Annotated in this window: 88 protein-coding genes and 4 pseudogenes; 37 read left to right on the forward strand and 55 right to left on the reverse strand. The window is 38.2% G+C overall.

The window, feature by feature from the left end; translation table 11 throughout:
* The first annotated feature begins 1010 nt into the window (after positions 1-1010).
* From HP552_RS10595 to HP552_RS10615, 5 genes are all read left to right on the forward strand, one after another.
* A complete protein-coding gene (locus HP552_RS10595) occupies positions 1011-2378 on the forward strand; it encodes a cytochrome ubiquinol oxidase subunit I (protein WP_024634575.1) in 1368 nt (455 codons plus the stop codon).
* Entirely contained in the window at positions 2375-3391 is a 1017-nt protein-coding gene (locus HP552_RS10600; RefSeq protein ID WP_024634576.1) for a cytochrome d ubiquinol oxidase subunit II, read from the forward strand. The genes HP552_RS10595 and HP552_RS10600 overlap by 4 nt, the downstream gene beginning before the upstream one ends.
* Positions 3392-3496: 105 nt before the next feature.
* The gene (cydD, locus tag HP552_RS10605; protein ID WP_029881671.1) at positions 3497-5278 is read left to right on the forward strand and encodes a thiol reductant ABC exporter subunit CydD; all 1782 of its coding nucleotides are present in this window, start codon (positions 3497-3499) and stop codon (positions 5276-5278) included.
* The gene (gene cydC, locus HP552_RS10610; RefSeq protein WP_024634578.1) at positions 5275-7008 is read left to right on the forward strand and encodes a thiol reductant ABC exporter subunit CydC; all 1734 of its coding nucleotides are present in this window, start codon (positions 5275-5277) and stop codon (positions 7006-7008) included. Before cydD ends, cydC begins: the two co-directional genes overlap by 4 nt.
* Complete coding sequence (locus HP552_RS10615; protein ID WP_024634517.1) at positions 7005-7742, forward strand: response regulator transcription factor; 738 nt, start codon at positions 7005-7007, stop codon at positions 7740-7742. The genes cydC and HP552_RS10615 overlap by 4 nt, the downstream gene beginning before the upstream one ends.
* 278 nt (positions 7743-8020) lie before the next feature.
* On the opposite strand, the pseudogene HP552_RS10620 reads toward HP552_RS10615, so the two are convergent.
* Positions 8021-9204, reverse strand: a pseudogene (locus HP552_RS10620) (IS3 family transposase).
* Positions 9205-9560: 356 nt separating this feature from the next.
* Positions 9561-9806: a hypothetical protein gene (locus tag HP552_RS10625; protein ID WP_024634529.1), complete on the reverse strand. Its 246-nt coding sequence runs from the start codon at positions 9804-9806 to the stop codon at positions 9561-9563.
* Positions 9807-10058: 252 nt separating this feature from the next.
* On the opposite strand from HP552_RS10625, the pseudogene HP552_RS10630 reads away from it, so the two are divergent.
* The 16 genes and pseudogenes from HP552_RS10630 (at position 10059) to HP552_RS10700 (ending at position 28781) form a co-directional block, all read left to right on the forward strand.
* A pseudogene (locus tag HP552_RS10630) lies at positions 10059-10994 on the forward strand (cation diffusion facilitator family transporter).
* A gap of 333 nt (positions 10995-11327) precedes the next feature.
* Complete coding sequence (locus HP552_RS10635) at positions 11328-11696, forward strand: hypothetical protein (protein ID WP_024634528.1); 369 nt, start codon at positions 11328-11330, stop codon at positions 11694-11696.
* A gap of 39 nt (positions 11697-11735) precedes the next feature.
* On the forward strand, positions 11736-12332 hold the full coding sequence (locus HP552_RS10640) for a copper resistance CopC family protein (protein WP_024634527.1): 597 nt from the start codon (positions 11736-11738) through the stop codon (positions 12330-12332).
* Entirely contained in the window at positions 12329-13402 is a 1074-nt protein-coding gene (locus HP552_RS10645; protein WP_024634526.1) for a CopD family protein, read from the forward strand. Before HP552_RS10640 ends, HP552_RS10645 begins: the two co-directional genes overlap by 4 nt.
* 306 nt (positions 13403-13708) lie before the next feature.
* Complete coding sequence (locus HP552_RS10650) at positions 13709-14179, forward strand: C40 family peptidase (protein WP_024634525.1); 471 nt, start codon at positions 13709-13711, stop codon at positions 14177-14179.
* Between the two features lie 802 nt (positions 14180-14981).
* Positions 14982-15335 carry an ArsR/SmtB family transcription factor gene (locus HP552_RS10655; RefSeq protein WP_029881674.1) on the forward strand — a complete coding sequence of 118 codons (354 nt, stop codon included), beginning with the start codon at positions 14982-14984 and terminating at the stop codon, positions 15333-15335.
* A 127-nt stretch (positions 15336-15462) separates the two neighbouring features.
* Positions 15463-17673: pseudogene (locus HP552_RS10660) on the forward strand (heavy metal translocating P-type ATPase); the annotation flags it as partial.
* A 620-nt stretch (positions 17674-18293) separates the two neighbouring features.
* Positions 18294-19574 carry a murein hydrolase activator EnvC family protein gene (locus tag HP552_RS10665; RefSeq protein ID WP_024634432.1) on the forward strand — a complete coding sequence of 427 codons (1281 nt, stop codon included), beginning with the start codon at positions 18294-18296 and terminating at the stop codon, positions 19572-19574.
* Between the two features lie 287 nt (positions 19575-19861).
* Entirely contained in the window at positions 19862-20284 is a 423-nt protein-coding gene (locus HP552_RS10670) for a BlaI/MecI/CopY family transcriptional regulator (protein ID WP_024630797.1), read from the forward strand.
* 40 nt (positions 20285-20324) lie between these two features.
* Positions 20325-21146 carry a M56 family metallopeptidase gene (locus tag HP552_RS10675; protein WP_161634268.1) on the forward strand — a complete coding sequence of 274 codons (822 nt, stop codon included), beginning with the start codon at positions 20325-20327 and terminating at the stop codon, positions 21144-21146.
* Positions 21147-21380: 234 nt separating this feature from the next.
* Positions 21381-21512: pseudogene (locus HP552_RS34975) on the forward strand (IS3 family transposase); the annotation flags it as partial.
* 608 nt (positions 21513-22120) lie between these two features.
* A complete protein-coding gene (locus HP552_RS10680) occupies positions 22121-23176 on the forward strand; it encodes a TOPRIM nucleotidyl transferase/hydrolase domain-containing protein (protein WP_024630799.1) in 1056 nt (351 codons plus the stop codon).
* A 150-nt stretch (positions 23177-23326) separates the two neighbouring features.
* The gene (locus HP552_RS10685; RefSeq protein ID WP_175395482.1) at positions 23327-25081 is read left to right on the forward strand and encodes an ATP-dependent nuclease; all 1755 of its coding nucleotides are present in this window, start codon (positions 23327-23329) and stop codon (positions 25079-25081) included.
* Positions 25078-26451, forward strand: coding sequence for a UvrD-helicase domain-containing protein (locus HP552_RS10690; RefSeq protein WP_024630801.1), 1374 nt, complete (start codon positions 25078-25080; stop codon positions 26449-26451). The genes HP552_RS10685 and HP552_RS10690 overlap by 4 nt, the downstream gene beginning before the upstream one ends.
* Positions 26452-26531: 80 nt before the next feature.
* Positions 26532-27677: an FRG domain-containing protein gene (locus tag HP552_RS10695; protein ID WP_024630802.1), complete on the forward strand. Its 1146-nt coding sequence runs from the start codon at positions 26532-26534 to the stop codon at positions 27675-27677.
* Positions 27678-27941: 264 nt separating this feature from the next.
* On the forward strand, positions 27942-28781 hold the full coding sequence (locus HP552_RS10700; RefSeq protein ID WP_024630803.1) for a hypothetical protein: 840 nt from the start codon (positions 27942-27944) through the stop codon (positions 28779-28781).
* 49 nt (positions 28782-28830) lie between these two features.
* On the opposite strand, the gene HP552_RS10705 is transcribed toward HP552_RS10700, so the two are convergent.
* Positions 28831-29172 carry a helix-turn-helix domain-containing protein gene (locus tag HP552_RS10705; RefSeq protein WP_024630804.1) on the reverse strand — a complete coding sequence of 114 codons (342 nt, stop codon included), beginning with the start codon at positions 29170-29172 and terminating at the stop codon, positions 28831-28833.
* Positions 29173-29301: 129 nt separating this feature from the next.
* On the opposite strand from HP552_RS10705, the gene HP552_RS10710 reads away from it, so the two are divergent.
* On the forward strand, positions 29302-29634 hold the full coding sequence (locus tag HP552_RS10710) for a hypothetical protein (protein ID WP_024630805.1): 333 nt from the start codon (positions 29302-29304) through the stop codon (positions 29632-29634).
* A 52-nt stretch (positions 29635-29686) separates the two neighbouring features.
* Here HP552_RS10710 and HP552_RS10715 read toward each other — a convergent pair whose 3' ends face one another.
* Both HP552_RS10715 and HP552_RS10720 read right to left on the reverse strand, forming a co-directional pair.
* The gene (locus tag HP552_RS10715; RefSeq protein WP_024630806.1) at positions 29687-30721 is read right to left on the reverse strand and encodes a tyrosine-type recombinase/integrase; all 1035 of its coding nucleotides are present in this window, start codon (positions 30719-30721) and stop codon (positions 29687-29689) included.
* Between the two features lie 91 nt (positions 30722-30812).
* Positions 30813-31040: a helix-turn-helix domain-containing protein gene (locus tag HP552_RS10720; RefSeq protein ID WP_024630807.1), complete on the reverse strand. Its 228-nt coding sequence runs from the start codon at positions 31038-31040 to the stop codon at positions 30813-30815.
* Between the two features lie 127 nt (positions 31041-31167).
* On the opposite strand from HP552_RS10720, the gene HP552_RS10725 reads away from it, so the two are divergent.
* From HP552_RS10725 to HP552_RS10740, 4 genes are read left to right on the forward strand one after another with little or no spacing between them, the layout of a single operon-like run.
* Complete coding sequence (locus HP552_RS10725) at positions 31168-31848, forward strand: TnsA endonuclease N-terminal domain-containing protein (RefSeq protein ID WP_024630808.1); 681 nt, start codon at positions 31168-31170, stop codon at positions 31846-31848.
* The gene (locus HP552_RS10730; RefSeq protein WP_024630809.1) at positions 31841-33817 is read left to right on the forward strand and encodes a TnsB C-terminal domain-containing protein; all 1977 of its coding nucleotides are present in this window, start codon (positions 31841-31843) and stop codon (positions 33815-33817) included. Before HP552_RS10725 ends, HP552_RS10730 begins: the two co-directional genes overlap by 8 nt.
* 17 nt (positions 33818-33834) lie before the next feature.
* Positions 33835-34821 (forward strand): ATP-binding protein, encoded by a 987-nt coding sequence (locus HP552_RS10735; protein WP_024630810.1) that lies wholly within the window; start codon positions 33835-33837, stop codon positions 34819-34821.
* Positions 34818-36299: a hypothetical protein gene (locus tag HP552_RS10740; protein ID WP_024630811.1), complete on the forward strand. Its 1482-nt coding sequence runs from the start codon at positions 34818-34820 to the stop codon at positions 36297-36299. The genes HP552_RS10735 and HP552_RS10740 overlap by 4 nt, the downstream gene beginning before the upstream one ends.
* Positions 36300-36672: 373 nt before the next feature.
* On the opposite strand, the gene HP552_RS10745 is transcribed toward HP552_RS10740, so the two are convergent.
* The 6 genes from HP552_RS10745 to HP552_RS10770 form a co-directional block, all read right to left on the reverse strand.
* The gene (locus HP552_RS10745; protein ID WP_175395483.1) at positions 36673-36918 is read right to left on the reverse strand and encodes a hypothetical protein; all 246 of its coding nucleotides are present in this window, start codon (positions 36916-36918) and stop codon (positions 36673-36675) included.
* A 192-nt stretch (positions 36919-37110) separates the two neighbouring features.
* Complete coding sequence (locus HP552_RS10750; RefSeq protein WP_175395484.1) at positions 37111-38052, reverse strand: DUF2971 domain-containing protein; 942 nt, start codon at positions 38050-38052, stop codon at positions 37111-37113.
* 475 nt (positions 38053-38527) lie between these two features.
* Positions 38528-43954 carry an OmpL47-type beta-barrel domain-containing protein gene (locus HP552_RS10755; protein ID WP_175395485.1) on the reverse strand — a complete coding sequence of 1809 codons (5427 nt, stop codon included), beginning with the start codon at positions 43952-43954 and terminating at the stop codon, positions 38528-38530.
* A gap of 485 nt (positions 43955-44439) precedes the next feature.
* Entirely contained in the window at positions 44440-44808 is a 369-nt protein-coding gene (locus tag HP552_RS10760; protein WP_175395486.1) for a YhjD family protein, read from the reverse strand.
* On the reverse strand, positions 44792-45157 hold the full coding sequence (locus HP552_RS10765) for a YolD-like family protein (protein ID WP_175395487.1): 366 nt from the start codon (positions 45155-45157) through the stop codon (positions 44792-44794). Before HP552_RS10765 ends, HP552_RS10760 begins: the two co-directional genes overlap by 17 nt.
* Positions 45154-46371, reverse strand: coding sequence for a DNA polymerase IV (locus HP552_RS10770; protein WP_175395537.1), 1218 nt, complete (start codon positions 46369-46371; stop codon positions 45154-45156). Before HP552_RS10770 ends, HP552_RS10765 begins: the two co-directional genes overlap by 4 nt.
* Positions 46372-47112: 741 nt before the next feature.
* Here HP552_RS10770 and HP552_RS10775 point away from each other — a divergent pair.
* A complete protein-coding gene (locus HP552_RS10775) occupies positions 47113-47547 on the forward strand; it encodes a DNA-directed RNA polymerase subunit alpha C-terminal domain-containing protein (RefSeq protein ID WP_175395488.1) in 435 nt (144 codons plus the stop codon).
* Positions 47548-47742: 195 nt separating this feature from the next.
* Here HP552_RS10775 and HP552_RS10780 read toward each other — a convergent pair whose 3' ends face one another.
* Entirely contained in the window at positions 47743-49128 is a 1386-nt protein-coding gene (locus HP552_RS10780; RefSeq protein ID WP_175395489.1) for a helix-turn-helix domain-containing protein, read from the reverse strand.
* 248 nt (positions 49129-49376) lie between these two features.
* Here HP552_RS10780 and HP552_RS35785 point away from each other — a divergent pair, with 248 nt between their 5' ends.
* Positions 49377-49577: a helix-turn-helix transcriptional regulator gene (locus tag HP552_RS35785; RefSeq protein ID WP_175395490.1), complete on the forward strand. Its 201-nt coding sequence runs from the start codon at positions 49377-49379 to the stop codon at positions 49575-49577.
* Between the two features lie 140 nt (positions 49578-49717).
* Here HP552_RS35785 and HP552_RS10790 read toward each other — a convergent pair whose 3' ends face one another.
* The gene (locus HP552_RS10790) at positions 49718-50281 is read right to left on the reverse strand and encodes an RsfA family transcriptional regulator (protein ID WP_175395491.1); all 564 of its coding nucleotides are present in this window, start codon (positions 50279-50281) and stop codon (positions 49718-49720) included.
* A 242-nt stretch (positions 50282-50523) separates the two neighbouring features.
* On the opposite strand from HP552_RS10790, the gene HP552_RS10795 reads away from it, so the two are divergent.
* Complete coding sequence (locus HP552_RS10795; protein ID WP_175395492.1) at positions 50524-51078, forward strand: hypothetical protein; 555 nt, start codon at positions 50524-50526, stop codon at positions 51076-51078.
* 26 nt (positions 51079-51104) lie between these two features.
* On the opposite strand, the gene HP552_RS10800 is transcribed toward HP552_RS10795, so the two are convergent.
* The 13 genes from HP552_RS10800 to HP552_RS10860 form a co-directional block, all read right to left on the reverse strand.
* Positions 51105-51818: a hypothetical protein gene (locus HP552_RS10800; RefSeq protein WP_175395493.1), complete on the reverse strand. Its 714-nt coding sequence runs from the start codon at positions 51816-51818 to the stop codon at positions 51105-51107.
* A 142-nt stretch (positions 51819-51960) separates the two neighbouring features.
* Positions 51961-52419 carry a type IV pilus biogenesis protein PilM gene (locus tag HP552_RS10805; protein ID WP_175395494.1) on the reverse strand — a complete coding sequence of 153 codons (459 nt, stop codon included), beginning with the start codon at positions 52417-52419 and terminating at the stop codon, positions 51961-51963.
* Positions 52420-52517: 98 nt separating this feature from the next.
* Positions 52518-54641, reverse strand: a complete 2124-nt coding sequence (locus tag HP552_RS10810) for a phosphoadenosine phosphosulfate reductase domain-containing protein (RefSeq protein ID WP_175395495.1) — start codon at positions 54639-54641, stop codon at positions 52518-52520.
* Positions 54642-54780: 139 nt separating this feature from the next.
* On the reverse strand, positions 54781-55869 hold the full coding sequence (locus HP552_RS10815; RefSeq protein ID WP_175395496.1) for a hypothetical protein: 1089 nt from the start codon (positions 55867-55869) through the stop codon (positions 54781-54783).
* A 55-nt stretch (positions 55870-55924) separates the two neighbouring features.
* Positions 55925-56248, reverse strand: coding sequence for a hypothetical protein (locus HP552_RS10820; protein WP_175395497.1), 324 nt, complete (start codon positions 56246-56248; stop codon positions 55925-55927).
* A 582-nt stretch (positions 56249-56830) separates the two neighbouring features.
* On the reverse strand, positions 56831-57889 hold the full coding sequence (locus HP552_RS10825) for an RNA-guided endonuclease InsQ/TnpB family protein (protein ID WP_175395498.1): 1059 nt from the start codon (positions 57887-57889) through the stop codon (positions 56831-56833).
* Between the two features lie 294 nt (positions 57890-58183).
* Positions 58184-58621: a hypothetical protein gene (locus tag HP552_RS10830; RefSeq protein WP_024630839.1), complete on the reverse strand. Its 438-nt coding sequence runs from the start codon at positions 58619-58621 to the stop codon at positions 58184-58186.
* Between the two features lie 360 nt (positions 58622-58981).
* A complete protein-coding gene (locus HP552_RS10835; protein ID WP_175395499.1) occupies positions 58982-59392 on the reverse strand; it encodes a hypothetical protein in 411 nt (136 codons plus the stop codon).
* A gap of 33 nt (positions 59393-59425) precedes the next feature.
* Complete coding sequence (locus tag HP552_RS10840) at positions 59426-60709, reverse strand: phosphoadenosine phosphosulfate reductase domain-containing protein (protein ID WP_217506380.1); 1284 nt, start codon at positions 60707-60709, stop codon at positions 59426-59428.
* Positions 60710-60804: 95 nt separating this feature from the next.
* Positions 60805-62205 carry a DNA cytosine methyltransferase gene (locus tag HP552_RS10845; RefSeq protein WP_175395500.1) on the reverse strand — a complete coding sequence of 467 codons (1401 nt, stop codon included), beginning with the start codon at positions 62203-62205 and terminating at the stop codon, positions 60805-60807.
* A 31-nt stretch (positions 62206-62236) separates the two neighbouring features.
* A complete protein-coding gene (locus HP552_RS10850) occupies positions 62237-63226 on the reverse strand; it encodes a DNA adenine methylase (RefSeq protein WP_175395501.1) in 990 nt (329 codons plus the stop codon).
* 76 nt (positions 63227-63302) lie between these two features.
* The gene (locus HP552_RS10855; RefSeq protein ID WP_175395502.1) at positions 63303-64295 is read right to left on the reverse strand and encodes a hypothetical protein; all 993 of its coding nucleotides are present in this window, start codon (positions 64293-64295) and stop codon (positions 63303-63305) included.
* Between the two features lie 22 nt (positions 64296-64317).
* Positions 64318-64662, reverse strand: coding sequence for a hypothetical protein (locus tag HP552_RS10860; RefSeq protein ID WP_175395503.1), 345 nt, complete (start codon positions 64660-64662; stop codon positions 64318-64320).
* Between the two features lie 714 nt (positions 64663-65376).
* Between HP552_RS10860 and HP552_RS10865 the strand changes: the two genes are divergently transcribed.
* A complete protein-coding gene (locus HP552_RS10865) occupies positions 65377-66111 on the forward strand; it encodes a hypothetical protein (protein ID WP_024630847.1) in 735 nt (244 codons plus the stop codon).
* A 292-nt stretch (positions 66112-66403) separates the two neighbouring features.
* On the opposite strand, the gene HP552_RS10870 is transcribed toward HP552_RS10865, so the two are convergent.
* The 8 genes from HP552_RS10870 to HP552_RS10905 form a co-directional block, all read right to left on the reverse strand.
* The gene (locus HP552_RS10870; RefSeq protein ID WP_175395504.1) at positions 66404-66946 is read right to left on the reverse strand and encodes a DUF5983 family protein; all 543 of its coding nucleotides are present in this window, start codon (positions 66944-66946) and stop codon (positions 66404-66406) included.
* A 64-nt stretch (positions 66947-67010) separates the two neighbouring features.
* On the reverse strand, positions 67011-67184 hold the full coding sequence (locus HP552_RS10875; protein ID WP_246310839.1) for a Spo0E family sporulation regulatory protein-aspartic acid phosphatase: 174 nt from the start codon (positions 67182-67184) through the stop codon (positions 67011-67013).
* 66 nt (positions 67185-67250) lie between these two features.
* Positions 67251-68108 (reverse strand): ThiF family adenylyltransferase, encoded by an 858-nt coding sequence (locus HP552_RS10880; protein ID WP_175395505.1) that lies wholly within the window; start codon positions 68106-68108, stop codon positions 67251-67253.
* Complete coding sequence (locus HP552_RS10885) at positions 68105-69151, reverse strand: hypothetical protein (protein ID WP_175395506.1); 1047 nt, start codon at positions 69149-69151, stop codon at positions 68105-68107. Before HP552_RS10885 ends, HP552_RS10880 begins: the two co-directional genes overlap by 4 nt.
* A 15-nt stretch (positions 69152-69166) precedes the next feature.
* The gene (locus HP552_RS10890) at positions 69167-69676 is read right to left on the reverse strand and encodes a hypothetical protein (RefSeq protein ID WP_175395507.1); all 510 of its coding nucleotides are present in this window, start codon (positions 69674-69676) and stop codon (positions 69167-69169) included.
* Between the two features lie 265 nt (positions 69677-69941).
* Positions 69942-70436, reverse strand: a complete 495-nt coding sequence (locus HP552_RS10895; RefSeq protein WP_175395508.1) for a hypothetical protein — start codon at positions 70434-70436, stop codon at positions 69942-69944.
* A gap of 441 nt (positions 70437-70877) precedes the next feature.
* Entirely contained in the window at positions 70878-72047 is a 1170-nt protein-coding gene (dnaN, locus tag HP552_RS10900) for a DNA polymerase III subunit beta (RefSeq protein WP_175395509.1), read from the reverse strand.
* A 78-nt stretch (positions 72048-72125) separates the two neighbouring features.
* Positions 72126-72758, reverse strand: coding sequence for a hypothetical protein (locus HP552_RS10905; RefSeq protein ID WP_175395510.1), 633 nt, complete (start codon positions 72756-72758; stop codon positions 72126-72128).
* Positions 72759-73653: 895 nt separating this feature from the next.
* Here HP552_RS10905 and HP552_RS10910 point away from each other — a divergent pair.
* From HP552_RS10910 to HP552_RS10920, 3 genes are read left to right on the forward strand one after another with little or no spacing between them, the layout of a single operon-like run.
* Entirely contained in the window at positions 73654-74571 is a 918-nt protein-coding gene (locus tag HP552_RS10910; RefSeq protein ID WP_175395511.1) for an MvdC/MvdD family ATP grasp protein, read from the forward strand.
* Positions 74571-75692 carry a hypothetical protein gene (locus HP552_RS10915; RefSeq protein WP_175395512.1) on the forward strand — a complete coding sequence of 374 codons (1122 nt, stop codon included), beginning with the start codon at positions 74571-74573 and terminating at the stop codon, positions 75690-75692. The genes HP552_RS10910 and HP552_RS10915 overlap by 1 nt, the downstream gene beginning before the upstream one ends.
* A gap of 56 nt (positions 75693-75748) precedes the next feature.
* Positions 75749-75979 carry a hypothetical protein gene (locus HP552_RS10920; RefSeq protein WP_175395513.1) on the forward strand — a complete coding sequence of 77 codons (231 nt, stop codon included), beginning with the start codon at positions 75749-75751 and terminating at the stop codon, positions 75977-75979.
* Positions 75980-76228: 249 nt separating this feature from the next.
* Here HP552_RS10920 and HP552_RS10925 read toward each other — a convergent pair whose 3' ends face one another.
* The 3 genes from HP552_RS10925 to HP552_RS10935 form a co-directional block, all read right to left on the reverse strand.
* A complete protein-coding gene (locus HP552_RS10925) occupies positions 76229-76642 on the reverse strand; it encodes a membrane lipoprotein lipid attachment site-containing protein (RefSeq protein ID WP_175395514.1) in 414 nt (137 codons plus the stop codon).
* A gap of 62 nt (positions 76643-76704) precedes the next feature.
* Positions 76705-77583, reverse strand: a complete 879-nt coding sequence (locus HP552_RS10930; RefSeq protein ID WP_175395515.1) for a hypothetical protein — start codon at positions 77581-77583, stop codon at positions 76705-76707.
* 264 nt (positions 77584-77847) lie between these two features.
* Positions 77848-78510 (reverse strand): stalk domain-containing protein, encoded by a 663-nt coding sequence (locus tag HP552_RS10935; RefSeq protein ID WP_175395516.1) that lies wholly within the window; start codon positions 78508-78510, stop codon positions 77848-77850.
* A gap of 89 nt (positions 78511-78599) precedes the next feature.
* On the opposite strand from HP552_RS10935, the gene HP552_RS10940 reads away from it, so the two are divergent.
* Complete coding sequence (locus HP552_RS10940; RefSeq protein ID WP_175395517.1) at positions 78600-79547, forward strand: hypothetical protein; 948 nt, start codon at positions 78600-78602, stop codon at positions 79545-79547.
* A 15-nt stretch (positions 79548-79562) separates the two neighbouring features.
* A complete protein-coding gene (locus HP552_RS10945) occupies positions 79563-80204 on the forward strand; it encodes a hypothetical protein (protein ID WP_175395518.1) in 642 nt (213 codons plus the stop codon).
* Positions 80205-80278: 74 nt separating this feature from the next.
* Here the strand turns inward: HP552_RS10945 and HP552_RS10950 are convergent, their stop codons facing one another.
* The 11 genes from HP552_RS10950 to HP552_RS11000 all read right to left on the reverse strand — a co-directional run bounded on the left by HP552_RS10950 (position 80279) and on the right by HP552_RS11000 (position 97800).
* Positions 80279-83674 (reverse strand): DEAD/DEAH box helicase family protein, encoded by a 3396-nt coding sequence (locus HP552_RS10950; protein WP_175395519.1) that lies wholly within the window; start codon positions 83672-83674, stop codon positions 80279-80281.
* A gap of 331 nt (positions 83675-84005) precedes the next feature.
* Positions 84006-85865: a group II intron reverse transcriptase/maturase gene (ltrA, locus tag HP552_RS10955; protein ID WP_175395520.1), complete on the reverse strand. Its 1860-nt coding sequence runs from the start codon at positions 85863-85865 to the stop codon at positions 84006-84008.
* A gap of 722 nt (positions 85866-86587) precedes the next feature.
* On the reverse strand, positions 86588-87502 hold the full coding sequence (locus tag HP552_RS10960; protein ID WP_175395521.1) for a DUF6094 domain-containing protein: 915 nt from the start codon (positions 87500-87502) through the stop codon (positions 86588-86590).
* 99 nt (positions 87503-87601) lie between these two features.
* Positions 87602-89482, reverse strand: coding sequence for a group II intron reverse transcriptase/maturase (gene ltrA / locus HP552_RS10965; protein ID WP_076153227.1), 1881 nt, complete (start codon positions 89480-89482; stop codon positions 87602-87604).
* 815 nt (positions 89483-90297) lie between these two features.
* A complete protein-coding gene (locus HP552_RS10970; RefSeq protein ID WP_175395522.1) occupies positions 90298-90648 on the reverse strand; it encodes a LysM peptidoglycan-binding domain-containing protein in 351 nt (116 codons plus the stop codon).
* Between the two features lie 755 nt (positions 90649-91403).
* On the reverse strand, positions 91404-91730 hold the full coding sequence (locus HP552_RS10975) for an S-layer homology domain-containing protein (protein WP_175395523.1): 327 nt from the start codon (positions 91728-91730) through the stop codon (positions 91404-91406).
* 128 nt (positions 91731-91858) lie between these two features.
* Positions 91859-92953, reverse strand: coding sequence for an NHL repeat-containing protein (locus HP552_RS10980; RefSeq protein ID WP_175395524.1), 1095 nt, complete (start codon positions 92951-92953; stop codon positions 91859-91861).
* Positions 92954-93149: 196 nt separating this feature from the next.
* Positions 93150-94364 carry an S-layer homology domain-containing protein gene (locus HP552_RS10985; RefSeq protein ID WP_175395525.1) on the reverse strand — a complete coding sequence of 405 codons (1215 nt, stop codon included), beginning with the start codon at positions 94362-94364 and terminating at the stop codon, positions 93150-93152.
* Positions 94365-94593: 229 nt separating this feature from the next.
* On the reverse strand, positions 94594-95985 hold the full coding sequence (locus HP552_RS10990) for a stalk domain-containing protein (protein WP_175395526.1): 1392 nt from the start codon (positions 95983-95985) through the stop codon (positions 94594-94596).
* A gap of 71 nt (positions 95986-96056) precedes the next feature.
* Positions 96057-96245 (reverse strand): hypothetical protein, encoded by a 189-nt coding sequence (locus tag HP552_RS10995; protein ID WP_175395527.1) that lies wholly within the window; start codon positions 96243-96245, stop codon positions 96057-96059.
* A 358-nt stretch (positions 96246-96603) separates the two neighbouring features.
* Positions 96604-97800 (reverse strand): S-layer homology domain-containing protein, encoded by a 1197-nt coding sequence (locus HP552_RS11000; protein ID WP_175395528.1) that lies wholly within the window; start codon positions 97798-97800, stop codon positions 96604-96606.
* A 238-nt stretch (positions 97801-98038) separates the two neighbouring features.
* Between HP552_RS11000 and HP552_RS11005 the strand changes: the two genes are divergently transcribed.
* Together HP552_RS11005 and HP552_RS11010 are read left to right on the forward strand one after the other, a co-directional pair.
* Positions 98039-98779, forward strand: coding sequence for a TIGR02391 family protein (locus HP552_RS11005; protein ID WP_175395529.1), 741 nt, complete (start codon positions 98039-98041; stop codon positions 98777-98779).
* 106 nt (positions 98780-98885) lie between these two features.
* Positions 98886-99275 carry a hypothetical protein gene (locus tag HP552_RS11010; protein ID WP_175395530.1) on the forward strand — a complete coding sequence of 130 codons (390 nt, stop codon included), beginning with the start codon at positions 98886-98888 and terminating at the stop codon, positions 99273-99275.
* Positions 99276-99394: 119 nt separating this feature from the next.
* Here the strand turns inward: HP552_RS11010 and HP552_RS11015 are convergent, their stop codons facing one another.
* The 7 genes from HP552_RS11015 to HP552_RS11045 all read right to left on the reverse strand — a co-directional run bounded on the left by HP552_RS11015 (position 99395) and on the right by HP552_RS11045 (position 105107).
* Positions 99395-100483, reverse strand: a complete 1089-nt coding sequence (locus HP552_RS11015) for an SH3 domain-containing protein (RefSeq protein ID WP_175395531.1) — start codon at positions 100481-100483, stop codon at positions 99395-99397.
* A gap of 278 nt (positions 100484-100761) precedes the next feature.
* Positions 100762-101325 carry a 4Fe-4S single cluster domain-containing protein gene (locus HP552_RS11020; RefSeq protein WP_312884278.1) on the reverse strand — a complete coding sequence of 188 codons (564 nt, stop codon included), beginning with the start codon at positions 101323-101325 and terminating at the stop codon, positions 100762-100764.
* Positions 101322-101531 (reverse strand): DUF2997 domain-containing protein, encoded by a 210-nt coding sequence (locus HP552_RS11025; protein ID WP_175395532.1) that lies wholly within the window; start codon positions 101529-101531, stop codon positions 101322-101324. The genes HP552_RS11020 and HP552_RS11025 overlap by 4 nt, the downstream gene beginning before the upstream one ends.
* Positions 101532-101549: 18 nt before the next feature.
* The gene (locus HP552_RS11030; protein WP_175395533.1) at positions 101550-101927 is read right to left on the reverse strand and encodes a DUF1257 domain-containing protein; all 378 of its coding nucleotides are present in this window, start codon (positions 101925-101927) and stop codon (positions 101550-101552) included.
* A 40-nt stretch (positions 101928-101967) separates the two neighbouring features.
* Positions 101968-103590, reverse strand: a complete 1623-nt coding sequence (locus tag HP552_RS11035) for a Ycf46 family AAA ATPase (protein WP_175395534.1) — start codon at positions 103588-103590, stop codon at positions 101968-101970.
* Positions 103591-103683: 93 nt separating this feature from the next.
* Positions 103684-104661, reverse strand: a complete 978-nt coding sequence (locus HP552_RS11040) for a DUF6744 family protein (RefSeq protein ID WP_175395535.1) — start codon at positions 104659-104661, stop codon at positions 103684-103686.
* A gap of 20 nt (positions 104662-104681) precedes the next feature.
* The gene (locus HP552_RS11045; protein ID WP_175395536.1) at positions 104682-105107 is read right to left on the reverse strand and encodes a hypothetical protein; all 426 of its coding nucleotides are present in this window, start codon (positions 105105-105107) and stop codon (positions 104682-104684) included.
* Positions 105108-105374: the final 267 nt, after the last annotated feature.

Consider the following 105374-nt stretch of genomic DNA (forward strand, 5'->3'; position numbering starts at 1 on the left):
TCTTGTGCCTTAAACTTCATAGTAGAGCGACCTCCTGATGGGCTTTTTGAGGCAATGACCTCGTGCGTAACCCCATCGTACCGAGGCGCTCGTTTTTATTCAAACTACAAATTATTCGTTTTACAGGAATTCTAACGGGAAGCGATGGCCTAATAAAACTAAGAAAGCAGCTGATCAATATGATCGGCTGTTTTTGTTCATCTAACGGACATTTTAACAGAACAACTCCTTTATACATAAAACTCACCCATATGAGGAAAAATAAAAAATTCCAACTATGAGGTGATTGCATTTGATAAAGCTAATTTTTTGACAATCGTTTTAGCGCTCGGGTTATCTTCGCTAATCAAAACTCCAGCTAAACGAGAAGAAACTCTGTCTGTATAACACACAACGCAATGCTCGTTAATCCAGAACACTCTTCGTCAAAATATCGCGACAACCTTTTGTACGCGAACCTCCACGTGTTACCGATCCAAGGTTCGGATAATCTTAAGGCTGAATTTATTTTAGAAATGACAATGATGAAAAGAGAGTGGCCAGAAACAGTTGGAATGACGTTTCAACGAAGTCTTAATGGATATAAGGTAGATGATATTGATGTGATTACTACTTAGTGGAGTGGATCATCACGTATAATAAGTTCAATCAATAGCTCTATCGGGTGGTTATTAAGATATTCACTGATATGTCAGGAAGAATTGATCCTTTCTTGAACGTTTAGGGGCGAATACGTGACCGTCATTGAATTGTTTAAAGTCAAAGATATAATAATTTTAAATATTAGATTTTGCAGTTACTTGGAGCGCACATCGAACCGACCAATCGGGAAGTTTACTGAGCAGTGGTCACTTTTGCGAATTACTTTGTGAAATATTTCTCTTTTGTGGGTGTTGAGCTCATTGACTGGCCAAACCTGATATCGAATGTAATGTAGGGCAAGTGTTTCAGAAATCTAGCAACATCTTAGTACAATAATTAAACGGATTTTGAAGGGAGGCAGGGAAGAGATGAGCATTGACACGGTACTGTGGAGCAGGCTTGTGACAGGGATGACCCTGGGGTTCCACGTCATATTCGCGACGATTGGCGTCGGTGTGCCCCTTATGATCGCTATTGCGGAGTTTGTAGGTATTCGCAAAAAAGATAACCACTACATCTTGATGGCAAAGAGGTGGTCGAGAGGTTTTGTTATTTCTGTGGCAGTTGGTGTGGTGACAGGTACGGCGATTTCGCTGCAACTAGCCTTGGTATGGCCTAATTTTATGAAGCTGGCAGGGAACGTGATTGCACTGCCATTATTTATGGAAGTGTTCGCTTTCTTTTTTGAAGCGATTTTCCTAGGCATTTATTTGTATACGTGGGATCGCTTCAAAAATCCATACATACATTGGCTGCTCACGATTCCGATTGTCGCGGGAGCAGGAATGTCCGCGGTCTTTATCACAACGGTGAATGGATTCATGAACCAACCTGGTGGATTTACGATGGAAGGAGGACTCTTCACAGCTGTTGACCCAATTCAAGCAATGCTGAATACAGCCACGTTCTCCAAGGTGTTCCATGTTTTAAGTTCCGCCTACTTAACTGGTGCTGCGCTGTTAGCAGGAATTGCGGCTTTTACGATGCTGAGAAAGGGCGTATCTGGATACCACAAAAAAGCTCTGAAGCTAATGATGGCTGTTGTGATGTTGTTTGGGTTACTCAACACATTAGCCGGAGATGTCTCCGCTAAATTTCTAGCCGAACATCAGCCGGAGAAGCTGGCTGCTGCAGAATGGCATTTCGAGACCGAAAGTGGTGCGGATCTGATTCTGCTAGGCTGGCTTAATGCAGAGCATGAAATTATAGGGGCGCTTCACTTGCCGAAACTTCTCAGCTTTCTGGCTTTTGGAGATTTCAACTCAGAAGTGACGGGGCTAAATGAATTTCCCCTGGATGAGCAGCCGCCGCTACTTGTGCATTATTTGTTTGACATGATGGCTGGAATCGGATTTGCGTTGCTTTGCATCTCCATGTTGTATTTTCTGTTTGTATTCTGGAAAAAACGTAATGAAGTTAACAAGTGGCTACTGCGGATTATTGCTTTGGGCGCGCCACTCGCATTTTTAGGGGTTGAGCTAGGATGGTTTTACGCGGAAATCGGAAGGCAGCCATGGATTATCCGAGGATATATGCGCGTAGAAGAGGCGGCTACGACATCACCAAGTGTAAGAATTCTTTTCTTCCTCTTCTCGTTGTTGTATATCGTATTGGGTACCGTGTGTGTTCTCGTACTTCGACGCCTATTCAAAAATAATCCAGCTGAAACTGAGATGGAGAAGTGGATGCAGCATGTAGGCGACAAAACAACGGTAAAGGGTGAGCACACACAATGAGTTACGAGTTGATTGGAATTTCGGTGCTCTGGTTGTTCTTGTATGGATACTTAATTATAGCTTCGATTGATTTTGGAGCAGGGTTCTTTGCCTTTTATGCACGATTGACGAAACAGGACCATTTGATCAATCGCCTGATTTCCCGTTATTTATCACCCGTATGGGAGATCACCAACGTGTTCTTTGTTTTCTTTTACATCGGCATTATCGGTTTCTTTCCAGATACGGCCTATTATTACGGCTCAGCTCTAATCGTTCCTGGCAGCATTGCCGTTGTTTTGCTCGCCATTCGGGGTTCGTTTTATGCTTTTGAAAATTATGGATCGAAAAACAACATCGTATATCTGTTTTTATATGGCGCTACGGGTTTGCTGATTCCTGCATCGTTGTCAGTGGCACTGACACTGTCTGAAGGCGGTTTTATTTTGCAGCAAGGTGAGACGGTTTCCCTGAATTATTGGGCCCTGTTTACCAATCCGTTATCTTGGAGCATCGTAGGGCTGGCCATCGTATCCGTTTTGTTCATTAGCGGCTCATTTCTAGCCTTCTATGCCTCTAGGGCAGAGGATCACGCTGCGTTAAAGCTGATGCGCACTTATGCACTGTTCTGGAGTACGCCGACGATTATCATCGCGCTCACTGCATTCATCTATTTAGGTCAACACAATGAACGCCATTTTCAAAATATGATGGATTTATGGTGGCTGCTCGCGCTTTCGGTTGCATTCTTCATGGTCGCCATGTGGCTGTTATATAACGGACGCCGTTACGGACTAGCATTCATATGTGTAATGCTGCAATTTTTCTGTGCCTTCTTCGCTTATGGCATTGGTCAGTATCCGTACATTCTTGACCCATATATTACGATTCAGAACAGCGTCACTTCACCATCGATGGGCTTCGCACTCGTTGTTGTGTTTATCGGCGGGATGTGTCTGTTGATACCGTCTCTGATTCTGGTCTTCAAACTTTTCCTGTTTGACGCGGATTATGTGAAGGGCAAACGAAAGTAGTTTCTTCAAGAGTGCATGTGTGGGTGTACCCTCGCATGCCATAAACACCAAGGAGGGGAAGAGTTGAAGAAGAAGAGAAAGAACAAAGGCATCATTTCTCAACAAATGTCTTTACAGCGAAATCGTCTTGTTCTCCTTGCGGTCATGTCGACCGCACTTGGCGTTGCTATCGTGAGTCAGGCTGCACTTCTGGCCGAAGTGGTACAGCGGATTTTCGTGGAGAAGTCGTCTTTTACTTCTGTTGCCATGTTGCTCGGCATATTGTTGTCCGTCATGGCTCTACGCACGGCGTTGTCGTATGCAAACGGAAAAGTTGGCTTGCAGATGGCGGCGACTGCCAAGACGAATATGCGAGCAGCCGTACTGCAGAACTTGATCCATGCTTCAATGTCGTCAACTCTTCACGGGCAAACGGGTGGAAAGGTGAGTGTCGCTTTGGATGCAGTAGATGAGGCTGACAGTTATTTCAGTCAGTACATGCCACGTATGCTGGAAGCCGCAATCATTCCGATTTTAATTCTAATCATTACATTCATCGAGCACCCCAATTCGGGATGGATTATGTTATTTACCGCTCCGTTTATCCCGCTGTTCATGATTCTTGTGGGACTACGAACAAAAAACAAATCAGAAGAAAAATATGAGCAATTGGCTGAGTTTTCCGGTACTTTTCTGGATTCGCTTCAAGGGCTGGTTAGCTTGAAAATATTTGGACGGGCCCATCATCAGAAGCGGGTCATCGAACGCAGCAGCCTAGGTTACCGTGATGCTACGATGGATATTTTAAAAATCGCTTTTACGAATACGTTCATGCTGGAATCGATTGTCATGCTAAGCATCGGCGTTATCGCTCTCGAACTGGCCATTCAGCTGCTCGTCTTCAAATCCATGTCGTTTCACACCGCCTTTCTGGTATTGTTGCTAGTTCCAGAGTTCTATACCTTACTGAAGAATACCGGAACGGCTTTTCATAGCGGGAGAACGAGTATGGGGGCGATTCGCAGAGTTGAAAAGTTGCTGGTTGAAACGGACGACGATCGAAATACACAAACTGAGGGGGAACTGGGGGCACATCCAAGCAGTAACCAGGCCCTAAAAGAACTGTCGCAAGAGTACGAGACATCTCATGAAAATCTATTACCCCTGCCACCAACCATCGAACTGGATCATGTCCGTTTTCAGTATAGGAGCGATTCATTTGAGCTTCAAACGAAGAAGATCTCGATTACTCCGGGAGAACATATCGCCATTGTTGGACAAAGTGGTTCAGGCAAAACAACCTTGTTACATCTCATTGCTGGTTTACTGAAACCAGCGTCAGGCAAGGTCCTTATCAACGGAAATTCAGTCACGACACATGATGAGTCTGCATGGTTCGAGTACGTTAGTTATATTACGCAACACCCGTATATTTTCGCAGGTACGTTCGCTGATAATATTGCCATCGGTACCCGCCGAGACGTGTCTCGAGAGGAAATCGAGCAAGCAGCGGTGGACGCAGGGCTTGCTGCGGTTGTTGCTCAATTCGAACAGGGGTTTGATACCTTTGTGGGCGAAGGCGGCAGGGGGCTCTCTGGCGGGGAGAAGCAAAGGCTTGCTCTGGCAAGGGCTTTTCTGAAGCGATCTGCCATTATATTGTTTGACGAACCTACAGTTGGACTTGATTTACAAACCGAGCGTGTGTTGCAACGCTCCATCGCTACTTTGGCAAAAACAGCGACGATGATTACGGTGGCTCACCGATTATATACGATTCAACAAGCTGACAACATTTTATTTATGCAGCAAGGAGTGTTGGTCGATTCCGGATCACACGCTGAACTGCTGGAACGCTTGCCGCAGTATGCCGAAATGGTCGATCTTCAACGAAAAGGGGGATTCGCGTGAGCGAACTGACTATTTTATCAAAAGCGATGCTTGGGGAGCGAAAAGACATTCTTCTTTCCATATTGGGAGGATTAATTGCCGGCATCGCTGGTGTGGCTCTTTTTTCCGCAAGTGGATACATGATTTCACAAACCGTTTTTGCGCCGCCGCTTTATACATTAATTGTGCTTACTTCGTTGGTCAAACTCCTTGGTTTCCTTCGAGCGGCGAGTCGTTACGCAGAACGCTTATATTCCCATCGTGCGACGTTCTCCATGCTCAGCCGTTTGCGTACATCCTTTTTTGCCAAATTGATCCCACTAGCACCTGGTGTGCTGAATAAAAAGCGAAGCGGGGATCTGCTAGCTCGAATCGTCGGCGATGTTGAAAGTTTGCAAAATTACTTTTTGCGGGTAGCTTATCCGCCAGTGATTGTGGTCATGGTCTTTCTGGCTACGATGCTGTTCACTGCTTCATTTTCAATCTGGATTGCGTGTTTGTTCGTACTTGGAATGCTGGCAACGGCACTGATTGTGCCTGGAATCGTTTTGTTAGGACAGCGAAAAACACAGGGGCGCGTCCGTAAACAGCGGGCACAACTGTCAACAGAAGTTACGGAGGTGTTGTACGGATTCCGGGACTTGAAAGTATACGGACAGATGGCACAGGGCGAACAGAAGCTCCAGCACATCTCCGCAGCATTAGCAGCTGAGCAGCAACGTGCAGCAGGGAACTTGTTGCGTGGTCAATCGATACATGCCTTTGTTACGTTTCTGATTTCATGGGGAGTGCTGGCGCTTGGCGGCTATTTAATCATGGATGGAGCGCTTGCTGGCGTATTTTTGGCCATGCTGGTGATGGCCTCATTAACGGTATTTGAAGAAGCGGCGGCCATGGCAACATTACCTGTGTATAAGCAGGATAGCGAGCATGCGGCCAAACGTTTAACGGAAACGGTAGTTGCCTCCGCCACGCTGTCATCACAACAACCGATCGGAAAAGTGTCCACGGATCATCCCGCCTCGATCGAACTATCTGGAGTTACATTTCAATATGAGGGGGAATGGAGGCCAGCGCTCAAAGAAATCTCATTGCACTTTCCTGCAGGTTCCAAAACAGCGATTGTTGGGCCGAGTGGGTCGGGAAAATCAACGCTAATCGATTTGATTCTGAAACTTCGTACACCAATGGCTGGAGATATTCGATTGAACGACGTTTCGATGGATGAACTGAATGAGACGAGCCTTTGGGAAATGGCGAATGTTGTATTACAACAAAATCATTTCTTTCGGGGAACGATTCGTGACAATCTGCTCCTCAGTCGTGGAGATCATACCGACAAGCATTTGTTGGACGTACTTGCCAAAGTTCAATTGTCCAGGATTTCTTTAACGGATCTAGTGCTCGAAAAAGGGGAGAATTTATCCGAGGGCGAGAAGCAGCGTATCGCTCTGGCTCGGGCTTTACTCCGTCAGGGAAGAGTATGGCTATTGGATGAACCGACCTCCTCCCTGGATTACGTGACAGAACAAAGGGTGATGACACATCTATACGAACAAGCAGCCGGAGATACGCTATTGCTGATCTGTCATCGGCTTACCGGATTGGAACAAATGGACCGGATCGTCGTCATGGAGCAAGGCAGAATTGTAGAAACGGGATCGTATGCAGAATTAATGATGCAACAAGGCTATTTCTATGAAATGAAGCAGATCGAACGGCAAATGGTTGGAGGAGGTGCAGAGACATGATCCATGTTCATAAACGAATTTTGTTGGTAGACGACGAGAGCCGAATTCGTGCATTGCTGAAGAAGTATTTGGAGAAAGAGAACTTCATCGTAGAAGAGGCCGATAGTGGGGGAGAAGCCATTCGGAATTGTTATATCAATGGTGGAAATTATAATCTCATGGTGTTGGATTGGTTGCTTCCTGACATGAGCGGCATTGAAATTTGCGAATATATAAAATACTACCATCAGGGCCTTCCAATTGTCATGTTATCCGGGCGTTCGGAAGAAAGGGATCGACTCGAAGGCTTTAGAGCAGGAGCTGATGATTACGTGGTCAAACCATTTAGCCCAAGAGAAGTCGTACTGCGAATCCAAAGCATTCTGGCTCGGATGGAGGGAACGTCCTTTTTTGAATTCAACAATCCTTCAGACAGCGAAATTCTGATTTCAGACCTTATTATTCAGCCTTCCGCTCGACGTGTTCTGGTGCATAAGAGCGAAGTTCATTTAACGCCAAAAGAATACGATCTGCTCTATTTTCTGGTCACGCATCAAGAGACCGCCTTTTCAAGGGAGGAATTGCTTAAAGAAGTATGGACGTCGTCCCATCAAAAGATTTATGATCAACGTACGGTAGATACCCACATCAAGCAATTACGGGAGAAGCTATTTTTTCATTCTCCTAAAGGAGACGAGTTCATTCGGACCGTATGGGGATACGGCTATATGGTCTGCAGTACAGATAAGACGTAGCCATAACTAGAACAAATGAGCTAAATCATTAGAATCTTGCTCAAATCTTACGAATTGCAATTCATCATATTTATAGCTAACCAACCATTATAATAGAAGAACACTTCGAATGTTAAGGTGCGAACACGATGAGTTATTTTGATTAGATATCTATCTAATGAATATTCAACAGTTCTTTAAACCATAGGAGGCCGCCGATCAACATGAACGGTGGTCTTTGTTCAACTAACGGGAAGGTTAGTTCAATGAAATGAAGCATAACAGTGGTCATAGCCCCGTCAAGTAGACAATAAAAAAGAGATTTTATCAAGCGGCGACTTTTTCACAAACTCAATCGGGGAGAGGTCGCCCAGTTTGTTTTGGAAACGTTCCATGTTGTAAAACGAAATATACTCCGTAATTTGGCTCCTTGCTTGCTCCGGATTCTGAGGTCTCTCCAAATACAACTTCTCCGTCTTTAAGTGGGAGAAAAACGACTCAATATAAGCATTGTCATAGCAGTTTCCACGCCGGGAATGACTTCCTGTAAGCTTCTTCTCTTCCAGTAACTTGGCATAGGTTTGTGTTGTATACTGAAACCCTTGGTCCGAGTGGAGCAAAGAAGGTCCACATTTCAGTTTCTTCACTGAGTCCGTAACGAGTTTTAAGTCATTTCGCTCAGATAGTTCCCACGCTACAATTTCATTGTTGTACAGATCCATCACCACGGAGAGATAAGCAAAATCATGCCCAATCCGGACATATGTAATATCCGTCACGAGCTTCTGCACAGGAGCTGTCGCTGAGAATTCCCGATTTAGGACATTACGGAACAGAACGGACGGTTTCCGGCCAGCAAATTGGCGTTTCTTTCGAATCACGGAACGAATCTGATGTTCTCTCATTAAGCGGCGTACCTTTTTGTGATTCACTACAAGGCCTTCTTTGCCTAACGCGGTTCGCATGCCTTTGTAGCCGAAATAAGGATGAAGGCGATGAATGCCTAAAATATGTGCCTTTAGATCTGCATCCCGATCTGCTCGTTTCTCTCTAAGGGCAGCATTTTTTTTCCATTTGTAGTAACCTGCTCGCGAAATTCCAGCCAATTTACACAGCAAAACCACAGGTGCCCTCGTGCTTATTTCTCGAACGGACTGGTACCGGACTTCGAAATCCAACTTTCCTCTCCGTGCAAATTTGGATTGAGCTTTTTTTAGATATTCTACCTGTGCTTTCAGAAAAGCATTTTCTTCTTCTGCACTACTAAAATGCTTCTTCGTCCAACGTCCATGGTAATCCTCGAAACTTTCTCCATTTTGGCTTTTACGAAACGAACCCATGTGATAATCTGGCTCTCACTCTCAATCCCAAACTTTGTCATGATCCGACTGTACGCCCAACCTTCTTCCACTCGCAGACGAACGGCTTCTTTCTTCGTTTCTTCGCTTTATCGATTAAAGGTATGGCCTTTCTTCGCTGACATAACAAAAATCCCCTCCGGTATCCAGTGTTTGAGTTCATTGTAACATGTCCTCTTTTTTCACTGTCTACCATGAGGGGATAATACCAGCAGGGAATATTTTTTTTGATAATTTCACTTTTATTCCTCCTATTGTTTCAAATATGAACGCATGTGCTTTTATTCATCTATCTACCAATATGAAGGTTATCGTTTAAATGTAAATAAAAATCTAGGAATATGTATATTAAAAGTAAAGAAGAGTGCTTGTCACGTACACGAGTGCTCATTTTTTGAATAATGTCTGGATTAACCTAGAAAGGGTAGGGCATTGTTCAAAACAACACCCTACCCTACACACTTAATTCAGCGGATCAGTATTAATGATGCTCATGAAGAGCCCAGTGAGGTGCCTCATAATGATCATGATCACCGTGTCGATCATAATGTCCAGGTATTGAGATCCAATGGTATCCGTGTGGGATATGTCCTTGTGGTGGTTCACCTGAGAGAGTTTCCATTTTTCCTTCATAATAACCAGTATGCGCTTCTTCATGTTGCGCTAAGTCAAAATGGCCATTGTGAAGTCTCACTTCGTAATGCTCAGGGATGGAAATTTCTTGCATAAAAATCATCCTTTCAAATGGGAGTCAAGACATATTATTGTTAACTGATTATTTTTTAATTCAAGGTTAAATTTGCTAGTCAATTTATTACGAAAACAACAAAATCTTAGATTTATGGAACAAAGAGATGTTTGATTTATCTTTAAATATCATTTGCATAACTTTCATTCATATGGTGGACATTAGAACCATCCATACAATAAAAAAAACCCATAATTGTATGAGTGATTGCCGCATATAAGGAGAGAGCAAATGTCCAGTTATAATGAAAGTCATGATCATACACACAGTCATGGACAATCAGCTAACAGAAAAGTACTTTTAGTCTCATTATTGTCATAACAGGTTATATGCTTGTGGAGGCATTTGGTGGATTTATTACGAACAGCTTAGCCCTACTATCGGATGCAGGGCATATGTTGTCCGATTCTATTGCACTTGGTGTAGCACTGCTTGCATTTACCTTTAGTGAAAAAAAAGTAAATACCGGGAAAACATATGGTTACCGTCGTTTTGAGATTTTAGCAGCTGCATTGAATGGCATCACTCTAATTGTGGTTTCTCTGTATATTTTCTTCGAGGCTATCAACCGATTCATCAGTCCGCCAGAAGTTGCTACATTAGGAATGCTAATCATCAGCGTAATTGGTTTGCTAGTTAACATCTTAGTTGCTTGGGTGATGATGCGCAAAAGCGATACCGAAAACAATTTAAATATGCGTGGTGCCTACCTTCACGTTATCAGTGACATGTTAGGTTCCATCGGCGCAATAGCGGCGGCCCTGCTCATGATGTTCTTTAACTGGAGCTGGGCAGACCCTCTTGCAAGCGTTATTGTTGCAGCTTTGGTTCTACGTAGTGGATACTATGTGACGAAGTCAGCATTAAATGTATTAATGGAAGGAACACCGGCTAGAACAAGTTGACGGTGTTAAAGGAGTGCATGACGTACACGTGTGGTCGATCACCAGTAGCTTTAATGTCCTGACGGGCCACGTCGTCGTAGAAGGAAATCAGAATGTATATGAAACTGAAGTACTCCTACAGAAGGTTGAACATATGCTTGAACATAAAGGGATTAAACACGTGACTCTACAAGTTGAATCAGAAAAACATTTGCATGATTCTTCTGTCTTATGCGTTGTCAAAGCAGATCAGCCTGATGCACATGCTCATCATAGTCATTGATTACCTTGGATTTGTAAGGGCAAATTAATATACTAGCGAGGTTTGTTCCTAATGAAGGAACAAACCTCGTTTTATTTCTAGTTTCTTCCTCAATCATTGGATACCATAGATGAACAAATAACAATCTACAAGTGAATATATGAAAGAACTTTTCAATAGAATTATTAAATATTAATTTTCCAGTTCAAAAGATAAAGTTGATACTTTGTTTGGAATTTTGTCGAATTCACCTCGTTGAATGAATACATGTTCATATGATAGTCTAAACAAGAAGATTCGTCAGGTATGAATGACTGTGGCTGGCGCGATACTTAAATAAAAGGAGGGTAGTGAATGCGTAGATATACAGTATACATGTCTCTACTTACTATAATCCTGATTCTGTCAGGGTGTAGTACACCAATGGCTGGAACAGGGGGTGTTTCGGATATGCAGATCAAGGTTGAACAAGAATCTGAGGATGAATCCCGTATTGAAGTAATTCTCGATGAGTCGATCATTAGTGATGGTTCATGGGTTATGTTTGAGATATGGAGCGCTGAGACTAATGGTTCCGTATGGCTCCAAGCTGCCTATGAAGGTGAAGGGATATACTCGACAGAAACGAAATTGTTATCAAGCAATGACTACACATTATTGGGGCACTTTTATGCCGCTGGTGGATTCCACTTTTCAAGACAGTATGACTCTACAGTAAATTAAATGACTTATTTTATCCCTAGGAAGGTGGGCTCATTCTTCATGAACATCCGTAAATCAACAATACTATTGGCTCTGATTATATCTTTTAGTTTTCTTTTTTTGTTTCCATCTAACTCATATGCACATACCAAGCTGGAATCTTCTTCCCCAAAAGTCGGCGAGGTGGTCACAACGAATCTAGATGTGATCACACTTCAATTCAACACAAAGATTGAGGTGTTAAGTTCGTTTAAATTGTTGGATGAACGAGAAAAAGAAGTCCCATTGGATTCTACTGAAATTAAGGATAATACCATGATCAGGCACATCAGTACAGGAAGCAGTCTTGAAAACGGGAACTACACGATTAAGTGGAAGATTGTTGGTAAGGATGGTCATCCTATTGAAGGAGACTACCCATTTCAAGTGAATCTTCCTATTCAGCCTCCTGTGAGTGATGAAATAGCAACGAATGACATGACCCCAAATAATCCGCAAACTACTCCTGAGTTTACATCGACTGCACCATCTGAAGGTGAAGAGTTAACTCAGAATTCATCCAACTCTAATGCTTTGTGGTATTTTGCTATTGGATTAGCTGTGATTTTGATAATTATTGATCTTTCCAGACGATTTGTAAGAAGGAGAAAATCATGAACTGGTATTGGTTAGGAGAGCCATTTCTTTACATTTTTTTAGCATTATTATTGGGTACGATAATCCTTCCACGAATCCATCCTAATATTCAGGTGCCTAAAATGAAAATGGTTTGGGTCGTTACAGGGATCATTATATTCTCATTTTTTCCGGTTCTTCGGATTATTGTTTTTTTCGCAAATGACACAAACTGGTTCATCATATTTAGAAGTGTTATGCTTTCATTTGCAGAAGGAAAAGCATATATGTGGACATTGATATTCTCAATCTTGTTCATGATGATGATTTTCACGAAAAGACAAATGAGTCGTGTTCACACAGTGGCACTATTACTGATAGCGATTGGGCTTATAGCTACTTTATCCTGGTCAAGCCATTCTTCTTCCTATTTTGGGATGGTCGGTTTTTGGAATCATTTCATTCATTTGTTCTCTGTAACGATTTGGGCGGGGATTTTGATGGTCGCTGGTAGATACATGCCGAATAGCGCCGATAACTGGAAAGCATTTCTTTCTTGGTATCATCCATTTGCGGTAGTAGTGATGATCATGATTCTTCTTTCTGGCCTCTTTCTAAATTTCAGAACGGATCCAGACTATGTTAACTCATGGGTTACTTCGTACGGGCAAGCATTACTTATGAAACATCTATTAATTGTTCCACTCTTAATAATGGCCTTTTTCAACGGGTTTATAATGAAACGCAGAATTAAAAATAATGCCCATTTCAATCCTAAAACATGGCTAATGGCAGAAGGTATTTTAATTTTGGTCATTTATATCATCACCGGTTTTTTGAATCAACAACCAGCACCACATGAACTGAACCCCGAAACCATGAAACTATCTGCTTCAGGTTTGTACAATTGGTTTAACCAGGGAGGTCCCATCTTGTACCCTGTTCAGTTTCATGTTCAAACCTTTACAGTATTTATGTATCTATTGGCCTTGGGTACAATTATCGCCATGTACGTCGTTTTAAAACAAAATAAGAATGTATATGCAGCTGTGGCCTTTGGTGTATTATTTAGTCTAGTGTCATTTGTTGGCTTCATACATTCCGTATCCTAATTTAGTCCGAGAGATTGCAAAAAAATGCTGAGACAGATGACTATTCTTATCCAGGATGATTACCTTTTTAACTTAAATTTCCTGGTACAACAGTTCTACGGTGAGAGGTTCACCGAGTCAGAGCGTGATGTCAGAGAGTCATACCCACGCATTGAAGCGATTAATCCTATGACCAACAAGAATTAAAAGAATGGAGAAAAAGTAGACGAGCCATACAACAATATACTACAGTGTGTAGGGTTACAAATTTTTAATCTTTTTTGACATTCAATAACAGATATTCACCTTCAAAGGAGGAGTAAACTTTTGAAAAGAGTATTTATGATTGCCCTTGGTGCTATATTTATGTTCTCTAACATAGAGTCTGTGTCGGCAAACGAGGTACGTATTGAGACAGAAGTAAATGAAGTGATAGGCACTCCATACCGTCTGGGGGGGACAAGCACTTCAGGATTTGACTGTTCTGGCTTTATTTTATATATTATGAACAAGTACAACATTGATTTGCCGCGCACTTCACAAATGCAAGCGAAATCGGGGATTAAGGTTGAGATGGAAGACCTGAGAACAGGTGACCTTGTATTCTTTAATACGAGCGGGCGAGGAATTTCACATGCTGGTATTTACATCGGAGACAATTCTTTTGCTCATTCCTCAAGTAGTAGGGGAGTTACAATTAGCCGGCTAAGTGAAAAGTATTATAAAGAGCGGTATGTGACGGCAAGAAGAGTCGTTTCACAAAATAACTCCAACAAGATGACAAAAGAAATGCATTAGTAACAGCGTTAGAACTGGATTGATCGACAGGTGATCCGATCTAAATATAAAGTCATGTGTAAAGAACTACAATATGTAGTTCTTTTTTTGCTGCATTTACCCCACAATCGACTAGAAAAAATATAGCTGAAGAATAAAGCATCTGTCAAAGATATAATTAAAGTCCTTGAAAAGACTTCATGACCCCGCTTTTTATGGGAAGGTTTAGATCATGTTGCGGACGATGCGAATTCGTCGCACGACACTAAATTCCACAAAGCTAAAGCCAATCTAGAATATAGGGAATCCAAAAATATAAGTATCTGCTCACAATAAGACCTGCGAAAATAATTAGCAATGTCAGTATACAAAATGAAGTCATTAGAGTAATTAAGGCTGTACTGTCTAACAAATAAACAATTGAAGTTGATCTGTCCTTCCATTATAGAGACTTCAAATGGTACAACCTGTCGCTTGGTGAACCCATTATCCTCTAAATCGTGATTTTTTTTGCTACTGGTTTTAACGTGTTGATTAATGGATAGATATTATTGAGGCGTTTAAAGAAGGGGAGATTGAGCACTCGGAGGGGGTATCTGTAGCCGAGGGGCTTTATTTCGTTGGTTTACCATGGCAGACCTTTTGAGAATACAATGGTTGGATGGGGTCAATATGTTACTCAGATGAATTGAGCAGAGTTAACTATATTCATCTATGTAACATATCTTAATCGTAATCCTTTCGTTTTTTTGACCTTTACTATAAAATAAGTAGTAATGGTGAATAGGAAGGTGATTTATAAGATGACCAGAAAGCCACCCTTATCGAAGATTGTGATACTACATGTCTTGGCTCTCAGGATGATTATAAACAAGCTAAGACTCAAATGATTGAAGAACATGTGGCAGTTCAAGTGGCAGACTGGTTTAAGGCATTTAGTGATCCTACTCGAGTTAAAATAATACATGCTTTATTACAGAGAGAACTATGTGTTCATGATCTTACTGTTCTTCTTGAAATGGGACAGTCCGCGATTTCTCACCAGCTGCGTTATTTAAGAAATATGAGAATCGTTAAGCGCCGAAAAGAGGGAAAGACTGTTTTTTATTCATTAGATGATACTCATATTGAACAAATATTCACACAAACTCTTCAGCATACTATGCATGAAAATTAAACATTAAAGGTATCTGCTTATGGCAGGTGCTTTTTTATTTTGATCTCATACGATTTATTGACAATTAAATTTTCATTTGCGTATAATGAGTTTATATACAAACGTATGAGCATTTGTTCATATATCGAAATTGAATTTATCTCTGGAGAGGAGTGAGCGTTATATGGAAGCACAGCAACAGAAGGTCAGAAAAGACTTAATATTAGATGGTTTAGACTGCGCGAACTGTGCTATGAAGATTGAGAACGGCGTTAAGAAAATTGATGGAGTTAGTACTTGTTCTGTAAATTTCGTAACTAAAACTTTAACTTTAGAGACTGATGAGGGAAGAGCAGAAAGTATTGTATCAAAAGCCAAAGAAAAGGTGAAGACATTAGAGCCTCATATACGTGTAATTGAAAAAGGTGAATCTTCATCAAGAAGTGGCTCCAAAGGTACAGAAGAACATCATAGTCATGAAGATGCTCACGATCATGCCCACGACCATGGAAATGAGAACACCAAACGTATGTTAACCCGGTTAATTATTGGTACTCTTATTGCTGCTGGTGCGTGGTTCTCTTCTTTTTCTGGCTATATAGAGTTCTCACTGTTCGCATTAGCTTATATCATAATTGGTGGCGACATTGTATTCAGAGCAATCAAAAATCTTGTCAGGGGTCAAGTTTTTGATGAAAACTTTTTGATGGCCATTGCAACGGTGGGAGCTTTTGCGATACAAGAATATCCCGAAGGTGTAGCCGTCATGTTGTTTTATCAAGTAGGAGAGATGTTCCAAAGCATTGCTGTAAATCGTTCTCGAAAATCGATCAGTTCACTCCTGGATATCCGTCCAGACTACGCAAACTTAAAAATAGGTGACGAAATAGAACGTGTATCTCCTGAAGAAGTGAAGATCGGAGACATCATTTTAGTAAAGCCTGGTGAAAGGGTTCCGTTAGATGGCAAAGTCATTGAAGGTGTATCTGCTATGGATACTTCTGCTCTAACTGGAGAATCTGTTCCAAGAGAAGTGGAGCCAGGTCATGATGTGCTCAGTGGCTTTATAAACAAAAATGGTGTGTTAACGATAGAAGTAGCGAAGGAGTTTGCTGAATCAACTGTATCCAAAATATTAGATTTGGTTCAGAATGCCAGCAGCAAGAAAGCACCAACAGAGAACTTCATCACAAAGTTTGCTCGCTATTATACACCAGTAGTAGTGATCATTGCTGTACTGCTTGCTGTGGTACCTCCTCTCATTGTAAGTGGAGCTACTTTCTCAGAATGGATTTACCGTGCACTTATATTTTTAGTTATCTCTTGCCCTTGCGCATTGGTGGTCTCCATTCCACTTGGCTTCTTTGGAGGAATCGGTGCAGCATCAAAGAATGGAGTGTTGGTTAAAGGGAGTAACTACTTGGAAGCCCTAAATGATGTGAAATATGTCGTCTTTGATAAGACGGGAACCCTAACTAAGGGAGCATTTACGGTTACAAGCATTCAAACTGGAGGGCATATTTCTAAAGAGCAACTCTTGAAATATGCAGCTTATGCAGAAGCTCACTCAACTCATCCCATCGCCGAATCCATTAGAGCTGCTTATGGTGAAAGTATAAATGAGAACGAGTTAGTGGAGTATAATGAGATTTCAGGACATGGTATTAAGGTTAAGGTCGATGGAAAAGAAGTACTTGCTGGTAATGCAAAACTAATGGTTAAGGAACAAATTCGTTATGATCAACCAGCTGACTTAGGTACAATAGTGCACTTGAGCATTGATAATGAATATGCAGGGTATATCGTCATTTCTGATGAGGTGAAAGAAGATTCCTTAGAAGCCATTCAATCATTGAAAAAGCTTGGAATTAAAAAAACAGTCATGCTCACTGGTGATTCAAAAATAGTGGGAGAAGCGGTTGGACGCCAGCTTGGAGTAGACCAAGTGCATGCAGAGTTGCTCCCACAAAACAAAGTAGAAGAAATTGAAAAATTAGATCAAGAAAAAGCGTCAAAAGAGAAAATCGCGTTTGTTGGTGATGGAATTAATGATACGCCGGTATTGGCGAGGGCAGATGTAGGAATTGCTATGGGCGGACTTGGATCTGATGCTGCTATTGAGGCAGCAGATATAGTCATTATGACTGATGAGCCGTCAAAGATTACAACGGCTATTAGGATAGCAAAAAGGACAAGAAGAATAGTGTGGCAGAACATTATTTTTGCTCTCGGAGTGAAGGTGGTTTTCTTGCTCCTTGGTGCATTTGGTATTGCAACGATGTGGGAAGCGGTATTCTCAGACGTTGGTGTCACTTTGTTGGCTGTATTAAATGCAGTACGAATACTGAAAAGTTCATAAGCATAATTAGGCTTCGACAGAACACCTTAAGTAAACAGGCGAGGGTTACAACTTGTCTTTTCTTAAGGTGTTTTTTTATGGGAGAATTCTTTGGGAAGATCACGCCGTTAAAGTGTTTATTTTAGCAGCTTAGTTGCTCTTTTCTTTTGTCATATCACAAACACTAATCTTTAAAAGGTTCATGTTTTGTTTACAATCAAATCATCCTTAGATCATGGTGATTGACTAGACTAAGGTTGTTTACTTTGTGTACAGGACTTTAGCAAGCGATTTGCATTATGTTACTAACAATTAGATCGACTGTGAACCTACACTTACATAGAGAATTCTAAATAAGTTAACGCTCTTTTAATTGATCTTCTCTGCTGTCAGATAAGATAATAATTTCTGTTTATATGTCGTCGCAAAAGTTGACAAGGTAGTGATAAATAAACTACATTATGTAGGGTAACAAAATTTTAATAATTTCGCCATGTCTCGAATGCAATTATTGATAATTTTAGAGTTTTTAGTAACTTTGTGGCGATGTAGGACAAGCAGCGTTCTATCAATCATAAGGCCATTAAACTCAATGAAAGAAATAATTCAAATCTAAAATATGTACAAGGATGGGAATTAAGTTGAAAAAGACAGCAACTGCACTTGCAATAAGTTTGATTACAATCACAATTCTTAGTCCTGCTTATAGTCATGCAGCATCAGGCATTAGTGATATTGATAATGAGTTGGAAAAGCTCAAACAACAGTCTAATTCGGCAATATCGGAACAGGAAAAAGCTGAAAAGAAGAAGAAGGAAGCCGTTTACTATAAGCAAAAGCAAGAGACATATTTGAAGAGCATCATGAAGCAAATAGAAAATGTAAGTAACGAGCTTGCAACTGTCTCTTACAATATTGAAACAACGGAAGAAAATTTACGCTTTACAAAAAAAGAGTTGGAAGCTGCAGAAGAAAGAATTGATGCTCGTGAGGACGTACTAGCATCCCGAGTGCGTTTGATGTACACCGATGGTACAATTTCCTATTTGGATGTGCTGTTATCATCTACTAGTTTTATTGACTTCCTTCAGCGTATGGATTCTCTGAAAATGATTGTGGACCAAGACCAGAATCTATTAGTTGAGCATAAGAAAGATAAGCAGCTTGTTGTAGAGAAGAAGCAACAGCTTGATAGGCAGTATGCGGAACATAAGCGGCTATATGTAGAGAAGAAAGCCCACAAGACAGAGCTCGCTAGTAAGGAGCAAGAGAAGCAGAAGCTTATTCTTGGATACGAGAAAGAGATTGAAACACAAAGTGAGCTCAGTGATAGGCAAGATCAAATGCTAGTTGAAATTGCGTTAAAGCGGTCGGCACTGGTTCAAGAAAAAAATACGCTGAAAGAAGAGCAGGCTGCAAGAGCTGCAAAAGCTAAAGCAGCTGCAGAAGAGGCTGAAAGAAGAGAAAAACTACAGAAGGTTTCTAGCTCTAGCACTAAATCAAGCTCCAGCAGTTCTTCCAATGGAAGCGGAGTGTTAGGGATGCCAATTCAAGGTGCAACCATTTCATCAAACTTTGGACCACGTGTCCACCCCATAACAGGTGAGTTAGGAAAAATGCATAATGGGACTGATTTTGCTGCTCCTCAGGGTACGAGTATATATGCTGCAGAAGATGGGGTTGTCATTATGGCAGAATGGTATGGCGGATATGGCAATACAGTTATCGTCGATCATGGGGATGGTTTATGGACTCTATATCCTCACATTAGGGAGAACGGTATTCAAGTAAAAGAAGGTGAATCAGTATCCCGAGGTAAAAAAATCGCAGAAGTAGGTTCAACAGGGAATTCAACAGGTCCACATCTGCACTTTGAAGTCCGTGTGAATGGAACTCCACAGAACCCATTAAGCTATTTATAGAGCATTAGTTCAAAAGGTCTTTGCAATGATTATTATTCGTACTAATGATAACAAGGATTACAGGTAGGAATATTTCGGATAGTAGGATAGTTAAAAAGTGCGTTGCAAGAGGTTGAACCTCTTGCAACGCACTTTTTAACATAGATTGGGTCATATTAATCTGAAGATTTGATTGTGATTGCTTAGTTAAATTGGCATTGAACTTTAATTAGTTTAAACTATAGTTTGTAGTTGGAAACAGAAATAGTAAATAAGAACGAAACTTTTCTGGAAGAGGTAGCTAAAATATGCGAGTAAAGAGATTCCATCTAGATGAAGAAGGTATCAATAAATTTTTTGGTTCTTTAGAAGCCAAAATTATGGAGATTTTGTGGAACAATAGCAAGATGACAATTAAACAAGTCCATGAGTTAATAAATGCAGAATCCCCCATCTCATTGAACGCAGTCATGACGGTAATGACAAGACTGACTGATAAAGATTATTTAATAAAAGAATCAAGTGGCCGGGGAAGAACGAGATTAACTTTTTTCTCAGCACCTACAACTAAAGAAGAATTTATTCAGGCGCAAACCCAAGCAGTCACTGATGGACTGATTGCTGACTTTGGTTCATATATGGTTCGTAATTTAATTGAAAGTTTGGACAAAGCCGACCCTGAGCTGATTCAACAACTAGAAAACAAATTGAAGGAATTAAAAAATGAATAGTTATTCGAAGATACTAATTGACCCAAAGCGGGCTTTGTTCGTGGCGATAGTTATATGCAGTTTGGTTATTTTTCAGATGGGCTATGTTATATATCATCAGCTTCAAGATGTACCAAGTAACGATAATATAATTTTATTGCTTCAGGCTACTATTACGGATATGTTTGTGAATCATGTAACTACCGAAATGATTATCAATGCTTTTATTGCCTTTTCAGTTATAACCTTTGGGTATCAAGTATTTAATCAATATTTACGTTATATGAATATGAAGAAACTCCTTTTCCAGATGGAGAAGTTAGAGTTATCTAATGGGTATTCAGAAAAATACAACTCCCTAAAAATAAAAATAAAAGTGGTATCACATCCAAACAAAATAGCAATGTCAGCTGGATTCTTTAAATCAGACATTATCCTTTCAACGAGTCTATTAGATCAATTTAATGATGAGGAAATTAGGGCAATTATTTACCATGAATATTATCATTGTACAAAACGTCATCCCTTTTACACGGTTATTTTAAAAATATTATCTGAATGTTATATTTTTTTGCCGGTAATAAAAAAATTAGCTAGCTACTATGAAGTTGAAATGGAATTAAAAGCAGATCAATTTGTAATAAATAAAATGAAAAGTACAAGACAGATAGGAAACGTTTTATTGAGTCTGATTAAGGAACATAAAAGGGAACCGATGCTTAAAGGTGTTCATTTAGCTCATGTAGCTATAAATTATCGACTGCAACAGATTATTTATCCTAATGCCAAGCTAACTGTCCCTATTTTAGAGACACATACGATTCTCGTCTCTATGATCACACCGATCGTTATGGGAATAATTCTGATAATCGACTGTGCCTAATATATATCTAAGTGAAAGCTTGTAACCTCATGACTTGAAGTTCTCGTTATTAAAAAGAATCGTGTGGGTGACCTCCCGAGAGTTAAACGTATGGCTACATCGGCAGATGGTGGTCCCTATCGCGAAGTAACCGTTGTGCATAGCGAAAAAAACTATGGTGCGCCGTCATTCCTCAAAGTAAATAAACGATTTTTTTCCTTATAGAAAAATGTGTAAATTCAAGTTGGTGTTTCCCTGGAAACTGGAGTGAGTTATCCCGTCGAACTAAAGATGAAAGCCATAGAAATGAGATTGGCGAGGTACCCTTGAAAGAAGTTATGAAAAAGCTGAATATACGGAATATCATATCTGAAAACGTGGATGGGGTAAGAAGAAGTTCATCGTCTGGAGCAACCCATAGGCAAGCATTATAAACTATGGCAAGTTGCACTCAACACAGGTTTCGATATAGATATCTTAGGATCACTGCTTGCTTCGATCAGAAGGTTTCATAATCTTTTAATTAATGATATTTCGTACTATGTCCAATATGTAAGATGAAACCTAAACTAGAAGATATTCCTAATGGAGTCGCTATTTTAGCGGCTTTTTTATGTTATCGGTACAAGTTCGTGTCCCGAGCCAAGGGTAAGAACTTGTACCGATTACCGATAAGGACAAGAACTTTTGATCCCATTATTTTCAATTATTTTTAGGATTGTTGTTGCGCTGATTGCGCAATTTACTGCACATAACTCAAGTTAGGCGTAGTTTATTTGAATTTCTTGCTAATATATCGACATAGTCTCTATCTCTACAACCGTGAACACTACATAACAAAATATTATTTTAATCTTCAAATTACTCTTCAACATAGAATGCTCCTGTTGGCGTGAATTTTCAAGGTGAACTTGAAGTTCAATATTCCTTTTGCTGAATCATGATAAAATAGATTTGTAGAGAAATTTGTTAGACTACGACTTGAGGGGGATAAAATGGAGACAGAGTTGATTTCCATAAGAGAAGAATACGAAGAACTTATTGGCCTAGCTTCCAACGCAACAGGAGTTGATAAAAGGCGCAGAGGATTTGCATTCGAGCGATTACTGTATAAGCTTTTTAATTTTGAACAACTTGAACCGCGCACAGGATACAGACCTTTGGGTGAGCAAATTGATGGCTCTATTTATCTTGACGGACGTATATATCTACTGGAAGCCAAGTGGCATGCAGAGCCACTACCAGCTTCAACCCTCTACCAGTTCAAAGGCAAGGTCGAAGGTAAGTTGGCAGGTACAATTGGAATATTTATTTCAATGTCAGGATATGCAGAAGACGCCGTTGATGCACTAGTTTTAGGTAAGACGCTAAATATTATTTTACTCGACCAAAGAGACTTAGATGTTGCTATAGCTCGTAGTCTTGGATTTACAAATGTTCTCAAACGTAAGCTTCGTATGGCTGCTGAGGAAGGAGCTATTTATTTCCCTTCTGAAGGTGAGATCGTGACCGCTGAAAAGAAAAAACTCGTAGAGATCGATCTTCTTCATTATGACCATGTCTCAGGTGGGGTAGTGACTACGCAAGCAATTGATGCAACTACAGCTGATTTATTAATTGTATGCGAAGGTGATACTGACCGTGAAATAATTGCCCTACTGTCTGAAAGGATTCTAGGTAAAGCGGGTTCAAATCGGTCAATTAAAATTACTGTTGCAAGGGGCAAGATCACAATTCCCCGTGTAGCGAATGCTTTGTGGAATACTTTTTATTCAGAATCTAAGGTCTTAATAGTGACCGATGGTGATGATGATCCTGTTAGGACAAAAGAAATGTTGCAGAAAGGCCTCGAATTTAACGAGTGGATTGCTGCTATCCCTAATCCTTCTATTGAAGTATGGCTTGACCTCGACGTTAGTCTGATGAAAAAATGGAGATTAGAGCATCGCCTTGAGCAATGTCGTCAAGCAGCGAGTAATTTAGAAATTGAAGAATTGCTGAAGAGAGATGAGCAGTTTGCTTTATTCCACGATGCAATCCTCGGGAAATGAGAGATCTTACTAGGTGAGAACTAGGAAATACTGCTGTTATAGAACCTTTATAATTTATTCAGGTAATTAAGAAACGATAATTGAAGGCTGATGCAAAGATGTTCTCACTGCATGTATCTCGCTAATTTTATTTTAAAGGAGTAATACATAATGAAACTATCAAAAGTCAAAGTTCTTAATTTCCGTAACTTAAAATGTATTGATATCAGTTTAAATAGAATTACGATTCTAATCGGTGAAAATAATAGTGGAAAAAGTAATTTACTAAAAGCCATCACACTTCCATTTTTAAACGACGAGGTAGGAAATTTAAGTAAAAAATTAGGATGGCATGACATAAATAATTCAGCTAAGGAAATGTATTTTAACTTTTTAAAGACAAACAAAGAACGAATAACGAACCAAGAAATAAACATAGAAGAGTTTATTAAGATTGTGCCTATAGTTACAGTAGATGTATCATTTTCTCCTGATGGATCAGACGAATATTACATACATAAATGGATTACTGCTATGGATGAAGAAGTGCCACAATACAGTATTCAATATAAATATGCTGTACAAGACCACCAAAAACTATTAGAACTAGTTACTAATATTCTGATGACGAACTCATCCATTGATAATATTAAAATGAACCTCCTACCCATTGAGTTTTACAAATATACGATACAAGTACCTCTCACAGAAGATCCAGTATCCTTTAGTGATCTTATTAATTTCAAATATAACTCCCTCGCTGCGGAGAGAGACGATTTTTCAATTAAGAATAACCAGTTAGGTTCTAGAGCTTTAGTGAATTTATTACAAAACAAGCTTAGTGATGAGCAGAAGGTAGCTGTAGAAAAATCTTATGAGGACTTTTTCTCAGATCTCAAGCACATCAGTAAATTAGAGGGAGTTTTTAATTGGCAAGAAGATTCTGCCTTAGAGAACGCAAAAGACTTTTTCAAAGAAATTACATTGCTCCCGAATATGCCAAGCATGGGTTCATTATTGAACAATCTAAGACTCGGTTTTGGCGAAGAATATTTGAACACTCAAGGATTAGGTTACCGTAACTTAATTTATTTGCTTGTGATGATAAATTCTTTAAAAGTACATACCGACAGTGCTTTAAATATATTAACAATTGAGGAGCCTGAGGCACATTTATGTGTCAGTAATGAGCATCTCCTTGGCAGTTTTTTTAATTCGATTTTGAATTCGAGTAGTAACTTACAGTTGTTCCTCTCAACACATAGCACAGAATTTGTTAATAAACTCGAATTACAAAACGTTGTTGTTTTAGCAAATGGATCTGCATTTTCTTTAAAGGACACAATTACCTCACAAGAATTGAACTATTTAGCCAAAAAGCCTAACTTAGATTTTCTAAAGTTTCTTTTCTCTAGAAATTGCATTTTAGTAGAGGGGCCCACTGAAGAGATGCTTATAAAGGCATACCTGAGTTCTAATGCTAATTCCTTGTACGATATAGAGGTTATAGCCTTGCATAAAGGCTTCACTAAGATGTTGGACATTTGGCTTAAAATAAACCAGTATACTACCAGTAGAATAGGAATTATTAGGGATTATGATGACCAACCAAATGCACAAATAAATCATGAAAGATATAATGAGTATTCAAACATATATGTAACGACAACAACTGAATATACTCTAGAACCAGAGTTCGTAAAGACGAGCACTAATTTTAAGAAAATGAATGAGTATTTTACTCAAAATCACGGGTGGGAGAAGTGCACAAGCCCTGAGGAGTTATCAGAACGTTGGAGATCGGCAAAAGCTTCTACTATGTTGAGGTTTTGTAGGGATTTTGGTAAAAATGAGCTTACCAATATAGTGCTACCTAAGCACATAGCTAATGTTCTTGAATTCTTAAAAAGTGGAGAGAAAAAATGAATATAATAGTTGCTGGAGCTGGGGCTGGGAAAACAACCTCTATGGCTAGTCATATTCTGAACCGGTTGGAAAAAGTTGAGGATGGAAAGATACTCTACGTAATTACTTACACTAATTCTGCAAAGAATAAAATTCGAGAATTGATTATTGAGAATAAAGGGATCATCCCGAAACAATTACGAATTGAAACCATCCATGCTTTCCTTCTCCATGAAGTCATTTACCCATTTCATCATTTACTATTCGAAGGACATTTTAATAGTGTTTCATATATAAATTTACCTACAAATAGAGCATTCTCTGCTGGGAAATTAAAGGAACTAAAACAAAATAATTATATCCACGTAGAGAAAGTGACGGAAACTGCTAAATGGATTCTGTGCAAGAAGACTGGTGACAATAGGTTAATTAAAGAGAAACGCGAAAAAATCATCAATACCATTTCAAGATATTTAGATTGTGTTTATATTGATGAGGCTCAAGACATGGATGAACATATGACTCAGATAGTCAAACTTTTAGATAATAAAGGGTTATATATATTCTTAATTGGAGATCCGAAGCAAGATTTACGTGGTCGTAATTTTTTCTCAAATTTGGTCATACAACATCAAGAGGCGGTTGTCTATGAACCTACTAATCATAGAAGTCCACTATCACATGTTAATTTCTCGAATCATTACATTCCTTTTGAACAAAAGCAAATTCCACTATCTAAGATAGAAGGGGAAATAAAATTTGTGCTCGAAAAAGAGATTGAATCAAGCGAAGATTTCTTTAATAACCAAAATTGGGATAGGATTTATATATATCAAAAAAACAATCGATTTAACACTCATGAAAAAGATAAAGCTAGCAATCATAATTTGATTTTTGAACTCGAGAAACTAATTTCTAGAACAACTGATAATGAGAAAGAAAGAAAATTAATTCAGTATGAATTGCTAAAAGATATTTTCTCTAGACTAAAAGATTCCAACAATAACGAAATATTATTACTCATAGAGAAAGTTTTAAATTTGAAATTGAACTCACAAGACAAAGCCAAGATACATGATTCATTGAAGATTGCTAATGAAAAATCCCATTCACCAGGTATTTTGGTAAACTCAATTGACTCTATAAAAGGACTAGAAGGAGAAAAGTGTTTATTCATTGTTACTACAGAAATTGCAGAGTATTTGCTTGGTATAAAAAAAGATCAGAATAAAATGATGAATTATCTATATGTAGCGCTCACAAGATCAAAGAGAGAACTTGTGCTATTTATCACCCTAGAGGTACACCTGAAATATACAATCCAAAACTGGGAGGCCTTTCTTTCTAGTAAAAAAATAAGTAAATACATCTCAGTTCCATTAGCGCCCTAGGAAGATTATTTAAATAACATGAAAGGGAAAAATAGAGTAATAATTGTACGATCAAAAAATCATACAGAGGAAGTGTTAACTTGATTAAAGAATACATAATACCCAATATTTCTATATATTTGGATTTGATAAGAACTAATGATTTTCACAATTATATTTTCAGAGGACAAAACGAAGCTTACAACGGAATTCAAGCTAGTGGTTTTAGATCATATTCAGGTAGCGCAGAGGCAAGTAAATATTATGATATTGAGGAAATGAAAAAGCAATTCTATAGTAAAGTAGTTAGAAAAATATCAGAAGAAGAGAAACAATATTTTTTAGCATTTTGCCAACATCACGGCTTACCTACAAATTTGGTTGACTTCACTACATCTCCTTTGGTCGCTCTATTCTTTGCTTGTTACGGAAAAGACCAACTTACTAGTAATGAAGCAGAAATCTACCTTATTAATAAGAAAAAGTTGATTGATATTACTCCATTACTTCTGCAGAATGAGAATTTTTTTGAATTGTTAATTCAAACTAAAGATGCTCAATTAAAGTTGTTTTCCAATTTACGAAAAATGTTCGCAAATCAAGCTCATGATTTGCCAAATTATATTAACAAACTGATCGAATGCTATGAATTAAACAATATAGATATCGATGGCGAAGAGCTGACTGAGAGTGTAGATCTGGATGAAGAATTCTTAGAGGATGATTATGACAATCTGAAAAAACTTACTGATTTTAAAGGGAAAAACGACGTTATCGAACTTTATTACTTTCTCGCTAATGAGATTTATGACGAAAATATTACTCATGGGGAAGTATATCACTTAAATAATGCAGAGTATTATTCTAATGAGGAACTGGGTATAAGAGTCTTTTTTGCTTTATTAATAAATTTGCTTCAGCTCCAATATAGAAACATTGATAAGCCCCTTAAACTGGATCTTAATGTTTACTTCACTTATCAACCTCCAGATCTTTTTGATAGAATTATTAATCAAAAGGGAATGTTCATTTACCAATTATATTTGTCAAAAACGGATGAACATAATAAACATAGAATGCTACGTTTTCAATCTATACAACCGGATTTTATTATTAAGATTCAGAATCATCAGGCAATTTTAAATGAACTCAACTTATTAGGAATAAATATCGAAAGTATTTATGGAGATTTTGATAACATTGCTAAATCGATTAAATTTAATCAACAGTATACTTTGAATTCTTAAAAAGAAAAGTCACAATTTAACGAAGTGAACTTTTTAATAATGTTAAGAAGATCATTTTTGACTTATTATTTAGAGACTAAGAGCATCTAACAGATCTAAGTAGTGGGGTCTAGCACATTCCTCCAAAAAAAAGAAACGTAAAGCTTAGATCCCTAGAAAGCTGCCGTTAGGCAGCTTCTTTGTTTTTTCTTTACTCAGATGATGAATAAATTTAATTTGAACCGTCAATACCATTCACTATCTTAAAAAAGGAGTAAACACATAGTGAGCATAGATAAAATAAGTCATTTTGTTCAATCACCCCACTACGAGGAGATGTTTTTCTCTGGAGCTAAAGTAAATATTCTAAGACAACTAATCAGTGAATATCAGGCTTCTCTTGGATTACAGCGGCTTGAGTGGGCTGAGCGGAATGTGGTCGGCAAATTCATTGCAACTAAACATTACGATTTGAATAATGATCAGTTATATGAGCTACTAGATAGTCATGGTGTGCTCCCTAAGACTGTTCGAATTAAATGGAATAGTTTAAATGAGCTGGAACAACACTCACTTCAGGAGAACTGTTTAGCCAGCAAGCCATACTTAAAATTCACTCCAAAGAGGATCAATCAAGAGGAACGTGATGGGGGACACATCAGCTACAGAAATGACTTGGTGAACTATGGCATAGACGGGTTATTAGCTAATTGGAAACAACAAAAATGGATCTACTCTAGGTTGTTTGATCAATGGAATGCTTTACGTGTTTCTGCTCTAACGGAGATGCTTAAGACCAAACAAATCACGATATCCCTGTCTGAAGGAAAGCTAAGTGTAGTTATACCTGATCCATGCGTCGATACTAACGCTGCATTTCAATGGGGAGGAACAGAACTACTACAGCGATGTGGAAAGATTGATATGGAACAAGTAAAGTTATTAGCAGCCAAAGGCTACTATTCGATGACTGAGGTTCAGAAACACTTAAAGGTAGTGGATGTAAGGACAAAGTATATTCTCCTGACATTAACAAGTGAACGTAATATGATGGAGGGAATGATTCAACAATCTAACCGGTATTCTTGGGTGAATCTACGTAGCCAAAAGGGATGGGAAGTTTAAATTGAATATGTAATAAAAAGCCGACGTCTAAAGACATCGGCTTTTTAGTTTAGTTATCAAAAATTTCAGATAAGAGCAGGTTAACCTTTTTGAGATCAGAAGACTTCATTGGCCAGAGCTTCTCATTGATCTCGTTTAATAGCTTTTCCTTGTCATTGTTTCCAACTTTAACATACTTACTGTAATGAAAAAGTTCGTGGACACTAACTTGGAGCGCATCTGCAATCTTTTGAAGGTTTAACAAGGTTATGTTTTTCTCGGCACGCTCAACGCCCCCAATATAGGAGAAGTGGAAGCCCGCCATTTCTCCTAATTCTTCCTGCGAATATCCTTGTTTTTTCCGTAATTCCCGGACACGTTGTCCCACTAATCTTAATACAGGTTCGTTCATTGCTACACCTCTAATTTAGTCTAAACAATGCGAAACCCTCGATACATTAATGTATATAGATTATTTTTAAAAAATGATAAGTTTATATATCATTTCAAATGGACATAAATAATAGGGGAGGTGGAGAGGATGAATGAAAAACTCAAACTCAAAGCAGGTATTGAAATTGCTACGGTAACGGCAAATGGAATTTTGTTTAACGGAAGAATGTATACCAATCGAGAAGTGATCAAAAAGAAGTGGTTTGACGCAGCTAGAGATCAAGGAGAGTGGAAGATTCCAATTGTTCATATCAAAGACTATCAAGAAGCAATTCTGATCATTTCTATAAAGTTTCAAGAGGTCAGTGTCGCTACATGGGTAAGCTTAGAAAAGAGAAACGTAAAGGATGTGAATGAGTACCACGATCGATTGAATCAACTAAAGCAGCTTAAGAAAAGCATTAGAAAACAGATAAACTAAATATAGAAAAAAAGCCTTGCTTAAAGCGAACAAGGCCCAATAGATCTATTATTTATTCATGTAAGCTCGACAAAATAAAGTACTTCTCAAGAGATTCAATATTTCGTTGGGCTAGCTGCTGTTTCAAATTGCGGATATTATTTGTTTCTGCATACTGAAAACCAAAAGAATGAGTAAGCTGGCGAACAGTAACCTCTGAAGTTCCAAATTTAGAAGCGTATTTTTTAACCATTGCCTGAATAGTACGCTTTGAAATTCGTTGACCATGTGATTCTCCGTTAGGTTTTGCTAAAAATAAGGCCGCCTCATCAGGATTAGGGGCATAAGTGCCAATTCTAACTTTCAAGTACTCATACAAAAAAGTTTTGGCACTTTCTCCAAACATGATTCGATGTTTCTTTCTTACTTGTGACTGTTGCCTGGTCACCATAACGTAGCCATCTTGGATGCAAATATCATTGAGATCCAGATTGACAATATCACTTACTAAGATTCCAGATTCCAATAACAAGGTGATGATGCTAACATCCCGGTTTCGATTTTGGTTATGAAACCATTGTGCTTGAGGATTATTTAGTTTTGACACGTCTTGTTGAACAAACTTAACGAATGCAGGGATTTCGTTGACACGTAGAATTTTGTCCTGCAATTGATGTGCGACTTCACTAGTGTTTTTAGGTCTTTTCATGGTAAAACTAGCAAAAACATTACGTCTTAAAATAGGGTTGCCGTCGTTATCAAATTCTTGATGTAGGGACCCAAACATGGATCGTAACGATAGAATTTTCCGGCACATAGAGGAATGTTGTAATTTCTTGGAATACGTTAAGTGATTCATATATTGTTTTACATGATCTGCATTTATATCATTAAACAAAGCTAAAGTCAGCTTACTTATTTCAACATGTGGCCATAGTTTTGGCGATATCCAGTTAAAGAATATACCAAAATCTCTTACGTACTCTAAAGCAGAAGAGGGAGAAAGGTTATTGTCTAACTTATTTTTTATGAAAATTTGTACGGGTTGAGGCATCTCATTCAATCGGATTAAGACTAGTTCTAAATCTTTACGTTCTTGTACTTTCATATTATCACGCACCCTTTGGTCCTTTTTCAGGTTGTGTTCCCACTGTGCTTATGTTTTATACATTCACGAGGTAATTTCTTAGGTCGGGTTATCATTTTGAAATTGTATTTTTAAACAATGTTTCAAGAGGCAAATTCAACGCTTCTAGAAGTAAATATAGATTATAAGCACTAATTACACGCCCACCTCTTTCAATATTAGCAATTGAAGATCGGGCAAGATGAAATTCCTGACATAGCTCCTCTTGTGTTTGATTCTTCAGCTTTCGAAGATCACGTAAACATCCTCCAAGCCATTTATAGAATTCTTTTTCAGACATCTTAGACTCCTCCATCTATCATTCTATTACTATTTAGTATGTTCATAGAGAGACAACATTTATACATAGATGTGTATAAGAATTTAATTTTTTGTTCATACATTAGAACAAGTAGGAAGGGATGATCATGATGGACAGAGGCGGATTCATAAAATATCAGCCAATTAAGATCCCGAGAGGAACAAAATATGGAAATAATTATTGGATTCCACGGGGAAATAAGATAGGAAAACGAACTCTTGATCTCTATAGTGATTTAGAATTCGAGCATTGGCTTACTGTGGAAACAAATCCTGAAGTAATTGGATACTGTGAGCAGCCTTTAGAGATATCATATCTCCTAAATGGGAGGCTGCGTAAATCGATCTTTGATATGTGGATTCTATATCGAGATCATTCTGAAACGTTTGTCGAAGTGAAATATGAAAAGGAATTAACTTCAACAGAGCCGAGGTATGATCGAACTAAACGTCAGATTGAGGCTCAACGAGAGTGGTGTAGAAAGAACAATATAGCTTATGAAGTTCGTACAGAAAAAACAATCAGAAAGGGGAGACACTCCATTGAAAATAGGATCGCAATTACGACCGCAGTACTAAACAGTAGAAAGCCAGTATGTACTTTAGAAGTACTACATAGCGTTTCTTTGCACAAGAAAACAATTTCAAATGTTTTTTGTGAATTACCTCAGTATCCAGAAGATCAGGTCAACCTAGCACTTAAATGGTTGTATTATGAAGGGCAGGTTTGTGCGAACATTGAAGATCAAATCTTTGGAAAGAGTTTGGAGGTTTATAGGAATGAGTAGAGAACGAGTGTATGAACAAAGCGGCTTAGCAATGGAACAAACGAATTTAGAATATTGGCCTACAGTTGATGAAAGCACTTTAGATGAATCAGAACGTTTTATATACATTAACCGTAAAAAAGCTGTGACAATGTATTTTCAAAGAGTCAGCTTAGAAGAAATCAAACAGGAAACCGGAATAGTGCGTCAAAACGTTAGGAGATTCACTAAACGTTGTATGCAATATGATCAAACAGGTATTGTTTGGGGATTTAGAGCATTGATTCCTCAAAAGAATGTAAAAGAATATCAATTGGATTTATTCACTAAGAAGCAGAACAACTTGCGAAGGACAGGAGAGTTCAATCGTTTCCTAGACAAATATCCTGATATTCGAGAGCTTTTAGAAGACCTTTTTCGTGGAAGAAAGGGACGCTCTATAGAACCAGTCATGAAAGTAAAGTACATTCATAAACGTTTCGTTGATGAATGCCGTAAGAAAGGAATTACACAAGCAGAATACCCCTTGAATACAGAATGGATGGGATATAAAGCAGTACAGCGGTATGTAAAACGGATTTCTTATGAATATTTTTCTAGATCTGCCGAACGACATGGGGACGATGCATTACAAAAAGCGAGACACGTTGGTGAAGGACAACAAAATCAACTTTCCAACTTGTTCCCCTTTCAGAAAGTCCAATTCGACGCCCACAGAATTGATGGTTACTTTGTGGTCGAAATACCTACTCCTGATGGGGATATTATGACTGAGGTATTAGAACGTTTCTGGGTTCTGACGATTATTGATGTAGCGACCAGAAATATTTTGGGATACCACATTAGTTTAAATCATGAATATAGTGCAAGTGATTTTATGCAATGCGCACGTAATGCTGTAATGCCACATAAACGATTAGAACTTACGATTCCAGGATTGTCCTACCATCCAGAAGGAGGCTTCCCATCAGAGAAGTTTCCGGAAATAGCCTGGGCTGTATGGGATGTTATTTGCTTGGACAATGCTAAAGCCCATTATGCTCGAATGGTGAAAAATCGCCTGGAGAACTTAATCGGTTGCTTCATGAATTTTGGACCGGTAGCTCTTCCCATGAGAAGAGGAATTATCGAACGTTTTTTTCAGACTTTAGAGGAAAACGGGTTTCACCGTTTACCTAACACTACAGGAAGTGGACCAAAGGATCCGAGAAGAAAAAATCCGGAACAACAAGCCATTCAATTGAATATCACTTATGATCATTTAAAACAACTCATTGATGTATTAATCTCAAATTATAATGGGACACCTCACGGTGGAATCTACCATCAAACTCCATTAGAACTCCTTGAGAAAAGAATGAACACCTCGGGGCTAATGCCACGAATTTTAGAGGAAGATAAAAGATCGGAGATACTCTTTATGCAAACGATACAAAAACGAACAATACGTGGATCATTAAAATCAGGTAAGAAGCCGTATATAGAATACGAAGGAGTTCCTTATCGAAGTGACAGACTTGCGAATTTAGCTTACTTGATAAATACCGAGATTACACTTCATGTGAACGTTGATGATCTTCGGACACTGAAAGCATTTCTACCCGATGGAAGCGAACTTGGATATTTGACAGCAAGCGGACGATGGTCTTTAACTCCACACTCTCTGCAAACAAGAAAAGCTATCAATTCCTTAGTAAGGAAGAAATTGATACATCTAACCACTTGGGATGATCCGATCTTTGTTTATACTAACTATATTATGAATCAAAAAAAATCTAAAAAAATGGTTAATAAACAGATCAAGATCATGGAGGAGAGTACGTATAAGCCTGACAACGCACCCAGTGAACAAAAAAAGGCTTTGGAAGAAGCTAGTTTCCAACATGAAAGGTTGGATAAAGTACGTCAAGAGCAAATGTATAAAGAACAGCTCAGTGAAATGGAAGATTACGATCGACTGGCCAAACAATTCAAAACCAAGATGTACTAATAAAGGAGAAGATCTACATGGATAAACAAATTGTACCTATTGGGACACACCCTATTGAAGTGGGCTTCTATAAACTCCCGACTAAAGAAGTGGTTCGATTAATGGAAAACATAAAAAAAATTGTAACGAACCGATTACCTGGGATGATTGTATATGGGCGCCCACGTTTAGGAAAAACAACCGCACTGAAGTTTGCATTAGAGAATTTACCAAATTATCTTCAATCACCAATCCCCATTTTTATAGCCAACAGTAACTCATACAGGGTCCCTAGTGAGGAGAAGTTTTACTCTGACCTACTGTATGATTTTAATTTCCCGTTTGTTGCACGTAGAAAACCTGGTGAAATGAGAAACCAAATTGTGAACTTGCTAAAAGAGAAAGCAGAAACTTCGGGTACAAGAAGAGTCATCGTAATTATGGATGAGGGCCAAAATTTAACCGAAGCTCATTATCAATGGTTAATAGACATCTATAATCAACTAGATCGTTCAAGGATCAGTATGTCAGTGATTTGTGTTGGCCAAGAAGAATTATTGACTAGAAGGACTTTTTTCCTTGGGCAAAGGAAATCACAAATTATCGGTCGTTTTATGACACATGAGCACCGTTTTTTTGGTATTACATCACAAGGAGACATTAAAAGTGTACTTCGCTGCTACGATTCAGCTGAAATTTCGGAGTACCCCGAAAACAGCAATTGTAGCTTTACGCAATACTTTTTTCCGGAAGGTTATGAAAAAGGACAGCGTTTAGAGAAAGACACTAATATTATTTATCGTCATTTCACTGACCTTCGTAAGCAGCATGGTGTAACATCAAAGCTTGAAATTCCAATGGAGTACTTTACCTATGCCGTGGAAAATGCTTTGAAAATATACGGAACTCATGGGGAGAAACTTGAATGGATTACTTCACAGCAGTGGTTGGAGGCCATTAAATTAACTGGTTATATTGAATCTGAGATCTATATGACACTGGCTCATAAGGAAGTTAAGGAATGAATATTGTCTGGAGGAAAGATTGGATACATGAGTACGAATCACCTTGGTCAGTATTTGAAAAATTAGCTTTAGTTAACCTAATAAATCGAAACGAGATTTTATATGTTTTTGGCAGCAAAAAAGTCAAAAAAATCAAACAGCACATTGGTGATACTCATCGTGATCTTTTGCGATTAAACGGATTTGATCTTGAGAAACTTCATCAAACACTGGATTACAAACTAAAAGAACATAGTGATAACATCATTATGCAGTTGCTTGCACCTTTTTACGATTTTTATGGCGTTTGGGATCCTTGGTTTCACGATGATTTGCAGTGGTGTCCGCAGTGCATGGAGGGGGGGTTCCATTCTTGGTTACATCAGTTTAAGCTCTTCGATACATGTGCATTTCATGAAAATAAACTTATTGATACCTGTCCAAAATGTATGCAGACAATACCTTTCTTATTGTCTAACAAACAGCTGGAAAGTGCTTTTCAATGTAAGTGTGGACATATACTTGCTACTCTTGGTTTTTCAAATTGGAACGATTGGAAGGAGTCCCCTCAATTAAATCAGTCTATACTTAGCTGGCTTGAATTTAACATGAATTCAGTAAACGAGCAGCAAACGAAATGGATTGTTCATGAACAACATTGTAATTTAACATTGTTACTTCAAAATGAGCCTGAAGAAATTAAGTATTTTGATCCAATAGAACCTATTCAACAAGATTATCTTTATTCAAACTTGTTTCGAAAAGAACAGCAAAAAATTTGCTCAAATGCCTTTCAAATAGTAGAAGAAAGTTTATTACAAGAATTCCTTGGGAACCATCAGGACTGCATCACTCAATTAATAGATCTAAGAAAAAAGGATGACATGTCTGATTTCCCAACAATTTGCCCCTATGCATATACTTATGTTTTTTGGAGAAAATCATTATTGATGGAAGAGCGTTTTTATGGATTTAATCCTTTCAATAATGAATTGATTTCTACTAAAGCTCCTTTATTAATTGAAGAGCATCTAGAGCACTTTACAACACAACTTATAAATTATCAAATAAAGATGCACAATAGTATTGATAGAAGAATTATATTGTGGGTTCTTGAAAAATTAGTCACTCAGTTTAGTGAAAATTTCTTCGATGCATGGTTTGATATAGCAGGGAAGGGATGTGAAGAGATCAGTGTTCCTCCTTGGAAAGAAGTCATTAAAATGAGAGACCGAGCGTTTCCGAATATTGCTCTCAAATGTAGAACTGATGAGCTAGGAACTTACGTCGAGTACCATCATGGTGAAAATACTGAGACGACACTGTTTAACAAATACGAATGCATATATCAAAATGAAAATATTCGACTCAACATTAAAGAAATGAGTTCTTATACACCACCAGCAGTTGCGCTAATGCTCAGAGGCAACACACCTGATGAGGATAAAAAGATACTCCAAAAATCAATTGAAGCATATGTGAAAAAATTAAATTTTTAAAACCGTTAAATCTTGTGATATGATGATATAACGGTTTTTTTGTTGTAAGAAAGGGCAGAATAACAACAATGGAACAATGTTCTTGTCCTTTAAGGAACAATGTTTTTGTCCTATGCAAACGGACAAAAGTTGCCTACCAAATGCCTAAGAAAAAGGCATTTGTACATATGTACAAATGACGGCTTTTGTGCATATGTATAAGGCCGAAGGTCAAAGTTAGTCAAAGTCAGTTAGTGTACTAATAAAATAACTAAGGTTCTTCTTGTCCTCAGCTTGGGACAAGAACTTGGTTTCTTAAAACAAAAAAGCCGCTAATAAAGCGACTTAAATGGGACTATGTTCTTGGTTTTTTAATATTTAAATTGAGGAGTTTTCACATTACGGCTGTGATTATGATCTCACCATTCTTGAAGAGCTCTAAAAATGTTCTTCCGTCTATTTCACTCTCATTTACCATTTGATCATATTTCTCAAATACAGGACCTTGAGTTTTATTTTCACAAACGAATATAAAACCATCTTTACTTGATAAGAAAGCATAAGGTTTATCCTTGTAAACAAATTCTATTTCTCTTTGCTGCCAAATAAACTCAATGATTTGTTCGTAAGTTTCATTCATATTATCACCTAGTATCTTCGACCATTCACCCATTTGTGTCGATGTGGGAATGTGTGTGTTCCATCGCCATTGGAGTGGTCATAATCAATATCTTCATCTGCATCTCCATTTTTATCATAATATCTACGTTGTTTCAACCCTTTTGCATCATAAAGGTCCTCAGAAGATCGGGGTTTTCCTTTAGTATTTAGTTTATTGAACGGGGGGTACTTGTCTGTGTGAGTACCAGCTTTTGTACCGTTTTTCTTTGCGTCTTGATAAGCCTTTAGATTTTGGTCCGATATATATATTGTTAATCAGTTCACTCTCAAAGCCCTTGAAACTAAGATCCAAGTAAGATGAAATAGTACTATTAGAGCTTCTAAATTGTAAACCATCTGGAAATACTTCTCCAAAGTATCCCGTAAGAGCACTTTTGTTATCTGCAGTAGAGTACCAATAATCCCAATCAGTTGAGGATTTATCTAAGTCATTCTCTTCTTCATTCAGTACTAATCTCCATTCTTCTTCTTCCTCAAAAGCAGGATTTTTGTAGAATAACGATTCTTGAATGAGTAGTTTGGTGTCTAAATAATGAAAAAGGTTCATCATATAATCATCATTAAAGTATATCTCACTCATATTATATTTAGAAATAGCAAGATTAATGCTCTCCAAGTAGCTTTGAGCATATTGTGATACTTGCTCTGGTAAGGCTTCTATTGAGTATTTAACTTTTTTTAGTTTTAATAAATTTTCTTTTGAAGCAATTTTTCTTATAATTTCAGCATTAAAGCCTATGGATAGTCCCTTTCCGTCATCGGCATATCCTCTCCATTGACTTAGCTTATCCGCTGCTTCAGAAAAACATGATACATAAAATAGCATTTCATTTTGTTTTATAATTTTTTCTATTGTTAATTTTAACAAATACTTTATTGTGTCTATTTCATCAAGACCATAAATTACTTTATTAGACATTAAGAATGGATTCTCTTTATATTGACGAAGAACTTCTTCTTCTACAAAGGTGAATAACCATTTTCCTTCCATGTTATCATTTGATTTTGTGATGTCTGATAACCTAATTGTCTTATTGCGTATAATGTTTAAAAAAGTTTCAACATTACAATAGTGATAAAGTACATCTGTCATGTTCTACCTCCACTTTTGAAATATTCCAGAATCGTACGTTTTAAACCTTTTAAATATCTACTTGATAAATGTAGATCCATTTGTGACATTGTTATACACTTTGATAATATCATAATGAAAATATCATAAAGAATTTTATATTCTAACATTTATATTGTCAACTTATTTTTCATTACGCAAAACAATATAAAGAAAAAACTCACTATGATTAGCACTATCGTTATTTTCTCCGATAAAATATATTTGCTGAAAATATCTCAATGGCTGCTTTGCAATTGACATCCAATCAACTGTATACAATTTATTAGAGCGGCTGTAACGGCAGATCTGACAATAGAATATTACGATAATTTGTTATCGTCGAATTTAAAGTACATTGCAATGAGAGTCCTTCTACTGTTAGTAGTGTTTCTGACAGTATAACTTCAACTTCAAAAAAAGAGGGAATGCTATAATTAGCACTCCCTCTGATACCTCATTCGTTTTTCATTAAAAGCTCTCTAAGGCGATAAATTAGTGTAGCAGCCTCTGCACGTGTTAGACCCTGTTTAGGCCTGAAAGTATTATCTGGATATCCTTTTACTAATTGCTGTTCCATAGCCATCTTTACATCCTCGGCAGCCCATACTGAAATATCCGATTCATCTGAAAACTGCTGTACAGTTACACCAGGTGCTACCCCTTCACTTAATAAAACATTGATTAGCATTTTAGCAGCTTGCTCACGATTTACAAGAGCCTCTGGACGAAATTCGAGTGTACTAAAGCCTTTTGCTATCCCATTTACGATAGCTGCATTAAGCTCTCTTGCGTACCAAGCAGAATCCTTTATATCCTGAAAGGTTAATGGGATTGACTCGTCAGGATTAGCAGACATGGTGCGTACAATTAATGCTGCGAATTCCATTCGTGTAATCTGCTTATCTGGAGCAAACATCTCGAATGAAATGCCTTTAATTATACCGTCTTTGGCTAAGCTTTCAATTTCATTTTTAGCAAAATTAGTTGAGATATCTTTGAAGATATCTTTATTTGAATGTGCGTTACCTGGACTAACATTGTCTTCTGGTTTAATCTCATTCTCCTCTTCCTTAGTCTCTTCAGTATTCGAAGATGGATTTGGATTTGTGATGGTCGGTACAGCCTGTGTCGAAACTGACACCGTTGTTTCTTCTAAACTCAAACCACCTGGATTCAAAGCTTTAATTTTGTACTCATATGAGGTTGCTGGATCCAAACCTGATTCAGAAAATTGTTTTTGTCCGGCATTTACTCGGCCTATTTCCTTTCCGCTACGGTAGATGACCAGAGACGTAAAGCCTTTCGTATCTACTTGTTTAAAATCTAACGTCACAGATTGTGTTGTGCTTGTTGCTGTGATGTTACTTGGAGCTAGTGGCAACGTCCACAGCTCTACAAGTATGTTCTCTGATGGAACACCATCGCTATTCTCCACGACTATATGCACTGGATACGACGTTCCTGGTTCCAAGCCATCAATGCGGATCGGCAGCGTGTCTCCACGCCACAACTCCGTTCCTTTCTCATCGATCACTACATATTCTTGAGCGTGATCTACTTCTGGGAAACGAATTTCAACCCAATCGTTCCCGCTCTCTACTTCCAAGTCTTTGACAGATACTGGGTCCGTGGCCGTTGTTGTGGTCATTTTGATTCCTTGGCCTTCACCGCCTTGGTTTACTGGCTTAATCTCGTATTCATAAGCCGTTCCTGGTTGCAAATCTGTATCCTTGTATATTACTTCTCCGCTACCGGCGTCCACCTTGGTAATTTCTTGTCCATCACGTAAGATCACGTATTCCTGAATTGCTTGTCCCACCGTCTTCAGCTCAATCGATACCGATGTGGACTTAACCTCCGTAATTTTCGCATTAGCTTCATTTAATTCAGCTTTGGTAACTAGATGTACCTGAACGCCTTCAGAAGCATCTCCGGTCTTATTAATTGAGTACAATGTTAGATCATATGCATGGCCAACTTGCAATTGGATCAGTTGTGTAGCTGCTTGCGATCCGTTGTAATATACATGGCCATTAGCTTCATCTTTCAGCAAGTACCGCATGGATCCATGTGGCTCTGTCCATGTCAGAGATGCCTCAGTATAATCTGCATCTACCTGCAGTAATTCCGGTGCCTCGGTTTTTGTGCTCCACATAATCTCGGATGGTTTACCCATGCTAGTTACGTTTTCGGCAGCTACTGAAAATTGATACTCGGTACCTGGCTGTAGATCGGATATCCGAAGGGACGGTTCTGTAACCTCTACACGATTTCCTTGCTCATCCGTCACCCAGTACCTCTCAGCTGTTGTATCTGCAGTCCAGCCCAGTACCAACTCTCTTTCGCCTACTGTCTGAACCTGCAAGCTAGATGGCCGAGCTGGTTTCGTCGTAAAGTTAAAGGAAAGTGGTACTCCGAAACCCGAATTGTTCCCTGCTTGCACAGTACCTGTATATGCTGTGCTGCCCTTCAGCTGCCGCATTACGTAATGTACGTCAGAAGAGATAAACTGAGTACCATCATGCAGTTCAATCTTGTAGAAGGACGCTCCTGTGACTGAGCTCAGTTGTACCTGGGCTTGTACTTCCTCAATGTCACTCACCAGAATTGATCCAACTTGCTCTGGTAAGGTTAATGTTCGAATCAATTGGGCCTTACCTTGACCAGTGTTGTTAATTGCCACAAGTGATACGGTGTACTCCGTGCCCGCTGTTAGTCCAGTAACGGTGTACTGAAGATTTGGTCCCTGGTAATCTGCTACTGGAAGTCCGTTAAGATCAAACACCTGTAGATGGTACGTGTGTGCGCTTTGCACACCATTCCATTGCGCTGTAAATCCTGTAGTGCTGTAGCTATACAAGTTCAAGGATTTATCTTGAGCGGGTAACGTCATTAAGTTCAACGGATCTGATACCTCTCCCTCACCCGTCTCATTACCGGCAGCAATTGTATAACTGTACGCAGTACCTGATTCAAGTCCCGTATCTTCATAGCTGAGGTCTTGATCTCCTCCGTTAAACACCAGAGCATCACCCTGGTATAAATCATAGTATGTGGCTGTGGTTACGCTTTGCCACTGGGTCGTAATGCTGTTTTCTTTAATCTCTACTGACGTGAATCCCATTGGAGTAGATGGTAAGGTCAAAAAGCCGGTGCTAGTTGCTACGCTTGCTCCTGTTGCATTTATTGCCTGCACTTGCAACGTATATAGACTACCCGGATTCAAGCCAGTTAGAGTGTGTTGTGTGTCCGAAATCACCGTGTCTTGTCGAGTCTGCCCCTGATTATCAGTCAGTACCAATCTGTATTCCGTCGCACTTTGGACTGGATCAATTGTTACATTCATCTCACCAGGCGTCCGGTAGATAGGGTTAATATTCACTAACGGGCTGTCCGGATTTGTCAGCACTTCGGTGCGCGCTTCAGCTGACCCTACATGATTGTTTACCGTCAATTGGTAAGCATAATTTTCCCCACCTACCAGGTGCTGATCGATATATTCACTTGCCGGATATTCCAATGTTGTTTCTTTACCTGTGTTTAAATTTTTGACTGTGTATGTGTAACCATCCGTATATCGATTGCTTGGTAGGTTCCATTGCAGTCTAACTTCGGACGCGCTCAGCGCAGTCGCATCCAACGTAGGAACATCTGGTACATCTTGCAACTGATATGGATTGGATGTATGTGTTCCAACATTGCCGGCATGGTCAGTAACTTGAGTATGAACAAACCAGGTTCCTTCTCCATCATCCACACTCACTTGTCCATTGCTAGGCAGTGTTTGCCATGAACCGCTTGGTGTAGCATTCTGACTTACCTCATAATAGATTGGATCGGCCACCCCAGATAAACGATCTGTTGCCGTAATCTGTACATCAGTGCCCTGTGTAGACCAGTTCAGGCCATTAGGTCCGAGTACTACTTCTGGGAGTTCTTTGTCTATCTGAATGGTAAATTTGATTTCCGGACTCGTAAGCCCAACTGCATCTACTGCCCGAGCAGTGATGATAAATTCTCCAGAGTCCGTCAGAGTACCCCGGTCACCGCTAAGGTACGATCCGTTTCCAATTTTGTATTCATATGTGATATCGGTCGCATCCTGGCTACCGCCTAACTCAAAAGATACGTCTTGATTGGACCAGGATGTATCTGAGACGGTGTGTATTGGAGCTGTTGGAGCTGTGCGGTCGATAAATACCTGCGCATGTGCCTCTGCACTAACATTTCCAGCGTTATCGATTGTCCGGCCCCAGACATCAGTGATACCCTCAATATTCACTTTTACAGGACCTATATATGGCTCCCAGTTACCTTTTCCCACTTTGACTTGGCTATTGGCCACCCCGCTCAGATCATCTTGCCCATCGATCAATGTGATTTCAACTGGATCTTGGGTAGGCTTATCTGAAGTTAGATTCAGTTCTGGTGTACCTGGTGCTTCCTTATCGACTTTAGCAATCACTTGGGATGATTCTCCAATGTTTCCTGCTTTGTCAACGGTGCGAACTTGATATGTCCACTCCCCCGAATCCTGAATTACTACAGGCACTATATACTTCGTCCATGTTTGTCCGTCTCTTGTAAACTCGGTATAATCTGGGCCGCTGTCAGCATCGGCACCATCTGAAGCAACAAGCGTTACGTTTGTATTCGTCCATGAATCATTGGACAGGTATACATCCGGACGGCTCGGCAATGTCTTATCAATGCTTATGGTCTGATGTAATTCTGTACCTACATTTCCGAGCTTATCGATTGACACAGCCGTTAACTCATGAACACCCTCATCTTGTAAAACCATGGTTCCCTTATAATCCTCCCAGGAGCCATTATTCAACTTATACTGTGTTTTCTCTGTCCCTACACCGGTATCAACACCTGGCGTTAGAACGATCGATACTGTTTCTTTCGTCCAGTCCCCACTAGGTGTTATAGTAATTCCTGGTTCACTCGGTCCAGTGCGGTCTATTTTAACGACAGCTGAAGCCGTAGCACCAGTATTGTTCGCCTTATCGGTGGTTGCTGTCTCAATGGTCGTTTGTCCTTCTTGATCTATTTGGAACGAGGAACCATTGTAATCTTGCCAATTACCCCAGCTTCCATTGTTAATTCGGTATTGCGTTAACTTAACTCCGCTTCCGCCGGCTTTATCAGTTCCCGGTGTGATCGTAACAGTTACGGGTGCTTTGGTCCAAGCGGTCTCGGACAAACTTACACTAGGAATTGTAGGAGCTGTCTTATCGATCAAAATTTGCCCAGTGTAGTTAGCTGTTGAAACGCCACCATTAGGGTCAGTGGCTTTAACAACAATGTTTGTATAAGCTCCCTCAGCAAGTTGACTTCCACTCCATGTTAACGACCATGTTTTAGTGCTCGCTGTACCGGTAACCGTAACATTTTTCTCCACGCCATTTATTGTCGCGGAAACAACGACGTTATCATTATCCGGATCTGACACAGTCCCTGTAATACTAACATTACCTGCACTTCCTAATTGGTTAGTCTGAGTTATCTGAATTACCGGGTTACTGTTGAGAATCCCGTAATATACGTACCTTGTACTACCGGAGTATCCATTGTCGGGATACGCATTCCTACTTTGTGCAGTGACTCTCCCGTCATAGACTTCTCTAGATGAATACGTTGGGCTTACCCATTGCTGCCCAGTTGCGTATGCCGTACATGTTGCAGTACCTCCACCAGGAGGCTGAGTGTATTGGGTACAATATTGATAGGACTGATAATATCCACCGCCAGTTTGGTAAGATTCAGTATGATATGTGTCCCATGCGTATGTAGCTGCAGAAGCAGATGGAGGAGGAAAATAACTGAATATCATGGCAGCTATTACAAACAGAATCAATGATTTTCTCTTCATATCTTTTCCTTTCTATTCAATCTCTAAAGAACTAAGTGATTAATCATAGTAGACAGTAACTCAATCCTATTGTTCACAGTCGCATCACTGAGAGCACAAAACCTCCTTTCGATAAAAACAAAAAAGCGGCATACTGAGAGTTCCACAAAATAAGAGAACTCTAGCACGCCGCATCTACGGTAGTGTTAGTTTGTATTCAATTTATTGTTTATAAGTATATCTTGATTTACATCTAAAATCAATTTAAACTTCCATCCAATCAACAAAAAGAGAAATTTATAGATTCTAAAATTTTGACTCATATTGATTTGCTTTATCCGAGATAGTGTCCTTTAAGTGTCCAACTTTAACACAAAGAACCGATCCTCATCTAGCAAGGATCGGCTTACCCATCAAACTGAGAGAGGGAAAAATGGTCATAGTCATAGCATATCCCTCCTGATCAGATATATACATTGTTATGAATAAATTTTTTATCAATAAGTTTAACTTTGCAATTCAGTAATATCAACGTTCATGTACTCTGTAAGCATTAAGGTAATGTCTACTTTAACTTTACTCCATAACAATGTCATTTTATGCTGGTATTCTCTTATGGAGTAGTCTACCGATAAACTGAGCTCGGATCTACTCTCCTTAATGATTTTTATTTGATGTTTCTTTAGACTTAATTTTGATTTGTACATTTCTAAGGCAATCTTCTTCTGAGTATTGTCTAGATAATCGACATACACGGATTTCATCTTAAAATTTGAAGACGAAATTTTATTTTTATCAACTTCTAGAGAACTCAATAAATACGGGAGTTCTACAACCTTCTTTACGAGAGCAAGTTGTTCAGAAGTCTGCCTCACCGTACTCGCCTCCACCTTCCAGTTTTACCGAAACCAATTGATCAAAATCAACAAATTCAAACCCATTATCCATCTCTATCTTGATTTTCTTTCCCATCGTACTAATGGACGTGACAATCCCATGCACATACCAGTTACCCGACTCGTTAAAAACTTCAAAGTTTGCTGATAAAGTATAATTTAGCGACATCTCTAAATTTTGAGCAATGATCTCCCACTCATCTTCATGAATATGCGGTTTGGACTGATAATGAATCTGTGTCCGATGCTCATTAATTCGTTCTTTATGTTGCGGCAACATCATCCGGTTCGACTCCCATAACCCATTGGCTTCAAGCTTTTTACTCATTTGTAATGTCCTCCAATCTTAGACGCTCTATCGATCGCTTGACCGGCAGCAGTAATCGAGCTTGCTCTTAGTATGGCAATGTCGCCAAATCGATCTTTAATGTCGTCCATTACCTGATCAATGGCCCGTTTCTGCTCTTGATCATCAAAGAAAGATAGTTGATATGTATCCGCGTTGGATAATTGAGAAAGGGATACACCTACGCGTCTTACAGGTTGCCCGTCCCAGAAGTGATGGAATATGCGTTTAGCTATCTTGCATACATCAACTGTTATGTTTGTAGGGTCAGGCAGTTTAACTTGCCTGTGGAACCCTGTTGGATGGTCGAAATCGGCCCCAGACACACTTAAAGACACCACACTACCCATAAGACCCTTTTTACGGGCCCTTCTGCAGACTTCTGTACAAATGTCCTGTATAACCACTTCGATCTCCCAGGCCTCCGCATAGTCTCTAGGCAGGGTCATTCCGTTCCCGATATCTTTTTGTGTACTATGGGTGTCGACGGTTACCGGTGAATTATCGAGTCCATTGGCTACTCTCCAGATAACTTCCCCGTTTACTCCCCACTTACTTCTCAGTTTAGATAACGGCGTATTCGCAAGATCTTTAATGGTACGAATCCCCATCTTCCATAAATGTTTTTCCATCCTTGAGCCAATACCCCACATATCACGGATGGGTTTGTCTCCAATGTGAAGATGCAACTCCTCTTTCTTTAAGTGGAATATACCTCCATCAACTTTTTTAGCAATCATGTCGCAGCATAGTTTACTTATGATTTTGTTTTCGCCAATGCCGGCTCGAGCATAAACGCCAGTCTCGTTATAGATTTTGTCTTGAATTTGTTTAGCTAAATCCATTGGATCATTGCCGAAGAGATGCATAGACCCTGTAAAATCAGCGAATAATTCGTCTATACTGTACGGTTCGACCAGATCGGTAAACTCCTCAATTATAGACATGATTTGGGTAGATACTTCGATGTATTCCTGCATATGAGGTTTTACAATGATTAAATCAGGACATTTCTGAAGAGATTGCCAGAGAGGTTCAGCGGTAGAAACACCTTTAGCTTTGGCTAACGGACAAGCGGCAAGAATAATTCCGGAACGTCTTGCTGGATCACCAGCCACAGCTAAAGGTCTGTTTTTGTGTTGAGGCATTTTTGCCTTTTCGACTGAAGCATAAAACGACTGCATGTCAATAAGCATAATGGTTCGCTGCTTAGTCACGGTAATCACCCCTGTACATTTAGAACGTATGTTTGTATATATTATAAACCGAACGCATGTTCCTTATGCAAGAGGTAAATATTTATATTAGCCATAAATTCGATTTAACTTATAAGAGGGCTCCATGGGGGATACGCGAATATCCCTCATCCACGTACCTCATATGGAGTGTGACACGTTAAGTATTGCTTGTGTATTGGTCAACAAAGAATTTCAATCCACACACCCCGTATAGAGTATGACAGTTACATATTCAGTAAATCACGTTTCTTCGTCGTTCTCAAATAAAACTACTTTAATACGAGTCTAAAAGTATTTTTTGCCATTGCCGAAATGGTATAGAATGTCTATTTCGAAATTAGGTGCGAAACTAATAGAGGTTTTATATGACAGCTCCTACTTTCCAGGATTTTAGACTACAGGTTCCTAACGAGGTGAAATATGTACCTAAGATAGATTCCCAAAGGTTTAGTCTATGAAAGTTGACGTCAAATCCACGTATCAATTAGCTAGGTTGGTATATATAGATACCATAGTATGAGCTTTTTGGCCTGTAAGACATCTTCTCCCCTGGCCTTGGTCATTTTAGGAGTATGTAAATGGTTTTATTATAAGTTACTAATCAGGATTTCCCGACAAACTTATGTCTTTTAACTTTTATACAGGCTGTAATTTATCGTATGATACAATATAAAAAAACGGAAAGGAGCTCATATTTCAATGCCTATGATTTCGTTAGATCTGGCACACTTAGAATACATAAAGTCGTTACTCCCAGATAAACCTGCATCACGCATTGGTGAACAAGCTATTAAAGTAATAAATGAAGCAATTGAGTCATCCCACAGAACTAAAGAATGTTTAGAATTTGATTGGTTTTTTAATCAGGAGAATGATGAAAGAGCGTTAAAAGATTTTGTGGAGTTACCCATGAAGATTAAAATGATGACAGTAACAGAATTCTTTAGTAACTTTGAAGAACGTGTGTACATAAGAGTAATTAACGCTTTACAAAGAAGAGGTTGCAACTATATGAATCAACTTCTCGATCTTACAATCTACCAAATTTCATGTACTCGTAATTTAGGAGACAGGAGCCAATTAGCGATCTTACGTGCATTGGGGTCGTACGCAGAAAAAGAGCCCTCACTATGAGGGCTCTTTTGTTTATGCAGCGCTATTATCAAATCACCGAATGTTCACATGAATCTGATTTCCTTTCACAGACAAGAACTGGGGATTAGAAAAAGATCTCATGGAAAAAATAAGTACCCCAGGGTCAAAAATCAAGACTAGGTTCCCCAACCATGACCCATTGTAGTTAGAATTTGCGAAGAAACAATGCCTACACTAGATAGGACCAAGAGATACTTCAATTTTCTGAGCATTAAGTTTATACACCTCACTAGTCAATTGATTAAACCTTTTCCTTGCCTCGTTACCTGCAAATTCCCGGTACATTTCGAAAAGGGACATACTGTTAATTAGGTTTTTCACACTATTCATTCTAATAGAAACCTCAAAACTATCTAATGCATATTTTAAGGCAGTATCGTAATCTTTTTTCTCGTTGAAATAATAAACAGCCAAATCATTCAAAAATTGAGCGTTGCTCTCATTTAAAATCATCGCTTTATATTCTGATAGCCCGGTCGGAAGTATGTGGTTTGAGAATCTGTGGAGGACATAGTCTACATTTATGTTATACTTATTTGCTACTTGAATAATATTATGAAGAGCAATATAGATCTCATTATCATGAGAAGCTATGTAATCAACATATTCGTTCAAAATATCGACTTCACCAGCCATTAATCGGTACAAGTAGGTATTCGCTACTCCCCATTCTTGGAACTGAGAAATTAACCTTTGAGCTTCTTCATCCGTTTCTTTAATCCATTCGCCAGCAGTCGAGTATAAATCTACAAAATGTAATGCCCTATTGTAATCCCCACAATGCTCACTTGCTGTAGAGCGGGCTAAATAAGCATATAGAATATAATAATAGGTCGGACGTGACGAAAGGGGGGTCTCCTTCCGCCGGAGTGACGTATTATACTGTAAATCATATTGAATTTTTGCTCTATCTAACATTTGTTTTGCAAGTTCATCAACTTTGATCCACTTATGTACAGAGCCATAAACATGCATAAGTTGTTTCAATGCATCAAGCTGGTAGGATTCATCCAAACGGTTTATGTAGAGTTCAAATTGCACAGCCAACTTCAGATTCTCTTCTAGGTTTTCTCCTAATTTAATATCAAACAACCGGTATTGACACAAGGCCAATCTTTCCGAGTGTTGCATTTTTTCTGCTTCACTAACCATTTCATAAATAACTTCAGCGGCCTTTAACTTCCCCTGAATGTAGAATTCTTCAGCATAATCAAAAAGAGCCTTAACATAGCTTATATTATCCCAATAAGCAGATGCTAACCTACCAATGCAGTCCATTCGATCTAGTTCTGCACACCTCAATAAAAATGGACCTACCCTTCTTAGGGATGGTTGTTTAATGCAAATACTGACATACGACGAAAAGAATGTGTCTTCAGGCAAACCCATTCCTGAAGTGATCGCAATCAACTGGTTAAAGGAGATAGGCCTCAAACCTTGGATGATCCGGCTTAAGGTTCCTGAATTTAAACCAGATTGTTCAGCAAAATGGGATACCTTCAATTTATTTTTTTCCATATATGATATCAATGATGACTGAATGAATTCTGGGGATTCCAAAAGCACCACCTCCTTAAAAAAAAACAATAACTTGGGTTTTAATTCTACTAATAAGCATATTCACGTATTAAACAGCGGTCAACTACACGTTGTAGTTAATAAGATTCAACGGATTTCTCACCAGTTCCGATATTCAATGCTTATTATATACATGACAAATAGTTCGTGCAATATAGTACGCGTATTATATTACGTGATATATAATTTAAATCTCCTCTATCATTAAACTTAAAAAGGGAGATCTTGCATTGAAATTGAGGGAAGCCCGAGAATCAGCTAATTTTACGCAAGAATCATTAGTGTGGGAAATCGGTACCTACACTAAATGTTCTTTGAGGAACTATCAAAAAGTTGAAAAAGGACTGGTCTCACCAAACATTACGCTTGCCTTAGTCATCTGTGACATTTTGAAGGTAGATCCAAGAGAGATTGATGAATGGAAGTATTAAGTAAGAAAGACACATCGAAGTATCGATGTGTCTTTCTTAATGTAGTGATCTCTCAACCATTGCTTATACTCCATGAGCAAAATGAATTTAAACATCTTACGGGACATCCGCTTTTTCAAGTCAGTGTTCCGTAAAGTATCTTAACCTGTAATACGTTCACTATCACTGTCCTTGCGAATATCATTTGCCAAGCGAATTAACAATTTAGTATCCACTGCATTGAGCACATCATTTTCAAGTTGAGTATATTTTTCATGGAGTTCTGAATTTAACCGTTTTGCTTCTGTTAACTCATCCGATAGCAACATGGTTAATTGTCTAAGTCTAGTCAACTCATTAGTTATAAAGCTAATGGTGTCATTTATATCGTTAACGAATTCAGAAGAATTAGGAAGTACATACACTGTATTTGTAACGATATCCTCTTTCGGTTTAGGTGTTTCTAACGCCGATTGAGCCTCATTAATTGAAACAACATGCTTTTCTTGTGTCCGTTTTGCCTTGGCCTCTTCAATTTTATCACTGTATTGTTTTCGTACTGTAGAATTCCATCTAAATCCACAGGCCTCTTTCGAACGACTCAATTTTTCTGCTGCTTCAACAAATGCTTTTAATTGTGTACTACCAGATTCTATGTGAAGTAATACTGTCTGTGCTAATAATATATCTTCTTCTAACTCCCAACTATCCTTACGAGTCGTCATTTGGATCGCCCCTTATTAATTGATATAGTTAATTTCATTTATATCCATATAGAGGGCTATATATTCATACAATCTACGCAATTAGGTACTATGGTAAAGAAATATTCTCTATTTCTCGTTTATATGTTTAATTATAGTGCTAAGTCTAGATTGAAAATATATATCATTTGAAAAGAATACTCGGTATAGATTATGATAATAAACGAATTGGTTTATTATTAAAAATTTGGGGGTATTCAGATTTGGCCATCGTAGACGACATGCGGAAAAAGATCGAAGAACTTGAAGCTAATATAGCGGTTTATGAGGATATTAGCAGTAATTTACCTAGTGACATTAATTATATTGTTCAGAGTCTACTTAACCATCAATTAAACGACCTACGTTTCAGGTTGGAACGTTTCACTTTTCTTAAATCAGAAAAACAATGTAGCCAGTGTCAAAACTGGATCAAGGAACACGAGGAACCGGTCCTACTCAATTATCAGTACAATAAGATGAAGCCTCTTCACATGACCCTCTGTACTAATTGCATGTCTGCTATGGATAAAGTGATGGTTACCAATGAAGCTGAATCTAAATGGGGATTGCGGCCAGGAACGATTAAGCAGGATCGGCATCTTGGGAAGCTCAGGGAATTTGAAGATATGGGGCTTATCGTGAATAGCGGGAGATATATAAAAGTACACGAACTTGTAATGCGGGCATACTATGAACCTAAACAGCTTGAAAAAGAAGCAAAGAAAGATAGAAAAACCAAAAAAACTAAAAATGAAAAAGAGGCGCCTCAAGAATAAATCTTGGGACACCTCTTATTTACGTTTTATCGGGGGTCGCAGTACATACTACACAAGGTCAGTCTTCGCCCTTTTTTCTTCTTATCTTGAAAGATAAATATCACTCGGTCACTAAATGATCGGATGTCCTTAATGCCTTTGATAACGATACTTATTCCCTCACTTCCCTCTAGATATAGTGTTTTTCGTTTCATGGCTATAGAGCAAAGATTGAAGGGCTGACTCAATATTCCTGTTACCCAACTTTGTAATTCACTGAAATATGCTTGCATAGTCACTCCAATTAACCGATTCTGAACTTCTTCTATGGGCATATTAATGTTGTCATAGGTTTCTGGAAACATATATAGTGGAGGATCTGCAGCAGGAATATCGCTCACTTTAAAATATGCTTTTGAATTAGATTCAAATTCTTTCTCTAAAGACCATTCAAACGAGTATTTCTCCTCACATTCCAACAATGAATATATCGGTTTACGCAAATTCATATATGCTCGCTTTCTTCCCCATTTAATTGGCGAGGGAATACTTGTATCAAGAAGCACTCTCGAATACCACATGTGATCAAGAAAAATGGGAATCGAGAACTCAATATTCTCATCCTCATAACAGACGGATCCTGTTTTTCCGCTCCATTGACTCATTTGGTGAAGCATGAGGTAAGATTCATATATTTGAGTCCGGTGTGGTGGAGTGTTTGTTAATTGAGCAGCGGTATCTTCTAAAGTCATTTGTTCCATAGTTAGTCCCTCCAATATCGATTAATATAGGAATTCAATTTGATCCAGTAGCAATTCTTTATGGTCAGAACTGTTTAAAATGAACAGCTCAAGCAAATCTTCAGCTGAACAGTGATTTGGTAATGATAGTTTAGTAAAACATTCAAACACGTTTCCAATATGGATATTTTTCTGCGCACAATAACCAATCGAAATCCGGGCGGCCTAAAAGTATTGAAAACTTCTGATTGAAGAAAAAGTATAAAGGCTCATAGTGAAATGAGCTCCCATAAAGCAGTATCTCCTCAACGCTCTCATTACCTGGATAGGGATACAGCTGCAGGTATCTTCTAATTTCTTGTAAAGGTACTTCTCGTGGATGTTCTTCATTTGCATCAGCTAACTGTAGACGATCAGACTGCACGAATATGATAGTTAAGTTGTCCTCCATTTGTACTGCAACATGGTCATAGCCGTTACAGCCTTTGGAAATACCATATCTTTGGGTCAGACCATCTATTGTTGTATATACCACCCGGTTACCTGGATAACGGACAGAACACATGTCGGGCAAAAACTCCTCGTTTAAGCAAGGCTGTATCGTAAATTCTGTTGAGTTCATGATGAACATTCCTCTCTTATAGAAAATAAAAAAAGTCCTTAATGGCTAGTAACAGCCTATTAAGGACTTTTTGGTGCTGAATGTATCAGTGTAGAATTTTAGAAATCCCATGAATCTTGATAAAAATTAGATTTAGGAATTACGTAGATTTCCGATATTAATGGAATTTTAATTTCTGTGTGTCCCTGCGGAAGATTTAATATCACCGATTGGGGTCTGCTCTTGGTATATAGCACCTGAACAGCTTTCCCTGCGATCATCATCCCTTTCACAACCATCTGAATGTCATCATCAGGCTGAATCGATCTGGCAGCCATACAAACAGCCTGGTACCGTTCTGCCCAAGCTATATCACCATGACTCACACGATCAACACCAACGGTTTCGAGTTTCACTTTGTTATTGTTTTCATCGATGAGAAATCGTGGTTCCCATGTAGCATGGAACATGGCTGATGAGAATGGACCTGGATCATGGGGAAAGAACCGGTGAATGATCGCCCAAAAGCGATGGGATATCGCCAATCCTTCCGGGATTTCACGGGCCTTCACTTTTTTGATGATTTCTACCACCTCAGTTTGAGAAAGAGGCAGATTGTATTCTCTCCAGAACGTAAGAAGAATCGTGCGTATATCGATGGTTAAATCCCCATAACCGGTACTAAAACCACCTCTGTTTCGGTAATACCCTGTACAGCCGCCATATCGAATTTCTTGTACACCTTTTAATAGCCTCCTCATTTTGTAATGAGGACCTAGCTCTTCAGGATATGCATCAACGAGATTACTTAATGACTTATCCTCTTTAACGACTGTGCATGCCCAACAGCCAAAGCGTGCAGAAGATCCGGAACACCCTTTGACGGCATCATTTTCATTCTGGATGATGGCTCCAATGGGGCACTCCATCATTCCTGAAGCAAGCCCGTAGATATTGATAAGATTGTGATTGGAGTACTCTTCGTTCCAAGGAGCTGGAGTGCGGACTAAGTAAGTGGCCACATCAGCAGCGGTCCAATGGCGAATCGGGGGCGCAGTTCTTAATCCCCCTCTCAAAACATGTACACCATAAAAATCATTGCTAAAATGGTGTTCAATGGACTTAGATCGATTACTGGATTCAGCTGATCTCACTCCGAGGACCTGGCATACTAACTCATTGTTAGAGAAGCGTTCAAGTAAATCATCCTGTCCTGGGTTTACTTTAAGTCGCTCAACGCACCACTTAAATGTTGCTGATGGCGGAATGAATCCATCTCCAAACACGCAAGCTGTGTAAGTTTGGTCTGATTCAGGTTCTACTATAGTAAATCGATCGATACTAAATCCGTTAATAAATAATTGATCAAGCTTATTCGTTACGACTGATTGCATTGTACGAATATGTTGCTCGATGATCGGGTTCTCTACTCCTGTACTGGCTGAGATAATATAAAGCTTGTCCTGATACATCGGATTCGCTAATACAAATTCCACACATAACTGTAGTAGTACACTGGAGTCTTTCCCTCCGGAATATGCTATGACTACCTTCTCATTCTCTGCAAAAATACGTTTTACTGCCTCCTGTGAATACTCAATTAAATGCGAATCGATGGTATCTTGAATCACCATAGCCTCTTTTGGAAGAGGTTCTGTGTCTACAAGATATTCAGTGATATCAAATAGAGCTTGGCTCTCATACTCATTTGTATATCGGACACGTATATTCGGCCACTCATTTGGGAGGTTAACGCCATAAGGGGGGATTTGTTGAGTTGTAAAGAAGATCTCAAGCAAGAAGGAAAACTCACTTGAAGTTCTAAACCAAAGCATAAACTTATGTTTTGGAGATTGAAGGTGCACACTGTATGGTTTTTGGCATGCATCGATAAAGGTTTGTTCTGGGACACAACATTGTGTCTGCAGATTTCCTTCCAAATCTTCTATCAGTTTTGCTAAAGGATGGTACTCCGGTTCCGATAGAACACTTGACCAGTGTACGTTTGTTTCTTTTCCAATCAGTTCTTCAATCGGTTCCTCATCAATAAAATGATGTATCGCAACATAGAAATTTGATAACTGAAATACGGAAGTCCATTTTCTAACGGTCCCGAAGTACACACAGCCGGCATCTTTTAGTAGCCGCCATAACTGAACAGATTGTTGGTTATGTTTGTGTAAATGCTGAACAGGTTTAATTTTACTAACTGTTTCTTTGAATTTGTAGGTGTCTTGTTCCATAGTAATAATTAGCTCAAATAAACAAACATAACGAAGGCAAAAAGCCCTCATTAATAATTCTTATAAGAGCTTTCCTCCATTTATTTGTTTTTTAAAAGAAAAGAAGCGCACTTCGTTATGAAGTGCACTTCTTATGGATTTATTTAGTTGCAGCGACCTGGTTGTAAGGTGATCGTCTTAATTCCTCAAGATCACGAGAAATCACATCTTTAGTCATGGAAGGTGTTCCAGCAACCCAGTTTGAAGATATCCGTCGCTGTTGCACCTCATGAAAGGCTTTAATTGTATCGTAATCAGAGGAGGAGGCAGGACGACGAGCGTTGACTTGTAATTGTCCTTTAAGCATTCGCTTCATTAGTTCCACTCCTTCAAGTAAAAATTCCGAATTTTGAAAATCTCCAGAAAAGCCAAACTTATTTGGTAATATAAATTTACCACGATCCGTTCGGATATTCAATGAGATGCGGTAGTCCTCAACAAGTGACTCCTTCATCACGTGTAGCTTGTCCCACACAGATATACCGCCAAAAACCGGATATCTTTTATCGACGTTATCAAGATAACCGAAATCGCCGAACCAGGTATACATTGCTTCAGCGTTATAAGGCATAATGTCTAATGCTTCGAACTCCCTAACATTCAGCACATGTCCGTATTCATGTTGTAAAGACTGAGCACAGCGCTCATGTAAATTTAACATGTTTAAGTTTTCCAGCAGAAAACTTTGAGAGTCAGGGCTCATTAGCTCTTTTAAGACAAGTTGAAAGGCTTCATTCTTATACAAAATTTTTTCTTTTTCAATCCTTAACTCTGTATTATCAGGTAGCAAGATGATACATTCTTTGTTCATGCTCGGTGATTTGTACATTAGTGCAATCCCATCTCCATGAAGATGAGAACGAAACTTGAAGTAAAGATTGAATACCTCTACCTCCTGCAGCATAGCGCCTCGTTGGATTGCCTTTTTGATACCACCATTCATTTCATATTTTGTTCTAGGTGGCTCTTGATTCGGTAATATTTGATCTGTATGCTGTATGAGTTCCAGAATCAAACCTAATTTGGCTCTTACATTTTTGAACCTCGGTTTTTCGAACTCTAACCAATCTGTTTCCTCCATAATTGCTTCGATTTCATCATCTTCTGTATTAATGACTACTTCTACATCATCATCAAACTCAGCAGGAGTAATGTTGGATACATAGTCAAATTTAAGGTCCTTATTCACTGTTTATTCTCCCTTAACTGGCCTTGTAATAGCTCTATTATAGTATTTTATTTGTTTAATTAATATGATCGACATGGCCAAACATAATAACTACATGGCCACTTTTCGTTGTATAACTTCCATTTGCAGTTTCCAAGTTCCAATCCATAAGGACAGGGGTTATAGTGTTTTTTAAATCATTTAAAAAATGTTCATCGAATAAATCGTTCCGCATAAATCCATAGGCGACTGAATTACATTCCGCCTCTAAACTGTAGGGGATCCATTGAGTTGTAGTAGATTCATGTTCCGCGATCTTCATAAGTTTAAACCAATGAGATGGAAGAAGTCCTTCATCCACCTCAACGATACACAGGACTGCTGCTTTTTGCTTATTCACAAGATACCTCTCCTTTGTTTAATAAATTGTTGAAGTACTGATCGTAATATAATTTGAGTTGTTCATATGCAAGGATCGTATTGTTGATTTGACCTTTACCATATTTCTCATGTAACTCACTTACAGTGAGTGGATTAAATGACGCAAAAGCTCGTTGAAATAGCTGGTATCTACAATCTCTTCGATATCCAATTCAGCTGCTTCTACTACGAGAAGGTTGTACATCTGTCTTCATTCATGAACTTTTTCAACCTATTAAAGTGATATTCATAATCACTTATCTCAGCTAATTCGATGACCCACTCAGGAATTTGAGCCATTTTCAGTGCCTCCTTTGTTGAAATAAAAAAGAGCTTGCCCGTGAACAGGCAAACTCATAAAAATTATTGGAAAAATAGTATTATCCATAAACTACTGGCAAAGTTGATTTATCATGGCCTTCATAAGTAACTTTGACATTCCAAACGGTTAAATCCGTGGATTCTTAGCTAGTTGAAGCATCCTCAATCCGTTTCTGGTTTGGACAACTGCTAAGTTAAGGGCTGTGTCAGCGGCCCGTCCCAAGACAGTGCATGTAGCATCTTAGGCTGACAGACTGTTACCATCTGCCAAAGGTTGGCGCAATATATTGATTGCACCGACACGATCTCGATGTGCTGTATATCCGCAGTTGCATTGGTAGGTTCGATCGGTTGTTTTGTTCCGGTTATCACATGAAGGGCAGGTTTGAGAAGTAAATGCTGGATTAACCTGTGCCACCTTAATTCCTGATATTGCCGCTTTGTATTCGATAAACCTCTGTAATTGATAAAAGGACCAATGATGCAGATTTTTATTGTTTTTGCGACTTTTACTTGTCGTCTTACGAATATCCTTCAGATCCTCAACTTTAATGAGGGATACGTTTTCTTGGATTGCTATGTTAACAATCTGGCGACTGATTTTGTGATTTTGGTCTTTCATGTAACGACTTTCCTTGTTACCATGTTTGCGGATAGCAGCTAATTTCTTGAGTTTTCCTAGTTTTCGTCGATGAGAGTGATACTTACGACGAATATACTTGTTCTTCCTTCCGTTTCCGCAGAATTTTGTTTTGCCACTGGATGTAACGATAACAGCAGGAACTTTTATACCTAAATCTACACCCATAATGATATCACCGTTTGCTTGCTCTGTCGGACATTCAACGGATACTTGCACAAACCATTTCGCTGACTTTTGAACAACGCGTAAAAGACCAAGCTTACCTTTATAAAGAATGTCTCGATCTCGAGCAGACAATCGTGCTGGTAATACCAGACGTTGAACTTTTCCTTCTATAACCACGGGAAAAGAAATGCTTCTGTTACCGATAGAATAGTTTTGATTATTTACGTAATACACTCGCTTTTTGAGAATAGGTAGCTTTTTTAGCTTATTTGCTTTTTTAAAAATACTTTTAGCATCTCGAATGAGTTGATTTTTTACAGCAGAAGGTAAATTCGCGTGGACTGTCTTCGACGTGAGCTTTGGAAACGTTCCAGACGCTACGGCTTGCTTTGTTAGTTTATTAACCGTGCGGATATACGTGTTTGCCATCTCCACCAATATGGATGGGTTAGAGGGAAATATGCGTATCTGAATAGTTATCTTTTGTGACATACATTAACACTTCCCTACACTTTGTTCTTCAAGTTTGTTGAAGTCAGGTTGTCAATTTGTCCTATCCTTCGAAGGTGATTCCCTGTCCCAATAAATGTTAACCAGCTATCACCAACATCTTTCATAATGATTCTGTCTAGTGAACGTTTAGATTCGTACACCCAACCAAAGAAGTGCTCTTCAGTTCCATATTGGTCCGGGTAAACCTCCCAGACATGCCCTACACCTTCATATTCATCTAGAAGAGCATGGCTAGAAACCGTACCGATTTGACGAAGCTGGTTGTAATGTAGCTCAATTGAAACGTGACTGCAGATGTAGTCCATAATTTCTCCTTGTACGAAATTGATTCGATTTGGTGGATCTTTCTCTTTTCTGTTCTTGCTCTTTTTGGGCTGCAGCTAACTTCAATCGTTCTAACCGAAGTTGTTCTTTCTTTTGTTCCCCCCGTCGAAGCATCTCCAAAATGTAAAATCGATTCACACCAGAGATTTTTTCTCCGTTGTACTTGTATTCATCAATTGGGTGGAGCATCAATTGCTCCAAATCCGTCATCACCGGTAGCCATGGTCCACAAATATCACCGTAATCTGGGTGATAGCTGCTGTACCAAAACGATCCGTTTTCCTCTTTTTTGATTGCGTACAAAGAGGCGTTTAAATCTTTTAATCCATGAAGCAAAATGACTGCTACATCACAGAGAAAAAGCTCAAAATCCATTGTTTTCTTCATCGAACTCGCCTTCCTTCCGTTTTTATGTATAAAAAAAGACGCCTAGCTACTTTTCAGTAGTTAAGCGTCTTATAAAACCGTTAAGGGTTTGGTATATTATGAATTAAATCTGAACTGACATTTTAATTGGTAATTAGCTAGCACCCTATTAGAAACTGGGCGATCTGAACTAAACTTACTTTCGTGCCATCTTTTCAGAATAAAAAGTACACACATTAACCCTCAATCCATATGTCCTATGCGAAATTAGATAGCTGTCATCATGCTAATACATGTTCACAGTGTAACCGCTCTGAGGGAAATCATTTAATGTAATATAACTACATTCTATATGAAAATTACCGATTACTCAACCTGTTATTACACCTGCTCTTCGTACAACTTTTCAACATCAGGCCATTCATCAGCGGTTAACAATTCTAAATTGTTATTGTCATCAAGAACATAGAATAATAAATCATAAGAATCGTTGTGTTCATCTTCCAGTTTGCAGAGAACGATGTATCTTTTTGATTCACCCGCAAGTATGTTCAAGACACGATACTCCGCGATGAAATCTGTAATCTCGTTTCTTAAGGTCAAAATATCCGACAGCTCAATTTGAATTGAGTTTGTTTCCGGAACTGGTTTTGTAATAGCATTCAGAACTATATATTCGTTGACCTTCATAATGACACTGTCGGGATCCATACCCGTAACGTCAAGTCCGAAATGAAGTGCTTGGGTTTCCGCTTCTTCAATGTTTTCAACAATAGATAGATTATTAATCATATATATGTCCTCCAATATTTAAATGTATTGTGCTTAACATGGTCCGCCTATCCCATGACGGAAAGCACCTGCGGGATAGGTCCACTTTTCCTTATCTTCTAAAATGATGTCTGAAGGTGTGATTTCACCTGTTACTAATTGGTGAATAGCTTTTTGCTGATTATGCTGTACACAACTTGGCGCATTCCCCACATACTCATTCAGACTTAGCTTGTTATCGAGTGTAAAGTTTAAATCAATCTCAGCCAGTACGATATTTTCGTAATAATCTGGGAGAATCTCTTTTATTCCTGCAAAGTGTGAGGGGCTGCTGAAAATACAACAAGCACAAGAAGCCCTTCCCCATCCGACAACATAACAAGGATGTGGGATCACTCTGTTTCGCTTCAATACTTCCCAGACATCCTTTTCAGAATAGTCAATAATATTTCTATAATGGTGGACAAACCTTTTTTTCCTTGAAGGGGCATGTGCTCTGTGAAGTTCCATCATATTGTATTTAGCACGGTTGTTGCTTTCTCCCCTACGTTCACCACTAACGATCAGGATTTTACAATTTTCCTGAGTATCTAATTGTTTTTTGATAGCTACATCACTAACTTCAATCTTTAAGGCACTACTGCAGTATCTGGTTTGCAAGTTCGGGCTTTTAGCAGGAAAACGATAGCGATAACCGTAGCTCTTCAATTCATCTTCAATAGTTTGTTTAGTCTCTAGATTACCTTCCTCCTCAGCTCGCTCAAGAAGCTCCTTTAGTTCCCCGCTTCTTGACCAGGATTTAGGCTCTATACGTTTCATTTTGCCATCAGCATCTTGAAACTGAACAGGCCGCTTAGAACCTAGCCTGTACACTTCTCCCCAGAAACCTTCTTCCCGATAAGAGAAACGAATTTCTAAACCAAATACCGCAGCGAAGGCGGTACAGTATGGTTTGGTTGCTGGCCAATCCATTTTTTTATTAGATCCGCCATCAATGTCGTGATGTAGAAGGATAATTTTAGATTGCGGAACTCCTTTTTCTAGAAGATCTAATACGGAAGCAACAGAATCTTTCCCTCCACTGAACAGTACAAATATTTTATGATAACTTTCCAATGGATCAATATGTTCCAAGTATATTTTCTTCATATGAGGTGTATCTGTTCTTCCTAGTATGTTAGGATAAATATTTGTATTATTACCGTATATCCTCTTACTTTTGTAACCATATACCACCGGTGTGGCTTCGTTACATTCTCGGTCACGAATAAATTGAGGTTGATCCTGTAAGATATCCTCTAAGAATTCAAACGATAACTGCACATTAGAGTTGGCCAATACATAACCTCCTACATTTTATTAGACATAGAACAGGTATAGCTTTAAAAGCTATACCTGAATTATTGTGGTTTAGATTAGTCTGCCGTTCTGTTTTAAAACATAAACCCAAGTTGTCCCTTCTGATTCATTTGAATGCCGAATGGTTGCGAAGTAGTCTTTTTAGAAGTATTTTTACTTCTGAAAAACATCTCCGCAATTTTATTTGCGATAGATTTAACGATTCGACAATCTACGCTTTGACCAAGCATTTCATAGATGCGTGTTTCTGGAACATATGGTGGAAATACAAACCAATCCGGAACAGAAAGAATACGCCGAATTTCTTCAATCGTCAGAAATCTGAAGGACTGTTTATCCTCTGAAAGAAGATATGTACTTGATGCAGATTGGGCTCGGTACCGCTTAGGGATACACTGTATTTCTGTGACCTCAGGGGTGACGAACGTCTTTTCAAGACTACGATCTTTCCAACTATTATTCTTTTCCGCCTTTGACTCAAAACTTTCCATGAATTTATGGAGTGGTTTCCAAAGATGGGAAACTCTTTTGCCATCTAAGTAATCTCTCAGTTTTCGCTTTCGGATACTCTTTGGTGTCTTTGGGAATGAAAAGGACTTAAAGTCTTCTTCATTACGAACTGCAACAACATAGGTTCGTTTTCTTCGTGCGATCGAACCAAAATCATGCGCTTCTATCGTTGATTCGCTCCAAAAGGGAAACTCATCTGAAAGTAAATCTTTAATCGTTTTGTAAGCGTCAGTGGAATAGAAACCAGTCACATTCTCCATAAAAATTGCACGGCACTTTGTACTACGGATTAGCTCCGTTGTTGCTAATGCAAGGTTGTTGAATATCCCAGCCTCCATTAAACCCAATGTTGAAACCTCATTACACGGCAACGTTACAATGGTTATATCCGATTCAGCTACAGTGTTACAATCAAGAAGATCCCCAGTGTATAAGTAGCTCTGCGGGAAGTTTTCGCGATATACGGCACTACTATCATCATCAAGCTCTATAGCTCCAACAGATGAGAAATAGCCGGTGTCTGAAAAACTGCTACTTACGATGCCTGCCCCACTACAGATGGTGAAAGTCCTGATCCGTTTGTCTGAGCTGCTAACCAAGGAATCTTGAGTAAATAATTCAAAATGAAGAGGTCGAATGATGACCCTACTCATGTGATCATCCTTGAAGACACACATTTCTACTTTGTTCTCAACGTCAATAATACTTCGATAGCTTTCCTTCGCAGTATCGACAATAGGTCGTAAAACGCCATTACTCTTCCGTGATGACACATGCACGACATGATCTTCATCTGTGATAGGCTCTGATTGTATGATGATTTGTTTTGACTCTACATCAGTAGCTATGAACAATTTTTGTCCAGGTTCAAAGCCAGCTGCTTCGCATACTAAAGAGTAGAGCCAGAGACGCGGCTTCATCGCTTTTTTGGTTACTTTGTAAACTTTCTTAAGCATTAAATTCATATGGATATCCCCCTGTTTACTGGTCCTTATATTAGATAGAGTAATAGCGACGAATGTTTTCAGTTGTTGGCAGGTAATACAAGTCTCGAATCAAAGGATGATCATCATAAGTGACGATGATATCTGCGCCAGGCATTCCTTGATACAGCGACTCCAGTAGTACATTCAATGCAACATGTTCATTTTTTTTATAGAAGTGGCGATACAACTGGTTGCCTTTTTCAACAAAAGGGGGATCCACAAAGATGGTTGTTCCCTCAAGTGACCAGTAGTATTCTTCAATGACATGTAATGCATCTTCATTTAGAACAGTTATGCGATCACTTAATGTATGAATCTTTTCAATTCGTTGAATCAGACGATCCGGGTTCCAACGGGACAATCGTTTGACTGCTTCGCCGTTTCTCCCTCCAAGGGGGTTGGCTTTATAGATACCGGAATAAGCTAAACGATTGACAAGTAAGGTATACCAGGCTGCATCTAAGGTTGTGCAGTCGGGGTAATCCTTTTTAATGATTTTTTGAGCATTAAAATAGTCCTTTTCGGATGGTGATGAGCTAGATTGCAACCGATAAATTAAATCATATGGTGCATGTTTTATCGTCCAGTACAAAGCATAAATACCGAAGTCCACATCATTAAGAACTAGCCTTTTGACTACTCCTGCTTCAAGTAGTGCAAATTCGGCACTCGCACCGCCGGCATAGGCACCAACAAGACATTCAGATTTTGTCTCCCTGATTTTCGAATGGATAGCCGGTATCATTTTTGATTTTCCACCAGGATACCGAAGGCAAGAAAGCTGCTTATTAAATTTTATTTTGGGTGCAGCGAGCCTAGGGGTGGATTCCTCCTTCTGTCCTTTTTCTTCTAGTAATAAGGTGAACCGGTGTTCATTACTAGAATTGAAATAGGTAAAACCGTCGCAGTAATCGCACCAAAACCCCTCTTCACTTGAATCAATATCATCAAGCGTGTCCTCTAAGCGTCCACAAAATCTACATACCAACTCCATAGACATCTCTGAAGTATCAACCCTTTCATTGGAAAATAAAGAAGCTGAACAAGATGTTCAGCTTCTTTATTGTTTAGTGATGTTAGTAGACATAATACGATTCAACTATTACGCCATACCTTTGAATGTCCTCGATAAAGTACACATGGGATCTATAAGCCTTAGCATTCATTGCTGTCCCCCATGTATCTGCATCTGAAGTGAGTGTGTTTCCACGTATTTTATCTGTAGAGGAGATAAACTCTCCAGCGTCACAAACCGGTAGTGTAATTCTTTCTGTCTTGTCATAGAGCGCTATCTCCACATCGACGGGATCTATAGGTGCAAATTGTTCCAAGATAGATTTTTGGGTGATTAAATGCCATTCAGTAGACGAAACATGCTCTGCTTTAATATTAAGACAGTATTCAAAATCAATATCTGTCCAAACCTGGATGACATGCTCCGATGTTTCCTTTTGAATTCGAGACCGGCTTAAACTGATTAGAAATTCTAAACGCGACTCATACTCGTTTTGTTGACGATTCTCAAGCGTAACGATCATTATTGTATTATTTTCTCGAACCAGATAGAACCAACCAAAGCCAGTTATGTTCTTTATATCAAGACTGTCGTCTACAGAGACGTGATAAAAACGATACTGTTGATTGGTCATATACTTATTCTCTACATTAAGAGCTTGTTGCAGATAATATGAATCCTGTTGAGAAACAACACGAAGTTTAAGAGTAATAGTATCAGTATCAGGTTTTTCAGTTTCGGAATTTGCATGTGAAGGTGGGATAGCTATTGCTAGTTGAGTTTCTTGTCTGTCACAGTTCATATTTAGTAAATCATCGATTGAATTACATTTTTCAAACATAGTCCCCTTTAGTAAAGCTTTAATGACTATGTCATCAATCATCTTTTCCTTCGAGATATAATCGTTATTAAACAGGTATTGGCCCAGCACTAAACAGCGATTTAAATCTTCTTCAAATCGGATACTTGCAGCTACACCATATTGTTCACCGATAAAGTACTGGCTATAGTCATTGAACTTTTGTTCCCAAATTTCGTCTTGTACAGTGATCATACAGTTCATCTCCTTATGGTTTTTAGTATGTACTAACAGCTTCATAAAGGTTCGCGTAACGAATGTCCTCTTCAATAAGATTGATCCACTCTGCTACTTTAGCTCGATTATTAACATTGATATAATCATGAATTGAATCAAATTGATTCTCCTCACGAACTATGGAAAGAGCGAAAATAAGATCCATTTCTGTATACCTATCTACTAGATGGCTTTGATCTGTGTCGGAATATACCGGGTAGGCCCGATAACATCCATTTACTTTGCTAAAACACATTCCAATCATTTGTTTTACTTTGAACTTCTCTTCCCATTTGACGGGATTTACCTTCAGAATTAACAACTCAGTGTCCTGTACTTTTTTCATTTAAATTTTTCTCCTTTGGCCTAAACGCAAAAAAACGGAATCCTCAGATTAAGAGAATTCCGTTTATAAATGCGATAGCAGTATTAGTTTTTTAAAATAAACAAACAAAAAATGCATAACCCACTGGAATCGTAAATTAAAGCTAATATCGGCTTTCCAGAAAAGAACAACGCCGTCATACCATTGAATAATGTAATATGTTCGCGTTTTCTTACATTGTTTCCACGATTCCAAAAAAAGAACCATGTCCGTTTCATTAGGTTAACATCATCATACAATAGTATGTACATGTCTCAGATGAAAACAATGAAGAAATGGACTTGTTATATGACTATAATTTTATCCTAATCGTGGATGGATTTCAATTAAGAATGTATATTTTTAATTCCGGGTCAATGACAAGTTCAGGTAAGCTGAATAAATAATTTATTTTGAAAATTTTATTAATATGAAATAGAACAATACCCCTCCTATAACTCCAAAAAAGGCATATAAATCTGTAAACATATACGCTATAAAGATCGAGGTTACAATTGTCACAACCGTTCCGATAATAATGTTAGAAAATCTATAGACCATAAATCCTAGAAATCCAGAGATCAAAGTCACGAGTAAAAAAGGAATAATAAGGTACATTTTTGCTAACCTCCTAACTTGCACTAAATTTTTACAGTGATATACTCGGTTCATACTAAATATTGGGAGGTAATAATTTTGATCAGAAAGATTCCAGCTTTTAGAACAATATCCTTAGCTCTTATCCTTTTCTTACTGGGTACGTTCGTTTACCCCTTATCTTATTCCAGTGCTACTGCTAGCTTCTCAGAAGAGGATTACCAAAAAATTGCTGAGCATATGAGAGAAGATGGGTCCTCACAGGATGATATTAACAGTGTAATTAACAAATTAAAAAATGGAGAAATTTTAGATGCGGATAAACCAAATTCAACTGCTTTTAGAACATCGGATTCTAATAACAACGGAAGTTTGACGGTCACTTCTGAAAATCCAACGATACACCAGAAGTTTGAAGATGGTTCATATAAGAAATTAAGATTAGTAATAGAACCTACGGATGTATCTACTACTGCTTCCAATGGAGCATCCTTATATTTCAAGGTTGAAGGAACAAGTGTCTTTGGAACAGCGAGTTTCAATACCTCTGCATTCATAGACACGCACATCGGTAGTAGCTACATTACTGGTGTGTCGGGCACCTCCATTCATTCCATTATGGGAGTATATTCTGACGAAAAGTTGGTAATTGATAGACTTACTGAAATTAGGAGTAAAAGTATCCCTGCAGAAGCCCATTTATCTTATAAGCATACCAGTTTCGGTGGTGTATCAGCTAAAACAAGGGAGCTAAGAGTTAAAATTGGAGATCATATTGACGATCGTTACGGAATAGCAGTTACTTTTACTGATGGCAGAGGTTCTTATCAGTAAGTATCAACCGGCCGATAAAGTCATATTCAACAAATTCAATGTTCAACGATCCCAACCCGCTTATGTACTATTAACCTTTTTAATCTAGGTTCAATATAATAATTGGTAGAACCCTTGCCCGCTTCTGCGAAACAAGGGTTCTACACATGTTTGTATGATTGTTTCTTTTACCACAGATAATTTTGAATACAAAAAACCGCCACACTATAAGGCGGCGGTAATGAGTGCATTCATGCTATTGATGATATTTTCTCCTTGGTACTATTAATGTGTTATTGGTCTGAAGACTGGCTTACCATTCATAAACAGGTAAATCCGGACGTATTTCAGCATCTCTCTCCAGCAAAATCCATTCGGAATCGTGGCTTTGAGCATATCTAAAAATGCCTTCTACACAGTCAGGTAAATCAAAACTCTTAAGATTTTCATCTTTATGTGGAACATAAATGAAGAAACCATTAATGTCAAAGCCAGCCTCTTTCGGGTAATATGAAAAAGTTCCAAAATTACCTTGAAGTAGTGCATTATTAATCTCTTCGGTAATGTGACTGATACTTAGTACAAGCATTGTTTCTTTTTCAGGTTGATGCTGCAGCAATGAAGGGTCGTCTTCTGCTGTCTCAAACATGATTGTTGAACCAGCTTTATCTTCACCGAGTATTTCTTCAGATTCTTCACCCTCATCCGAACGCTTTTTATATTCAGCATATGAAATACCGGTCCAAGCTTCGAAAGCAGCAGCTGCCCTTTCAAATGCATTAGGCCCGATATAAGGTTTGATTTCTTCGATAAGGTCTCCATGTATACATACAAATAGAACGATCTGTGTACTCATTTTATTCCTACTCTCTATTAGATTTCTAGATTTTAATTTTTTTGAGTAGCTATCAATCTGATATTTACTTGTTGGCTGAGTCATCTTTCTTGTTGAGTAAATTCAAGAGATCATCTAGCTCTACTGATTTCTTGATCACGTGCTCATCTTGAAAATTAAAGTCATGTTGAACTACTAAACATTCTAATTCTCTTCGCCTAACTTCAATGAGGTCATTCAATTCAATATTTTGCAACATTGGTATTCAGCTCCTTGAAGAAGAATGAAAAAACGCAGACGAGTAACGTCTACGATTCTTGTTGTTTTATTCTGATTCACTTTGATGTGACAGTATCTGTTGCTTCTCGATAGGGTATGTTTTTACCTTATACTTATGTTTAAGATTTATATACGACTTGTGGTGGGCTATTCGCTGTTCAGAGAACAGTGTATTGAAATAGGAAATCACTTCAAGAGCCGCATATTTATTGGTAAGGAGTTTTTGAGGTTCCTTACTAAGCTGCTGTATGCATGCTGCACCTGGGGCAATCGGGTCATCGTCTAATAACATATCGGGAAATGCTGAACAGACAGGATCAAGAATAGTCTCGTCGTTCCAACGAATCCCGCAGACAATTTGTCCGGTCCAGCCGGTAGCATTATAGGCATCTCTTTCTTCAGAAGTCCAGGAATCCATAGAACGTGCGTCCTGAGGCACACGAGAACCTTCAACCCCTGCATCCACATAAATCATATAAGGTTGCGACATGAAGAAGGCATGCATGAGCTGGCGGCTAAAGTTATTATCCACGGTACCAATGAGTACTGGGATTTTCATGTTACAGTAGTAGTCCTTAAGAAATGCATCATCAAATAATGCTTCCATTGTTTCTAAGGTACTTACATATTGCTCTGCATAAGAAAATACAGGTACTTCATAATGTCTCCCGTATCGCCTTGCTAGAACGTCTGCCTTCTTCTGTCCTACATCGGAGGGTAGAAATAATTGATTTTTGAGATTATGTTTTTCAACGATATCTGGATCAGCTAGAAGATAACTACCCTTCACGGAGAAGATATTCATGAGTTGTGTTAATTGTTGAACCACAGCAGATCCGTTTGCACCGGTTCCTAATTGAACGATTTGGAAAAGGGGTTTCATGTCTGGGTGGAAGATGATCATAGTGCACTCTCTTTCTGAATGCGATAATCATAAGCATTTGTTGCTGGAGGAAAAGCAGAAGTAAACACCTTATTGAGGTCTACCAATTGATATCGACCATCTACAAACACACGACAAGAGATCTTAGGAAAAAAACAATCTAGTCTCCCAATAATCGTATATAAGCATCTGCCAATCTCACTGTTATCGTCCTGCTCTGATGGGGTTATTTCTAAAGTGTGATGAGAATGTAACTCCATTACTTTTATCATTTGAGCATCATCAATTTCGGTTTTCTCAGGGACAACATTCTCTGATGAAACTACTTGATGTGGGATTGAAAGATGATAGCCCTTGACATGATGAAAGTAGATCTCACCATAAATTTCTAATTGATCCTTACTGTATTCCCTACATAGAGAGATAAAATCCTCAAGGATAATATACGGGATTGGCGGTAATTTAAACTGTATACCCTCATGCAGTTGATCACATACAGGCACGTATGATGCTTTTGTGCAGACCGAGTAGACTTCACCATCCCTGATGTGATACACATGTCCGTCAGCAGAGGCAACATACATATTGTATTTCCGATCAGCAGCAGCTTCCTTTAGAGACGTAAACACTCCAATGGATGCTCCTCTTTTACGGCCGTGAACCTGCGGTATGATTAGGTTATTAGGGAATAAGGTTAACGTTACATAATCTCGATCGCTCATTTCGCCGTACTCTTCAGCTAGTTTAAGCCTCAAGTCTTCGGTATTAATAGTGCGCCGGCCATCTTTTGCTTCCGGATCTTCAATACCTTGTTCAATTTCCTCGTTACTAAAGTATTGGGTTATGGGAGTCAACTCACCATCATATTTAATGTGTGTTTCGAGATTAACTTCTAAAGTCTCAAATGTTTTATTTTCTTTCTTGGGAGTCGGCTTATTCATCGAAAGTTGATTCTTTCGTTGTTTCCGTTTTTCGTTTTCTACAGTAGTTGTAGTTAACGTTGTTTGTTCCTCCGGACTCAGAAATCCGAACAAATCGCCTTGAACAAAAGTATTATCAGTCATTATTAAACCCTCCAATTAGATCTTCGTTTGTTTTTCTAATAATTGTTGAATGGTTATTTTTTCAGTGAGAAGCCAGGCATCCGGGAAATCTGTATCCTGCATCTTACTGTATAACTCACGTAACTCTGTGATCCCAGAAGTGTTTCGATGCCCATCAAAGTAACAATTTGTGCTTGGAGATCCAAAAAACAAATTGTGCAATGTAGCGCATTGGTTTATATCTGTTATCGTGGGTAGTGAATTACCACCCATACAAACAGAGCCGTTGGTCACATTGGCATAAGGGTACTTAAATAATTCAGTGTCTGAACTGATTCGGCTCTGCTTTACCGCAAAGCAGAACATTTGATCTACCCTTCTGCTCTTCATATCAATTAAATAAACAAATAACAAATGAGGGTGACCTATCTTTTCTAAAGGATCATTGTAATAGTACATATCCCATTTTTGTTTTGGGACACTGCAGACTACAATTTCTTTTTTTGATTTTTCCATACGGATATACTTAACAATTCCTTTATTCATGAAAGGTGTCTCGTACGAAGGTTTTCCTACTTTCCTTATCCCGCAGATACTCAATCTTTCCATACCTTTTCGATGCCCTATGATAGTAAGAGGATGTAATTCTCTCAGCTCGGTATCGATAATGGCTTCAGCAAATTGGTTAAAGGTCATAGAGTAGTCAGATAAGACGACATTATTTTGATTCTTTATTTGAACATGGCACGTTGGTATAGAAGAGTGGACTCCTTCACTCCAAGTAACACTATAGTGTCGTCGGGAATCTCTATTATTCATGTATATCGTCCTTTTCGAGATACTCACTGATTAAGGCTGCCATCTTCATTAAATGCTCAAGAAATTGGCTGTGGTATCCATAGTAATTTTCTTCAAGATGAACGGTAATAGTGTCGTCGATTATTTCAATGTTTAAGCTGGCCATCGAATAGTCACAGTTCACCCTTGTTATGAAAGGCTGGATGGATTGCGTAAATTCACTCTGGCTCTGTAATGCCGATGACAGGTCTCCACCGGATATAGCATATCTAGCTTCGTCTTCATTGTGAGGTATGCTTTTTACATCGAACTTATGAAAAACCATTCTAAGTAACTCGTCGAAAATATCAAATGTCGGGCCAATTCCGTAAGTGTTCCAGATCCGCCATCCCTTTGCAGCGCTTAAGTTTGTCGGGTTTATTCCATAATCATGAGCAAGCTTAAGCATCCGAAAATTATCAGTAGATGACCTTAAAGACTCTATATCTTCATTATTGAACATCAGCATGAGAATGTTTCCTTTCTCTTTTAATTAAATGAAGTCATCATTACTTTCAGTTCGCATATATCTGAAGTGTCCGCAATAATGTCTATGATTTGTTTGTTCGTAGAATATGTTAAAGTAATTGTTTTTTGCATTTTGTTCATAATCCCATGAATATGCGTTGTCGTATGAATCTAGATAAAAGGATTGATTCAAAACGGTATTAACATCCTCTATGGAGAATGATGAGAAGTCAATTTCATTTAGTGGTGTATCACTAAAAATCAATTCTACGATTTTATAGAGCTCCTCCTTCGTTGAGGTGCTATTCTCTTCATGTTTCTCTTTTAATGATTTCTCGAATTGATTCCAGTCCAATCGGAGGAATTCCATACGTTCGCCACCTTTGAAGTAGAATAATAATGGATGGTCCCTTCTATAAAGGAAGCATCCATTCATACTTGTCTATTTTCTACGGTACGGTAAGATAATTTGAATATTACCCTTACTCTCTTGTGGCTCTATAAGAACTGGACTTAGTTCTCCAGTAAAGCTGATCCGGACCATTTTCGAATGGTAGGCTTTAATTGCATCCAAAAAATATCTTGTATTAATCGAGATATCAATTTCGTCACCAACGTAATCTTGGACAAAAATCTCCTCAGCTACGGATGCAAATGAAGATTCATGCGTTTTCAGCTCAATAGATGCAGCATTGTTAGGGTTGGTTTTTATGAGGGTAATTCCCCCATCGTTGCCTTCCGCTTTAACAATATACTGTCGTTCTAGAGAAGCAAGTAGCTCGGTACGATGTACCAAGAAACTAACTTTCATTGAGTCCCCATCAGGACGAATTCTACTTACATCAGGATAACTTCCCTCGAGAATGGTTGTACTGAAGGTTGTATTTCCTGACTTAATCACTAATCTCCCTTTAACTAAAGAAATATCCACCTTGTTACTTCCAATAAGTCTCGATATTTTTTCGAGGGGCTTAGCTGCTATAGTTATTCCATCATTCCCGAATTCTTGAATAGAATCGGTTTGGTAAGAGGCTATGGCTAATCTATGTCGGTTAGTTGTAGTAAAGACAAGGTCTTGCTCCGTTAGGTTAATATTAACGCCAGTAAGAATAGGCGTGTTTTCGTCCGTGGAGGCTGCGAATAAGGTTTTATTTAATAGATCCAGAAAGTGAGAAGAATCCAATTGAAGGAGAGCCTTCCCCTTCGGAATGACAAACTGGGGGAATTCTACAGCACTCAGACCCTGCATTTTAAAGTTTGCGTTCACTTTTTCATCAACTGACGTTACATTAATCAGTTTCTGATCCGTCAGTTTTTCATCAGGATGATCAGAAACGGTAATACAGACTGCGGACCCCATTTTTCTTACAATTTCAATAATGAGTGGTGGGATCATTACTGACCCTACTTCATCTACGCTTAATTCATTTTCCTTCGAGGGTATGAAATGCTCCGTTGAATTCACGGTATTATCCGTAACCAAGTTTAGTCCTTTTTTTGTTGCATGAAATTTGATATTCATACAGATCGGTACTCTTTCAGATTTCTCTAATGTCTCTTTAACTTTTGTTAAGCCATCCAAGAGTGTCTTCGTTTTCATTGTAATTTTCATTTTAGAATCTTCCCTTCTTTTAGTTAAAGTAAGAATAAAAAAAGACATAGCCTACTCTTGATCAAGTAGATTATGTCTTTAACTTTTTCGTGTCCCAACTCCTAAAATAGTAAGCAGGCTTGCAAGTAAACCATTAAACTGGATAACATCCATTAGACCGACAAAGTAAATACGCTTTTCTACTAAGTTGCCAGTCCGTTTCGTTTGGGTAGCAAAAATAATCTTCCCGTATTCTTCTGATACTTCTCCTACCATAGAAAACGAATTCTGGGATAGGTTGTATTTCGCCATACATATCTGATGTGCTAAGAATAGATTGTCCGGACATATAGCACGGATTAACTTAGCTTTTGATTTCTTCCAAAGCTTGCTTGCTAGCTCACTTGCATGTTGTAAATGTTTATAGCAAGTAGAGATAAATGTCACCACTCTGGTACGTCTGTCTACTGCAGCAGCTAAACATAATATGGACCATGAATCTTCTGACATATCTGAGCCAATTCTTCGCCAGATCTGTATTTCAGTATTCTGATCAGCCTCATGACTTGCTTTCAAGACTTCGTTTGTGATCTGGCTTTCTTTACTTATGTAACTACAGACCTCTTTGTTTTTTACCCAATATGATAACTTCAAGGTCGGCATACCAGGAACGATTGCGGAAATTGCGTCCCAACCGTATTGATTCCTCTTTTTCAAACGAAACTTGAACATCTGTGATAACCTCCTGAAATTTTGTTCAATATGCAAAAAAAACGCATGATTCCGCTCTTTGTAAAGCGAATCCATGCGTTTAGATGCCAAATATTGAGTTTTAGACTTGTTGGTGAAATAAAAAAGATTCTTAGCATTGAATCAACTTGATTATTGATTCAATATGTATTGCCATCACTCTATTCAATGAAATAAAGTGTCCACAATCTTATTCTTCATCCTAATGAAAATACATTAGTCCCAAAATGCTATCCAATCCATTATCATCTCGTGGAGTACATAATTTAAATAGCATTGAAGAATACAAAAACAAAAGAATTAGCTTTATTTTACACTAATATTTATGAAAAATAAAGTTTCATTCTTGAGTGTTCAATATGGTATAGATTAATGTCGGTCCTGAACTGACTAGACAATAATTAAATATCTAATAAGTGACTTCGAAATAGTTGTCTTACTCCGAATACATGATACTCTCGATCTGTAAGAAACATATTGACTTTGGAGTTGAGAAAATAATGAAATACCCATATATGGATCAAGCATTTGTACATAAGGCAAAGCAAGTAGAGAAGAGAGATTTAGAAAACTCATATTATCTTTAAGGTCAATTCGACTCAGGGGGTTCATAGAATTACAAGAGGCCGATTTAGACAGGATCTTACATATGCGTTATTTTAAATTCGCCCCATTCACTTCACACTTAATGGCTTTGTTAAATGCTGCGTTAGGTGACCTTAACTCCAAGATTATTACTCTAGCTAATCGAAAATTATGCCTGGTCATTCCTGTGGAAAGTAAAATGATGATTTCACTTTAAAAAGCATGATGAATACGGTAAAGTATTTTAAGACAACTAAAAAAGTTCCCATAAATTCCCTAAGTGAGGTATTAAGTGAAGAATATACTAGTGATAACACATTCAAAGGATTATACAGTAACTTATTTAGAGAAAAAATATTCTGAGTTCTTTACATTACGTTTAAATATTGATCAGATTAACTCTTATCAAATTAACATAAGTGATGCTTACAGTAACATTATCACAGATCATCAAGATATAGCTTTAAATGATGTGCACGCTGTCTATTATCGTAAAGTTGCCTACCCTGACCTCTCAGACTATGAGATGGGGCTACGTCCGCTTATCGCCAAAGAACTTCTTGCCCTCACCGAAGGATTAGCTGAAACATTAGGTGAACGTTGTCTAACACGTCCTTCCTTACTAAAGCGCGCTGAAAACAAGATTGTTCAATTAAAAGTTGCGAAAAAAATAGGATTTAGACTCCCTCAATCATTAGTTACCAATTACGATCAAAGCGCTCAAGCTTTTGTAAAATCGCAAACCTCTATTGTTAAGCCAATTGCAACAGGAAGATTGATAACTTCTGAGCAAGAATACATACTCCAAACAAATCTTGTACCTGACACAGTACTCCCGGTCAATTTGTCTCACTGTCCTTCCTACTTCCAATCCTATGTTTCAAAGGATTATGAGGTTAGAGTAACTATTGTAGACAGGCAGGTTTTTGCTGTTAAAATCCAAGCAGACAATCATATTGATTGGAGAAAAAGTCATGCTAAGAATATTTATGAAGTTATAGATATACCAAAAGTTATTATCCAACAATGTCTTGAGTTTATGAGGGAGTTTGGCTTAAGTTTTGGTGCTTTTGATTTCATAGTTTCAAATGGAGAGTACTATTTTCTTGAAGTGAATCCAAATGGTCAATGGCTTTGGTTAGAGGAGAAATTAGATTTGAAAATTTCTGATGCAATCGTCCATTTTCTACTAGAGGATGGTGATCATTAATGGACAGGTTACCTAAAAATGTTTTTCATTTTTTAAAAATTCTTTCCTTGTCTCCTATACTTCGAGTGACATGTGATGAAAGTTTCGGGGAGATCACAAAGAAAAGCAAAAGTCTACGATTCTCTCTTTTGAGCTTTAACATAGGAGTATATATTCTCCATATATTTACTTTCCGATACATTTTAGAAAACTCACTTAAACAAGGAATAAAAGATGAGCTTACTTTTATTAAAATTCTATCGTTGAGAGATATTCAAAAACCAATTGATCAGAAAGACTTTGAATCAAGACTGGAGAAACACAGAACAGAAGTAGAACCACTAAATCCTAATGATAAAGAAGTTATTAAAGAAGCATTATCTTTCAAAATGAATAGCATCATAGACTCTAAAAATAGAACTTTTAACAAATTCCTCGCCTATTTAGCAGTGGTTGCTTTTCTGATTCCTATTTATACACCTTACCTCTCTAAATTAAAACAATCTCTCGAACATGAGGGGGTTTTTTATATTCTTATCCTTCTAACTCTGTTTTACATAGTTACAGGGATACTTAATCTTATGCTTTTTTTTCATGAATTCATCAAAGTAAGATCTTATTCTAGATATCGTTACCAAGATGTTAAAAATTCAAATGATCGATCCACTGAACTATTACAGATGATTTATTACGAACGTTATTTGACTGAATTTGAATGGATTCAGGAAGTCACTGTTATAAAAAATATAGAAAAATATATTAAAGGTGTTATTATCATGAGTCTCGCTTTAGTCACCTTCCATAACATTTCACTGCATTTTGAAGAAACAGCGTCCTTAACCAGTTCTTCTTTAATTACCGATACTCAGGTATATGTTCTTAATTTATCAAACAGTCCTTCTAAGCTATACGATGGTCAAAAGAGTTTAATTGACAATCTAACATCTGGGTTTCTTGAAAATAGTATTTCTGAGGTGATTCTTATTCGTTCAGGAGACGATTATGAAAAAAATTATAAAAGAATTTATAGCTTGATTCAGTCTTTAAATGTCAATAATATAGATATTACCGTAGCAATGAATTCAGCTGACATTGACAAAAATAAACTTACTATTCTTTTAAAGAAAGGTCAAATCAAATGAAACCTTACATTGCCCATTTTTTAACACCAGTCCAAGAGACATCAGGAGAGTCCTTGTTGAATGATCATGAGACACGCAGCCTTGAAGACACCCGTCCTGATGATGTCATCACAAGTAGAAAAGTAACAATAGAAACCTCTACAATAGAAAAAACGGAACCAGATGATTTATTTTTTAGTAAGCAGACTTTTACCAAACAAGATTCTGAACCTGATGAGTTATATTCACAAAAACAAACCACAACTGAATCACTTGAAGACAGTTTACCTGACGATAATTATTATTAATCCTTGTATGTATCAAAAGCAAACTATACTGTAAAAATGATAACTTGCTCTTGCTTCAATAATACTCTACCTTGTTTAAAATGGTGGATATCAGACTCCCACCTTCAGAATGTAATATCAGGCAAGTGGGAATGCTGGAAGATTATCATGTTTAGTTACAGGCAGAATTTTATAGTTTAAACGTAACAAAAAAGAGGTAGGATATTATCCTACCTCTTTTTTAACGATTATATCCTAGTTATATTTATGTTATTCACCGTCATTTATCTGATTTAAAACAAATCCTTCTTCAAAGGTTTGACCGTCAGTGGCCCAGCGAATAGTGACACTTCGAACGTCTTTGTAGCTGCTCACTTCCTCTTTGGCAACTAACTGGACATCTTCATCTTTTTTAAAATAGTCCATCATGTCAACTGTATTTGAAGGATTAAAAGGTCCATTATCATTCTTATTGATTACATCGATTTCGGCTTTAGTCACTTTATCTGTTCCAAGATACTTTATCACGGGAGTACCGATGTACTTACTTTTCTCTCGAACGTAGTTGATTGAGACTGACCAATTATTAGATTTCCCTTCATAAGTAACCCTTTCAGGTTTATTTGAGCATCCTGTTAACACCACCATTATTACAATAGAAGTTAAAATTACTATTTTTTTCATTTCCTCACCTCAAATTACAGAAATCCAAGCAGATATTGTATCCACTTGGATTTTCAATATTATTATTTATTTTTATGATACCAGTTCCACTGGTGCCCTTCATCATTAGACTGATCATAGGCCGTGGAAGCACTAATTCCGACATCAGGAACTGCACCACCAGAAAATGATAACTCACCATTTAGTGTTAGGTACTTATGGAAGTATTGGGCTACCATTGATGAAGAATCAATTCTTCCGCTACCATCATGTGGTTTTGTTATTTTAAATCCGGACCAACCTTTATGCCGATAGACCCCATAAAGGTTTCCATCGCTGCCTGTAAACCCGTTAATTAAGTTCGCAGAGAAGCCTATGCCGGCTCCTGGAGTATACTTCTTATAGCCTGTTTTACTAGTTCCTTGCGTTTCGGCATATTTTCCACTAGATCCACAAAGTGGACAGTGACCAAAAGCCTTGTATGAATATTTTGCACTGGACGGCACAGCATCAAAATCATCGGACCAAGCTAGTCCCCATTGATCTTCAAATGTATAGGTTGGACCATAGTTCCAATCCCAATTGTAATTCACTTGAAAATCAACTTTTCCTGAAGTTGTTGTGACCTGACTTAGTGAAATGACGTGTGTAAAATTTGAAAGTGAGAGCGCACTAACATTGCCTTCCTCACTAGATTCAATGTTATTCTCACTATTCTCGTCTACTGTTGATGAAGCAACATAATGAGAAGTATAGACTGCATTTTGATCATAAAGGTCTTGTTTCTGTTCTTGTTCAAGTACCTCTATTAATGTAGACGGGTATCCATTCTCAACTAAATAAGCGTCTAACTGATCTGTATTAAGATTAACTGATTCTGCTCCGAAGGCAATAGATGAAGTAGAAGATAAGAAAGATACCGCAAGTAAACATGTAAATAACTTTTTAGCGACAAACTTCAAAGAAATTCCTCCTCTAGCTTAAGTTATTGGTAGAAAAAAAGAAATGGAACGAGAAAAATAACAGACATTACCATCAATTGTTCATAATTGTAATATATAATTGTAAATATTGTAAATAGAACCATTGAACTAAAAGAACTTGTAAACAAGAAATCAAGGTATGGAAAAGGTGCGATTAATCGTCATTTTCATTAGGGAGTTTTTTAATTTTGAAAAAAAGAAAAAGAGGCTGGAAAGTCTCCAACCTCTTTTGGAGCTCATTAGTTAGCTGATTGACCTAATATAACTCAATTTGAAAACTTCATCGAATTGAATCTTAAAGTCTTCATAGTAGCGTAGTGCAGATTCACGCTGAGAATAAAACTCCTCTAAGTGCGACTCTTTTCCATCTTCAATAAATTTTTCTAAAGCGATAAACGCTTCTTTGTATGCATTAACACTTTGATTTGCTGTTAAAAATGAAAAAGAGGATGAATAATCTCTGATTGGTGTAAAATTTGCTGAGTCAAAACTTTTAGAGTCACTTTCTGCAACTTTAATTAGTTCAGCTAGCTTGGATGTATCAACCTCTTCTTTTAATAATAAATTACCAAGTATATCGACTAACTCTTGATCAATTTTCTCAAAATTATTGATAAAAGTAGAATGAAATGCATTCAAAAGTTCTAAGTTACTTGAGTACAAAAGATTCTTATTGACCATAGTGAGTATAGAATTCTTATACTCTACCGTAAAGTTGGCATCTCTAAAGATACTAACAGGAACATAAAGCCGATTCTGAATAATTGTTGGTTCCACATCGGTCTTCGGTTTAATTTCTTTATTATTGACGAAAATGCTGATTTTTTGTGGTGCGCTTTTCACAGCAAATGCTGCAGGAACACTCAATAACGACAGGACAAATGTAAGAATTATAACTTTCTTCAAATTTATTACACCTCTCTATTGATATATTTTGGATAATATTCTATATTATATTTTGTGCTCACATTATATTCAAGTAGGAGGAAGCGTAAATGATGGTTGTTAGTAGAAGAAAATATCTTTTCTCGCTTTTAGTTGTTCTTTTAATGTTTTCCCAAAGTATTTATCTTCCTGCGGCTAATGCTGCAACAGTTCAAGAGGTTGACTTTAGATCCGACAATTACCCAAACAATTATATTGAGGGTTCAAAAGCTTACGATCGGGTTGTTAAAGTGTCCCCTACAGTTACAAGTTATCGTCTACACTTTGCAAGAATCGGTTTAGCAAATGGAGATAGAGTATCAGTATCATCATCGTATAACAGTACAACTCAAGAAGCAGGTACGATTTACTACTACTCAAACGGGGGCTATACAACTGATGTTTGGACTCCGTGGATTACTGGTCCAGCATATGTGAACTTAATTACTAACAAGGATGGCCTAACATCAACTGGTTATGTAATAGACCAAATTGAATATAATGGTACATCATCACCTAATATAAATTCTGCAGCGTTCTTCCCAAATTCATTCTCCTCAGTTAGTAACATATCTGTGTATCAGGCACCAACAGTCTCTACATATGGTTATTCTTCTTATGTAACAAATGCTCTTAACCAATTGGATAATATCTCTAATGCCAATATCGGTTATACTAATTCAACTTCTACAACTGCTCAGGTTCGAATCTCTGCAAATAATAATTCTGCTTTGGATTATTTCGCTCTAGTTCAACCCTATGATTCAAGTGGAAAAGCCATTAATGAAACAGACTCAAAAACGTGGAGTTATGCAACAATGGTGTTAAATCATGGTGTTATGACAAAATGGGGTTTTACTGCATCTAACAAGCAAGGAACGGTAACTCATGAAGTTGGACACTTAGTGTCACTTAGTCACCAAATGAATTTGGATGCAAATTCCATTATGAAAACCGGTAAAAAGAATAACACTACATTTACATCACTTGATATATCTAATATTCAATATAGATGGTAGAAAGGAATTGAAAAAATGACGAATATTAATATTTCTAAAAAAGTAGCTTATTTTATTGCGATAGCAATTATTCTAATTGTCGCATATGTTTTTATTATCCCGAATGATAGTGAAGCTGCTATATCAGTTAATACCGAAAAAGAGGTCTTTTCTGCTCGTGCGGATTATCCAGTCATCGATACAGTAAACCAATTAGATGAAAATGCTGACTTAATTGTATCAGGAAAATACACAGGTAATAGAGAAGCTTTCTTTCAAACAGATGATCAAGGCGAAATTGTTATTCGGGCTAGTAAGTCTGAATTTGAGGTAAACCAGGTTTATAAGGGGAATCTTACAAATGGTATTATTACTGTGGCTGAACCTGCTTATGAAGATGAAGAGGCCGTTTATACAATTGAAGGATATAACTTAATGGATATCTATGATGATTATGTCCTTTTCCTTGGAGAATCGGATACTGGGGCTTACCGAATTGTAGGAATGTATCAAGGTCAGTATCAAATTGATTCTGACCTTAGTACACAGAGCTTTGGCAACAAGGGTCCAGAGACAGTTTACTTTGAGAACGATCAACTGGACCATTATTCTTCCTTAAAGGAACAAGTATTTGACTTTTTGTTGGAAGCAAAAGAAGATTCTAACTTGACTGAATAGCCTAGTTTGAAAGTAGGTAATGGTTCCTTAAAGAAAGAGAGGCTGGAATAAAATCCAGCCTCTTTTTCATGAGTTTAAAAATCAAACACTAACTGATCTTGAATAAAAGTCTCACTATTTTTCATCTTTATCCGTACAGGTGTTGTTTTGTATTGGATGATATCTATCTTTAATGTTTTCTCTGTTTTAGAAACGGAAATCCCTTGAATATGATCCATACCTATAGATTTCTTATCTTCCACTTTTCTCGGTATTTCTGGTTCAAAATCAGACACGCCACATAATCGTTTAGTCTCTGCTGTTAAGATTTTGAATGCTTCATTAATGGCTGCAGGATAATCTTCTTCGGAAACAACGTTCAGTTTTTCATCAATATCTTTCTCAGCTGCACTTTTCCAAGTCTCCGTAAGTTCCGCTGCAGATAGATTGTTCGCTAAATCCCGTGTTAGTCCGGATTCATTGTCCGTTGCGAATTTTGCGATCTTATCCGAACGTTCAATTCTACCTTCTACTAATAAAGCAGCAATTCTTTTCTTCATCAGATGCTCGAATTGTTTCATCTGATGCGTATTTTTAGCGACATAAAATCGTACTGTACATTCCTTGGTTTGGCCTATTCTCCACGCTCTACGTCCGGCTTGCCGAACGGCATTTATATCATCATTTAGCTGCCAGAACATAAGGTTAGGCCACAATAGCAAATCTAAGCCAACTTGGACTAACGCTGCATTCATGATCAGCACCTTAGTCCCTTGTTGCTTTTGTTCCTCTAACCAATCGAACCTGCCCATACTTGTTGTAGTGGACTTGTCCAGGATGGTAGCGTCGATGTTCACCTCTGAAAGGATCTTTTGTATTCGCTCATTGGTCTTATATTTGTTCGTGAAGTTGGTAAAGATAATACATCCTCGATCATTAGCCAGCTCTTTCCGGATATCCTCTACCAATTTCTGTTCGACTGCAGTTGTATAACTTTCATCAAACACTTTAGGGGAAACTCGTGAGAGTAGTTTTCCTTTATCATCAGTAAACTCAACAGTACAATCATGGCTTGGTTGTGCAGCATAATTCAAAACAGCAGAAGCGTAGTAAGACCAAGCCTTACTTCCTAAATCAGACTGCATTTTCATACATGTATCGTACAATTCCTGTTCAAATTCACGGTATGCTTGACCATGTTCATCTTCCAGATCGACAATTACAGGTTCTTCTCTTAAACTCACCAAAGGTAATCCTAAATCAGAAAGCTCAACGAATACTGACTTATGAAGTAGGTGCTTCGCGACCAATTGAGGGGCGATGCCCGGTTTCTCTTTTAGAGAGACCTTTTCAGCACGACGATTCGTCGTACGGCCGGCATTTCCATCATTCACATCATGGTAAGTCACTTTTTCAAGAACGCCGTATTTTTGGGCCCATAGCTCTTTAGATGTGGAGTGTTCGAAACCCTCGTTAATAAGGGATTGAGGATCTGATCGCCACAACGTAGATTGAATAGATGATGAAATTCCGCTGGTTAGTGTTCCGGTGAGAAACATTGCTTTGCTACAGCTTTTTAATAGTTTGTGAAAAGAAAGTCCCCGCCCACTATTTGAAGCCTTCATTTGTTGGATCTCATCAAATATACCTAGCTTGAAATGGCCCTTCAGGTGTTTTTGGAAGATTTCTGCAATCATCCAGCGAACCTTGTTTCGGTCCTCTCCCCGACTTTTTAATGCTGGCCGGGCTAATGTACAATTTTTCTTGATCTTGTGTTTTTTTGGTTCCTGATCATCTTTGATTGAAGGGGACTTGCATTCACATTGGAGTTGTCTTATGAAGGAAGTATATCTGTTGACATAACTGCGTGGTAATCCAGCAGGTGTAATTGTTTTATCTAAGCGTGCTTCGTTTAATTCCTCAATTGTTGGTGGGTACTTCGGATATTCAACAATATCTTTCCACGAAGCAACAATGCCAGCTTCAGCATCTTTTGGTTTAGGGGATTTAATTGGTTGATAACAATCTGGACAACGCCAATTTTGTGTTCTATGGTTCCAGATCGCGCTACAGATAAATTTATTAGCGGTAAGCTTCATTCGATCCGTTGAGACTAGCACAAATTCAATGGTACCGGATGGGACTTTGCTTTCTTTACTCTTGACTTTGCGTACGTAATCAAGAGCATCTTCAGTCGAGTTAATAACCCGTATCCGTGTATGATGTTCGCCTAACACCTTAGGGATCTCTTCTCCTGCCCATTTCGGTATCGTTATTGACGGAGCAGTAATTAAAACAGAAATTCCCGAATGACTCCCCCGACTATGTTGTTCTTGCGATAAAACGTAAGATGCCGTTAAGGACATCTGCGTCTTACCACACCCCATGTCAGCATTTAAGAAGGCGGAGTATCCCTCTTTCAAAATCGTTAGGATCCCCATTACTGCTCTTGCTTGTGCAGGAAGACAGATGCGATTGGTCATGCCGATATACTTCGTGTATGTCTGTCCATTATATAGTGGCTTTAAGTACATCTCCATTTTGGTAGAGAGAATTTCGGCATTTTTCCGGAGATAGTCTTCAGTTGTCATTCCGTCATCAAATACCACATTTGAGGTCGTATTGGTCGAAGAGAAAACATTGAGGGTACCATCAATGATAGCCTGGTCAATACAAGATAAGACCTCCTCTTCCTTCATCGTATTAATTTGAATGGTGGTAATCGTTTCTTCCACATCATCAAGATCCGTTTGAATTGTTTTTATGGTAGTCCATTTATCCTTTGGAATAAGCGAAAGGTATAAATCTGCCCAATCACGAGTTTTTGGTAAGTTGAATTTTTGAGCAATGAATTGACCTGCAAGTTCATTGATGTTTCCTCGAGACATTAATATTCTTGGTGGATGAGCCTTATTGTTAGCGTCCGCCTCCAAACAAGCTTCATTGTATTCTTGGACAATGGCCACTCTTGGAAGTAAAAAGGTATGACACACCTTGCTATGAACTTCTTCGATCCTTCTATAATTTCGTGTACTTTTGTAGAATTTCACCTCACCAGAGAAGAAATTGGTTACCATAACCTCTTTTTGTTCGTAAAACAAAGCATGAATCGCGCGGCAAGCACTTAAGCTGCCGGCAAGGGAAATCCCAACTAAAGTTGAGTCATCTTCATTGAGTAGAATCATTTTGACAAAGGCCTCAAATACTTTGCCTTCCTTTTCTGTTCTAATAATGCGTAAATCCTTTGTTATATAGAGTAGAAATGCCTCAAATTCGCTTGATTCGGGCCTATCCATGCTACCAGAAAACATTTCATATAATGAAGACACCGTATGAGGACCAATAGAATACTGTTGAATAGATTCCCACCCTTTACGGGAGGGATTACTATAGTATTCTTTGATACTGGCAATCATCGGTCTGCTCATTTGTTTTAATGAAGGATTCATTTCAATTAAACTCTCGTTTTTTTCTAAGATGGATGTTGTCATAAGTTGCGATAGCTCTTAATTTGAGGCTATCTTTCCTCTCTTTCAATTATGGATTTTAATTATTTTAGGTCGATATGTCCATTTGGAGTGAACACGCGAATTATTGACTTTCTTGTATAACTTTCTATCGTTTTAGATGTTCTTGTTTCCGGATCGTATTCGGTCCTTTTACTAAGGTGGGATTCATCTTTAGCAACCAACAGTAGCGATAGGTAAGAGCCACCCACATCAAACGCCTTAGCGATCATGTTTGGGTGCTCTTTTCCCCCGCTTCACACCGGACGTGCGACTTTCACCGCATCCGGCGTTCCATCAAAGTAATCCCACATTATCAGTTCAACTTTTCCCTAAATGAGAGAATTGATTTCCAAATCTTTGTTCCAAATTCGGAGTAATCTAGCTTGCTGTGTATCATGCTATGACATTTCATATGCATTGTAGCTAGGTTTCCCACCTTGTTTACTAGATCGCTTGGCAGCATTTTATTGATGTGATGAAAATGCAGGTCATATCGATGCACTTCTTTACGACAGATTCTACATTTTCCTTTGTCTCTGTTGAAGGCGTACGCTCTATTTAGATAATATTCGAATGTATACAGCCTGCCGTTGATGCCAGTGGCTATAAGCATCGAGAGATGTTCACTAAGTGTGTCATCTGCTCGAGCTTTTAATGGTTTCTTGGCGGTACGATTTGAATATATCTGCCTTCCCTCCGGGGTGTATGGTGTTTCACTAGGTTTCTTCAACATAGCTTTATTCCATTTGGAAAAACCTATTGAAGTAACCCCTACTTTTAATCCCTTATATTCAATAGCAGCAATGTGCTCCGTATAGGATTCATGGATCGATATCAGATTGTTAACCTGATTAGCCCGGGTCCATTTACCACCGAATTTCAATAGAGACTTGTATGAAGCGTACTTTAGACGTTCCTTAAAGATAGAGAGAGATATATTAATCCATGTGGCAGCCTGATAGTAGTTTATAAGGCCACGAATCTTGTTGTTAACTAGGTTAATATCATGGATCAAGAACTCCATTGATGAGGCTGCCCTGAGATGTTTAATATCTCGGTGTATCTCCTTTACTTTCGTGGCGATACGGTCCCTATCTGGCTTTGTCCTGGTTATATAACCGGTACGCGATCTACCCTTCGTTACTTTGTACTCAAATCCTAGAAATCGAATAGTTTTCCTTTTAATATTGGTTATTTTGGTCTTTTCCTCTGATAATTCAAGTTTGAGATTGCCCTTAAGGAATTTGCAGATCCGGTATTTCCACTTTTCTGCGTTCCTTTTAGAATTGGTGATCAAGACCCAGTCGTCTGCATAGCGAATCAGATAAGCCGGCTTCAAATTGCTGCTCTCTCTAAGAGCCACCGTCTTTTTTCGATTACGATATACTTTCTGCGTCTTCTTATTCTCCCATTCACGCGTGACCCATTGGTCGAAGGAATTGAGATAGACATTAGCAAGAAGAGGTGAGATTATCCCACCTTGCGGTGCGCCTAAATCGTTAGTTCCGGTCTCTCCAATTACTCCCGCTTGCAACATAGTCTTAATAATCATCAAAACTCTTCGATCGTGAATTCCCATCCCCCAAAGTTTCCTAAGTAGGATCGAATGATTCACCCTTTCAAAGAATTTGCTGATATCTCCCTCGATGATCCAGTGATGCCCAGTTTTATGGACTACATCTGTTACCCTGGCTAGTGCCATATGAGCATCACGCATGGGGCGGAAACCGTAAGAGTGCTGGAAGAATTGAGGTTCCAAAATTGGGTCTAAGACCAATCTAACGCATTCTTGAATTATGCGGTCGATCACGGAGGGAATTCCTAATTGCCGTTTCTCTGTCTTCCCAGGTTTGTTGATTGACACTCTTCGGAGTGGTCTTGGACGGTAGTTCGAAAAAGCTTCTTTTACTCTACCGAGAACCAAATTGAAATCTCTCTGAAGGATATCTTCTTTCATTGTCTCTTTGTCACTACCTGGTGTTTGGCTACCCTTGTTGCTTTTGATGTTATGGATAGCAGTTAGGATTACTGAATCAGAAGAAATGATCTCTAACAAACCTTTAAAGGATGGGCTTCTTCGATATTCGTAGGATGCTGCCGAGATATTAAACATGGTGTCTTGTATTAATCGGAGCTCGGATTCTGTTTTAGGTGAGTCGAATTTTTGAGCCAATGCAACCACCTCCTCTCTACAGAATGAAGGGTCGTTGCTTGGGTATAGTCAGGTGTGCACAACGGCATCCTCGACAAGTTGAATGTTAATGTGGATTACATTGACTATGCCCCTTCGCCTTGTACTGGGCTTTCCCCAGCTCGGACTACTACGGGCTGCCGCCACTCAGATTAAACGTTCATTTCCTAACGTTTAATGGCATCGGGTTTTATCCCCCTTGGCATCCATTTCTGAGCTTCAATTGTTCCCTATATCCTAGCCTTACATTTTGCCTTAGCTGCCCTCTTTGACCCGCCAACCGTCTTTTTGTCCATTACTGGAGGACGAAAGACATTCAGCCATTATGGGCTGAATACAGAGGTCGAAAACCACTAATTCCGTCTCCACGATTGGACCTCTTAATGAGGCGATCACCTTCTAATTCAGTAACCTTGGGCTATCGAGCCGTACTAACGAGGGTTCCTATGGTATGTCAGCATAGCAAGTTTGTGGCCTCCCGGCATTTTTTTAACCATCACAGGTGTATTTGCCGTCTTCACCGAGCTTCACACATTTGATTGATAAATCTCAAATGCATGTCGGAGTATTAGAGCTGAATCGCCAGTATTCGATCCGGACAGGAACCTCCCCTGTCTAATTGGGTATAGAGTTAGATAGAAAACGTCAAAGGTGACTGACGTTACTTATCCCCTAGTTTTGTTGCGCCTTTCAGCACAGGTTGTCTAGGAACAATTCGCACAGTGGTCTCCCATATGTTCAGGAAGAGCTCCGGATTGGATTGCTTGAACCTGGTGAGTGATCTTAAGTGGCATTGCTGGATTCTGAATATGATCGTTTTGTAGACGTACATCATCTACTAAGGAGAAAATCTTATCTAAGAATCGAATTTCCTTACTTGAGTTTTTTACATCATCAATCGTTACAATAGTCGATGCAAATATAGTTGTGGGTTTGACTTGAGGAGGTACCACATAGCAGACATCGTCCTCGGTATCTAATGGTTCTAGACACTCTGGACCGCGATATGAAATGTCAGTTAAGTATTCTATGAGGTGTTCTTTGTTGGTGGAGTTTTTTTGATGGTTTTTCTGGGAGCCACGTAGATATCCAAATACAATCACTTGCTTAAAGTCATAGTAGTTGTCGTCTGTAAAACGATACACTTTTATATCCTCGAGTCTGGAAACAATGATCTTGGACAGCTCCGCTAATGTATACTGTGGCACATTTAAAATAACAAGTGCTGATGTAGAAAGCGTGTTATTAGATTGGGTAAGATCTTTAAAAAACCGATACTCACTTCTCTCATTCTTTAACTGCATAAATGGAGGGTTTAGATACATTAATGAAAATGTATCATGACTGATGCGTGTATCTTCGTATCCACACTGCAGCAGATGGTCAACATTCCTTTTAGCTTCATAAGCTCGAGTTTTTTCAATCTCAATCCCATAAGATTCAACCATGTCTTGGTTTGAGAAGTGGTTTTTAATTTGAAGTAATGCTGTGCCGGTACCGGCACACGGATCAAATATAGAAAACGGATAATCGTGTTCTTGTTTTACACGCCTTAAAATTAGTTCTATTTCTTTTGTAGGGGTAGATAGCGATAGGTAAGGCTTTGATATGATCTCCACCTTTTCCCCCGCTCAAAACCCAGCATGCAAGTTTCCCCGCACTGGGCTTGCCATCGTTCGAGTAATCTCATTTAGATTCAGAAATAAAGTTCAGACGTTTTATTTCTGTTCAACAAGTCGATTTAGGAAATATTGTACTTTCTTTTTGATTTTCGGGTTAATTGGAACTTTATATCCATGAATATAGTTAGTATGACAATCACCACACATCCATGCTAGATTGCTAACTTTATTGACCTCTCCTAAATGCAAATTGGGGACAATATGGTGACATTCCATACGGTTATGCCATAAGCTATCTCCACAAACTCTGCATTTGCCTTTATCCCTGTTAAACGCATACTCCCTATTCATGTAGAACTCAAAGTTGTACTTTCTATCCTTGTTGAACTTAATTCGTTCAGCGATATCAAAGTTGTATAAGGGAGGTCTTGCAAGTGGACTAATTTTCCTTGTTTTAGAAGCATATACTTTCCTACCTTTTGGCGAATAAGGTGTCATTTCAGGATCGAAAGGCCTACACCAATTTGAAGGAGTAATCTTCACTTTGGTAATACCGACTCTCATTCCATTTCTAGCACTTACAATAGCCCAAGATTCCATTGTGAAGTTACTATGTCTATTAGGTCTATTAGTGAGCTCATTTAATGGGATTAAGAACTTACGATAATTGGATTTGAACGTCTTTTTCCAAGTAAAGTAGCATCTATTATGAATGACGTTATCAATTCTATTGAAAGTCTTCTTGCACAGTCCTTTGCTCCAATATTCGCCAATACCTACTATCTTTGCATTGATATTTTCAATATGAGCCATTTTGTTATCAATACCTTGTATGGTAGGTAACATAGCGATCTCTTTTGAGATATTACGAATTTGGTCTTTGACTTTATCAGGGTTTGGATAGATCTTGGCGACAAGATGATTCAAATAAACTTTCCTACCATTGATTGGGAGTGGTGGTTCGGCTTTTATACAAAATCCTAGAAACTTCATTGGACTCTGTCTTATGTCCGTAATAACCGTCTTCTCCTCCGATAATTCCAATTTAAACTTACTTCTGAATAGACTCCTTAACCATTTCAGCCTTCGTTTTGCTTGATGTTCTGTTTTGCAGAATATAACCCAGTCATCTGCATAACGTACTAAGTATATTTGAGGAAACCCCAAACTCCTTAAACTACGGTGCGCATTGCCTCTACCAGAATATTGATCTGAATTAAAGGGTTTTTCATAAGCAGTTTCAATGGTTTTATCAAAAGTATGAAGGTAAGCATTTGCTAGCAATGGGGATAAGATACCCCCTTGCGGAGTACCAATAGATGATTTTGAAAATGTAGAACCATCTATAATGCCTGCCTTCAACATCGACTTGATAATCGAAATAACTCTTTTGTCTGTTATCCCTAATTTCCACAGTTTCTTTAACAGCAGTCTGTGATTGATATTGTCAAAGTATCCCTTAAAGTCGCCTTCAATGCAGTAGTACATCTTCCATTTCACAATGTTGTGTATTCTACCTAAAGCATGACCGACTTCTCTATAAGGGCGAAATCCGTAGCTATGCTTGAAGAATTTTGCTTCTAAAATCGGCTCAAGAATGATTCTGAAACTTTCTTGGATAATCCTATCTAAAACAGTAGGAATCCCTAATGGTCTCATTTTTCCTGAATTGCCTTTAGGAATATATGTCCGTTTAACAGGTAATGGTTTATACGATTTTATCTTCCTTTGGATTAATTGAATCAACTCCTCATAATCCATTTGAAGAAAATCGTTTATGGTTTTATGGTCAATTCCTTTAGTTTTGGAGCCTTTGTTAGCTTTAATATTATGAATAGCGGTAACAATGACTTCCTTATTCATGATCAGTTCTAACAACCCTGTAAGAGCTTTGTTGTGAAGGCTCATTTCATAAAGCTTATCAAGTACATTTTTCAAATCGAATTCACTATTTATTGAGAGAGTGTCTGCCCTCATTGAATCACCTCCAATGAGTTTGTTCGTTATCCCAAATTGGGTAATCAGCTCTCCCTTTTTCGAAATGTTGAACTCAAACGACTAGTCCCCTTCGCTCCACAGGCATTACCTTGTTTCATCACTACTACGAGACCGCTGCCATTGCATAGTTTCATAGGTTGTTGTACCTCCATCTATACAACTTCTCACGTTCCCTAACTACTATCCTTAATTTCAACCCTTAGGCTACTACTCTACCCCGAAGGATATACCTCCAATTTGAATCCACAAGTTATATTAGAGGTTCATGAGATATTTCAATTTCATGAAGTTAATGCAATCTACCAGTACATTAACCCTTCCTTAATACCCTCTTTAACCGTTTCGAGGGGGGAGTTTACGAGGCTTACGTAGTTTCGTTTACCTAGCCATAGGTTGAGGATGCCCGCACCATATATCCCCTATTAATCGGTAGGGTATTCAGGTTCCGACTTCACCTAGCTTTGTACCTCGAATTAACAACATAATTCAACGCACATAGGAGTATTAGCACAATGTCGCTTAAGTGGATTCGACAAAGACAAGGAACTGCCCCTTGTATTTCATAGTTAGAGTTGTTGTTACATAATGTAACCCCCACATTTCCTAGAAAAATCTAGTTATAGTGGAACGTGACGCACGATAAAATCCTCCCTTTGATTCACTACCAAGTCTGGCCATTGTAAATCCTCCTCTGATTGTAGGTTGTTGAACATTAAAAGAAAGAGCCCACTTAGTTGTGGACTCTCATTTGAATTTTTAGAATTCACCTCCAGGCCGTAGTAAACCAACAACCTTTATTTGTTTGAAGGTACTTGGATAATCTGTCCTGGATGGATTGTTGCATTGATATTATTGATAGATTGAATGATGGACACAGCTTGTCTTGGATCACCATTGTAATAACGCTGGCTGATGTCGTACAACGTATCACCACTCTCAACAACGTAACTTACGTACTCTGTGTCTATTTGATTGACATCAGTGAATACATTGATGCCAAAAATCGAGATACAGACAATAGAGACAGAAGTCATCCAAACTTTTGTCCTACGGAGAGAACGTTTAAGTTTTAAACAAGTTTCTTCGAGCCCCTCCAGGAGTTTAACCATTGTAAGTGCGAATAGACGAACTGTTCTTCTTTTCATTTTCAATATGCCCCCTTTTGGAATAAAAAAAGGCAGTGTCCTGTTTTAGACACTGCCAAATTTATAAAAAAAGAGAAGTCTTCTGCCTAATGGGACAGAGCGACTTCTCTTAATATCAATAGATGAATTTGATGTTTTTAAGAAAGCGTGGTATTTCAATTAATGGTTAGCTAGCAAAGGATTACTCATTTATGAAGTAATACCAAGCCTAACCGTAACGTATTCACAGGCCATGCTGCTTACGTCCACTCAGAGAATCTATACTTTAAAATGAAAAGTATATCCCGAACCAATTCCTCATAGTTATCTTCATCTATTAGAAGTTCATAACGTGCACGAATTGAGTTTATCTGAGAAAAGAAATGATTTATGCCGCTATTGTATCATCATTTTTCAGTTAACTTCAAGCACATCATTGTTTACATATTGAATTTAATTGGCCTTCTTAGCTACACCAACGATTCCTGATCTTAATAAAAATTGATCTTATGAAACATTTGGATCGGAACTACTTAGTAGAGAACGACAAGACTTTATTACCTACATGAGTCTGGACTTGTCCCCCGCTTCGTGCTATAGAGAATAAAGACCAATATGCTTTTTTCTGATCTTTAACCAGGTAGTTTTGAATATCTTGAGGAATAACAGGGTACCCATAAGACTTAATACTGCTTGAACTGTAAGGCATGGAAGAAGTCAATCTGTTGTAGTGCCAGTCCATTTGATTACCCCAATTAGATACAGTCTCAGACGGTTTATCCCTTAGAAATGGCATCGGTTACCCCCTCTTCGCTCCAACGACCCAGTACACTTGATGGAAAAACTATGCCTTCCTTGGGTTCATTAGTGGATACACGAGAGAGTAACACCGCAAATTCTTCTTTAGTTACAGGTGCATTGGGTTTGAATGTACCATCTGCATACCCTTTAAAATAACCTTTTGACACTGCAGATTGAATGGCATTTGTTGCCCAGTGAGTAGAAGACACATCCTTAAACGATGAGTCTGCACTTACATTATGTACTCCTAAAGCTATACTCATAAATAAAGCGGCTGAAATTATTCTTTTAATAAGTTTCATATTATCTCCTTCTATGTATATATGTATTTTCTTTATTGAATTGCCTTCTATATTATCGGTATACAAACAGTGATTTTATAGGAATTTAAAAAAGCCACTCGCTATAGCAAGCAGCATTTTTTAAAAAACTAATTCAACAGATACTTAGAGATTGTCTTCCCAGCAACAGTTACATATAAATTGAAGTCTTCTTTTAAGTGAAATTTTGTTTTATACGGAACAAATTCAGGAACCGTGATTTGACTAATTTGTTTTAGATCCGTTCCATTTAGGATAGTTAGCTTTGTGTTCTCAACGATCAATATTTTGTTGTCGCTAGTTGTGTCAACATCAATGATTTTGTTGAATTTTAATTTCTTCAGAACTTTCCCTTTTTTATCATACAACGAAATGGTGAAATTTTTCCAATCTATAATCATTAGTTTGTTTTCCACGAATTTCAGTTCTTCGAAACCGTTAGATGGGAAGGACCAGATCTCCTTTCCATTCGTTCCTCGAGCACCAAAACCACTGTACTTTTTCCCATCGAAGGTATTGTAATAAACTGTGCCATCTTTATCAATATATTCGGCTGCTTTATTTCCGCTACGCTCATATTTGAATTTCAAATTCAATTGATCATCATATAATGTGTCATAGAATTTGTTTTTGATGGTGCTAGTTGTGACTAGAAATCCATTCTCGTAGCGATATATATGTTCTTTTATTTGTTTTTTCTTTAATAGCTTCCCATTTTTATCAAGCTTATAAACCATAAAATTATATGACGATACCCTGGAGGTTACTAATACATTTCCGTCTCTAGTTATGTACACATTGTTCAGATCATTAAGTTTTTCACTAAATGTCTTACTCCATAATTTCTTGCCCGACTTGTCATATGCGTAAAGTTGCGTCACTTTCTTATTATTTACTTTCGACGATAGCACTGTATAATAATTTCCGTTTTTATTGTCAATGGCATTATCCCCAGTAAAATGTTGAACTTCGCCTCTATTTTTTATCAAATTCTTCTTAGAACCGTTGCTATCATGAATAAACTGTACTCCATTTGAATCAATTATATATACAGTAGCCCCTGACTTTTCTAAATCCGGGCTAGAGTATTTATATTCACTTGACCATTCGGGATCAGGCAGTGTTGCATAAGATTTCGCTGAAGTGGTATTCGTAAATAGCAAACTAACAATTAGTGCGCTAACTATAAGCTTCATTTTCTTCATAATGATCTCCTTCTATGTATCTAGATTTTCTTTTTAACCTTAGCCTAAAAATTATAGGTAATTTTAGGTCTGCAGTTTTTAATTATCCTTAGTAGATAAGTTGATTTCAAGCATTACTTAATTTTATTGTTATCATACGAAAGCCACTTACTTTCGTAAGCAAATAGCTTATATACAACATTTAGTCAACTAATAGCTATTCAGTATACAAATCAAGCCCATTAGCGCCACCAAATCCCACTCTGAATCCACCAGACTTTTCAATAAAATAATATCCCCAGTAACTGGTTTCTATATTTGCAGGTATTAACTCACTAAACTTTTCAGTAGACATTGGTAGATGAGGGTATCCATATAGATCCTGCCCTTTTGTTTGATACATATAAGTCCAAGTATAGAAGTTTTGAGTATAAGTCCATTGCTCAGCCCAGTTTTTTATAGCTACTTTTGGAGTCGCTTTGAATAAAGTAAACAACAAAAAATCATCTTTATTTTGACCAACTTTAGTTCTGTTGTCTTCTTCAGTCACAAACATTTTATAATACAAGGATTCTTTCTTGAGTGGGTCAACTACAATTAGATTTTCTAAAGTAAAAGTACCATTTTTTCTTACAAAATCATGTATTTTACCTCTTGTATTTGCAAAGTCCATTACCGTACCATAAGTTTGTTTTCTTGCTTTAATTCCCATTGTGTACATATTGCTTCCTGTCAAACCGATTTCTCTCATTTCCTTTAATTGTCCGTAATCCTCTGGTTGTTTATCCTGCACCTGTTCGTAACGTAACAGGATAGCTGCTACCTCTGCTCTTGTAGTCGTTTTATTGGGATTAAACTTCCCATCGCTATATCCATTCATTAAGCCTGTCCCTAATGCAACACTGATAACTCCATAATCTTTCTCACTTAGTCCACCTTTATAAAATTCTGCCACTGGAACAATTGTATTCATTGTATCTGATACAGCAATTGAATAGTCTCCATCTTTAACCTGTAATCCAGATACCATCCACCTAACCATTTCAACCCTTGTTATTTCTTGTTGTGGTTTAAATCCATTCACAGCGTATGTATTACCATTTACAAAACCTTTGGCAACTGCTTCAGTAACTCCTGTTTCACTCCATCTACCAGTCACGTCTTTCAATTCTACACTAGAATTAACTTGATCGTTGCTAGATACACGAGCCATTAATACAGCAAACTCTTCTCTTGAAACGGGTGCGTTAGGTTTGAATGTACCGTCACTATACCCTTTAAAGTAACCTTTCGACACTGCAGATTGAATGGCATTATTTGCCCAATGAGACGGAGGTACATCTTTAAAAGATGCTTCTGCACTTGCGTTATGTACGCCTAAAGCTAAACTCATAAACAAAGCTGCTGTAACTATCTTTTTAATGTGTTTCATGAAATCTCCTTCTATGTATCGGTATTTTAACCTGACGAATTGCTTTATATATTATCGGCGTACAAACAGTAATTTTCAAGTCAATTAAAGCATTCGCGAGATAGATGATTGTTTTTCAAAGCATAACTTCACGGACTAAACATCCAAATGCAATCTTACTAATAAACTTCATTCTCCCATTTAAGAATACAAATAGAAAGTGGAAGCGAATGAACGCTTCCACACGATGTTACAAGGCAAACAGTTTTACAGTGTATTTAATTGTAGCTGGAGTTCCGTTAGTGTTATTAACACCAGAGATCTCTACTACATATTCGTCTCCTGCTTTTGGGGCATCGAACAATTTATCTTCATCCCGGTAAGGGAAAGAGATAACTGGTCCAGAACCGTATCCAGCAGGGTGGAGGTAGAAACCTTCTGTCTTATCAGGAGTCAACTTAAATACAGAACCATCAGTTTTGTTTGTAACTGTACCACTTAGTTTGTAGTAATCAGGAGTTTGGTACTTATCAGGGTTTAGGGATACACTAAACATCATGTTAAGTTCCATAGATTGAATAGGGAAGTATCCTTTAGAAGGCCAGGAAATATAATCATAATTAGCTTTTACAGGTTGACTCTCATCAAATACTTGCATTAAAGACATACTAGTTTTATTTGCAGTAGAACCTTCTGGGTAGTCACTACCATACCCGAATCCTACTTTGTACAACTTAGGATTCAGAACCCACTTTCTGTGACCGAGGTCTGCAACACCAGCATCATTTACCATAGATTTTACTGTTTCTGAAAGTTCTACGGGTGTAGCTCCTTCTGTTCTCATGTGAATGTTACTAGACTTTGTTGATGCAAAACCCTTTTTGTAAACATCCTCAGACATATCTGAAGGCTTGGATGGAGCATGACTAAACTCATTTGCTGCTTGCAACAACATGGCTCCATATGCTGCTTGTTCATTAAGTTGATCATCTAATACCAATATAGGAAGATCAGCCATCTCACGGATAAAGTTAGCAGACTTAAGTCCGTCTTGCAAGAAGCCATCACTCAACTTACCAGCTTTATATGGAGCAGAGTAGGAAGGTTGCTCAGAGTATCTGTTACCTTTAAATGTCGGTGCATATTTATTATACAATGCTGTAACACTTGCCATTGTAGTTCCTTCAATTTCTTTATCTTGTGCAATAAATACTTGTCTTTCAGACTCAACCCAAGCTACATGCATTCCCATAGCTTCACTTACATAGCGCAAGGGGATTAAAGTATTACCTTCTACCAGTTGAGGGGGTACAGAAGCTTCAGAGACTTTACCATTTACTTTACCTGACTTACTGCCGATAGTTAGTTCAATAGTTGTTGAATCCTTAACAGCCTCAACTTTCTTTGTTTTTGCATCCCAAGTTACTTTAGCTCCTAGAACTTCAAAGATAGCTCGCATAGGAACCAGGGTTGTTCCACTCTTAATTACTGGATCTGTAGGTAGATCAAGAATTTTACCATCAAGATTGACTTCAATAGGCATCCATTCACCACGCTCTGCGCTTACTTGTAGGTTAAAGGGAGCTACAAATAAAGTTGCGGCTAACGCGGACCCAACCAACGCTTTACTTATCTTAACCATATGTACTCCTCCAAATATTGAATCAACTGTTTTTTGTATTCCTCTCTAATCCATAGCTTTAAACTATACTCTCACTCTTCTTCTCCTTCTACTTCTTCTCCTTCTACTTCTTCTTTGCCCCCTATCTCTATTTGGTTTCCACTCAAAATGTCTTCTATTCCTTTGAGTTTAGCAAGTTCGGCATCCATTTCAGCTTTCAAAGCAGCTAGTTCTTCATCACTTTTTGCATTTTCAATACGTGCACGAAAATCCTTATCCATAATTGTTCCTCCTTAGTGATTTTGTTGCTTTTTTACTTGCGGGTTTCACAATTGCTCAATTATATACCAACTTTGAAACAAAAAAACCGATTTTTAGCTGGAATTAATTAAAGCCTACTATATTATCGGTTCATTCGAATTTATTTTATAGAAGGTAAAAAGGATCGTAAGCATTTCTGCAGTGCCCCCCCTCAATGTGATTATCTATAATTAAGTCCTTATTCAAATCATTCCAATGAGTTTATTGGAGCGTAAGATCGACTTTATCCTCTATTTTGATAAAAAAGAGCCACTTTGCTTTTGCAAGTCGCTCATTTTTGCATGTATATTAAAACCGGTAGTACAGCAATACGTATCACTATAACCTAGGAGTTGAAAAAGATAGAGTTTTATCACCCACTTTAACTTGGATCATACCATCAGTTTTCCCTATTGAAGCAAACGCCCAGTAAGTAAAAGTTTTCCCTTTTACAAGTTGGGTTTTAATATCTCGAACTAGATAAGGATAACCGTAGGATTTCATACTATCAGAAGTGTAAGGCATGGACGCAGTTAGTCTACTGTGATGCCAGTCCAGTTGATTTCCCCAATCTTCTACCGTTACAGAAGGCGTTGTTGTCACCAAGGTGAACAACATGAGACTGCCAGTGCTCCCTTTAGCATTAGCACTAAAATTACTTCCCACAAACATTTTGTAATATAGAGAGTCTTTCTTTGCAGGATCCACTACAATCATTCTATCGATAGACATGGTCCCTTTGTTGTATTTCATGGAGTGCTCCATCCCACGTATATTTGCTATGTCATCAGGTTTCCCGGCATTGCTCCCACTGAAAGTGATTCCCATAAGTTCAGCGTTAGTTGCTTTGAGACCTACTTCAACCAATTCCAAAAGTTGACTGTATTCTTTTGCTTCCTTCTCTTGTATCTTTTCCAGACGTAAAAGAATCGAAGCTACTTCCGCACGTGTTGTGGTCTGATCCGGACCGAAACTACCATTGGTGAAACCAGTCATCAGACCGGTACCTAAAGCCACGGATACATCACCATAATCTTTCTTGTTAAGGCCGCCTTTGTAGTACTCTGCCACGGGGACTACAGTGTCCATAGTCGCTTCAGCAGCTTCAGCATAACTTGAACTTGTCTCACTTAAGCCGTTAACCATCCATCGGACCATCTGAATCCGAGTTATTCTTTCCTGTGGAACTGCAATCTCATTGCTTGAAACAAATCCTTTAGAAATGGCATCAGTTACCCCCTCTTCACTCCAACGTCCCAGTACACTAGATGGAAAAGCTATGCCTTCCTTGGTTTCGTTAGTGGATACACGTGAGAGCAACACCGCAAATTCTTCTTTTGTCACAGGTGCATTGGGCTTGAACGTACCATCTGAGTAGCCTTTGAAATAACCTTTAGACACTGCAGATTGTATGGCATTGGTTGCCCAGTGAGTCGATGATACATCTTTGAATGATGAATCTGCACTTACACTATGTACTCCTAAAGCTATACTCATAAATAAAGCAGTTGTAACTATCTTTTTTAGGTGTTTCATGAAATCTCCTTCTATCTATACTATTTTTTATTGAATTTCTTTCTATATTATCGGTTTATAAACATTAATTTTCAAGGCAAAGTGATTTATTGAACTATCCCGCAGCTTGAAGATTTTCCTAGATGCATACACCATTTAACCTACCAGAAGATCCTGAAGGAAAATGCTTATATATGCTCGAATACGTTGTATTTAGGTATAATTTGTAATCTTGAGCAGAGAAAGAAGGGAATATGTAATGAATTACAAGCTAATTGCAATCAAGATAGGGAGTGTGTTTACCTCGAGTTCAACAGGTAAAGAGATAGACAGAATAGGTAATGGAGTTTTTGGTTTTGAAAGAGATAGTTTTCCTATGGAATCAATTACATCGAGCAGAGCTAAATTAATTTATGAGTGGATTATGACTCTCGCAAAAGTAAGTATGGATAATGAATCTAGAGATAAATTGTTAATCAAATTTTGCAAGGAATTAGCTACTACTGATGAAACAGAAAAGGAAGTAGTCAAGATCTTGTCGGAAAACGGTCTTTCATATAATTTAGTCAACAAGGATGAAATACAAACATTCTATAATAGAGATTTTCATCCTGAAGTAGTAAAGCACTGCAGAGAGTTTTTTATACAGGGTAACTATTTTCATGCCGTTTTTGAAGCAACTAAAGCTTACAACTATGCAATAAAAGATAAGTCTAAGAGTCAAAGAGACGGGTCTAGTCTGATGATGGATGTTTTAGATGCTAAAAACGGAGTTTTAAAGATCACAAAATGTTCGACAGAATCGGAAGTTAATACTCAAAACGGTATTAAATTTCTATCTTCAGGACTCATGCAGGCTATTAGAAATCCAACAGCTCACGAGCCTAAAATAACATGGCCAGTGAATAAGCAGGATTGTTTAGATATTCTAAGCTTTGTTTCTTATTTATTCAGGCAATTGGATAAAGCAGTATATGTAAATATGACGCCAGAAATTTAGATCTTAACTTTAATATCATAATGAAGTAGGTGAAACTTTGAAGATAAAGTACATTTTTGTACTATGTAATTTAATTGGTTTTCTAGTTTATATGATGATCAAATATATGATTTACGAGGGCTATGCTATCACTGTACCCTTTACTTTTGCAGCTATATCCTCTTCTCTTCTCTGTGTAATCCTATTAATTCAAAGTGAATTACGAGCTATAGATAATGATTATCTACAAAAAGTTACGAATTATAGGCCTCAGACTATAGATGAACTAATTGAAGAAAAAGAAACATGGGGCTGGGAGAAATATAGAATTGATAACTATATAGCTGCTTTAAAGGCAAATGGTGATATACGAGCTGGGCTATACTATGATTCCCAACCTACAAAAAATGAATTAGGTAGCACGCAAATCATTGGGATTTTAGGAATAACTATATATCTTGCATTTGTGCCTATATGTGTGTTAGCGGCATTGGATCGCCTCTTTTATATTTTTTAATCTATATCTGTAACTACATCAATGAAGAAAGTGAAGATATTTTCGAGAAACAGTAGTCATAAACCGAACATACAAAAAGAAGGCAGCCAATCCTCTGATTAGCTGCCTGTGCTTCAATACTATAGATCCTCTTCGTTATATTTCCACTGCATCTCAAAAAAAAAAGTATAGTCACTATATCCATCGTTGCCGGACATTATTGGTCCATTATATAAAATCCCTGTATCTAAGAGAGTTAGTGTTCCTTTTCCGGAAGTGTATTCATATTCTCCCTCAGAACCAGTTTTAGAAGACATTTTTATTGTAGCCTGCCCCTTGCCCTGGTTATCAAAGATTACCTTCCCGGCTGTGCCTGCATGTACTCCAAGGTAATTATATTTGTCATTGATGTAAAATGAATATCCATTATTCTCTTTCTCTAGAGTTAATGATATCAGCATATTATCAGCATCGGCTGGTGTTAAAAATCTGTCCCAATTACCTACATATGTTTCGGGGTTGCTGAGATCAAGATTTGTATTGGAGAGATGTTCTATTACTTTACTACTGATCCAACCGGTTTCATCTGATTTTGTTTTAATTGGGTACCAAATTCTTCCGTCAGCACCATCTATTATAGGCCCGCCTGTCGGGTATAAGCGGTCATCTTTTTGTACAATGGATACAGATTCACTCTCAATAGACGGTTCCTTTCGGATGTTTGACTTCATCATAACTTGTAGTGAACTAATTTGATTATCATTCTGATTGAAATTCTGACCATCGGATGGAGCAACGACAACACTACTAACCCACCCTATGGTCCCTTGCTTGTTTTTGATGTTATACCAGATTCGGTTATCACTTGGGTCAAAATATTTCTGATGAAGGTATTCTAGATCTTGATCTTTCTTCCCTATAGCAATTGATTGAGATTTTATATCAGGAGATTTACGTAAATTAATTGTATCTGATATAACTCTCCAGTAATCAACCTTTTTCTCGATACTGGACTCTTCCACTTCTTGTACTCCATTTTCTGTTTTTTCTGTTTCGACTGATTCTTGCTTTGTTTCTTCGTTCTCGATTTCACTTTCACTTAAAGCTACTTTACTAACCGGTGGATTAGCATTCTCTTTCTCCAAAATGTCAGCATCACTAGTAGCAGGTGATTTATTGCAACCGCAAAGTAAAATAAATAATACAGAAATAATAAGGATTTTTTTCACAAGGTTAGCCCGCTTTCTTCTAATTTAATTTGTATTACAAGAAAAAACTAACAGCATGGCATACATACAAAATAACACATGCTGGAGACGCAGTATGTATACTTAAACTTAAGGTATATACTATATATCGGCAGTATCTTGTACCTCTTTAATGTTAAGTAGTGGTATATACCTACTCGATATATTACCGCTCTAAAGGTATTCAAAGGAGCCCTTCTGGTGCGTTTAAAACAAAAAAAGGATAGATATTCACTAATAAGCGAATATCTATCCTCTCTTTAATTGTTATTGAAGTTTGCAAGCAATGACGCGGTTGGGAATCCTGTGATTTGTGTAGATCCGTCTGCTGAAATAAGAATTTCGACATCACGAGAAACAAAATCAGCGTGGGAGTATTTGTTGCTAATGAAATGTAACGTTTGATTATCACTCCCATGTAGTCCCAGGAAAGAAGCAGCTGTTGAATCAAAACGGCCATCGATCAGAACATCGATGTTGACCAAGATATCATTGCCGTATTTCAGATTGCGAATCTCATTCATATAGAACCCGCTAAATACAACGATCGTATACCCCAGTCCCTTTAGTCTTGTGGTTAGTTCAAGCAAAGCTTTCGGTTGAAGAAAAGGCTCTCCCCCACTTATTGTGATATCACTTACTGTATCCGGTATCGAACAGATGATCTCGGATAACGACATACTCACTCCCCCATCAAGGGAATGAGTTGTAGGGTTAAAACAACCTGGACATTGAAACTTGCACCCTTGAAAATGGATGACCGTTCTAACTCCAGGTCCATTCACTTCGGAGAAAGGAGTTATTTCATGAATCTTTATCATCATCTTAAGGTACGGCCTCCTCTTGTTGCTGACTTGCTTTTGGTGCGACTTGAAGCAAGTTTATACTCACTCTTGAATGATCGCTCCGAAACCTTACCAAGGCCCTTTTCGTAAGGTTCAGTTGCAGCTTCGCAACCGTCCCCGTTATATCCGATAGCTTCGATCGTTAACTCACCATCTGGACTGATTAATATGATTACTTCCTTCATATATACTCTCCTCTTTAATTAGCTTTGTTGAATTCTCATTTTGATAGCGCCGTTAGGCAGCTTTTGTTTAATGATGGTATGGCCCTGGCTTTGAGCAACCATAACGGCGACTGCAATCTGATACTCCTGCAGTAACCTACCGGCATTCTTACCAATTTCCTTTTCAACGTGTCCTCCCCACCAATCGGTACGAAGTTCATATTTCTTTTCGACTTTAATGACACCCACGTCATAGGGACCTTTTAACTGAATAACGTAATCCGCGTGAAATTCTTGGGCCTTACTGTACGCCCGAACAATCCCACCTTTAACAAAAGTCAGTTTTAACTCTTTGACTGCACGCTCAAGCGCAGGAATGTTTGTAATGATCGTTTCGATACGGGATGTGTGTGACATGTGAATTCCTCCAATATGTTTAGATTATGAATGTGTTAGATTATGAGAGCCTTCTGGCGGGTCTACTTGTTGACTCAACTTTTCTACGTTGTGGCTTTTTAGTCACCGGTGCTGATGCACTACGAGCGTATTGATTAGCCCATTCCCGCATAGCACTGATTTCATTTTGTCGTTGGGTGGACAGTGGAATTGTTTGATCTGCAGCCGATATAAGATGTTCAGTGAGAAGTTCACTTTTTTCGAAAAATGCTAAGGCAATACCATCTACAATGACTTGTTCAAGTTCAGCACCTACAAATCCGTCTGTGACCAGGGAAACACTGTCCAAGTCGAAGTCCAGGGCAGTACGTCCGCGTTTCTCGAGATGGATACTTATAATCTCTTTCCTTTCATTCGGGTCAGGAAGATCGAACCAGAATATCTCATCAAACCTTCCCTTCCGTAGCAATTCTGGAGGTAGATTGGTAATGTTATTGCCCGTGGCCAATACAAATACATCTTGTTCTTTCTCTTGCATCCAGGTAAGTAATTCTCCAAATACACGAGAGGTTACACCAGAGGAATCGTTCCCTATACCAGAGAGCGCCTTCTCAATCTCATCGATCCATAGAATACAGGGGCTCATGGCTTCAGAAGTTCGCAGCGCGGTCTGCATGTTGGCTTCGGATTCTCCAACATACGAACCAAATACTTTTCCGATATTGAATCGTAAGATGGGTAATTCCCACAGATTTCCCAATGCGCGGGCTGACGCGGACTTTCCGCCACCAGATACTCCACAGAGTAGAACGCCTTTAGGTGACTGTACACCAAACTCCTTGGCTTCCTCGGAAAAGGCTTCCTTTCGAATGGCTCCCCATTTTTTAAACTCACTAGCTCCCCCGATATCGGATATTTTATTGCTAGGGGGGATGAATTCTAAAATACCAGTCTTCTTAATGATGCTGGCCTTCTCTTGTTGAATAGTTTTTACCGCTTCTGCAGCAAATTCCCGGTGCTTGGTCCAGGCTAATGCGTAGACATTTTCAGCTTCCGTCACAGTTAATCCTAAGGAATTCTTTAGAATCAGAGATCTATATTCCGCATTAATCTTGACATTTTGTGGTTTGGTAAGCCGGTCTAAGATTTCACCGTACTCACCAATAGTTAAAGGACTAAATGTTGTAACAGCGATTTCCTTCTCAACTTCTGGAGGGATCACCGTTTTAGGGCTGACAAAAACGATGTAATTTGTAGCAGCCACGCATCCCTTAATCGAATCCTTAAGTAGTTGAAGAATATATGGATTGTCCATGTAATGGTGGAAGTTTTTAAGGACGTAAATTCTGTTAAACACGTCCTCTTCATTGATAAATTCCAATGCCTCTTGTGGGGTAGTCTTGGTTGTTCCAGAAGCATCTTCGGATATAAATTGTGATGAGTCTTGTTCTTCAGATTGAATCGGTTCACTGCCTTCTTCAACGAAGTCTTCGGTATCTTCAAAGGATTCTTTAATGTGGTCCACAAAGCCATTAGTACAGGACCAAACTTTCATGGATAGATGAGGATCATTAGCAACGATATCGGATAGAGAATCAAGACATCTTTGTTCCTCGAATGTATTGATCCAAATAGCCGGGTAGCATGCATGGATATAATTTTCAATAGTTTTAGTTTCACTCATTTTTGAACACTCCTCAGTTTTTTTGATTTTTATAAAAAAGAAAAGAGATCTTACCCCTTTTCTGGGATAAAGATCTCAGTGTGAAAACTATAGTTAGTCAAATAAGGATAATTGACGTGTGCCACGACTTCGAGGCTTTCGTTTGGATTTTAGTGATGAAACGGCGTGAAGCATACGTTTCATATCAGTAATGGATGAGTTCATCTCTTGTAGATCGCTAGTAAGTAGGCCTTGATAATCTTGAATGACATCAAACGAAAGGTTGGTCTCATTCACAATACTTGAGATTTCAGAAGGTGTTAAACTCTCTCGATTCTCATAAGCATTTCTTAAATTTGTTAAAGCCGAATTCAACTGACTCACTGTGGCTGTACGGACCAGGTCCATTGTATCTTTGGTTTTAATGAGAGGAATCATATATGCTGAGCTACACTCCAGAAGATTTACAAATCTGACGAAGGCACGCAATGTTTCCTCATGTTTTATAGGGATAAAGTAAACGCCCCCAGATGTCTTTACCATTACCGGCGACATATTTTTAATAGACGATATACACATGTGACGTACTGCAGAATCGTCATGGGTAGTTTGGTATTGTACAAATAACTCTTGTACCCTATCCACCAACGGTTTAATATCCGGATTGATAATATCTGAATGTAATAGACGGATATCTCTCTCGAAAGTGATGACGGCCTCGTTTGTGTTATACTGCAATTTTTCGTCTTGTTGGGGATCAATTACCTCCCTTACAATGCTCCGGACAATGCGTTCAGAGTCATTAACAATTTCACGTACGAGAATTCTCTCAGATCTCTTACCATCCTCCGCTGCTTGTTTGCTTTCTATCGCTTTGGTGGATCTTCGGAATGCATCGGGGATCCTTATTTGGCCAGGCAACAAGTCTTCATCAATTCCCGACACTCTAACGTGTGACTCTAATACGTTTCGGTCAATTAGTTTTAATCCGATAGAGTACCATACTAGGTAACCCATCAGCTCCACATTATCTTTGTCTTCCATTCCAACTGCAGTAATTTCCTGTGCCATTTCCAGCGACATTTTTCTCATGTTTATCGATCCCTTCAAGGTTAGTTATTATGGATATGGAATGAGAAGTCCAATTGTTCATAATGGACTGGCTTCATTCTGGTTGGTAAGATGATTTTTATTTGTGACTGCACCTCGGCTGATGAGTAAGGAGTAGCTTTTACTTGTGATTGTCGGAATTCATTGAAAAAATCAAGCGGAATTGTTTTAATCAAGTCTGCAGATCCATCTTCATTTAAACGTAAATATCGAACAGATTTTGTGCGCAAACTTGCGATCCACTCAACTCCACATTCCGAACAGTACCACTGCCTACCACCTCGATAGAAGCAGTTCCCATGGACGATGTGTTCAACGTTGAATGGACAACACCGGACAGAAAGAATTCTTGGTTGTAATGAATCTATATTGATACTGCCTTGGTAGTTGCCATGAATCCTAGAAGATTCTTGTTTCTTTCTCGGCATTACAGGCATCTCCTTTGAATAAAAAAGGGAAACCCTTCAATGAAGAAGGATTTCCCTTTTGATATTTTGGTAAATTCATTCACAAGTATGATTCTTAGAATCAATGAACCTGAATTAGAATGGCAATATTGAAGAACGCATACTGTGTAATTCCCCAATACTCCTTGTTCTAATTGAGTTTTTATTGGTTACACACCGTCCCTGTGTAAACCGTGAATTCACTTTTCTAAAATTACCACAAATACGTCTAGAAATCAAATGTTTAAA

It is taken from the genome of Paenibacillus xylanilyticus, assembly GCF_013359935.1.
GTDB lineage: Bacteria > Bacillota > Bacilli > Paenibacillales > Paenibacillaceae > Paenibacillus > Paenibacillus xylanilyticus.

Excerpts from the sequence above, each read along its gene's own strand:
- HP552_RS10945 (WP_175395518.1), top strand. The coding sequence starts at position 79,563 with ATGACGAATATTAATATTTCTAAAAAAGTAGCTTATTTTATTGCGATA.
- HP552_RS10635 (WP_024634528.1), top strand. The coding sequence starts at position 11,328 with ATGCGTAGATATACAGTATACATGTCTCTACTTACTATAATCCTGATT.
- HP552_RS10915 (WP_175395512.1), top strand. The coding sequence starts at position 74,571 with ATGGACAGGTTACCTAAAAATGTTTTTCATTTTTTAAAAATTCTTTCC.
- HP552_RS10600 (WP_024634576.1), top strand. The coding sequence starts at position 2,375 with ATGAGTTACGAGTTGATTGGAATTTCGGTGCTCTGGTTGTTCTTGTAT.
- HP552_RS10790 (WP_175395491.1), bottom strand. The coding sequence starts at position 50,281 with ATGACGACTCGTAAGGATAGTTGGGAGTTAGAAGAAGATATATTATTA.
- HP552_RS10625 (WP_024634529.1), bottom strand. The coding sequence starts at position 9,806 with ATGCAAGAAATTTCCATCCCTGAGCATTACGAAGTGAGACTTCACAAT.
- HP552_RS10770 (WP_175395537.1), bottom strand. The coding sequence starts at position 46,371 with ATGCTTATTGACATGCAGTCGTTTTATGCTTCAGTCGAAAAGGCAAAA.
- HP552_RS10925 (WP_175395514.1), bottom strand. The coding sequence starts at position 76,642 with ATGAAAAAAATAGTAATTTTAACTTCTATTGTAATAATGGTGGTGTTA.
- HP552_RS10875 (WP_246310839.1), bottom strand. The coding sequence starts at position 67,184 with ATGTTGCAAAATATTGAATTGAATGACCTCATTGAAGTTAGGCGAAGA.
- HP552_RS10855 (WP_175395502.1), bottom strand. The coding sequence starts at position 64,295 with ATGATCACTGTACAAGACGAAATTTGGGAACAAAAGTTCAATGACTAT.
- HP552_RS11000 (WP_175395528.1), bottom strand. The coding sequence starts at position 97,800 with ATGAAACACCTAAAAAAGATAGTTACAACTGCTTTATTTATGAGTATA.
- HP552_RS10750 (WP_175395484.1), bottom strand. The coding sequence starts at position 38,052 with ATGACAGATGTACTTTATCACTATTGTAATGTTGAAACTTTTTTAAAC.
- HP552_RS10870 (WP_175395504.1), bottom strand. The coding sequence starts at position 66,946 with ATGAGTACACAGATCGTTCTATTTGTATGTATACATGGAGACCTTATC.
- HP552_RS10830 (WP_024630839.1), bottom strand. The coding sequence starts at position 58,621 with ATGAAGAAAACAATGGATTTTGAGCTTTTTCTCTGTGATGTAGCAGTC.
- HP552_RS10730 (WP_024630809.1), top strand. The coding sequence starts at position 31,841 with ATGAGTAGAGAACGAGTGTATGAACAAAGCGGCTTAGCAATGGAACAA.
- HP552_RS10880 (WP_175395505.1), bottom strand. The coding sequence starts at position 68,108 with ATGATCATCTTCCACCCAGACATGAAACCCCTTTTCCAAATCGTTCAA.
- HP552_RS10810 (WP_175395495.1), bottom strand. The coding sequence starts at position 54,641 with ATGGAACAAGACACCTACAAATTCAAAGAAACAGTTAGTAAAATTAAA.
- HP552_RS11045 (WP_175395536.1), bottom strand. The coding sequence starts at position 105,107 with ATGCCGAGAAAGAAACAAGAATCTTCTAGGATTCATGGCAACTACCAA.
- HP552_RS10905 (WP_175395510.1), bottom strand. The coding sequence starts at position 72,758 with ATGTTCAAGTTTCGTTTGAAAAAGAGGAATCAATACGGTTGGGACGCA.
- HP552_RS10735 (WP_024630810.1), top strand. The coding sequence starts at position 33,835 with ATGGATAAACAAATTGTACCTATTGGGACACACCCTATTGAAGTGGGC.
- HP552_RS10705 (WP_024630804.1), bottom strand. The coding sequence starts at position 29,172 with ATGAACGAACCTGTATTAAGATTAGTGGGACAACGTGTCCGGGAATTA.
- HP552_RS10940 (WP_175395517.1), top strand. The coding sequence starts at position 78,600 with ATGATGGTTGTTAGTAGAAGAAAATATCTTTTCTCGCTTTTAGTTGTT.
- HP552_RS10995 (WP_175395527.1), bottom strand. The coding sequence starts at position 96,245 with ATGGATAAGGATTTTCGTGCACGTATTGAAAATGCAAAAAGTGATGAA.
- ltrA (WP_076153227.1), bottom strand. The coding sequence starts at position 89,482 with ATGAGGGCAGACACTCTCTCAATAAATAGTGAATTCGATTTGAAAAAT.
- dnaN (WP_175395509.1), bottom strand. The coding sequence starts at position 72,047 with ATGAAAATTACAATGAAAACGAAGACACTCTTGGATGGCTTAACAAAA.
- HP552_RS10890 (WP_175395507.1), bottom strand. The coding sequence starts at position 69,676 with ATGAATAAAGGAATTGTTAAGTATATCCGTATGGAAAAATCAAAAAAA.
- HP552_RS10850 (WP_175395501.1), bottom strand. The coding sequence starts at position 63,226 with ATGTCTATGGAGTTGGTATGTAGATTTTGTGGACGCTTAGAGGACACG.
- HP552_RS10985 (WP_175395525.1), bottom strand. The coding sequence starts at position 94,364 with ATGAAACACATTAAAAAGATAGTTACAGCAGCTTTGTTTATGAGTTTA.
- HP552_RS10615 (WP_024634517.1), top strand. The coding sequence starts at position 7,005 with ATGATCCATGTTCATAAACGAATTTTGTTGGTAGACGACGAGAGCCGA.
- HP552_RS10765 (WP_175395487.1), bottom strand. The coding sequence starts at position 45,157 with ATGAGTAAAAAGCTTGAAGCCAATGGGTTATGGGAGTCGAACCGGATG.
- HP552_RS11040 (WP_175395535.1), bottom strand. The coding sequence starts at position 104,661 with ATGAGAAAAATGTCGCTGGAAATGGCACAGGAAATTACTGCAGTTGGA.
- HP552_RS10990 (WP_175395526.1), bottom strand. The coding sequence starts at position 95,985 with ATGGTTAAGATAAGTAAAGCGTTGGTTGGGTCCGCGTTAGCCGCAACT.
- HP552_RS11030 (WP_175395533.1), bottom strand. The coding sequence starts at position 101,927 with ATGTCACACACATCCCGTATCGAAACGATCATTACAAACATTCCTGCG.
- HP552_RS10885 (WP_175395506.1), bottom strand. The coding sequence starts at position 69,151 with ATGACTGATAATACTTTTGTTCAAGGCGATTTGTTCGGATTTCTGAGT.
- cydD (WP_029881671.1), top strand. The coding sequence starts at position 3,497 with ATGTCTTTACAGCGAAATCGTCTTGTTCTCCTTGCGGTCATGTCGACC.
- HP552_RS10805 (WP_175395494.1), bottom strand. The coding sequence starts at position 52,419 with ATGAACTCAACAGAATTTACGATACAGCCTTGCTTAAACGAGGAGTTT.
- HP552_RS10835 (WP_175395499.1), bottom strand. The coding sequence starts at position 59,392 with ATGATTAATAATCTATCTATTGTTGAAAACATTGAAGAAGCGGAAACC.
- HP552_RS10710 (WP_024630805.1), top strand. The coding sequence starts at position 29,302 with ATGAATGAAAAACTCAAACTCAAAGCAGGTATTGAAATTGCTACGGTA.
- HP552_RS10800 (WP_175395493.1), bottom strand. The coding sequence starts at position 51,818 with ATGGAACAAATGACTTTAGAAGATACCGCTGCTCAATTAACAAACACT.
- HP552_RS10950 (WP_175395519.1), bottom strand. The coding sequence starts at position 83,674 with ATGACAACATCCATCTTAGAAAAAAACGAGAGTTTAATTGAAATGAAT.
- HP552_RS10685 (WP_175395482.1), top strand. The coding sequence starts at position 23,327 with ATGAAACTATCAAAAGTCAAAGTTCTTAATTTCCGTAACTTAAAATGT.
- HP552_RS11025 (WP_175395532.1), bottom strand. The coding sequence starts at position 101,531 with ATGAAGGAAGTAATCATATTAATCAGTCCAGATGGTGAGTTAACGATC.
- HP552_RS10645 (WP_024634526.1), top strand. The coding sequence starts at position 12,329 with ATGAACTGGTATTGGTTAGGAGAGCCATTTCTTTACATTTTTTTAGCA.
- HP552_RS10595 (WP_024634575.1), top strand. The coding sequence starts at position 1,011 with ATGAGCATTGACACGGTACTGTGGAGCAGGCTTGTGACAGGGATGACC.
- HP552_RS10845 (WP_175395500.1), bottom strand. The coding sequence starts at position 62,205 with ATGAATTTAATGCTTAAGAAAGTTTACAAAGTAACCAAAAAAGCGATG.
- HP552_RS10725 (WP_024630808.1), top strand. The coding sequence starts at position 31,168 with ATGATGGACAGAGGCGGATTCATAAAATATCAGCCAATTAAGATCCCG.
- HP552_RS11035 (WP_175395534.1), bottom strand. The coding sequence starts at position 103,590 with ATGAGTGAAACTAAAACTATTGAAAATTATATCCATGCATGCTACCCG.
- HP552_RS10860 (WP_175395503.1), bottom strand. The coding sequence starts at position 64,662 with ATGAAAAAAGTACAGGACACTGAGTTGTTAATTCTGAAGGTAAATCCC.
- HP552_RS10715 (WP_024630806.1), bottom strand. The coding sequence starts at position 30,721 with ATGAAAGTACAAGAACGTAAAGATTTAGAACTAGTCTTAATCCGATTG.
- HP552_RS10980 (WP_175395524.1), bottom strand. The coding sequence starts at position 92,953 with ATGAAGAAAATGAAGCTTATAGTTAGCGCACTAATTGTTAGTTTGCTA.
- HP552_RS10775 (WP_175395488.1), top strand. The coding sequence starts at position 47,113 with ATGCCTATGATTTCGTTAGATCTGGCACACTTAGAATACATAAAGTCG.
- HP552_RS10975 (WP_175395523.1), bottom strand. The coding sequence starts at position 91,730 with ATGAAACTTATTAAAAGAATAATTTCAGCCGCTTTATTTATGAGTATA.
- HP552_RS10740 (WP_024630811.1), top strand. The coding sequence starts at position 34,818 with ATGAATATTGTCTGGAGGAAAGATTGGATACATGAGTACGAATCACCT.
- HP552_RS10690 (WP_024630801.1), top strand. The coding sequence starts at position 25,078 with ATGAATATAATAGTTGCTGGAGCTGGGGCTGGGAAAACAACCTCTATG.
- HP552_RS10970 (WP_175395522.1), bottom strand. The coding sequence starts at position 90,648 with ATGAAAAGAAGAACAGTTCGTCTATTCGCACTTACAATGGTTAAACTC.
- HP552_RS11005 (WP_175395529.1), top strand. The coding sequence starts at position 98,039 with ATGAATTACAAGCTAATTGCAATCAAGATAGGGAGTGTGTTTACCTCG.
- HP552_RS10670 (WP_024630797.1), top strand. The coding sequence starts at position 19,862 with ATGCGAGTAAAGAGATTCCATCTAGATGAAGAAGGTATCAATAAATTT.
- HP552_RS10745 (WP_175395483.1), bottom strand. The coding sequence starts at position 36,918 with ATGAATGAAACTTACGAACAAATCATTGAGTTTATTTGGCAGCAAAGA.
- HP552_RS11020 (WP_312884278.1), bottom strand. The coding sequence starts at position 101,325 with ATGATGATAAAGATTCATGAAATAACTCCTTTCTCCGAAGTGAATGGA.
- HP552_RS10640 (WP_024634527.1), top strand. The coding sequence starts at position 11,736 with ATGAACATCCGTAAATCAACAATACTATTGGCTCTGATTATATCTTTT.
- HP552_RS10825 (WP_175395498.1), bottom strand. The coding sequence starts at position 57,889 with ATGTCACAAAAGATAACTATTCAGATACGCATATTTCCCTCTAACCCA.
- HP552_RS10720 (WP_024630807.1), bottom strand. The coding sequence starts at position 31,040 with ATGTCTGAAAAAGAATTCTATAAATGGCTTGGAGGATGTTTACGTGAT.
- HP552_RS10680 (WP_024630799.1), top strand. The coding sequence starts at position 22,121 with ATGGAGACAGAGTTGATTTCCATAAGAGAAGAATACGAAGAACTTATT.
- HP552_RS10895 (WP_175395508.1), bottom strand. The coding sequence starts at position 70,436 with ATGCTGATGTTCAATAATGAAGATATAGAGTCTTTAAGGTCATCTACT.
- HP552_RS11010 (WP_175395530.1), top strand. The coding sequence starts at position 98,886 with ATGATTTACGAGGGCTATGCTATCACTGTACCCTTTACTTTTGCAGCT.
- HP552_RS10755 (WP_175395485.1), bottom strand. The coding sequence starts at position 43,954 with ATGAAGAGAAAATCATTGATTCTGTTTGTAATAGCTGCCATGATATTC.